Annotated in this window: 99 protein-coding genes, 1 tRNA gene and 5 pseudogenes (1 of these 105 only partly in view); 61 read left to right on the top strand and 44 right to left on the bottom strand. The window is 69.9% G+C overall.

All coding sequences use genetic code 11. From position 1 onward, the window contains the following. Nucleotides 1-936, bottom strand: the 5' portion of a protein-coding gene (locus ACFYXB_RS05535; protein ID WP_389578014.1) for a M1 family metallopeptidase. The gene continues 597 nt to the left of window position 1, outside the view; 936 of the gene's 1,533 nt are visible here — the first part of the coding sequence; its start codon is at nt 934-936; its stop codon lies beyond the left edge, outside the window. A gap of 112 nt (nt 937-1,048) precedes the next feature. Continuing rightward, nucleotides 1,049-1,588, bottom strand: coding sequence for a hypothetical protein (locus ACFYXB_RS05530; RefSeq protein ID WP_389578011.1), 540 nt, complete (start codon nt 1,586-1,588; stop codon nt 1,049-1,051). A gap of 85 nt (nt 1,589-1,673) precedes the next feature. On the opposite strand from ACFYXB_RS05530, the gene ACFYXB_RS05525 reads away from it, so the two are divergent. The 5 genes from ACFYXB_RS05525 (at nt 1,674) to ACFYXB_RS05505 (ending at nt 9,281) form a co-directional block, all read left to right on the top strand. Continuing rightward, on the top strand, nt 1,674-2,009 hold the full coding sequence (locus ACFYXB_RS05525) for a hypothetical protein (protein WP_389578009.1): 336 nt from the start codon (nt 1,674-1,676) through the stop codon (nt 2,007-2,009). A gap of 577 nt (nt 2,010-2,586) precedes the next feature. After that, nucleotides 2,587-3,360, top strand: a complete 774-nt coding sequence (locus ACFYXB_RS05520) for a VOC family protein (protein WP_389578006.1) — start codon at nt 2,587-2,589, stop codon at nt 3,358-3,360. Nucleotides 3,361-3,594: 234 nt separating this feature from the next. Next, nucleotides 3,595-5,055, top strand: a complete 1,461-nt coding sequence (locus ACFYXB_RS05515) for an FG-GAP-like repeat-containing protein (RefSeq protein WP_389578004.1) — start codon at nt 3,595-3,597, stop codon at nt 5,053-5,055. A gap of 318 nt (nt 5,056-5,373) precedes the next feature. Next, a complete protein-coding gene (locus tag ACFYXB_RS05510) occupies nt 5,374-7,656 on the top strand; it encodes an N-acetylmuramoyl-L-alanine amidase (RefSeq protein ID WP_389578639.1) in 2,283 nt (760 codons plus the stop codon). 173 nt (nt 7,657-7,829) lie between these two features. Then, nucleotides 7,830-9,281, top strand: coding sequence for an FG-GAP-like repeat-containing protein (locus ACFYXB_RS05505; RefSeq protein WP_389578001.1), 1,452 nt, complete (start codon nt 7,830-7,832; stop codon nt 9,279-9,281). On the opposite strand, the gene ACFYXB_RS05500 is transcribed toward ACFYXB_RS05505, so the two are convergent. Continuing rightward, on the bottom strand, nt 9,278-10,171 hold the full coding sequence (locus ACFYXB_RS05500) for an SDR family oxidoreductase (RefSeq protein ID WP_388500106.1): 894 nt from the start codon (nt 10,169-10,171) through the stop codon (nt 9,278-9,280). The genes ACFYXB_RS05505 and ACFYXB_RS05500 overlap by 4 nt on opposite strands. A gap of 134 nt (nt 10,172-10,305) precedes the next feature. Here ACFYXB_RS05500 and ACFYXB_RS05495 point away from each other — a divergent pair, with 134 nt between their 5' ends. Further along, the gene (locus ACFYXB_RS05495; protein ID WP_389577997.1) at nt 10,306-10,875 is read left to right on the top strand and encodes a TetR family transcriptional regulator; all 570 of its coding nucleotides are present in this window, start codon (nt 10,306-10,308) and stop codon (nt 10,873-10,875) included. A gap of 9 nt (nt 10,876-10,884) precedes the next feature. Here the strand turns inward: ACFYXB_RS05495 and ACFYXB_RS05490 are convergent, their stop codons facing one another. Next, nucleotides 10,885-11,082: a hypothetical protein gene (locus ACFYXB_RS05490; protein WP_389577994.1), complete on the bottom strand. Its 198-nt coding sequence runs from the start codon at nt 11,080-11,082 to the stop codon at nt 10,885-10,887. Nucleotides 11,083-11,502: 420 nt separating this feature from the next. Then, on the bottom strand, nt 11,503-11,724 hold the full coding sequence (locus ACFYXB_RS05485; protein ID WP_389577991.1) for a hypothetical protein: 222 nt from the start codon (nt 11,722-11,724) through the stop codon (nt 11,503-11,505). A gap of 494 nt (nt 11,725-12,218) precedes the next feature. On the opposite strand from ACFYXB_RS05485, the gene ACFYXB_RS05480 reads away from it, so the two are divergent. Then, the gene (locus ACFYXB_RS05480) at nt 12,219-14,528 is read left to right on the top strand and encodes a hypothetical protein (protein WP_389577988.1); all 2,310 of its coding nucleotides are present in this window, start codon (nt 12,219-12,221) and stop codon (nt 14,526-14,528) included. A 439-nt stretch (nt 14,529-14,967) separates the two neighbouring features. On the opposite strand, the gene ACFYXB_RS05475 is transcribed toward ACFYXB_RS05480, so the two are convergent. Next, nucleotides 14,968-15,183, bottom strand: a complete 216-nt coding sequence (locus ACFYXB_RS05475; RefSeq protein ID WP_351360272.1) for a DUF4177 domain-containing protein — start codon at nt 15,181-15,183, stop codon at nt 14,968-14,970. Nucleotides 15,184-15,655: 472 nt separating this feature from the next. Between ACFYXB_RS05475 and ACFYXB_RS05470 the strand changes: the two genes are divergently transcribed. Then, a complete protein-coding gene (locus ACFYXB_RS05470; protein ID WP_389577985.1) occupies nt 15,656-17,110 on the top strand; it encodes a SpoIIE family protein phosphatase in 1,455 nt (484 codons plus the stop codon). A gap of 251 nt (nt 17,111-17,361) precedes the next feature. Continuing rightward, nucleotides 17,362-17,727: a transposase gene (locus ACFYXB_RS05465; protein ID WP_389577983.1), complete on the top strand. Its 366-nt coding sequence runs from the start codon at nt 17,362-17,364 to the stop codon at nt 17,725-17,727. Here the strand turns inward: ACFYXB_RS05465 and ACFYXB_RS05460 are convergent. Then, nucleotides 17,658-17,942, bottom strand: a pseudogene (locus tag ACFYXB_RS05460) (arsenic resistance protein); the annotation flags it as partial. The gene ACFYXB_RS05465 and the pseudogene ACFYXB_RS05460 sit on opposite strands and share 70 nt — an antisense overlap. Between ACFYXB_RS05460 and ACFYXB_RS05455 the strand changes: the two are divergent. Then, nucleotides 17,940-18,161, top strand: a pseudogene (locus ACFYXB_RS05455) (integrase); the annotation flags it as partial. The pseudogenes ACFYXB_RS05460 and ACFYXB_RS05455 overlap by 3 nt on opposite strands. Nucleotides 18,162-18,193: 32 nt before the next feature. On the opposite strand, the gene ACFYXB_RS05450 reads toward ACFYXB_RS05455, so the two are convergent. The 4 genes from ACFYXB_RS05450 to ACFYXB_RS05435 all read right to left on the bottom strand — a co-directional run bounded on the left by ACFYXB_RS05450 (nt 18,194) and on the right by ACFYXB_RS05435 (nt 19,899). Further along, nucleotides 18,194-18,520, bottom strand: a complete 327-nt coding sequence (locus ACFYXB_RS05450) for an STAS domain-containing protein (RefSeq protein WP_389577980.1) — start codon at nt 18,518-18,520, stop codon at nt 18,194-18,196. A 71-nt stretch (nt 18,521-18,591) separates the two neighbouring features. Then, nucleotides 18,592-19,086 carry a DUF5994 family protein gene (locus ACFYXB_RS05445; RefSeq protein ID WP_389577977.1) on the bottom strand — a complete coding sequence of 165 codons (495 nt, stop codon included), beginning with the start codon at nt 19,084-19,086 and terminating at the stop codon, nt 18,592-18,594. A 133-nt stretch (nt 19,087-19,219) separates the two neighbouring features. Beyond that, nucleotides 19,220-19,525, bottom strand: coding sequence for a hypothetical protein (locus ACFYXB_RS05440; protein ID WP_351360246.1), 306 nt, complete (start codon nt 19,523-19,525; stop codon nt 19,220-19,222). 77 nt (nt 19,526-19,602) lie between these two features. Continuing rightward, the gene (locus ACFYXB_RS05435) at nt 19,603-19,899 is read right to left on the bottom strand and encodes a hypothetical protein (protein ID WP_389578637.1); all 297 of its coding nucleotides are present in this window, start codon (nt 19,897-19,899) and stop codon (nt 19,603-19,605) included. Nucleotides 19,900-20,400: 501 nt separating this feature from the next. Between ACFYXB_RS05435 and ACFYXB_RS05430 the strand changes: the two genes are divergently transcribed. After that, a complete protein-coding gene (locus ACFYXB_RS05430; RefSeq protein ID WP_389577974.1) occupies nt 20,401-20,724 on the top strand; it encodes a hypothetical protein in 324 nt (107 codons plus the stop codon). Here ACFYXB_RS05430 and ACFYXB_RS05425 read toward each other — a convergent pair. Continuing rightward, complete coding sequence (locus tag ACFYXB_RS05425) at nt 20,708-21,757, bottom strand: aldo/keto reductase (protein WP_389577972.1); 1,050 nt, start codon at nt 21,755-21,757, stop codon at nt 20,708-20,710. The two genes, ACFYXB_RS05430 and ACFYXB_RS05425, sit on opposite strands and share 17 nt — an antisense overlap. Nucleotides 21,758-21,794: 37 nt before the next feature. Beyond that, nucleotides 21,795-22,736, bottom strand: a complete 942-nt coding sequence (locus ACFYXB_RS05420) for an NADP-dependent oxidoreductase (protein ID WP_389577969.1) — start codon at nt 22,734-22,736, stop codon at nt 21,795-21,797. A 107-nt stretch (nt 22,737-22,843) separates the two neighbouring features. Here ACFYXB_RS05420 and ACFYXB_RS05415 point away from each other — a divergent pair, with 107 nt between their 5' ends. From ACFYXB_RS05415 to ACFYXB_RS05380, 8 genes are all read left to right on the top strand, one after another. Next, a complete protein-coding gene (locus ACFYXB_RS05415) occupies nt 22,844-23,779 on the top strand; it encodes a LysR substrate-binding domain-containing protein (RefSeq protein ID WP_351360233.1) in 936 nt (311 codons plus the stop codon). Between the two features lie 89 nt (nt 23,780-23,868). Next, complete coding sequence (locus ACFYXB_RS05410; RefSeq protein ID WP_389577966.1) at nt 23,869-24,027, top strand: hypothetical protein; 159 nt, start codon at nt 23,869-23,871, stop codon at nt 24,025-24,027. A 489-nt stretch (nt 24,028-24,516) separates the two neighbouring features. After that, entirely contained in the window at nt 24,517-24,777 is a 261-nt protein-coding gene (locus tag ACFYXB_RS05405) for a CopG family transcriptional regulator (protein ID WP_389577963.1), read from the top strand. Next, a complete protein-coding gene (locus ACFYXB_RS05400; RefSeq protein WP_389577960.1) occupies nt 24,774-25,217 on the top strand; it encodes a PIN domain-containing protein in 444 nt (147 codons plus the stop codon). Before ACFYXB_RS05405 ends, ACFYXB_RS05400 begins: the two co-directional genes overlap by 4 nt. A gap of 613 nt (nt 25,218-25,830) precedes the next feature. Further along, nucleotides 25,831-26,232: a hypothetical protein gene (locus ACFYXB_RS05395; protein WP_389577957.1), complete on the top strand. Its 402-nt coding sequence runs from the start codon at nt 25,831-25,833 to the stop codon at nt 26,230-26,232. 321 nt (nt 26,233-26,553) lie between these two features. Beyond that, entirely contained in the window at nt 26,554-27,702 is a 1,149-nt protein-coding gene (locus tag ACFYXB_RS05390; RefSeq protein WP_389577954.1) for a PP2C family protein-serine/threonine phosphatase, read from the top strand. 521 nt (nt 27,703-28,223) lie between these two features. Further along, a complete protein-coding gene (locus ACFYXB_RS05385) occupies nt 28,224-29,273 on the top strand; it encodes an endonuclease/exonuclease/phosphatase family protein (RefSeq protein WP_389577951.1) in 1,050 nt (349 codons plus the stop codon). An 18-nt stretch (nt 29,274-29,291) separates the two neighbouring features. Then, nucleotides 29,292-29,489: a hypothetical protein gene (locus ACFYXB_RS05380; protein WP_389577948.1), complete on the top strand. Its 198-nt coding sequence runs from the start codon at nt 29,292-29,294 to the stop codon at nt 29,487-29,489. Nucleotides 29,490-29,699: 210 nt separating this feature from the next. Here ACFYXB_RS05380 and ACFYXB_RS05375 read toward each other — a convergent pair whose 3' ends face one another. After that, on the bottom strand, nt 29,700-29,939 hold the full coding sequence (locus ACFYXB_RS05375; RefSeq protein ID WP_389577946.1) for a hypothetical protein: 240 nt from the start codon (nt 29,937-29,939) through the stop codon (nt 29,700-29,702). Nucleotides 29,940-30,237: 298 nt separating this feature from the next. Between ACFYXB_RS05375 and ACFYXB_RS05370 the strand changes: the two genes are divergently transcribed. Further along, the gene (locus ACFYXB_RS05370; RefSeq protein ID WP_389577944.1) at nt 30,238-31,161 is read left to right on the top strand and encodes an NADP-dependent oxidoreductase; all 924 of its coding nucleotides are present in this window, start codon (nt 30,238-30,240) and stop codon (nt 31,159-31,161) included. A 906-nt stretch (nt 31,162-32,067) separates the two neighbouring features. Beyond that, nucleotides 32,068-35,139 carry an FG-GAP-like repeat-containing protein gene (locus ACFYXB_RS05365; protein ID WP_389577942.1) on the top strand — a complete coding sequence of 1,024 codons (3,072 nt, stop codon included), beginning with the start codon at nt 32,068-32,070 and terminating at the stop codon, nt 35,137-35,139. 797 nt (nt 35,140-35,936) lie between these two features. Here ACFYXB_RS05365 and ACFYXB_RS05360 read toward each other — a convergent pair. The 3 genes from ACFYXB_RS05360 to ACFYXB_RS05350 form a co-directional block, all read right to left on the bottom strand. Then, nucleotides 35,937-36,125 carry a hypothetical protein gene (locus tag ACFYXB_RS05360; RefSeq protein ID WP_389577939.1) on the bottom strand — a complete coding sequence of 63 codons (189 nt, stop codon included), beginning with the start codon at nt 36,123-36,125 and terminating at the stop codon, nt 35,937-35,939. Between the two features lie 191 nt (nt 36,126-36,316). Further along, complete coding sequence (locus ACFYXB_RS05355; protein ID WP_389577937.1) at nt 36,317-39,433, bottom strand: FG-GAP repeat domain-containing protein; 3,117 nt, start codon at nt 39,431-39,433, stop codon at nt 36,317-36,319. Between the two features lie 417 nt (nt 39,434-39,850). Then, complete coding sequence (locus ACFYXB_RS05350; protein ID WP_389577935.1) at nt 39,851-39,985, bottom strand: hypothetical protein; 135 nt, start codon at nt 39,983-39,985, stop codon at nt 39,851-39,853. Between the two features lie 837 nt (nt 39,986-40,822). Here ACFYXB_RS05350 and ACFYXB_RS05345 point away from each other — a divergent pair. From ACFYXB_RS05345 to ACFYXB_RS05335, 3 genes and pseudogenes are all read left to right on the top strand, one after another. Then, nucleotides 40,823-41,035, top strand: a complete 213-nt coding sequence (locus ACFYXB_RS05345; RefSeq protein ID WP_389577933.1) for a hypothetical protein — start codon at nt 40,823-40,825, stop codon at nt 41,033-41,035. A 529-nt stretch (nt 41,036-41,564) separates the two neighbouring features. Next, nucleotides 41,565-41,714 (top strand): annotated as a pseudogene (locus ACFYXB_RS05340) (DUF2000 family protein); the annotation flags it as partial. 376 nt (nt 41,715-42,090) lie between these two features. Continuing rightward, nucleotides 42,091-42,300 (top strand): hypothetical protein, encoded by a 210-nt coding sequence (locus ACFYXB_RS05335; RefSeq protein WP_389577931.1) that lies wholly within the window; start codon nt 42,091-42,093, stop codon nt 42,298-42,300. A 315-nt stretch (nt 42,301-42,615) separates the two neighbouring features. Here the strand turns inward: ACFYXB_RS05335 and ACFYXB_RS05330 are convergent, their stop codons facing one another. From ACFYXB_RS05330 to ACFYXB_RS05320, 3 genes are all read right to left on the bottom strand, one after another. Beyond that, the gene (locus tag ACFYXB_RS05330; RefSeq protein WP_389577928.1) at nt 42,616-43,107 is read right to left on the bottom strand and encodes a GIY-YIG nuclease family protein; all 492 of its coding nucleotides are present in this window, start codon (nt 43,105-43,107) and stop codon (nt 42,616-42,618) included. 396 nt (nt 43,108-43,503) lie between these two features. Then, nucleotides 43,504-46,617: an FG-GAP-like repeat-containing protein gene (locus ACFYXB_RS05325; RefSeq protein WP_389577927.1), complete on the bottom strand. Its 3,114-nt coding sequence runs from the start codon at nt 46,615-46,617 to the stop codon at nt 43,504-43,506. Between the two features lie 809 nt (nt 46,618-47,426). Next, a tRNA-Gly gene (locus tag ACFYXB_RS05320) sits at nt 47,427-47,497 on the bottom strand. Nucleotides 47,498-48,109: 612 nt separating this feature from the next. On the opposite strand from ACFYXB_RS05320, the gene dcd reads away from it, so the two are divergent. Together dcd and ACFYXB_RS05310 are read left to right on the top strand one after the other, a co-directional pair. Continuing rightward, nucleotides 48,110-48,685, top strand: a complete 576-nt coding sequence (dcd, locus tag ACFYXB_RS05315) for a dCTP deaminase (protein WP_389577924.1) — start codon at nt 48,110-48,112, stop codon at nt 48,683-48,685. 5 nt (nt 48,686-48,690) lie between these two features. After that, a complete protein-coding gene (locus tag ACFYXB_RS05310; protein ID WP_351355106.1) occupies nt 48,691-49,209 on the top strand; it encodes a phosphoribosyltransferase in 519 nt (172 codons plus the stop codon). Nucleotides 49,210-49,909: 700 nt separating this feature from the next. Here the strand turns inward: ACFYXB_RS05310 and ACFYXB_RS05305 are convergent. The 5 genes and pseudogenes from ACFYXB_RS05305 to ACFYXB_RS05285 form a co-directional block, all read right to left on the bottom strand. Then, a complete protein-coding gene (locus ACFYXB_RS05305) occupies nt 49,910-50,389 on the bottom strand; it encodes an excalibur calcium-binding domain-containing protein (protein WP_351355103.1) in 480 nt (159 codons plus the stop codon). 43 nt (nt 50,390-50,432) lie between these two features. Further along, the gene (locus ACFYXB_RS05300) at nt 50,433-50,825 is read right to left on the bottom strand and encodes a hypothetical protein (RefSeq protein ID WP_389577920.1); all 393 of its coding nucleotides are present in this window, start codon (nt 50,823-50,825) and stop codon (nt 50,433-50,435) included. Between the two features lie 299 nt (nt 50,826-51,124). After that, nucleotides 51,125-51,439, bottom strand: a pseudogene (locus ACFYXB_RS05295) (ATP-binding protein); the annotation flags it as partial. An 891-nt stretch (nt 51,440-52,330) separates the two neighbouring features. Further along, nucleotides 52,331-53,326 carry a YIP1 family protein gene (locus ACFYXB_RS05290; RefSeq protein ID WP_351355077.1) on the bottom strand — a complete coding sequence of 332 codons (996 nt, stop codon included), beginning with the start codon at nt 53,324-53,326 and terminating at the stop codon, nt 52,331-52,333. A gap of 56 nt (nt 53,327-53,382) precedes the next feature. After that, a complete protein-coding gene (locus tag ACFYXB_RS05285) occupies nt 53,383-54,678 on the bottom strand; it encodes an FG-GAP repeat domain-containing protein (RefSeq protein WP_389577917.1) in 1,296 nt (431 codons plus the stop codon). Between the two features lie 255 nt (nt 54,679-54,933). On the opposite strand from ACFYXB_RS05285, the gene ACFYXB_RS05280 reads away from it, so the two are divergent. Continuing rightward, on the top strand, nt 54,934-55,728 hold the full coding sequence (locus ACFYXB_RS05280; protein WP_389577915.1) for an SDR family NAD(P)-dependent oxidoreductase: 795 nt from the start codon (nt 54,934-54,936) through the stop codon (nt 55,726-55,728). 74 nt (nt 55,729-55,802) lie between these two features. Next, nucleotides 55,803-56,147, top strand: a complete 345-nt coding sequence (locus ACFYXB_RS05275) for an antibiotic biosynthesis monooxygenase family protein (protein WP_389577912.1) — start codon at nt 55,803-55,805, stop codon at nt 56,145-56,147. A 39-nt stretch (nt 56,148-56,186) separates the two neighbouring features. Here ACFYXB_RS05275 and ACFYXB_RS05270 read toward each other — a convergent pair whose 3' ends face one another. Next, nucleotides 56,187-56,441 carry a GntR family transcriptional regulator gene (locus ACFYXB_RS05270; protein ID WP_388501328.1) on the bottom strand — a complete coding sequence of 85 codons (255 nt, stop codon included), beginning with the start codon at nt 56,439-56,441 and terminating at the stop codon, nt 56,187-56,189. Between the two features lie 283 nt (nt 56,442-56,724). Between ACFYXB_RS05270 and ACFYXB_RS05265 the strand changes: the two genes are divergently transcribed. Beyond that, on the top strand, nt 56,725-57,003 hold the full coding sequence (locus ACFYXB_RS05265; RefSeq protein ID WP_389577908.1) for a hypothetical protein: 279 nt from the start codon (nt 56,725-56,727) through the stop codon (nt 57,001-57,003). Nucleotides 57,004-57,013: 10 nt separating this feature from the next. Here ACFYXB_RS05265 and ACFYXB_RS05260 read toward each other — a convergent pair whose 3' ends face one another. Further along, the gene (locus tag ACFYXB_RS05260) at nt 57,014-57,862 is read right to left on the bottom strand and encodes a hypothetical protein (protein ID WP_389577905.1); all 849 of its coding nucleotides are present in this window, start codon (nt 57,860-57,862) and stop codon (nt 57,014-57,016) included. 87 nt (nt 57,863-57,949) lie between these two features. Beyond that, nucleotides 57,950-60,232, bottom strand: a complete 2,283-nt coding sequence (locus ACFYXB_RS05255; protein ID WP_388501318.1) for a (Fe-S)-binding protein — start codon at nt 60,230-60,232, stop codon at nt 57,950-57,952. Between the two features lie 203 nt (nt 60,233-60,435). On the opposite strand from ACFYXB_RS05255, the gene ACFYXB_RS05250 reads away from it, so the two are divergent. The 5 genes from ACFYXB_RS05250 to ACFYXB_RS05230 all read left to right on the top strand — a co-directional run bounded on the left by ACFYXB_RS05250 (nt 60,436) and on the right by ACFYXB_RS05230 (nt 65,741). Beyond that, nucleotides 60,436-61,455 carry an MraY family glycosyltransferase gene (locus tag ACFYXB_RS05250; protein ID WP_389577902.1) on the top strand — a complete coding sequence of 340 codons (1,020 nt, stop codon included), beginning with the start codon at nt 60,436-60,438 and terminating at the stop codon, nt 61,453-61,455. A 94-nt stretch (nt 61,456-61,549) separates the two neighbouring features. Next, nucleotides 61,550-63,385: a molecular chaperone DnaK gene (gene dnaK / locus ACFYXB_RS05245; RefSeq protein ID WP_351359672.1), complete on the top strand. Its 1,836-nt coding sequence runs from the start codon at nt 61,550-61,552 to the stop codon at nt 63,383-63,385. Continuing rightward, entirely contained in the window at nt 63,382-64,044 is a 663-nt protein-coding gene (gene grpE, locus ACFYXB_RS05240) for a nucleotide exchange factor GrpE (RefSeq protein WP_351359669.1), read from the top strand. The genes dnaK and grpE overlap by 4 nt, the downstream gene beginning before the upstream one ends. Before the next feature lie 57 nt (nt 64,045-64,101). After that, nucleotides 64,102-65,283, top strand: coding sequence for a molecular chaperone DnaJ (dnaJ, locus tag ACFYXB_RS05235; protein WP_351359666.1), 1,182 nt, complete (start codon nt 64,102-64,104; stop codon nt 65,281-65,283). 5 nt (nt 65,284-65,288) lie between these two features. Continuing rightward, the gene (locus ACFYXB_RS05230) at nt 65,289-65,741 is read left to right on the top strand and encodes a heat shock protein transcriptional repressor HspR (RefSeq protein WP_351359663.1); all 453 of its coding nucleotides are present in this window, start codon (nt 65,289-65,291) and stop codon (nt 65,739-65,741) included. A 54-nt stretch (nt 65,742-65,795) separates the two neighbouring features. Here the strand turns inward: ACFYXB_RS05230 and ACFYXB_RS05225 are convergent, their stop codons facing one another. Continuing rightward, nucleotides 65,796-67,481: a PA14 domain-containing protein gene (locus ACFYXB_RS05225; RefSeq protein ID WP_389577897.1), complete on the bottom strand. Its 1,686-nt coding sequence runs from the start codon at nt 67,479-67,481 to the stop codon at nt 65,796-65,798. A 433-nt stretch (nt 67,482-67,914) separates the two neighbouring features. Here ACFYXB_RS05225 and ACFYXB_RS05220 point away from each other — a divergent pair, with 433 nt between their 5' ends. Further along, nucleotides 67,915-69,021, top strand: a complete 1,107-nt coding sequence (locus tag ACFYXB_RS05220; protein ID WP_389577895.1) for a sugar ABC transporter substrate-binding protein — start codon at nt 67,915-67,917, stop codon at nt 69,019-69,021. A gap of 270 nt (nt 69,022-69,291) precedes the next feature. Then, nucleotides 69,292-70,338: a LuxR C-terminal-related transcriptional regulator gene (locus ACFYXB_RS05215; RefSeq protein ID WP_389577892.1), complete on the top strand. Its 1,047-nt coding sequence runs from the start codon at nt 69,292-69,294 to the stop codon at nt 70,336-70,338. A gap of 12 nt (nt 70,339-70,350) precedes the next feature. Here ACFYXB_RS05215 and ACFYXB_RS05210 read toward each other — a convergent pair whose 3' ends face one another. Further along, on the bottom strand, nt 70,351-71,388 hold the full coding sequence (locus ACFYXB_RS05210; RefSeq protein WP_389577889.1) for a helix-turn-helix transcriptional regulator: 1,038 nt from the start codon (nt 71,386-71,388) through the stop codon (nt 70,351-70,353). Nucleotides 71,389-71,727: 339 nt separating this feature from the next. On the opposite strand from ACFYXB_RS05210, the gene ACFYXB_RS05205 reads away from it, so the two are divergent. Further along, nucleotides 71,728-72,024 carry a (2Fe-2S)-binding protein gene (locus ACFYXB_RS05205; RefSeq protein ID WP_389578635.1) on the top strand — a complete coding sequence of 99 codons (297 nt, stop codon included), beginning with the start codon at nt 71,728-71,730 and terminating at the stop codon, nt 72,022-72,024. 168 nt (nt 72,025-72,192) lie between these two features. Here the strand turns inward: ACFYXB_RS05205 and ACFYXB_RS05200 are convergent, their stop codons facing one another. Further along, nucleotides 72,193-72,606 carry a pyridoxamine 5'-phosphate oxidase family protein gene (locus ACFYXB_RS05200; RefSeq protein WP_389577887.1) on the bottom strand — a complete coding sequence of 138 codons (414 nt, stop codon included), beginning with the start codon at nt 72,604-72,606 and terminating at the stop codon, nt 72,193-72,195. Nucleotides 72,607-72,737: 131 nt separating this feature from the next. On the opposite strand from ACFYXB_RS05200, the gene clpB reads away from it, so the two are divergent. Continuing rightward, nucleotides 72,738-75,335, top strand: a complete 2,598-nt coding sequence (gene clpB / locus ACFYXB_RS05195) for an ATP-dependent chaperone ClpB (protein WP_389577884.1) — start codon at nt 72,738-72,740, stop codon at nt 75,333-75,335. Nucleotides 75,336-75,404: 69 nt separating this feature from the next. On the opposite strand, the gene ACFYXB_RS05190 is transcribed toward clpB, so the two are convergent. Then, nucleotides 75,405-75,887 (bottom strand): hypothetical protein, encoded by a 483-nt coding sequence (locus ACFYXB_RS05190; RefSeq protein WP_389577881.1) that lies wholly within the window; start codon nt 75,885-75,887, stop codon nt 75,405-75,407. Between the two features lie 159 nt (nt 75,888-76,046). Between ACFYXB_RS05190 and ACFYXB_RS05185 the strand changes: the two genes are divergently transcribed. After that, complete coding sequence (locus tag ACFYXB_RS05185) at nt 76,047-76,577, top strand: YbjN domain-containing protein (RefSeq protein WP_351359633.1); 531 nt, start codon at nt 76,047-76,049, stop codon at nt 76,575-76,577. Nucleotides 76,578-76,591: 14 nt separating this feature from the next. On the opposite strand, the gene ACFYXB_RS05180 is transcribed toward ACFYXB_RS05185, so the two are convergent. The 4 genes from ACFYXB_RS05180 to ACFYXB_RS05165 form a co-directional block, all read right to left on the bottom strand. Beyond that, the gene (locus tag ACFYXB_RS05180) at nt 76,592-77,791 is read right to left on the bottom strand and encodes a hypothetical protein (protein ID WP_389577878.1); all 1,200 of its coding nucleotides are present in this window, start codon (nt 77,789-77,791) and stop codon (nt 76,592-76,594) included. A 123-nt stretch (nt 77,792-77,914) separates the two neighbouring features. Next, on the bottom strand, nt 77,915-79,099 hold the full coding sequence (locus ACFYXB_RS05175) for a pyridoxal phosphate-dependent aminotransferase (RefSeq protein ID WP_389577876.1): 1,185 nt from the start codon (nt 79,097-79,099) through the stop codon (nt 77,915-77,917). Between the two features lie 439 nt (nt 79,100-79,538). Next, nucleotides 79,539-80,360 (bottom strand): YceI family protein, encoded by an 822-nt coding sequence (locus ACFYXB_RS05170; RefSeq protein ID WP_389577874.1) that lies wholly within the window; start codon nt 80,358-80,360, stop codon nt 79,539-79,541. A gap of 105 nt (nt 80,361-80,465) precedes the next feature. Next, nucleotides 80,466-82,763, bottom strand: coding sequence for an MFS transporter (locus tag ACFYXB_RS05165; protein ID WP_389577871.1), 2,298 nt, complete (start codon nt 82,761-82,763; stop codon nt 80,466-80,468). A gap of 175 nt (nt 82,764-82,938) precedes the next feature. On the opposite strand from ACFYXB_RS05165, the gene ACFYXB_RS05160 reads away from it, so the two are divergent. The 18 genes and pseudogenes from ACFYXB_RS05160 to ACFYXB_RS05075 all read left to right on the top strand — a co-directional run bounded on the left by ACFYXB_RS05160 (nt 82,939) and on the right by ACFYXB_RS05075 (nt 100,361). After that, nucleotides 82,939-83,424 carry a MarR family winged helix-turn-helix transcriptional regulator gene (locus ACFYXB_RS05160; protein WP_389577868.1) on the top strand — a complete coding sequence of 162 codons (486 nt, stop codon included), beginning with the start codon at nt 82,939-82,941 and terminating at the stop codon, nt 83,422-83,424. Between the two features lie 31 nt (nt 83,425-83,455). After that, nucleotides 83,456-83,907, top strand: a pseudogene (locus tag ACFYXB_RS05155) (hypothetical protein); the annotation flags it as partial. Between the two features lie 178 nt (nt 83,908-84,085). Beyond that, nucleotides 84,086-84,406, top strand: a complete 321-nt coding sequence (locus tag ACFYXB_RS05150) for a hypothetical protein (RefSeq protein WP_389577865.1) — start codon at nt 84,086-84,088, stop codon at nt 84,404-84,406. A gap of 371 nt (nt 84,407-84,777) precedes the next feature. After that, nucleotides 84,778-85,371 (top strand): DUF2617 family protein, encoded by a 594-nt coding sequence (locus ACFYXB_RS05145; protein ID WP_389577863.1) that lies wholly within the window; start codon nt 84,778-84,780, stop codon nt 85,369-85,371. Between the two features lie 53 nt (nt 85,372-85,424). Further along, entirely contained in the window at nt 85,425-87,065 is a 1,641-nt protein-coding gene (locus ACFYXB_RS05140; protein ID WP_389577860.1) for a polyamine aminopropyltransferase, read from the top strand. A gap of 73 nt (nt 87,066-87,138) precedes the next feature. Continuing rightward, the gene (locus tag ACFYXB_RS05135) at nt 87,139-88,170 is read left to right on the top strand and encodes an SRPBCC domain-containing protein (RefSeq protein WP_389577857.1); all 1,032 of its coding nucleotides are present in this window, start codon (nt 87,139-87,141) and stop codon (nt 88,168-88,170) included. 57 nt (nt 88,171-88,227) lie between these two features. Then, complete coding sequence (locus tag ACFYXB_RS05130; protein WP_389577855.1) at nt 88,228-89,016, top strand: aldose 1-epimerase; 789 nt, start codon at nt 88,228-88,230, stop codon at nt 89,014-89,016. Nucleotides 89,017-89,026: 10 nt separating this feature from the next. Next, nucleotides 89,027-89,575: an orotate phosphoribosyltransferase gene (gene pyrE, locus ACFYXB_RS05125; protein WP_389577853.1), complete on the top strand. Its 549-nt coding sequence runs from the start codon at nt 89,027-89,029 to the stop codon at nt 89,573-89,575. Nucleotides 89,576-89,729: 154 nt separating this feature from the next. Then, nucleotides 89,730-90,752, top strand: a complete 1,023-nt coding sequence (gene fbaA / locus ACFYXB_RS05120; protein WP_389577850.1) for a class II fructose-bisphosphate aldolase — start codon at nt 89,730-89,732, stop codon at nt 90,750-90,752. Between the two features lie 74 nt (nt 90,753-90,826). After that, nucleotides 90,827-92,308, top strand: coding sequence for an MFS transporter (locus tag ACFYXB_RS05115; RefSeq protein ID WP_389577847.1), 1,482 nt, complete (start codon nt 90,827-90,829; stop codon nt 92,306-92,308). 100 nt (nt 92,309-92,408) lie between these two features. Next, nucleotides 92,409-92,822, top strand: a complete 414-nt coding sequence (locus ACFYXB_RS05110; RefSeq protein ID WP_351360560.1) for a DUF3151 domain-containing protein — start codon at nt 92,409-92,411, stop codon at nt 92,820-92,822. A 146-nt stretch (nt 92,823-92,968) separates the two neighbouring features. After that, the gene (locus ACFYXB_RS05105; protein WP_351360557.1) at nt 92,969-93,817 is read left to right on the top strand and encodes a tryptophan 2,3-dioxygenase family protein; all 849 of its coding nucleotides are present in this window, start codon (nt 92,969-92,971) and stop codon (nt 93,815-93,817) included. Then, nucleotides 93,810-95,027: a kynureninase gene (gene kynU / locus ACFYXB_RS05100; RefSeq protein ID WP_389577843.1), complete on the top strand. Its 1,218-nt coding sequence runs from the start codon at nt 93,810-93,812 to the stop codon at nt 95,025-95,027. Before ACFYXB_RS05105 ends, kynU begins: the two co-directional genes overlap by 8 nt. A 295-nt stretch (nt 95,028-95,322) precedes the next feature. Next, nucleotides 95,323-96,213 (top strand): alpha/beta hydrolase, encoded by an 891-nt coding sequence (locus ACFYXB_RS05095; RefSeq protein ID WP_389577840.1) that lies wholly within the window; start codon nt 95,323-95,325, stop codon nt 96,211-96,213. An 83-nt stretch (nt 96,214-96,296) separates the two neighbouring features. Beyond that, the gene (locus ACFYXB_RS05090) at nt 96,297-97,667 is read left to right on the top strand and encodes a sensor histidine kinase (protein ID WP_389577837.1); all 1,371 of its coding nucleotides are present in this window, start codon (nt 96,297-96,299) and stop codon (nt 97,665-97,667) included. Next, a complete protein-coding gene (locus ACFYXB_RS05085; RefSeq protein ID WP_388501271.1) occupies nt 97,664-98,338 on the top strand; it encodes a response regulator in 675 nt (224 codons plus the stop codon). Before ACFYXB_RS05090 ends, ACFYXB_RS05085 begins: the two co-directional genes overlap by 4 nt. Before the next feature lie 118 nt (nt 98,339-98,456). Continuing rightward, nucleotides 98,457-99,677 (top strand): cytochrome P450, encoded by a 1,221-nt coding sequence (locus ACFYXB_RS05080; RefSeq protein WP_389577835.1) that lies wholly within the window; start codon nt 98,457-98,459, stop codon nt 99,675-99,677. Nucleotides 99,678-99,764: 87 nt separating this feature from the next. Then, nucleotides 99,765-100,361 carry a Uma2 family endonuclease gene (locus ACFYXB_RS05075; protein WP_389577833.1) on the top strand — a complete coding sequence of 199 codons (597 nt, stop codon included), beginning with the start codon at nt 99,765-99,767 and terminating at the stop codon, nt 100,359-100,361. Between the two features lie 15 nt (nt 100,362-100,376). Here the strand turns inward: ACFYXB_RS05075 and ACFYXB_RS05070 are convergent, their stop codons facing one another. Together ACFYXB_RS05070 and ACFYXB_RS05065 are read right to left on the bottom strand one after the other, a co-directional pair. Then, on the bottom strand, nt 100,377-101,981 hold the full coding sequence (locus tag ACFYXB_RS05070; protein WP_389577831.1) for an ABC transporter permease: 1,605 nt from the start codon (nt 101,979-101,981) through the stop codon (nt 100,377-100,379). Then, nucleotides 101,978-102,874, bottom strand: coding sequence for an ABC transporter ATP-binding protein (locus ACFYXB_RS05065; RefSeq protein WP_351360535.1), 897 nt, complete (start codon nt 102,872-102,874; stop codon nt 101,978-101,980). The genes ACFYXB_RS05070 and ACFYXB_RS05065 overlap by 4 nt, the downstream gene beginning before the upstream one ends. Before the next feature lie 104 nt (nt 102,875-102,978). Here ACFYXB_RS05065 and ACFYXB_RS05060 point away from each other — a divergent pair, with 104 nt between their 5' ends. Next, on the top strand, nt 102,979-103,470 hold the full coding sequence (locus ACFYXB_RS05060; RefSeq protein WP_389577829.1) for a GbsR/MarR family transcriptional regulator: 492 nt from the start codon (nt 102,979-102,981) through the stop codon (nt 103,468-103,470). A gap of 63 nt (nt 103,471-103,533) precedes the next feature. On the opposite strand, the gene ACFYXB_RS05055 is transcribed toward ACFYXB_RS05060, so the two are convergent. Next, complete coding sequence (locus ACFYXB_RS05055; RefSeq protein WP_389577826.1) at nt 103,534-104,403, bottom strand: diacylglycerol kinase family protein; 870 nt, start codon at nt 104,401-104,403, stop codon at nt 103,534-103,536. A 197-nt stretch (nt 104,404-104,600) separates the two neighbouring features. Here ACFYXB_RS05055 and ACFYXB_RS05050 point away from each other — a divergent pair, with 197 nt between their 5' ends. After that, entirely contained in the window at nt 104,601-105,884 is a 1,284-nt protein-coding gene (locus ACFYXB_RS05050; RefSeq protein ID WP_351360526.1) for an adenylosuccinate synthase, read from the top strand. A 24-nt stretch (nt 105,885-105,908) separates the two neighbouring features. On the opposite strand, the gene ACFYXB_RS05045 is transcribed toward ACFYXB_RS05050, so the two are convergent. Then, a complete protein-coding gene (locus tag ACFYXB_RS05045) occupies nt 105,909-107,744 on the bottom strand; it encodes a serine/threonine-protein kinase (protein ID WP_389577823.1) in 1,836 nt (611 codons plus the stop codon). Between the two features lie 517 nt (nt 107,745-108,261). On the opposite strand from ACFYXB_RS05045, the gene ACFYXB_RS05040 reads away from it, so the two are divergent. After that, nucleotides 108,262-108,513 carry a hypothetical protein gene (locus ACFYXB_RS05040; protein ID WP_389577821.1) on the top strand — a complete coding sequence of 84 codons (252 nt, stop codon included), beginning with the start codon at nt 108,262-108,264 and terminating at the stop codon, nt 108,511-108,513. Here ACFYXB_RS05040 and ACFYXB_RS05035 read toward each other — a convergent pair. The 4 genes from ACFYXB_RS05035 to ACFYXB_RS05020 form a co-directional block, all read right to left on the bottom strand. Continuing rightward, nucleotides 108,506-109,156: a hypothetical protein gene (locus ACFYXB_RS05035; RefSeq protein ID WP_389577819.1), complete on the bottom strand. Its 651-nt coding sequence runs from the start codon at nt 109,154-109,156 to the stop codon at nt 108,506-108,508. The genes ACFYXB_RS05040 and ACFYXB_RS05035 overlap by 8 nt on opposite strands. Before the next feature lie 66 nt (nt 109,157-109,222). After that, on the bottom strand, nt 109,223-111,682 hold the full coding sequence (locus ACFYXB_RS05030) for a dolichyl-phosphate beta-glucosyltransferase (protein ID WP_389577816.1): 2,460 nt from the start codon (nt 111,680-111,682) through the stop codon (nt 109,223-109,225). Next, nucleotides 111,679-112,374, bottom strand: a complete 696-nt coding sequence (locus ACFYXB_RS05025; RefSeq protein WP_389578633.1) for a GntR family transcriptional regulator — start codon at nt 112,372-112,374, stop codon at nt 111,679-111,681. The genes ACFYXB_RS05030 and ACFYXB_RS05025 overlap by 4 nt, the downstream gene beginning before the upstream one ends. A 102-nt stretch (nt 112,375-112,476) precedes the next feature. Next, nucleotides 112,477-113,832, bottom strand: a complete 1,356-nt coding sequence (locus ACFYXB_RS05020; protein WP_389577813.1) for an aspartate aminotransferase family protein — start codon at nt 113,830-113,832, stop codon at nt 112,477-112,479. A gap of 245 nt (nt 113,833-114,077) precedes the next feature. Here ACFYXB_RS05020 and ACFYXB_RS05015 point away from each other — a divergent pair. After that, the coding region (locus ACFYXB_RS05015) for a protein kinase (protein WP_389577811.1) at nt 114,078-115,343 on the top strand (1,266 nt) is incomplete at its 3' end.

Raw genomic sequence — 115,343 nt, 5'->3', positions numbered from 1 at the left:
GCGGCGGAACGGGTACGGGCCGAGCCGCCGCTCCAGCCACGCGAGGTGATCAGGCGTCAGCGCGCGGTAGTCCTCGGTGTCGCCGACCAGACCGTCCGGCACCGCGTCCCGCACGGGCAGCCCGCGCGGCCCGGTGCCGTCGACGAACGTGAACCTCCCGATCGCCAACTGCACGAGCTGCGCGGCGACCGGTTCCTCGGAGTCGTACGTCCACCGCACCCGCCCGTCGGACTGCTGCGCCTTCTCGACCAGCCGCCCGTTCGCCACCGCGCTCACTCCCGGCGGGGTGGTGACGTGGAAGGTGACCGGTGCACGCAGGCTCGGGTGGTCGTTCGCCGGGAAGACCATCCGGGCGCCGTCGGGCTGCGCGTACAGCAGGGTGCCGTCGGAGGTGGGAATCCAGCCGTACGTCCGGATCGCGTCGGAGCGGTGCCGCTGCTGCGTCGGGTCGGCGGTGTAGGCGACCCGCACGGTGAAGGTCCGGCCGTTGGGGATCGGCCGCGCCGGAGTGACGACGAGCTCGTCACCGTCGCGCTCGGCCCGCGCCGGTAGGCCGTCCACGGTGACCGTGTGCAGCGTGTTGCCCGCGAAGTCGAGGTCGAAGCGGGACAGGGCCTGGGTGGCGGTGGCCCGGATGGCGGCACGCGCGGGAAACGGTGTCCGGGGCGCGCGCCAGTCGAAGTCCAGCGTGTAACGCCGGACGGCGTACCCCCCGTTCCCGTCGAGCGGCGCGAGGGGGTCCCCGATACCCCGGGCGCCGGGAGTGGGGACGGCGTCGGGGGCGTGGTTGCCCTGACTGCCATACCGAGGACCGGAGCGCTGACCGGCATCGGGGAGCCCGCCGACGAAAACGGCGGTACCGCCGATCGCGGCGACACCAGCGAGAACGAGGACCACGTGACGCAAGCGGAGGCCGCGGGCGGCTGTGCGGATCATGGCCGCAATATCGCAGCGGGGGAGGTGATTGGCGACTTATGTCCGCATATGTAAGGCCGCCTGGGTGGCTGTGGTGTGACGCACCGTCACTCAGGCGACGTCCGGTGCTGCCTCACCCGAGGCACAGCACCAGCACGCATATCTGGGACGGGGACGTCGAGGCCGGTGCCGGGGCGGTCTGGGGGGTGCTCGGGTTCGTGGCGGGGGGCGTCGTGGGGGTGGTCGGTTGCTGGGGGGCCGTGGCCGTGTGGGCGGGGGCCGGGACCGAGACCGCGGGCTTCTTGACGGCGACCGTCGTCGTCGCCGGGAGGGGGGTGGCGGCCGCGTCCGTGTGGGCCAGTGACGGTGCCGCGTGGCGCGGCGCCGAGACCGACTGCCGGGGCGGGGCGGTCGTCGCCGGTGCGTGGGTGCGGGGGGCGGCGTGCTTGGGCGCCTTAGTGGCGGGAGGTGCGGTCGGGAGGGTGGGGTCCGGGGCCGTGCCCGACGCCGTCTCCTCCTCGGCCACGCCCATGCTCCGGTTGTCCGGAGCCGCCGCCGCCTGTGTGCGGTCGGTGGAGTGACGGTCCATCGAGGCGACGGTGAGGCCACCGCCGACGAGCGCGACGGCCGTCGCCACCACGGCCCGGCGCTGGTTCTTCTTCCACCGGGCCAACTGCCGCCGCCGCGCCGCACGTCCCTGCGGGGCGGCCGGTGCACCCTCGACGTCGCCGGACGGGTCGGTGTACGGCTCTTCGTGAGTGTCGGCAGAACGCGCGGAGGAGGTGGAACGCGCGGACGAGGTGGAACGCGCGGAGGACGTGGAACGCGCGGAGGAGGTGGAACGCGCGGAGGAGGTGGAACGCGCGGAGGAGGTGGAACGCGCGGAGGAGGTGGAGCGCGCGGACGATGCGGACGACCCGGAAGGCGTGGAGGGCCGCGACGCGGATTCGAACCACGTCTCCGCCGCCGAGACCTCCCAGGCAGCCGTCGTACCGGCGGCGCCGGCCGCGCCGCCCGCCCGACGCTGGCCGTGGCGGGGAGCGGGTCCCGCCGGGATCTGGGCGCGGTGGGACGCGGACTCCGCCTGTCTCTGACCGGGCCGCGCAGTTGATCCGGTGGGGCCCTGAACGTGACGAGGAGCGGATCCGGTGGGCCCCTGAACCTGGCGAGGGGCTGATCCCGTCGGGCCCTGGCCACGGCGCGGAGCGGAGCCCGTTGCGCCCTGGTCCCTGCGCGGAGCGAACTCCGTCGAGTTCTGGGCGCGGCGCGGAGCGATGTCGGGGGCGTAGGCGCCGCACCCGGGACACACCAGGGCGCCGTTGAGGTGGCGGCGGCACGAGGAGCAGTAGTCCATCAGCGGTCTTCCTGGGTCGCTTGCGCCGTAGGCCCGTCCGGGCCCGGCCTGGTTGCGCTCGCACAGGGTCTCGAGCGGCAGCAACGCTAACGAGGGTTTCGCAAGGCTGTGTGCAGTCTGTGTGGCACTCCTGCGCAGATTCCCCGCACGGCTCGTACACCCCGGGTGCATCACCTGCCCCACCCGGTTGCCTGTGCCCCCCAGTGCGTTCCCCAGCGCGGGTGAAAGCCCGGGCCGATCCGGCCCTTCGGGCCGAACCGCGTCATGCGGCTCGGCATATTGACCAGGGCCCGCACCGGACTCGCAGGAGGAACCTCATGCTCGGCACCGACTTCCGCACCGGCTCGCCCATCTGGCTCGACCTCGGCAGTCCCGACATCGACACGGCCGCCGCCTTCTACGGCGCCGTTTTCGGCTGGCAGTACGTCTCCGCCGGGCCGGAAGGGGGCGGTTACGGCTTCTTCCAGCAGGACGGGAGGACCGTCGCCGGCCTCGGACCGCTGACCGAGGAGGGCGCCGAGCCGGCCTGGACGACGTACTTCCACAGCGCGGACGTCGCGGCGACCGCCGCTGCCGTGACCGGCGGCGGAGGCAGTGTCCGTGTCGAGCCCATGGTCATGGGCGGGCCCCTGATGGCCCAGTTCACCGACCCGCAGGGCGCCGACTTCGCCGTACTGCAGTCCGAGAAGGGCCTGGAGCGGGCCTCCGAGGACAACACGCTGGTGTGGGTGGAGTTGCACGTCGCCGACCCGGAGGCGGCGATCGGCTTCTACCGCGCCCTGTTCGGCTGGCGCTCCGAGGAGATGAAGGCGCCGGGCATGACGTACCGGGTGCTCAGCATCGCCGACGGCGATCAGCAGGCGGGCTCCTTCGGCGGGGTGGCCCCGCTCTCGGGCGACGCCGAGGAGGCGCGCTGGGTGCCGTACTTCGCCGTGGCCGACGCGGACGCGCTCGCCGCGGCGGTGCGGGAGAACGGTGGCGCGGTGCTGATGCCGGCCGCGGACGTCCCCGACGTCGGCCGCATCGCCTGGCTGACGGACCCGTCCGGCGCGGTGTTCGCCGTACTGAAGCCGAACCCGCGGCAGGCGTGACGACGACCACGGCAGGGGTGACGGCGACGCGTCCCCCTGCCGTGGCCGTGAAGTCACTCCGAAGAAACCTGTGGTTCATGTGCAACCCCGGAACCCCTCCGGTGGTCTGGGATACGCCACCGCAGTCCCGAGCCGTGATCAAGGAATGACAAATCCGGTCAACGCGGACCGCGCGGCACCCCCAACGACTCGGGACACCGTCCGGTGTCCCGACACGCACTGGAGAACGCCCGCATGCACAGACGCATACGCCACGCCCTGGCGACGGCCGCCGCCGCGGCCCTCACGGGCGGCCTGCTCACGGCCGCCGCCGGCACCGCATCCGCGGCAGGTTCCGGCCTGCAGGGCGACTTCAACGGGGACGGCTACCGCGACGTCGCCGTCTCCGCGCCGCTCGCCACCGTCGGCGGCAAGTCCAACGCCGGTCAGATCGCCGTGATGTACGGCTCGGCAACCGGCCTCAAGGCCGGCAGTCGCACCCTCGTCAGCCAGAACTCCACCGGAGTTCCGGGCAGTGCCGAAACCGGGGACCGCTTCGGCGAGGCCACCGCCGCCGGCGACTTCAACGGCGACGGATACGCCGACCTCGCGGTGGGCGCCCCGGGCGAGGACGTCGGCAGCGACACCGACGGTGGCACGGTCGTCGTCCTGTGGGGCTCCGCCTCCGGCATCTCGGGCGGCACCACGGTCACCGACCCGAACCCCACCGGCCAGGACAACTTCGGACAGTCCCTGACGGCCGGCGACTTCGACCCCGACGGCAAGGCCGACCTCGCGGCCGGCGGCACCTCCGCCAAGGTGTGGATCTTCCGCGGCGGCTTCACCAAGTCCGCCGGCGCGAGCAGTTCGTACTACACGTCGTTCCAGATCGACCACGGCAGCGGCGCCGGCGCCATGCACCTGATCACGGGCGACTTCAACGGGAGCGGCGGAGACGACCTGATCGTCAACGGCTACAGCTCCTCCACCCACTACAACACCAACATCATCATCTACGCCTCCCCCACCGGTACCAAGCTGGAGGGAGGCTCCCAGGAGAACCTGGCGCCCGGCCTCATCACCGCGACGGGCGACCTGAACGGTGACGGCAAGGCCGACCTCGTCATCGGCGAGAACTGGGACGACGGCATCTCCGGCGCCACCAAGGGCGGCAAGATCAACGTCATCTACGGCAACAACTACAGCAGTTACGCGACCGTCTCCGTCAGCCAGGGTACGACCGGCGTGCCCAGCGACCCGGAGTCCGGCGACGCGTTCGGCTGGGAGGTCTCCACCGGCGACATCAACGGCGACGGCTACGCCGACATCGCCATCGGCGCCCCCGGCGAGAACCTCTCCACCGGCAGCAGCACGTCGGTCACCGACGCCGGCGCGGTCACCGTTCTGTACGGCTCCGCCTCCGGTGTGTCCGGCACCGGCAGCCAGTACTTCCACCAGAACACCGCAGGCGTCCCCGGCGCCAACGAGAAGTACGACGGCTTCGGCGGCGAGGTCCAGCTCTCCGACGTCAACGGCGACGGCAAGGCGGACCTGACCGTTGGCGTCAACGGCGAGAACGACTGGAACGGCAACGTCGTCGGCTTCCTGTCCGACGGCCAGAAGATCACCACCACCGGCATCACGACCTTCGGCCCGTCCAACGTGGGCGTCTCCACCAGCGGCCGCCCCCAGTTCGGCAGCGTCATGGCGGGCTGACGAAGCCACCACCGACGGTGAGGGTCACCGTGCGACGTACGGTCGGACATCGCACGGTGACCCGCCCTGTCCCGTTGTACCGACCCGGTCGTACGCCCCTGCGAATTACCGACAAATGGCATACGTGCCGTGACCTAGGTCACTTGGCTTCGCTCATCGGTGATGTTTGCCGGGCGGAAAGCGCTGTAGCAAACGGCACATCAATGTGACTGATGTGCCGCACGTGACCAACTTCTGACTTCTGTGGCCCGGTCGTGGCCGTCTTTGGGGTGGGGAAACGTCGTGAGTCGACGTACGCATGCGTACAAACCGTTGAGCCTGAAACGCCGGGCGTGGCTGACGCTCGGTGCCGTGGTCCTGGGGGGTGGGGGCATTGTGACCTACGCCGTCGCCAGCCCGTCCGGCAGTCAGGCCGAAGGCCAGGCCAAGCGTCCGCCGAAGGTCTACGACCTGACGCTGAAGGGCGCCGAGACCGGCAAGGCGGAGCTGCCGCAGACAGACACCAAGCAGTTCTCGCTGCTCGGTGTCACCTGGGACAGTGCCACCAAGCCGCTCCACGGTACGGCTCAGGTGCGCACCCACAGCCTGAAGACCGGCGAGTGGAGCGCCTGGCGGAACCTTGAGGACACCGACCCGTTGGAGGACCCGAAGGAAAGGGCCACCACGCGCGGCGCGTCCGAGCCGCTGTGGGTCGGTCCCTCCGACGGCGTCCAGGTACAGGTCGTCCGCAAGAACGGCACCACCAACTCCAACCTGCCCAAGGGGCTCTCGGTCAGCCTCGTCGACCCCGGAGTGGTGACGGAGGCCGAGACGAAGGCCGAGCCGGCCGCGTACGTGGCGGGGACCGTCGGCGAGACGAGCGCGTCGCCCACCGACTCCGTCTCCCCGAGCGACAGCACCAGCGCCGCGCCGACGGACAGTGCGTCGGCGTCTGCGAGCGACTCCGCTTCCGCATCCGATTCGGCATCGGCATCGCCCTCGGATTCGGCGAGTACGTCCGCGAGCCCGTCGGCCAGTGCGCCCACCGCGCCGACCACGCCGCCGGCGCGGCCGTCCACGGCGCCGGAACCGTCGATCGTCTCGCGGGCCGACTGGGGCGCCGACGAGTCGCGCAGTCCCGACCCGTCGGAGTACAACGCCGATGTGAAGGCCGTATTCGTCCATCACACGGACACGGCGGTCGACTACACGTGCGACCAGTCGGCGGCGATCGTGCGCAGCATTTACGTGTACCACACGAGCCCCAAGAAGGACCAGAATGGCAAGGTGATTGAGGAGGCCTGGAACGACATCGGCTACAACTTCCTGGTCGACAAGTGCGGCACGATCTTCGAGGGCCGCAAGGGCGGTGTCGACCAGCCGGTGCTCGGCGCGCACACGTACGGCTTCAACCGGGAGTCCACGGGCATCGCGGTGCTCGGCACCTACACCACCACCGGCGCCTCCAACGCCGCGCTGGCCTCGGTCGCCCGGATCGCGGCCTGGAAGCTCGGCCAGTACGGCGCAGACCCGGCCGGCACGGTCCAGCTCAACGCGGGTGCCACACAGACGAATTTCTTCGGCACCCAGTTCACCGCAGGCACGAAGTACACCTTCAAGCGGATCTCGGGTCACCGCGACGGCTACAACACCGAGTGCCCTGGCGACAAGCTCTACGCCCAGCTGCCCACCATCCGCGCCTGGGCAGCCGGCCCGGTGCAGGGTCTGAAGACGACCTCGCTCGACGGCGCGGGTCTGTCGGGCACGACGTACTACACCAAGGGCGCGATCACGCTGCACTGGTCGGCGACCACGCCGTCCTCGCTCATCAAGAGCTACCAGCTGCTCGTCGACGGCAAGACCGTCACCACCGTCTCCGGCAGCGCCACCTCGGCCGCCACGACTCTGGCCCTGGGCAGCCACACCGTCGCCGTGCGGGCCGTACACCAGTCGGGCAAGACGGCGACCGTGACGCTGAACGTGGTGGCGGAGACCACCGCGCCCACCTTCACCACATCGCCGAAGCTCACCCTGCGCACCGGCACCGTCAACACCACCGCCGTCCCGGTGACCCTCGGCTGGAAGGCCACCGACGACAAGGCGCTGCGCTATGTGAAGCTGCTGGCCCCGACCGCGGTCACCTATGGCCCGACGACCACCAGCGCGAGCCTCACCGCCGCGTCCGGCACGGCCACGACGTGGTCGATGCGTGCCTACGACTGGGCCGGCAACTACCGCACCTCCTCGCCTGCCTTCACCCCGATGATCCTGCAGGAGACCTCGGCCACCAAGTCCGGTACTTGGTCGACCCGTTCGTCCTCCAGCTACCTCGGCGGCAAGTCGTACTCCAGCAGCTCCAAGAACGCGAGCCTGACCTGGACGTTCACCGGCCGCTCGGCCTCCTGGGTGGTCTCGCGCGCGTCGACCTCGGGCCAGGCGTACGTCTACGTCGACGGCGTCAAGGTCTCGACGGTCGACCTGAAGTCGTCCACGACCCTGTACCGGAACGCGATCTGGACGAAGTCCTGGTCCACCAGCGCCAAGCACACGGTCAAGATCGTGGTGGTCGCCACCAGCGGCCGCCCGACCATCACCACGGACGGCCTGGTGTACATCAAGTAGGCACGATCCACTGAGCAGTACGACGCGGCCCCGGGTCACCGACCCGGGGCCGCGCTGTTGTGCGTCCCCAGTCGGGAAAGGCTCGCCGAACTTCCGTACAACCTCCGCCCCTTGCCGAAGGTCTTCTGATCGGCATTCCCGGCCCCGGGATCCGCCCGACCGTTGGAGACACCTTGCGCAAGCGCACCTTGCTCCTGTCCGCCGTGCTCCTCGCCTCCGGCCTCACCCCGCTGGCGCTCGCCGCACCGGCGTCCGCCGCCCCCTCCGGCCTCCAGGGCGACTTCAACGGCGACGGCTACCGTGACGTGGCACTCGCGGCCCCCGCCGCCACGGTGAACGGGAAGACCTGGGCCGGCCAGGTCGCCGTGGTCTACGGCACGGCGAGCGGGCTGAACCCCGCCAAGCACCAGTTGATCAGCCAGAACACCGCGGGCATCCCGGGTGACGCGGAGAAGGACGACGAGTTCGGCGACCAGGTCGCCACCGCCGACCTCAACCGCGACGGCTACAGCGACCTCGTCGTGGGCACCCCGCACGAGAAGACGGGAAGCGCCGAGGACGCGGGCACGGTCGTCATCGTCTGGGGCTCGAAGAGCGGCCTGTCGGGCGGTACGACGGTGAAGAACCCGCAAACCCTGTACGGCAGTTACTTCGGCCTGAGCATCACGGCGGGCGACTTCACCGGAGACGGAAAGCCCGACCTGGCGATCTCCGCGCAGAGCGACTCGGCCAGCCCCAGCTGGCGCATCCGGCTGATCCGGGGTCCGTTCGCCAAGTCGGGCACGACCGGCAAGGTGTCGTCGTACTCCCCGGGCATCGACAAGCCGGTCCTCACCGCCGGCCGGGTCAGCGGCGACACCAAGGCCGACCTCGTGGTCACCGGCCAGAAGCCCGACCGCGACCAACTCGCCACCGCCGTCTACTACAAGGGCACCCCTGACGGCATCAGCAAGGCGGCCACCCTGCGTACGGCGGCGACGGCGGCGATCGGCGATCTGAACAAGGACGGCTACGGCGACATCGTCCTCGGCAACCCCGAGGAGCCGGCCGACGATCCCTCGGGCTCCACCGGCGGCAAGATCCACGTCATCTACGGCACCGGGTCCGGCCCGAGCGCCACCCGCCGTGTCTCGCTCTCGCAGAACACCGCGGGGGTTCCCGACTCCTCCGAGTACGGCGACCGCTTCGGACAGGCGCTGGCGATCGGCGACTTCGACAAGGACGGCTACGGGGACCTCGCGGCCGGCGCGCCGGGCGAGACCTTCGGGGACGACACCGACTACCGTGCCTCGGCCGGTGCGATCACCCTGCTCCGCGGCTCGGCATCCGGCCTCAGCATGTCCCGGCCGGTGTTCCTGACGCAGGACAGCGCGGGCGTGCCGGGCGCGGTCGAGGCGGGCGACCGCTTCGGTGAGACGCTGCTCGCCTCCGACGTGAACCACGACGGCCGCGCGGACCTCACGGCTGTGGCGGACCAGGAGAACGACCCCGAGGGCGCGGCCTGGTTCCTCCCGGGCGCCGCGTCCACCCTCTACTCGACCACGGCGTCGACGACCTTCGGCCCGACGAAGGTCGGCCTGCCGGCGCACACGTACACCGAGTTCGGGGCGGATCTGGCGGGCTAGGGGGTGTCGAAGTAGTGGCCCTGCTCGAGGTCCTCGAGCAGGGTCGGGTGGGTCGGCTCCCAGCCGAGCAGCTCGCGGGTGAGCTGGTTCGAGGCGGGGGCGTCGAGGCCGATGAAGGTGCCCATCCAGGCGAAGTGCTCGATCGCGTCCTCGGGCGCGATCGAGCCCGTGGGGACGCCGAGGCGGCGGCCGATCACCTCGGCGACCTCGCGCAGCGGCACGCCCTCCTCGCCCACGCCGTGCAGGACGGAGCCGGCCGGCGCCTTCTCCAGGGCCAGCCGGAACAAACGCGCGGCGTCGAGCTGGTGCACGGCGTTCCAGCGGTTGGCGCCGTCGCCGACGTAACCGGCGACGCCCTTCTGCCGGGCGAGGTCGACCAGGTATCCGACGAAGCCGGTCTTCAGCTCGCTGTGCACCGAGGGTGCGAGCCTGAGGACCGAGGAACGTACGCCCTGTTCGGCGAGGGCGAGCGTGGTGGTCGCGGCCGTGATGCGCGGGGACACGGTGGCGTCGGGCACGTCGCGTTCGGTGGCCAGGCGGCCCGGCGCGACCCCGAGGGTGCCGGAGGCGATGACGAACGGCCGGTCGGAGCCCTTGAGTTCGGCACCGATGGTCTCGATCGCGAGCAGGTCGATCTCCGCGGCCCGCGAGTACTGGGTGAAGTCGTGGATGAACGCGAGGTGGATGACGCCGTCGGAGTCGGCGGCGCCGGCGCGCAGGCTGTCGAGGTCTTCGAGATCGCCGCGCCGTACCTGGGCGCCGGCCTTGGCGAGTGCCTCGGCCGAGGCGTCCGAGCGGGCGAGCCCGACCACCTCGTGGCCCGCGTCGAGCAGCTCGGGAACGACGGCCGATCCGATGAACCCGGACGCACCGGTGACGAAAACACGCATGAGAAACCTCCATGGACCGGCCCGCCACGACCGGCGGGCGATCCATCGATGTCAGAGACTGTCATCACCGTAACAGTGATGACAGTCCCTGTCATCACGTATGGCAGTCCCTGTCGTCACCTACGATGTTCCGCATGGGTCGCTGGGAGCCGAACACGAGGGAGCGGCTGTACCTCGCCGCCCTCGAGCTGTATGCCGAGCGGGGATTCGAGCAGACGACGGTCGCCGAGATCGCAGGCCGGGCCGGGCTGACGGAACGCACGTTCTTCCGGTACTTCCCGGACAAGCGCGAGGTGCTGTTCGTGGGCTCGGGCTCGATGGAGGAACTGCTGACGAAGGTCGTCGTCGAGGCGCCCGAGTCCGCATCGCCGATGGACGCGGTCGCCGCCGCGTTCGAAGCGGTCAGCGGCGGAATGCAGGGGCGCCGAGAGGATGTGCTCAAGCGCCAGGCCGTGGTCTCGGCCCACCCGGAACTGCGCGAGCGCGAACTGCTCAAAGGCGCCAAACTCGCAGCTGCCCTGGCAGCCGCGCTGCGCGAGCGCGGCGTGAGCCCACTGCCCGCGCAACTGGCCGCCGAGGCGGGAACGTCCGTCTTCCACATCGCGTTCGAGCGCTGGGTCGGCGACGAAGGCCGTACGAGGGACTTCGTGGACCTGCTGCGCGAGTCCTTCGAGGAACTGCGTGCGGTGACGACGGGGAAGTAGACGGCGGGCTCACATGACGGCCTTGTACCCCTGCCGGCCCGTCGCGATCTTCACGCGGCCGCCGAACGACCCCTTGCCGTTGCCGCTGTAGCGGTACGGGTGCCGCTCGTGTCGCGCGCGACGAGGTCGGTCTTCCCGTCGCCGGTGAGTGTCGCCGACCGCGACGACCGCGTTGTACGAGGCGCCCCAGCCGGAGGCGAGCTTCACGCGGGTGCCGAACGTGATTCGTCTTCACGGACACGCTGCCGACGGCGGCCACGACGGACCTGCCCAAGGTCGAGGTCCCCTCGATATTCGAGACCGGCTCGGTGGCCGGCCTCCTGGCGGACCTGTAACCGACGTGGCCCGCGCAGCCCCTGTGTGTGGGGACCGCGCGGGCTAAGCCGCCTTGGTTCGTGCCGCACGCATGCCCGAGTCGGACCCCTCTGCATCCTCGAACGGGAAGGTGTCGTCCTCCCCGAAGTCCGGGGCCTGGAAGGGGTTGGTCGTCGGAGGCGGCGATGCTGCGGTGGAAGGGCGGGGCTGCCCTTCCGGGGCGGAGAACAGCGACGTCAGATCGATGAGAGGTCTCTCTTTCGGTTCAGGTCCCCGAAGGGGCCTGGCGTGCCCTGACCGGGCACAGTGGTGCTACAGCTTGGTCATCTTGGAGTACGGGCTCAAGATCCGCATCTGCGCCGAGCCGAAATCGACGAGCGCCGCGATTCCGTCCTCGATGCCGATCACCCGGCCGAGGCCGTACATGTCGTGTGTGACCCGGTCGCCCACGGCGAAGTGCTTGGGAGCCGGTGTGGTCGGGGCCTTGAAGGGGCTGGTGGGCAAATGACGCTTCGGTGCAGCGGGCTTTGTCATTGTGACCCCAGTATGCGCCTACGCGCGTCCCGTTCGCTGCGGCTGTCCACGACTGCGGCTAAGCATAGACCCGGAGGGCAACCCCCGCTTTAGGGCAGAGTCTGTAGGTTCCCTGCCGCTGACCTGGGGCTTCGATACCTGGTGAAGCGGCACGGGCTCATTCGTCGTCGCATCTTTCCAGGACGAGGCTCACAGACCGTTCCTGATCAGTGCGCAGGAGTGAGTCCTGGACCCGTGTCCTGGTACTGCGCGCATCCCGAACGGTTGTGGATGTGCTGGTCGCCCGCGTTCTTTCGGGTGTCCCTGTCCGGGCTCGTGCATCATGTGCACGGTCCGTGACGGGGCGGCGGGTTTCCTCGCGCCTGCGGGTGTCCGGTCGGGCCTGCCGACGGTCCAGGCACGGCCGTATTTTCGTGATCCACCCACTGTCGGCCCCCGGCCTCCCCGTGCTAGCTTTCGGCCCTTGATCGTGAAGGTTGTGTGGGGGGCCTTTCGTGAAGCTGGCGCGATTCTCGCCGCCGACCGCCGCAGCGCTGCTCCTGGGACTGACGACCGTCATCGGTCCCGGCGCGGTCGACTCGTACGCGGCGTCGGACACAGCGCTGCCGATCGGGCACTTCGCGCACATCGTCGTGGACGCTCCACACGGACACCTGTTCATCAGCGGCGGCGCCGGTACCGACGGCATTCTCGTCACCGACCTCGACGGCGGGAACCCGACGTCGATCAGCGGTGAGCCGGGTGCCACCGGTCTCGCCCTCTCCGACGACGGATCCGCGCTGTACGCGGCTCTCCCGGACCAGGACGCGATCGCGGCGATCAGTACGGAGAACCTGACTGAGTCGGCGCATTACGACACGGGCGCAGGCACCCACCCGGACTCGCTGGCCGTCGCCGGGGGCACCCTCTGGTTCGGGTACGGCACGGCAGGCGCCGGCGGCGTCGGATCCGTCGACGAGGCCGGTACGGTCACTTTGCAGCAGGATCCCGGCAGTTGGCCGGCCCCGCCGATACTGGCGACGACCCCGACACCGTCCGGCGTACTCGCGGCCGCGGTGCAGACGGGCGACACCTCCGCCTTCGTGACGTATCAGGCCGAGGGCGGTGCACTGACCCGGCGAGCCGCGAAAGCGCTGCCAGTGCCCGACCTGAGCGACTTCGCGGTCACGGCGGACGGGCTGCATCTGGCGGTCTCCTCCTGGGCGCGCCCGAGCGACGACCGGTACCGCACCTCGGACCTGGCGGTGGACGGGCGATTCGCCGAACCGGTAGCCGCCAGGGCTGTCGCCGTGGCCCCGGACGGCACTCTGGCCGGCTGCGGCTGCAACGACGGGTTCGAGGCATTCCCGGAAACGGGCGAGGGCTTCTACCACTGGTACGCGTACGCGTCCCCGCTGCACCTGGCCGCACACGGCCTCGCCTGGGCACCGGACGGGAGCCGGCTCTACGCCGTGGGTGTGAACGCCGCCGGGGAAACACCGACGCTCCAGATCGCTCGCACCCCGGAAACCGCATGGGTCACTCTCTCCGGACGCTCGACCACCACTCCGCCGGCCCCCGGCGAGACCTACACATTCAGGGCGGGCTTCGATTCCCCGCTCAGCCTCGTTGCCGGACAATCCATGATTCCGGGCACCGTACGGATCACGCGCTACGACGAAGCCGATCCCGACGGGGCGCTCATCCCGTCCCCGGCAACCACCCCGGCACGCGCGCCCGTCGACCCCTTCGGCTCCTACGACGTCTCCGGCACCGCTCCCCTCACCGGCCCACTGAGCTTCCGCGTCGACTACTCCGGAAGCGGCCACTATGCTCCGGCCGCCCGGACGTTCGACATCCCCGTCGCGAAGTACGCGCCCACCATGGCGCTGACAGCTCCGTCCACCGGCGGCCGAGCCGCACCGATGACGGTCACCGGAAGACTCACCTGGCCGCACGCGCACGTGACGACCGGCGCGGTCCACATCACCAAGACCGACCTGGCACACCCCTCGGGCTACTCGGTGGGCACCGTCTCCGTCGCCGCCGATGGCAGCTTCGCCCTCCACGACACCCCGCAGATCGGGGGCGCGAACACGTACGCCTTCACCTACGACGGCGGCACGTCCTACCTTCCGGTCACGGAGTCGGCGAAGGTGCAGGTGTCCCGGGCCACTCCGGCCTTGAGCGTGGTGACAGACGCGAGGTCGTATCACTCCGGCGCGACCGTCAAGGTCACCGCACACCTGGGGACCACCTACAACTCCCGCCTCGTGACGCTGTACGACCAGCCCGCCGGCAAGTCGAAGGTCCAACTGAAGAGCGGCAAGGTCGACACGCACGGAAACCTGGTGGCGTACTACAAGGTCACCCGCAACACCGCCTTCAGCGCGGCCTTCACGGGCGACTACCGCTACGCACCCCGCACGGTGACCACCAGTACGACCCTCACGCCGACGGTCCGGACGCAGCTGCAGTGGCCGCTGACGACCACCCGCATCGGATCCACTACCTACCAGGTCTTCTACAAGTCCGAAGTCACCATGGGCTTCAACGTCCAGGTCGCTCCCCGCCAGTCCGGCGGCTGCACGTCGGTGTACCTGGAGCACTACTACTCGGGGGCCTGGCACCAGGCCACCTCGCAGAGTTGCGTGCCCCTGTACTCCGACGGCTGGTACGGCTACGGCCGAGCTCTGAAGCTCTTCACGAGCAACGACCACTACCGCGTCCGTGGCCACTACACACCGCCGACCAAGGGCGCACAGACCGGCAGCGTGTGGAGCCGGTGGACCTACCTCACGGTCCGGCCTGGCAGCCCTTCGTGAGACAGGACGTTCAGTGACGTCCACTGCTCGGGAGTAATGCCTTTCCAGCGTTCTGCCGAGATCGCGGCGACGCCGTACGCCTCCACCGAAGTCCTCAACAAGTTCCTGCTCCTCGGCTGCGGCTGGAACGACCCCGAGTGCGCCCTCGTACTCCGTCTGGCGCTGCGTCTTACGCACCAGCGGGCGGCTGACACGCGGAGGGGCCCCGCCCGCCGGGTCGGGGTGGCGGTCGGGGCCCTGGTCGGGGTGGTGGGTCAGCGCACGGTGACGCCGTCCGTGCCCGACAGGATCGGGCCGCACGGGTCGCCGGTGTATCCCGCCGCCCACGCCGTCCCACTGCATCGGACACCGACGGACGAGACCAAGTGCTTCGGCGCCGAGGCGTCCGGGCCGCTTCTGTTGGGGGTTCTGCCACGGGCGTCCTGCCACGAGGGTCCGGTTAACCGCGCGAACGCTCGAAGGTCAGCAGGAGTCCCTCGACGGCTCCGGGACCTATGCGGCCCTTGACGTCGGCGGAGGTGATGGCCTTGAGGTGCCAGCCGTCCTCGGCATGCTTGTTCAGGACCTTCTCCAGTTTGTCGCTGTCCAGTGCGTCGCCGATCAGCGACTCCCGGAAGGTGACGACCTTGTATTCGTACACGTCGGGGTTACTCATGGCTGCGGAGTCCTCCTGCCGGCTGGGCCGGGTCGTGGTGTGATGGCCCGGGCCAGACAATCACCTTTGGGTGTTGTTGCACACCGAGGGCCCCACTTCGTGAACCATCGTCCCGTTGCTGCTAGGGCCATCAGATCGTCGAGTCGATGGTCTGGGACTCGGGCGGCGGCAGCGGACCCGCCGGCATTTACCTGCGTTCATGCCCCGTCCGGGTCTTCACTCAGGCTGGCCGCCCGGCCCCGGCTGGACGCCGACGGCCGCTGCTGAATGAGACGGAAACCGAGACGGAAAGGCGTCGCCTGACCAAGTCGTTCGAAGTACTGGCCGCAGGCACATACGCCTGTGCCTGAAATCCGGGTTCCGGTGGCAGGCCTGGCAGGAGCCGCAGCGTGCGGGTCGACCGCCGCAGGCTACGTATCGACTGGCAGCGCCACGTGAGCCCTGCTACACCGGAGAGACAGGGAGGTGTGGCATGCCTCGTGATCTGGCTAAGGGGCTGACCGCGCTCCTTGCGGCCGTGGCAGGCCCGATCGCCGTCTGCGCGCTCCTGCTGCCCATCCGAGGCAGCCTGTCCCACACCAACGAGGCCCTGATCCTGATGTTGGTCGTCACGGCCGTGGCCGCCCTCGGCTACCGTTGGGCCGCGGTCCTCACGGCCCTGTCCGCCGCCGTGTGGTTCGTCTTCTTCTTCACCACTCCGTACGAAAGCTTCACCCAAATGAGCAACGCGGACGACGTCGAAACCGCCGGGCTGCTGCTCGTCGTCGGCCTTGCGGTCTCTCAGCTGGCTCGCCGCTACAGCCGCGAGCGCGCCATCGCTACCACGCTGCAGCACAGCCTGCTGCCCCGTGTGCTGCCGGACACCAGCGCCGTCCGGGTGGCGTGCCGGTACGTGCCCGCCGAGGGCGAGGTCGGCGGGGACTGGTTCGACGTGATCCCTCTCCCAGGGTTCCGCACCGCCCTGGTGGTCGGCGACGTGGTCGGCCGTGGCCTGCGCTCCGCGGTCACCATGGGGCGGCTGCGCACCGCGGTCCGCAATTTCTCCACCCTTGACCTGCCGCCCGACGAGCTGCTGGCCCGCCTTGACGACGTGGTTCATCAGATGGATGCGGAGGCGGGCGCCAGCGAGGACGGGACCGCCGCGGCTACGTGCCTGTATGCGATCTACGACCCGGTCTCCTGTAGCTGCGCGATGGCAAGAGCAGGTCACTTTCCGCCCGCCATCGTCTATCCGGACGGCCGCGTGGAGATTCTCGACCTGCCTGAAGGTCCCCCGCTCGGTATAGGCGGCCTGCGCTTTCAGGCCGACGAGCGGCAGCTGCCGGAGGGTACGCAGCTCGTGCTCTATACCAACGGGCTCATCGAGAACCGGCACCGCGACATCGGGGCCGGCCTGAAGCTGCTGAGTAACGCGCTCTCCGGCGTGGGGATCGACCCGGAGGAGACGAGCGAGACGATCCTGGAGGCGGTGCTATCCGCCCGTCCAGTGGATGACGTCGCTCTCCTGATCGCCCGCACCCGCGCGTTTCCGCGTGACCGTATCGCCGAATGGGACATCCCGGCCCTTCCCGCCGCGGTGGCCGGCCTGCGAGCCGAGGTGTTCGCGAAGCTGGCCGACTGGAACCTGGAGGAGACGGCATTCACTACCGAACTGATCCTCAGCGAACTGGTCACCAACGCCATCCGCTACGCGGCGCCCCCTGTCCACCTGCGCCTTCTGCGCGATACCAACCTGGTGGTGGAGGTCAGCGACGGCAGTAGCACCTCCCCGCACCTGCGCTACGCAACGGCCATGGACGAAGGCGGTCGCGGAATCTTCCTCGTCGCCCAGTTCGCCGAGCGGTGGGGAACCCGCTTCACCCCCACCGGGAAGATCGTCTGGGCCGAGCAGTCAGCCCCATCCCCTGTCCTGGCATCGGTTGCGTGACCGGGCTGGACTGCCCGAGGCCACAGAGCCTGCTGCCCGGGCCAGCCTCCGAGAGGGGAGACGTCCCCTTCGGGGTATCGCCGTCCGGAGATCGGATTACTTGATGACCGAGTCAAGGGTTGCGTCCAGGGAAGTGGTGTACGGGTTCGACCTGATCCGGGGGTTTGCTCCGGCGTCGGGGTGAGGCCCGCATAGACGAACGGCCACCGGCTGATCTTCGAGATGTCGAAGCTCGAAGGGAGATCAGCACGATGACCGCACCCGGCAGTGTGCCCCTGCACGCCCTCGCGGAAGACAACCTCGCCACGGCGAGTCCCGACCTGCTGCGCGCGATGGTCCAGACGTTCGCCGACGCGCTCATGTCCGCCGAGGCCGACGCCCTCTGCGGGGCCGAATACGGCCAGGTCAGCGACGAACGCGTCAACCACCGCAACGGCTACCGCCCACGCGAGTGGGACACGAGGGCCGCCACCGTCGAGCTGGCCATCCCCAAGCTGCGGTCTGCGGCTGCCGCCCGGGATGCTCTTGCTGCTGACCGGCGGCGGGGTCAGAACGCGGCGGGCTCCTTCGCAGTCGCCTCCCTGGTGGGCAGTAGCCGGGGAACCAGGCGGACGTAGGCGACCATGCCGAGGACTTCGACGAGGGTTTGGGTGACCACGACGACCGCGGCCACCGCAAGCGCGTCGGGCAGTGCCAGGGCCAGCGGCAGCACGACCAGGGAGTTGCGGGTTGCGCCAGTGAAGACGATCGCTCGCCCGGCGCCGGCGTCGAGTCGGAACAGCCTGGCTACGGCCTTTCCGGCGAACGCCATGACCAGCAGGAACACGGCGTAGACCGCACCTTGATCTGGAACCAGAGCCACCTCCTGCACGGGCTCCGCGAGTTCGAGTCCTTCCACAACCGGCATCGACCGCACCGAGCGCTGAAGCAAGCCGCGCAACCTCGCCCACTACCCAAACCGATCAACGTGCCAGCGTGGATGAAGCATCTTGAGGTCCGGCGGCGAGACCGACTCGGCGGAACCCTGCACGAGTACCAACATGCCGCCTGAACAGGCCGGATGATTTATCGGCACCCACAGTCCTATGCGTTCGCGTAGGCGGGGAAGCGGTCGAGCAGGCCGGTCTGGCGGAAGACCAGGTCGGTCGTGTGGTTGTCGTAGACGATGCGCATCCAGCCGCCCCGGGCGCGGCAGTCGCACCACGCCTCGCACAGTGGCGTCAGGATGCTGCAGTCGGTGAAGGTCACCTCGCTCAGGTCCACGATCAGGAGGAGCCGTCCGGGCCAGGCCGCGCGGGCCTCGGCCAGGGCGTGGACCAGTGGCGCCAGGATCTGCGCGTCCAGTTCGCCGCGTGCGCGGACGATGCGGCACTCCTCGAAGAGCGTGGGCGTTTCGTGTTGAGTGGTCAACGGCTCGCGCGAGGATGGTGGTTGAGGCCGGCCGGTCGTCCCTGCCGCGGGCTCCCAAGGTGCCGCGTTCCTCATTTTTCTTCCCCGGTCGTGCCCACCGGGCGACCCGTTTCGGCGAGTGCCAGCATCCGCGCGGCGGTCAGCGGGTTCTCGGGGTCGGCGGCGGCTGCCAGCAGCCGGGCTGCTGTTCCGGCCGGCTCCCCGGGCGGGACGACCAGGAGCACCCAGCGTCCCACGGTGCCGCAGTCCAGGGTGATGACGTGCGCCTCGCTTCCGGGTCCGGCCGGCTCCACGGCGATCACCCGGCCGGGCGCCATGACCGTGTGCGGGGCGTCGCGCCACTCGGCGGGCCCCACGGTGACCCGTATCGTGGCGGCCGGGTCCGGCTCCAACGAGCCGACGAGTGAGGGAAGTTCGAGTTCCAGCGCGTCGCAGCGCGGCCACCAGGCTCCGTCCAGCGGACCATGGCTGGCGTCCGGGGTGAGGGTCAGGCGGGGGATGGGCATGCGGTACGTGTGCGCGTCGGCACCGGACGCACCCTCGGCCGACGTTCTGCCGGGTTCCATCGTGCGGTCCCGTCCCGGGAGCCGTGGGACGACTGCCCGTTTGGTCACTCGCCGGGAACGGCACCGCCGGTCGCGCTGCGCGAAAAACCCTCGGTACGGTCAGGCTACTCCTGGTCGACGAGGAGCGGGTGGATCAGTCGTCCGGCTGTGCCTTCTCTGTCTTGTCGCGATCCTCCTGGTCCTCCTCCAGCTCCTCCATCAGGCGGATGCCCTCATGTGTCAGCGAGACGGCGGCGGGGGTCCGGTGCGAGGTCCAGTCCACGTTGATCAGGCCCTCGTCGGCCAGGTAGACGCAGGCGGCGGAGAGGTCCTCGTCGGGCAGGCCCAGCTCGGCGCGGAGCGCCGATCCGCTGACCTCGGGGCGATTGAGCTCGGCGGCCCCGTACAGGGATCGCAGGACCGCCTCCCTGTTGTTCTTGCGTTCGTGGAGTTTCGTCATGGCTGTCGTTCTCCGAGGTGACGGCCGCGTGGGGACGGACACGACGGCGGGTCCTCGTGGCTGAACGGACCCCCGGGTCACACCTCATCGGCGTGTGTCCGGTCCTGATCCGTCGATTCGCTGGTCGCGAGCCAGGACCGTGCGGGTTCCGCGGCGCGCGCGGTGTCGAGGGTGAGATGGAGCCGGGTCCCTCCTTCGCGGCCGGCGGGGTAGCTGCGCTGCTCGGTCGAGGCGAAGCAGCGCCAGAGCACTTCGGTGACGCGACGGGCGACCTCCGGCGTCGCGGCGACGACGCGGACCTCGGCGTGGCCCTCGGGGGTAAGGGCTCGTGCTCCATACGGACCTCCTGGCGGCGACGGGTACGAACCACGAATCCGGCCACCCCCGACACACCGGGTGAGGTGCGGGAGCTGCGGCGCGTTTCCACGGCGGCCCTCCTCTGAAGGGTATGCCGGGTAAAGGTGGCCGTGCATGCCATGGCCGAACGGCGGTCCGGCTGCTGGCAGGTCGCCCGAGCCCGGTGGCCGTGCGAGCCGGCCTGGGCCGGAAAGCGGCGCCCGATCCCAGAAGGCCGGTGCCGTTGTCGGCGCCGGCTGACGCGGTCGTCGGCGACCGCCGGGCCGCCGAGGCGGGCCCGGCCGGGAGTACGGCGGAGACACCGAGGACACGCCGCGCACCGCCTCAGACGCCGGTGCCGTTCTCGGGGATCGACGACGCCGAGTCGGCCTTCGTTCGCGCCCGGGGCAGGGTTGGTCATGACAGCGCACATGTTGCTCCCGACGACCTTGGCTCTCCCCGCGCTCCGACTCGCACGGGGCAGGCCGCGCACCCGCATGCCGGGCCCGCCAAGGGCGGAGCGCAGGTCCTCGCCCCAGGTGGCAGAACGCGTCCGCCCCCTGACGCGTGGTCAGGTCGCGGACCGCCTGCAGGAGCTGGGCGACCTGTACGCGGAGACCCCCGGTGGTGACCCATGGGCGTGGAACCAGGCGCGTGCCGCCTTCCTGCGCCATCTCGCCGCCGACGCACGACGACCGGGGTTCTCGCTCCTGATCGCGGAGACCACCGCCCTGACCGGATATGCCTACGGCTTCCCCACGGGCGGCGCAGGTCCGTGGTGGGCGGGGTTCGACGGACACGTTCGGGGGAGTCTGCTCCGCCGCGCCGCCTCCGCGCCTGCTCGCCCTAGCTCGAGGGCGTGAACTGGGGCAGGCGCGCCATGATGGCCTGGATCTCGGCGTCATCGGAGACGCCCTGGAAGTCGTGGCGAGGCGTGTAGAGCGCTTCGAGCGCGCGGAGCTCCTCGTCGCTCAACTCGATCGCCAGCGAGGCCACAGCGTCGTCGATCTGCTGCGTCGTACTGGCTCCGACGAGGGGAGCGGTGACGACCGGCTTGCTGTGCAGCCAGGCGAGGGCGACCTGCGCGCGCCCGACGCCTCGGGTCTCGGCGATGCGGCCGACGGCGTCGACGACGGCGTGGTCGGATGCTTCGGTCTGCGCCGTGTACAGCATGTCGGCGAACCCGTCGTTGCCGCCTCGCGCGGTCGACCTCGCCTCTGTCCACGCGCGAGCGAGGCGCCCTCGGGCCAACGGGCTCCAGACGACTGTGCCGACGCCCTCGTCGAGACAGAGCGGGATCATCTCGCGCTCCTCCTCGCGGGCGAGCAGGTTGTAGTGGTCCTGCATCGACACGAACCGGGCCCAGCCGTGCTCGCGCTGGAGGTGCAGCGCCTTCGCGAACTCCCAAGCAGGCATCGACGAGGCGCCGAGGTAGCGGACCTTGCCGGCCTTGACCAGGTCGTGCAACGCATCGAGGGTCTCTTCCAGCGGGGTCGCATGGTCATTGCGGTGTATCTGGTACAGGTCGATGTAGTCCGTGCCGAGGCGCCTGAGCGAGTGGTCGACCTCGGTCATGATCGCCTTGCGACTCAAGCCCTTGCCGTTGGGTCCCGAGCGCATCGGATTCCGCAGCTTGGTCGCGATCACGACATCGTCGCGGTCGGCGAAGTCCCGCAGCGCGCGGCCGAGGATCTCCTCGCTGGAGCCCTGCGAGTACACGTTCGCCGTATCGAAGAAGTTGATCCCCTGCTCCAGGGCGTGCTTGATGAGCAGGCGACTGTCCTGCTCGCCCAGCGACCAGACCGGGTGGCCGCGGTCGGGCTCGCCGTAGGTCATCGCGCCGATCGCGATCGGCGAGACATCGAGGCCCGTGCTGCCGAGCTTGACGTAGTCCACGAGGGTCTCTCCAGTCCTTCCGGGGTCCTGACGAACATCAGATCCGTACGGTCGTCTTGCCGCGTGCGCCGCCCTCGCGCGCCAGCGCCTCCGGAACCCCGTCCAGCGTGACGATCCGCTGGACAGGGACCGTGATCCGGCCTGACGCGGCCTCGACGGTGATCCGGGCGAGCAGGTCCGGCTTGTCCTGCATCGTGTAGTTGTCTACGGCGATGCGTTCGGAGGCGAGCAGCTCCGGTGGAGCGGTGAAGGTCACGGACGCGGCCGCGCCGCCGTCGCGGACGAGCCCGGCGTACGCACCGAAGCGGGCCGTGTCGAGGGTGAGGTCGACGAAGGCGTCGATTCCGCCGGGATGCGTCCTGCGGACCTGCTCCGTGACGTCGAGGGCTGTGTAGTCGACCGTCAGGGCGGCGCCGAGGCCGCGGATCCACCGGTCGGTGTCCGGCCGGGCGGTCGCGATGACTTCCGCTCCACGGGCCGCCGCGAGCTGGACGGCGAGAACGCCCACCCCGCCGGTGGCGCCCGCGATCAGGACCGACTGCCCGGATCGCAGGCCGATGGCCTCCAGGACGCCGAGCGCGGTCATGCCCGCGGTCGGCAGCGCCGCGGCGATCCCGGCGGGCATGCCGTCCGGGACCCGCTGGAGCGCTCCGCTGTCAGGGCGTTCCGCGACCACCGTGTACTCGGCGAATGTGCCGTGGCCCAAAGGCGCGTGGAGGAATTGGCCGTGCACGGTGTCGCCGGGCCTGAACCCGCGCACGCCCTCCCCGGTTTCCGTCACCCGGCCCGCGCCGTCCACGCCCAGGACGAGCGGGGTCACATACGGCATGGGCATCCGGCCCTCGGCGATCCCCATGTCGATCGGGTTCACCGACGCCGCCGCCAGTTCGACCAGGACTTCTCCCGGCGCCGGGCGGGGCACGGGGAGCTCCGTCAGTTCGGGCTTCTCACCGATCCCGCGCACCGCGACAGCACGCATGGCTCATCTCCTCTTCCTCGTCCTTCACTCCTGCCCCCGCTGCCAGTCAACGCGGCGGGGCGGCGGACCTGAAGGACCGATCCGGGCGCCGTCGATACCCTGGAGGTATGAATGACCTGGAGACGCGGCAGCTCCGGTATTTCGTCGCGGTCGCGGAGGAGCTGCACTTCGGGCGCGCGGCCGAACGGCTCGGCATGGCGCAGCCGCCGCTGTCCCGCGCGATCCGGGACTTGGAACGCCAGCTCGGTGTGGTGCTGCTCCGGCGTACCACGCGCGAGGTCACGCTCACGCCGGCCGGGGAGGTGCTGCTCAGGGACGCCCGGACCGCCCTCGACGCGATCAGTGCCGCCGGCCGGCGGGCCCGGCACGCCGGCGAGCCCACGCCTCGGCTGCGGCTCGCGCTCAAGCCCGACATCGACGGCGGTCTGCTGCCCCGGATCCTCGACGCGTACGCCGGACAGGAGGCGGCCCTGCCGGTCGATCTGGTGCTCGGCCGCTTCGGCGAACAGGCGCAGGCGGTGCGCGACGGCCGCGCCGACGCCGCACTGCTGCTCGCCCCGTTCGATGACCACGGCCTGGATTCCGAGCCGCTGGTCACCGAGCCGTTCCTGATCGCCCTGGCCGCCACCGACCCCCTGGCCGCCCGGCCGTCCCTGCGGCTGGCCGACCTGGCGGGCCTCAGCCTTCCCGACGGCTCATCCGCGGACCAGGGCCCCGCCAGCGGCCGGCACGACCGGGCGGGGGCACACGACGACGCGGCTACGGCGAGCATCGCGCAGGACGCCTCCGACCTGCCCGAGATCTTCCGGCGCGTCGAACTCGGCAGCGTCGTCTGCTTCTTCCCCGCCTCGCTCACCCGGCGCTATCCGCGGCCCGAGCTCGCCTACCGCCCGGTCGACGACCTGGCACCGGCCACCCTGGCCGTGGCGTGGCCACAGACCTCCCGCTCGACAGCCGTCGCCGCGTTCGTCCTTGCGGCCACCACGGTCGCGGCGGCCACCCAGCCCCAGAAGCGGGAAACACCGCAGACGGCAGTTACCTGACACCATCGCGGGCGGGCTCGTACGAGGGCTGACGCGCTCGGCCCGGGACGGTGACCTCGCAGGAAAGGACGCAATGTGCGGTCGGTACGGTGAACACCTACGCCGCGAAGACCGTCTACCGGCAAGTCGTGTTCACCCACACGCTCGGCACCACGATCACGACCCACAAGGTGCCGTTGCGGGTCCTCTCCGGCAGCACACCCGGACGATCCACCGTCACCCTGGACGCCCTGATGGTCACCCGCTGAGCCGACCGCCCGGGCCGTGAGACCGCCACGACAACGGCCGTCTCACGGCCACACGGGATGGCCGCCGGACAAGCGGACGCGTCCTGTTCCGCCTGCTGCTTGGCGGCGGCCCGTTGGGCACGGGCCAGTCGCGACCCCCTGGAGGTGGAACGCCTGAGCCTCGGCGAGTGTCCATGGCGGGCCCAGCTGGGGAGGTTCCGGGATGACGGGGGGATGGGCGGCGGGGAACGACTGCAGATGGACGCCGGTCGTCTGCCGCCGCGGCGCGGCGTGTGCTGGTCCGGCGTCGACCGCCACTGAGGGAACCCGACGCGTAGAAGGGGCCGAGACCGGACGAGACCCGCGCGCCACCACTGCCCAGGCCGAGCCTCGCGGCACAGGGACCGATCGAGGTCCGCACCCCACGTGTGGAGACACGCACGCTCATCCCGGGAGACGAGGAAGGCCACCTACTATACATCAATCTGGTACATGGACTATTCTTGGTACATGTCCATGAAGCGCACGAACGTCTACGCCGACCCCGAGGACCTGGCGATCATCAAGGAGGCGGCCAAGCGTCGGGGCATAAGCGAGGCGGAGATCATTCGGCAGGGGATCCACCTTGCGGCGATGGCGAATCGCGTCTGGGACGAGCCGCTTTTCTCGCGCACCTTCGAGGGGTCGGGGCGTACTCCGTCGAAGGCCGAGGTCCGTGACGTGGTTGGCGACGCGGTCCGCCGCAAGACGGACTCCGGAACTACCGCGTGATCATCGTTATCGCCGACACGTCCGGCCTCCTGGCCGCCCTCGACTCGACGCACCCGGAGCACAGGGCGGCGAACGAGGCGATCATGGCGGCCGGTTTGCTGGTCATGTCGCCGCTCCTGCTGGCGGAACTCGATCACGTCGCCACGCGGGAGCTCGGGCGGGAGGCCGCCGTCAGCGCGGTTGACGACCTCCGCCGCTGGATGAACCGGGGCCGGGTCGTCATGCCGGAGATCACAGAGGATCACCTGGGCGCGGCCCAGTCCGTTCGCGTCCGTTACCACGCACTGGATCTCGACCTCGCCGACGCGGTGAACGTGGCGCTGGCCGCGGACTACGACACCGACGCGATCCTCACCCTCGACCGGCGTGACTTCCGTGCCGTACGGCCTTTGGGTCGTCACAAGGCATTCCGGGTCCTTCCCGACGATCTGCCGCTGTGACGGGCTTTCGACACCGAAGTCCCAGCCGCTGAAAGGGACTTCGGCCTGCATCACCTCCGCTGTGCACGCAACGACATTCAGACTTGCGGAGGGAATAGCAGGCTGAGGTCTCCTGACGCGGAGAGGTTCCGGCCCGAACCACGAAGCCGCAGGTCAAGCCTGGCTTCCGAGCCTGGAAGCGTCGCGCGTACGGCTGCCGCTCGGAACCCGTGCCCTCCGCGTGCCCGATCTTCGTGCTCCTGGCGGGCCGGAAACTGCAGGACAACCTTCGGCAAAACACAAACCCCAGGCCGCTGACCTGGGGCTTCAAGAAGAGCGGGTGACGAGAATCGAACTCGCGCTCTCAGCTTGGGAAACTTGGGTGCTCTGGGGTCAATTACCCCACTGACCTGTGGCGGAGGGTGTCCCAGCCCGGGGGGCACCTTGGCCTGGTCCCCGCTGTTCCCCGTGGGTCCCCGCAGGATCTGGCATGCAAGTGGCACGCCCCGAAGCGCCATGGGCGCTCCTGCCGGGGTTGATCTGGTCGTCGAGCTCTGCCCATGGCTCATGTACTCGGGTAGAGCTGAGTACTTGCGCTCTGGCCGGTGACGGGGTGGGCCGAGATGCTTGAGGCATGCGCCAACGACTACTGAAACCCGTTCTCCAGCTGTTGCAGATCCTCGTGCTGGCTGGGGTATCGCTAGCGGTGTGGGCTGTCTGGCTGGGCTGGGACCAGCATCGTGACGTGCAGCCTGACGGTACGACGACCGGCCCGTACGAGGCGTGGCAGGTGATCGGGCTGGTGCTGACTCTGCTGGTACCGGTGTACTGGGCGGCATCCCGGCGCTACATCGCAGGCGCTGTGCTCGGCACCACGCTTGGCCTCACCGTTGCTGCCTATTACGACTGGTCGGACGATTCCAGCGGCCTCTTCATGGTCGGCGTGGGGTTGGTCATGATGGGGAGCCTCGTCGTGACCACCGTCGTTTCCGTGATCGCCTCTGCGAGACGAGATGGACGACGGATCGGAGCTTGACGGCACGCTGCGGTGCCCCCGACAGTCACTGCTGGTTTGGTGCGGCCACTGCTCCGTTGCCGCCAGCGAATGAGACCAAAACTGAGACCATGCTCTAACCAGCGAACTCTGTCGGGACGCCCGTGGCTCGGCTCCGGCTGGCAGGGGGGTGCTTGCCGGCATAGCGCCCGAACCGTCACTTGGGCCGTGACTGTAATGGCGCCAAAATCAAACGCGTGGTCGAATTTAGAGGGGTGGCTGTGCGCCGATGGAGTGATGTCCTGGCCGTGCCGCTCCTATCCTGAGAGGACGCACCAGCAGCAGCGTCAAGGCAGGAAAGTCATGACGGAACCGGAGGTCGACTACACGGCGGTGTTCCGGGCCCTCCCCGGGGCGGTGGCGTTGCTGACCCCGCAGCTGATCTTCGTGGACGTCAACGCGGAGTTCCTGCGCATCACGCGCCGTACCCTCGAGCAGCGCCGCACCACCCGCGAGGAATGGGTCGGTCGCTTCCTGCTCGAGGACCGCCCCGAGTTCTTCGACCGCCCCGAGAAGTACTCCTTCATGCTCAAAGTTTTGGCGTCACTGCGCCGGGTGGCGGACACCGGTGCGCGCGACACCATAGCCCTGCAGCGCTACGACATGGAGGACCCCGATCAGCCTGGGGTATGGCACGAGCGGTATTGGACCCTGACCAACGTTCCCGTCTTCGGCCCGGACGGGCGGGTGGCGCTGCTGGTGCACCGGGTGGAGGACGTCACCGAACTCACCGAACTCATCCGCGCCCGTGAAGTCGCGCTGACCTTGCAAGAAGCCATGTTGCCCGCTCCCCGCCCGGTCGGCCGCCACCCGGCGGCCGTTCGCTACCGGCCCGCCGCCGAAGCGCTGAATGTGGCCGGCGACTGGTACGACCTGGTCGACCTGCCCGGCGACCGCATCGCCGTCGCCGTCGGCGACGTTGTCGGCCATGGCCTGTCCGCGGCCGGCGTCATGGGACAACTGCGCAGCGCCCTCAGCGCCGCCTCCCTCGTCGCCGAAGGCCCCGCCCGCGCCCTGGAAACCCTCGGACTGTACGCCCGCACCATCGACGGCGCCGAGAACACCACCGTGGCCACGACCTTCATCGACTGGGACACCCACACCATCACCTACAGCAGCGCCGGCCACCCCCCACCCGCGCTCCTACAGAGGGACGGGACCGTCGAGTTCCTGGACCAGGCCACCGACCCCCCACTGGGCGCCCGTCCTCAACACATGCCCCGGATCCAGGCTGCCGCGGCCTTCCGCGAGGACGCCGTCCTCGCGCTCTACACCGACGGCCTGATCGAACGCCGCCGCGAAGACATCGACACCGGCCTCGCCCGGCTCGCCGACTCCCTGGCCCGCCACCAGGCAGACGACCCCGAAACCCTCGCCGACGCCATGCTCACCGACCTACTCCCACCTGGTGATGCCACCGACGACACCGCCCTGGTCATCGTGCGTCTATGAACCCCGCCCGCCACTTCCGCGCGCTCGGCCAGACGTCGCCGACGTTTGAGCACGAGACTGGCCAACTACCGTACCCATCGGAAGCGACACCCCACGTGAGGCCCAGCACCCAGTTTGGAAGACGGCGTATCCGCTTACCGGCTGACCTGGCAAGTCACTGACCTGGGCTGGAGAGCGAACCTAGCTGTGGTTCCCCGGGCACGCGTGTGGCCGTGAACTGGGCAGATAACCCGCTGCTGACCGCATCCGGCGCAGCGCTATTGCCTGTTCCGGCTCTATTCCGGCTGGCCTCCTTCACTGCGGTCGCGGTGGTCTTCGATGTTCGGCGTTGCTGCTGTTGCCGTCACGAAGACGAGTGATCTCGAGCGGCGCCTGTCCCACCGACGGGCTCTCGCACTGACGTCTGCGTAATCATGCGCGTACGGGACGTTATTGGATAGTTCGGGACAGTGTGAGTGGATCCGGGATGGCGTGAGGCTCCTGACGGCGTGATCTGACCCGGACGGTGAGAGGAGAAGCGAATGGCACGCAGATGGGCGGCACTTCTGGCCGCCGTGGGGCTGGTTGCCGCGGCACTGGGCCTGGCCGCGCCGGCTCAGGCCGACACGCAGCAGCTCAAGGTCGCCACGTACAACATCTATCTGGGCGCCGACCTCGGGCCTCTGGCCCTTGCACAGACTCCGCAGGAGCTCGTCACGCGAGCCGGGATCGCCTACGGCCAGGTGGTCGCCACCGACTTCCCGTCCCGCGCCCGGGCCATCTCGCGCCTGCTCAGGAACGACCGCCCCGAGGTCATCGGCCTGCAGGAGGTGGCCCTGTGGAAGAAGGGCCCGCTGGACGGTCGCCTCCACACCACTTACGACTTCCTGGACATCCTGCTCCGCGAGCTGCGCAGCGCCGGTCTCCACTACCGAGCAGCCGCGGTCGACACCACCGGCACCATCACCCTGCCGATCAGCGCCAAAGAACGCGTGAGTTTCACGAACCGGGATGTGATCCTGGTACAAGATGGTCTCCCGGTGACGAACGCGCAGTCGCACCTCTATGCCGCGAAGTTCTCCTTCACCACCCCGTTCGGAGTCACCTTCACCTTCCCGAGGGGCTGGTCCGCGGTGGACGTCGCCCTCAAGGGCAAGGGCAAGGGCAAGCAGGCACGGGTGCGGGTGGCCACCACACACCTGCAGCCAGGGGTGCCGCCCATTCGAAACGCCCAGGGGCAGGAGCTGCACGCCGCGCTGGCACAGTCGCCGTATCCCGTCACCGCTCTTGGCGACTTCAACGCCCTGCCCACCGACGCGACCGGACCGTACGGCACGTTCACCAACGGTGGCTACGACGACGCCTGGCAGACCACCCACGGCCCCGGGGACGGATTCACCGCCATTCAGGACCCCGATCTGCGCAACCTGCCGTCCAAACTCAGCGCGCGCATCGACTACGTCTTCTACCAGCCCGCACACCTTTCGGCTGTCTCCGCCCACCTGGTCGGAGACAAGGTGAAGGACCGGACTCCCACGGGCCTGTGGCCGTCCGATCACGCCGGACTGGTGGTACGGCTGCGCCTCCAGTAGCCGATCGGCGGCGCAGAAATGAGCCATGGCCGCCACACGGGCCCCGGTCGGCTGCTGCACGAGCAGGGAGAGGTGGAGCAGGCCCGTGTGTGGTATGGGCGTGCCGCCGAGGCTGGCAACACCAACGCCGTGCGCGACCTCGTCCAACTTGTCAGCGATGGAGACCAGTCCGTCACCGAGTCTCAACAGTCCGAGATCGACCAGTCGGACGACTAGCCACACGGATTAGCCTCGCCGTTTCAGTCGGGGTGTGGCCAATGAAGGGGTAGAAACGCGAAGGTACCTTCCTGAACTGGGACGATGAACTTTGTCGAGCGGTTCTGTCGTCGCTGGAGGAAGACACTTTCTACGTGCAGACGGGTCGGGGTGGTGGGGCGTGTTGGACCGGCTGTGCTCGGCCCGCGCGCCCTGGCCCCGGAGGCCGCGTTACTGCAGACCGCCGTGGCCGGTAAGGACATACCCGCCGGTGAGGACGCCCGCGCCCGCGAACGCGGCGAGCAGCCACCCCCAGAGGTTGCCCACCCACATTTCGGCCGCCAGCACGGCCTCTCCGTACGACATCTGTCCCAGCACCGCGTAAAGCCGCATCTGCGCGGCAAGGAGAGCGACCGCTACGGCGACGTTCAGCCCGACCGCGCTGCACACCACAACTGCCGAACTCTTCACTGGGTTCCCCCGCGCCGACAGCCGCGCCCGCGCGGCTTGAGTTCGATCTCGCCCCGGCGTGGTCGCGGTCCACTGGCTCTCCGGGCCGGTTTGCCCTGCGCCACCGGACATGACATGCCGATGTGCGCACCTCCACAGCGTCTGGCAGGTTCGCCGGTCATCGTCGTCACCTTGGAGAACACGAAGCCGCCGGACTCCGGTCGATCGGTGGTGTTGCCGATGACGTTCGTGTCGTGGTGGCGCCTCGGGGTGGTGGAGCCTCAAGGCATGTGGAGACTCAAGGCATATGGTGTCTGCTATGCGTGCAATGGTCGCAAATCGCTATGGCGGCCCGGAGACCCTGGAGCTGGCCGAGGTCGACGACCCCAAGGTTGGTCCCGACTCGGTGCTCGTGCGAGTGAAGGCCGTCGGGGTCAACCCGGTCGACTGGAAGATCGTCGCCGGGTACCTGGACCCGATCATGTACGTCCACTTCCCTCTCGTGCCGGGCTGGGATGTCGCGGGCGTCGTCGAGGCGGTCGGCCTGGATGTCCCTGAGTTCTCGGTCGGTGACGAAGTCTTCGGCTACGTCCGCAAGGATGAGGTACAGCACGGCACATACGCGGAGCTGGTCGCCGCGCCCGTGCGTACCCTCGCGCGCAAACCTGCGTCGCTGAGCTGGCAGGAGGCGGCCGGCGTCCCGCTGACAGGGCTCACCGCCTTGCAGTCACTGACCCGGGTGAGGGTCGCGGCGCGCGACACGGTCCTGGTCCATGCGGCGTCCGGCGGTGTCGGGACATTCGCCGTGCAGATCGCGGTGGCCCAGGGAGCCCGGGTGATCGGCACGGCCAGCGAACGCAATCACGACTTTCTGCGCTCGTTGGGCGCCGAGCCGGTCACCTACGGCGAGGGCTTGGCCGACCGGGTCCGGCAGTTGGCCCCGGAAGGAATCGACGCAGCAGTGGACTACGTGGGCGGTGACGCGGTCGCCGTCTCCCAGGAGCTGCTGAAGGACCGCTCCCGCGTCGCGTCGATCGTCGACGCTGAAGTCACCCAGCGCGGCGGACACCATGTGTGGGCCCGGCCCGACAGCACGGACCTTGCCGAACTCGCCCGACTCGCCGACGCCGGCAAGCTCAGTGTCCACGTTCAGCAAGCCCTGCCGCTGGCCGACGCTGCCGAGGCATTGCGTCTCAACAAGAGCGGACGGACCCGCGGCAAGATCGTACTCGAGGCGGGCTGACCCTCCCCCGGAGCAGCCGGCACGCTGCCGGACGACCGGTCCTCGAGCCAGGTATCCATCACAACAAAGAACCCCCGGGTCGTCGACCCGGGGGTTTCACATGGAGCGGGTGACGAGAATCGAACTCGCGCTCTCAGCTTGGGAAGCGATGGCGCTTGCGTGGCTGTAGGGCTTCTGACCTGCGTGGATTCGTTGCGTCTGGGGCGCTGCACCAGCCTGATCGCGCCGCTGTTGACCGTGGTTGTCCGCCCTTATGGGCACGCTGTGGGCACGGCTCGCAGGAACAGCAGGCGGAGCGCGTACGCGAACGGGGGTGTACGCCTGGTTCGGCCGGTGCGGACGTACAACTCGGCGAGCCTTCGCGAGCGTGCAGTCCTTTCCCGGTCCTGGCCTCGGGGACGCCGACGGACGGGGAGATGAACAGGGCGGCCCGCGCGGTGCTCCGCTCGGCTCGCCAGGCAGCGCGCATCCCCGTGGACGCCGACAGCGTCGATGGGTTGCTGAACGGGAGCGCAGGCATACAGCACAGTGCATGCCTCGTCTGGCGACGCTGTTGGGTGCGGGCGTCGCCGCGGAACCTCACTGGTGGAGGCACGCAATGGCCACCGCGAGCCGGTGCGGGAGGCCGCCAAGCACGCCACACGGCGTGACGTCCTTCTGTCCTGCCGCCCAGGCGGACGCCGGGGAGGATTCGGCGCCGATCACACCCTGGTCGCCACGGCGCTGTGGGCCACTCCGCGGCCTCCTTCCCCGTACTCCTGATGAGCCTGCGCGTGCTGCTACTCTCATGCCGCTGTGCACGGGGGGCAGTTGGGGGCTGGACATTTCACAGCACCATCGACGCGCGCCTGATCGGCCGCCGCCGTCCCGTCACGCCTTTTCTGTTGAGAGGTCCAGGAGGCGACGATGGCCCGTCGTACCACCACCCGTGGCGTCGTCGCCGCGTTGGCAGTTCTCGCCGTGACCGCCGGTCCCGGCCCGCTGGCCGTCACGGCCGACGCGGACAACGGTGTCGGGAGCACCGCCTTCGCCACGGAGAAGGTCTTCCAGGCTGACCGCTACATACCGCGCGGGGACCGGATCTACAGTGCCGGCCCCAGTGGCTATCTGCATGCCCAGGAGGGTCGTTCCGGCTACCTGTGGACGTCGTACGACACCGGTACGACGACCGAACTGGGCGACCTGGCCCGACTCGAACTCCCCGCGTACCTCGGGTCGTCGTCCGACGTCGTGGCCGATGTGGCCTCGTCCACCCAGAAGGTCGTCCTCAGGGACCTGTCCGCCGGTACCGCCACGGACATCGCTCTCACCCACGGCACGTACTGGGCCACCTTCGGCACCCATGTGCTGACCCAGGCCCGGGACACCGGCGGCAACCGCGTGCTGTGGCTGTACGGCGACGGTGCTCCCGCCGATGGCACCCTCGTCGGCGGATGGCCGACCGGAATCACGACCAACTTCACCGTTCTGGGCGGCGACAGCGGCACCGCCGTCATCAGCTACGCGCTGGGAAATGGCGAGCGACACCTGGCGCTGGTGGATCTGGCCACCGCGCGAGTGACCGGCGATGTGTCCGTGCCCCTCTCTCCGACGGCCGTCGCGCTGAGCGCGGACCTGCTGGTCTGGAGGTCCGACAGCAGGACGGCACACGTCCTGGACCGCGCCGACCTCTCCGCAGCCGAGACGACGGTGACACTGCCCGGCACGGAGGGCACCCCCTCCCTGGGCATCGTCGGGCGCTGGCTGGTGGTGGCCCGTTCCGTGCCGTCGGACCCGAGCGACCTGGTCGACATGTCCGGCGAGCGGCTGATGGCCGTCCCGCTCACGGGCGGTGACCCGCTCACCCTGCTCCGGCACGCGAACAGTTCCCTCGTCACAGCACCGGACGGCAGTCTGCTGGCCGTCGGCGGCACCGACGCCGGGCACTGGGCGGTACGCAGGGTCACCGACACGGGGGCGGACACCCCGACGCTGGCGGAGCTGACCGCCGTACCGCCGACGGCCGCGAAGATCGACCGGCTGTCGCTGCAGAACGGCATGCTGGCCACAGACGAGGCCGACAGCAGGTTCATAGGCGCCTACTACACTCGGCAGATCGCCGCCGACGGCACGCCGAGCGCGCCGGCCTGGCAGACCTGGGACGGCCGCGGGGCGGGCCCCTACGCCACCGGCGACGGACAGGTGGTGACGTTCACCGCCGAGCCCGACCCCAACGGCAACGGGTCGTACGTCGAGTCCCTTGACAGCCAGGCGGGCTTCTACCTGCCCTCGGCCGCCGGAACCGTCCTCGACATCACCGGCCGCTACGCGATCGTCAACGGCTCCTCCCCCGCCAAGCAGTACGTCGGCGACCTCGGGGTCTACACCGACCTCAAACCCGTCGTCACCCGCTCCGTCACGGCCGCCTCGGTCTGGGGGACCAGTCTGTGGACGCCGGGTTCCGGTACCGGTGTCGTCACCGCGAAGGACCTGAAGACCGGCAAGACCACCGACACTGTGAGCACCGGCGCCCCGTGCATCCCCAAGGAACTGCAGGTGGTGGGCCGTTGGATCTACTGGTCCTGCGGCCCCACCGCGACGGCCGGCGTCTGGGACCGTACGGCGAAGAAGAACATCCCCGTCCCGTCCGGCCAGGCGCTGCTCGGCGACGGCTACCTCGTCCGGCACGACACCTCGGCCGGGGCGCTCCTGCTCACCGCCTTCGCCGGCGGCACCGCGACCACCCGCAAGATCGGCGACCTCGCGGCGGGCACCTCCAGTCTGCGCGGGGTGACCTGGACTGTGGACAAGTTCGGCGGGCCCGCGGCCTACGTCGACGCGGACCGGCGGATCCATCTCGTGCCCAGCGGGGTTGCCACCGGGCGGCTCGCCGTCGTCGAGTCCGACGCGACCGACAACGCGTGGGACGAGAGCAGCCCGGCCGGCAGCCCGTGGTGGCAGTGGCGCGGACTGCTCTCCAAGCCCGCCGCCTCCTGGAAGGCGACCCTCACCAGCAAGGCCACCGGCGCCGTGGTCCGTACGCTCTCGGGCGAAGCGGTGGACGGCACCCTGACCACACGGTGGGACATGCTCGACACCAAGGGCGCGCTCGTCCCCAACGGCACGTATACCTTCAAGCTGACGGCCCCGCCGGCCGACGCGTCCGGAGCGGCGCTGACGGTGACCCGGACGGTGAAGGTGTCCACCGGAGCTGCCGTACGCCACGACTTCACCAACGGCGGCACCTGGGCGCCCGACGGAATCGGCGACGCCCTGACCCTCACCTCGTCCGGCGTCGTCGGCTACCGGCCGGGCGACGGGACGGGCGCCTTCGGCAAGAGCATGACGGCCTCGGGCTGGCCCTCCTCCGTGACGATGGTCCCGTTCGGCGACGTCAACGGCGACCGCCGCAACGACATCCTCGTCCGGTTCGCCAGCGGCGAACTGCGGGTGTACCGGACCATGCGCGGACAGGCGTTCGTCACGAGCACCCCGCACACCTCGCTCGGCACCGGCTGGAACCAGTACAACGTGCTGACCTCGCCGGGGGACATCACGGGCGACGGGCGTCCCGATCTGATCGCGCGCAAGGCGTCGACGGGAGAGCTGTTCCTGTACAAGGGCACGAGCACGGGGAAGCTGTCGGCGCGGGTCCGGATCGCGGCGAACTGGTCGGGCTACAAGAAGATCGTGGGCGTCGGCGACATCACCGGCGACGGCCGCGGCGACCTCCTGGCCCAGGACCGCTCCAACACTCTCTGGCGCTACGACGGCAACGGCTCCGGCGGCTTCAAGTCCCGCGTGAAGCTGGCCTCCCGTTGGGGCTCGTCGTACAACGTCGTCGTGGGCGTCGGGGACATCACCGGCGACGGCAGGGCGGACATCGTCTCCCGCGACACCGCGGGCAACCTGTGGCGCAACAACGGGAACGGCGCAGGGGCGTTCGGGCCCCGCGCGAAGATCGCCTCGGGGTGGCAGGCGTACAAGGGCGTGTTCTGACGGCCTGGCCCGCGACGGCGCCGGGGCGTTCCACGCCGACTACGCCCCGGCTCCGGACGACAGCCGCGCAGGAAAGCCCCAATGCAACTCGGCCGACGGTGCTGCGACGGCATGCGTGGCACCTGCGGCCCAGCCCACGTCGTCGCCGGCAGTCGTCAGCGCACCAGGGCGGTGAGGACGACTTCGCTGCCCGGCCCCTCTGCCTCAGCGGACGAGCCTCTGTTCTCCCGCACCTTCGATGGGTCGGGGCGTACGCCGTCCAAGACCGAGGTCCGTGACGCGGTCGCCGGCCGGCGCGGTCCGCCACAAGCCCGCGCAGTACCACTGGGAGACCAGCGTCCGACAACCGCTTCGCGTGTATCGAGTCCCGCTCCGGGAGTCCATCAGCTGCCGGAGCGGGCCCGACCTGCGGGAAGCGGCGCAGGACTCGTGCCGTCTCCAGGACACGGTGCTTCCTCCGGCCAGTCTTCGAAGAAGGTCACGCTGATCTACCAGCACTTCGACGACGAGCGGCAGTGGGACGTCGCAGCCGCGCCCGGCACGGCGGGCCACCCTGCACGCCAGGAAGCTATCGCCATGCCACAAGGGACGCTATTGATCCAGACGATCAACATTCCGGCACGAATCTGGCACGCGACAACTGATCACCGTGGACAGCAAAAAGGCCCGGGTCTCTGACCTGGGCCTTCTCCATGGAGCGGGTGACGAGAATCGAACCCGCGCTCTCAGCGCCACCCGTCTTGGGATGGGCCGGCTTCCCTCAGCCGTCGTGCTGGTCGAGGTGATCCACCCGAAGATCAACGACGCGCCCGGGATCCCGGAGGGTGTTCCGTGTGATGGTCTTGCGGCTGGTGGCCGGAAGCCGAGCCGTACAGGACGACGACGGCGCCCGCGGCCTCCTTGCCGGACGCGTTCGTGCAGGGCGTGCGCAGGACCGCATTGCGGTAGCCGTCGCCGTTGAAGTCGCCGGGGACCGCCCCGTGCACGGCGGCCGCGGGGACGACCGGCAGCAGCGTCCCCCCCGACCAGACTGACGACGACGAACGCGGAAGCGCCCCATCTGCCCAGGAGCCCCGACACCCCAGGAGCATCAACTGTGCGCCGGTATAACTCGGGAAGTGCAAAGGCGCCCGGTGACATCAAGTCCCCGGGCGCCTTGGAAGACCGAACTCACCGCCTAAGAAAGGACCTTGTAGCCGCTCCAGCCGCTCGCGATCTGCGCCCGCGGACCGAACGAGCCCTTTCCGTCCCCGCTGTTGCGCCACACCTTGCCACTGGTGTCGCGGGAGACCAGGTCCGGCCTGCCATCGTCAGTGATGTCGCCGACCCCGACGACCGCGTTGTACGAGCCGCCCCAGTTCGACAGCACCTTGACGCGGGCCGCGAACGTGCCGTCGCCCTTGCCGTTGTAGCGGTAGAGGTTGTTGGACGTGTCCTGGGCCAGGAGGTCGGCCTTGCCGTCGCCGGTGATGTCACCGGTGCCGACGATCTTCTTGTAGCCCTTCCAGTTGTCGTAGAGCTTGACGCGGGAGGCGAGCTTGCCGTCGCTCGTCCCCTTGTAGAGGTAGACCGCTCCGGTGGACGAGTTCCTCGCGATCAGGTCCGGGCGTCCGTCACCGCTCACGTCGCCGGGCGAGGTGAGCGCGTTGTACTGCGTCCAGCCGCTGGTCGCGAGGGTCGTGTACGACGTCGACGGCTTGACCGCCGCCCCGCAGCCCGGCTTGTACAGCCGCAGCGCGCCGCTGCTGTAGCGGACGAGGACGTCGTTACAGCGGTCGCCGCTGAGGTCGCCGAAGGGGATCGCCATGATGGTCGTGGGCCAGCCGGTGCCCGTGTACTTGTCGCCGAACTTGCCCGTCCCCGTGCCGCTGTGGAAGGTCAGCCCGCCCGAGGAGTTCAGGGTGAGCAGGTCGCCGCGGCCGTCCGGGCCCTCGGGGCTGACGAAGTCGCGGCGCACCGCGGCTCCGCGCTGCAGGTAGCCCTTGCCGCTGGTCACCGTGTTCGGCGTGGCGGTGCCGAGGCCGGTCGCCTTCAGGGTCCAGGTGAAGTGGCCGTTGGGGAAATAACTTCCGCTCGCCGTCTTGCCGTTCCAGGTCGCCGTCACCCGGTCCGGGGTCGCGCCGCCGGTGAGAGTGCGGGTGGCCTTGCCGTTCGCGCCGCTCTGGACCGAGGTGAAGGTGAGCGACCAGGAGGTGACCGGGCGGGACAGCACCCAGGTGCCCTGGAAGGACACCCCCGGGGCCACGTAGTCGCCGACCGACGTCTCGAAGGCCGTCACGGCGGACGGGGCGATGCCCGTGGTGGTGACGTGGGTGCGCTCGTAGTCGTCGAACCAGGCGACCAGGCCGGTGTACTCGTCGACCGTCCAGCGGTAACGGCGGTCCACGGTCAGGCCCTTGTCGGCCAGGTCGGAGGCGATCGTGCGCGTGGTGCCGGTGGCCGCCTCGGTGAGGACCAGCGTGCCCGCGCCATGGTCGTGGCGGACGGTGAAGCCGTCGCCGAGAAGCAGGTCGCCGGGGGTGACCGCCGTCGACGTACCGGCCTTGGTGTCGTACACGCCCGCCGAGTCCGTCCCGCAGGCCCAGTACACCCAGCGTCCCGCCGCCTGGAGTTCGGTCGGCACGCAGGCCAGGCCCGGGACGGTCACCGTGGTGAGCGTCTTCTCCTGCGGGATGCTGTACGAGGTCAGCTTGCCGACGGTGGTGGCGCTCCACAGGGTGGAGCCGTTCAGGGCGGCGGCGCGCACGGACCGCTTCAGCTTCTGGCCCTGGCCGAACTCGCCGACGTACTGCGCCGGGTTGGTGCCGCCGGAGTTGAAGACGGCGTAGTCGTCGGAGACGTCGACGATTCGGCCGCCCTGGCTGCCGAAGTCCAGATAGTGACCACCGATTTCCACCAGCCGGTCATCGCCGAGGCCCTCGCCCTCGTCGGTGCCGCCGTTCGCGTCGAGGTAGACGTCCCGGGCGTCGAGGTTCCCCCACAGCGCCGAGCACGTGGTGCCCTCGTACGGGCAGAGGGCGGCGTAGATCGAGCCGCTCGCCGTGGCCTCGGACGCTGTCAGCGTGGCAGCGCCTTTCGTGGTGAGGGTGCGCACGGACGTGGTGTCCGCGGTGGCGTTCGGGTCGTCCTCGGCGACACGCAGGCTGCCGCGGCTGAGCGCGATGCCCGTCTTCGCGTTCTCCACCGCCGGGGCCTGCTGGACCTTCTCCAGCTTCAGCGTGCCGTCCTCGGCCTGGCTCACCCGCCGCACCCACCAGTCGGTGGCGTCGGTGCCGCCGGTGACCAGCGCACTGCCGTCACCCGCCTCCAGCGTGTACTCGCCGGCGCTTGCCAGCAGGGTCTGCTGCACCGAGGGATCGTTGACGTCGACCGCGAGCAGCTGGGAGCCGAGCGAGCTGGAGGACAGCGGCAGCAGCAGCCAGTCGCCGACCAGGACCGGGTCGCCGTCGAGCGTGCCCGGGTTGGTGGGCAGCGTGACGACCTGCTCGGCAGCGGTGAGGTCGGTGCGGGACTTCAGGTGCAGCTCGGCGGTTCCGGCCTGGTACCAGCCGATGCGGTCCTCGCTCATCACGTAGTGCGAGGCGTAGGTGGCGTTGGTGAACGCATAGGTGTTCACGGCCGAGGCGACGTCGATGTAGCCGATCCTGCCGCTGTCGACCGACCAGAGCACACCGGCGGAGTCCGAGGCGAGGACGTCCTCGCTCCCCACGCTCGTCGCGTCACCGGTGACCTTGCGGGTGCGCGACTCCCCGTCGACCTTGTCGATCAGGGAGTGGGTGGTGACGATCGTGTCGCCGGCAAGGGCCCGGTAGTAGCCCTGGCCGTATTGGATGGAGCCGTTCCAGCTCACCTTCTTGGAGGTGGCCGTCGCCGGATCCCACAGGGTGGCGTACGCGTCGTTGGCCGTGGTCGGCAGAGCGACCAGGTCGCTGTCCGAGCCGTACCAGGCGTTACGGCACTCGGAGCCGATGTACGTGCAGCCGGTGCCCGGGGTGTAGACGCCGTCGGCGTTCTCGACGGTGACGGTCCTGCCGGTCGCGTAGTCGGTCCACAACAGTCCGGTCCTGCCGGTCTGCCGGTGCAGGAAGCCGGTGTCGCCCGCGACGTACGGGCGGTCGGTGCGTGGTGTGGTGGAGCTGGGGTCGACCAGTGTGATCGCGGTGGTGTCGGCCTCGGCCGCTTCCGCGGAGCCGCCGCCCTCCGACAGGACGACGACGGACGCGGCCACGACGGCGACCGCGAGCGAGGAGACGGCGGCGGCCAGACCGCCCCGTCTCAGGGCGTGTCTGCCCACGTGATGTTCCCTCCCCTACGAGGGTCCGTGCCCTCGCACAAGTGGCCAGATCTTACCAAGGGATGGTAAAGGTTAGGGAGGGGGATGCTCACGCAGGTGAGAGGGGATGGGCAGGCCACCCCGGTACAGGCAGGCTGCCACTTGATCACGCTTACAAAAACGAACCCCAGGCCACCGACCTGGGGTTTCTCTCTGGAGCGGGTGACGAGAATCGAACTCGCGCTCTCAGCTTGGGAAGCTGCGGACGTTTGGGGCTCGTTCGGGAGCTGACCTGGGCAAACGGTCGGACTGTGGCCTCTTCGGGGTGGGCCGCCTTCACCGTGGTTCCCCGCTGCTCCCCGCTCGATCTGGTGCGGTTGTGGTGCGGTCGCCTCATGCGCGTCAGAACGTTGACCATTCGGACCCGGGGATGCAGTCCTAACTGCGCTGTGCCCACTCGCGGATGAGGAAGAGGGGCCGGGTGAGGACGATGTCTCCAGCCTGTTGGGCGCGCACGATGAGTCCGAGGTCCGCCGAGCCGGGATCTGCCGCATGCGTGTAGATCAGGTCCAACTCGTGGGCGTCCGTGTGGTTGCAGACCCATTCCTCGGCCTCGGACGGTACACGGGCGACGAGAGCTGTGCCGTCCAGCCTGACCTGCGGGCCGGCAATGGCACGTTCCGAGCGACCCAGCGCTTAGAAGGCGCACTTCTGGTTTGCCCGCAGTAGGCCGCTGACCTGGTCAGTCGTACGGTCTGCGGAGCCTTGCATGCCGACTTCGACATGCATTCGACAGGACTGCTCTGGCCGCAGCGAGGCCGCCTGGCTCCCTCATCTGCTGGGCAGCCAACCTGGGCCCAGTCTTGTCGTACTCGATGTGCCCGTGGCTGATGTACTCGGGCGGAGCTGAGTACTTGCGCTTAGGTCATCTGCTCGGCTCCGACCGATACGGCCCCCGGACCGGCCCAGTCGGTCCCCTCGGCTCCGGCCAACACGGCACCGGGACCGGCCCACGTCGGACCAAGCCACGTCGGACCGCCCCAGTCGGCATGCACCGGGTGCAGCACGCCGACCTTGGGCCCGGCCGTGGTCGATGTCGAGGCGTTGGACGCCACGGTCGACACAGTTACGCCCAGTGCCAGCGTCAGGACTGATATCGAAACAGCAAGCTTCCTCATGAGAGACCTCCGCTCGGCGAGGGACGGTTCGCACCGTGAGCGTGCCAGAGGCATGGCATAGAGTCATTGGACATGAGCGCTGCGTAGTTATCGATGCGTGCCACTGCTGGTGCTCCCGCCGATCCGAGCGTCTCAGGGAAGCGTGGTCCGGCCGTGGCCGGCGCACATGGGCGATGCGAAAGCTGAGGCTCGGCCGCTAACGGAGCTGGCCGTCTGAAGCCACCCTGGGACCATGGCGCAGCGCCGCGTGATCGTCTACCCGCCGTTGGTGACGGGCAGCCGCCGCGTGCGCTTCGGTGATCAGATCCTCGGCACCGCCTACAGTCTGATGGACCTCGCTGTGCTGCTACGCCACGCCGGACTGGACGACGTGGACGCGTTGGACGTCGCCGAGTCGGACGTGATCGAGTGGCACGGGGGCGGCCCGGAGGTGTGGAAGCGCTGAATTCAACGCGCCCCGCGAAGCCCGGAGCCGCCCACAGGCAGGTCCTCGGTGACATGTGATCGCGAAGAGGCCTGGGCGCCACTGCCACGTGGTGCGCCCAGGCCGGTCCTTCGAGTAGGGGCAGACCCGGCACGGGGGGAACCGAGCCTGCCCCTGCATGACGGCGCCCGCGAGCCTCCCCCCGGAGTGCAGGCACCTGACCCCGCCGGGGGTCACTACCTTCAGCGGACCGTGGGACTGGAGTGTCACGGGTGACGAGAGATGGTTGCGAGGCCAACACCCCTGTGAAGGAGGCTACTTGCCAGCGTCACGAATCGGCCACCATCGGTGCACTCACCGTCGCCGCGCCGCCTGCCGACTTCAGCGGCTGGTGAGGTGTTGCCGGGATGGATCGGGGACGGACGGTTCCGCGGAACACCCCCAACACGCATTCACGCGACGGGTAGATGAATCCCCTATCTCCTGCCACCCGCCTCAATGCGGCCGGTGGAGGCTGGCATAGGTGTGCCGACCCGCCCTACTGCTCAAGTTCACCTGCGACCTCTTCGCGAACGGCAACGACCGCGACAACCGCGCCGTCGTCCGGGCCGTGCTGACGGAGGAACTGGACCTGGTGGGGCTGGCGGTGTACGGGCCGCGGAGCGCGGTGGACATGGTACTGAAGGGCGCGCGGAGGCATACGCGACTGGATCTGCAACTGAATCTGCACAGCGAATGCGCAACTGCGGCACGGGTGCGTTCTGTTGGTGCGGAGTTGTCCTAGTCGGAGCTGCCGTGGCAATAGCTGTCGGTTTCCTGTGCGGCGCTACATGTAGAGAAGCTGCCCCCAATTCGTGTGCATGCATGCACGGATGAGTAGGGGACTGGTTCAACTTCCCTGCTGGGAGCAGCGACCGACTGGATGCCGGGCCCGCTCCGTGATTTGATCCTTCGCGCCGCCGGGATCGCGCCAAGGCGTCCGGAAACGGATGGCGCGCCTGCGGTCGCGGCCCACCGTCTGTCCCCACCTTGGCCGCTCCCCCTTGTGGAACATCCATACGAAGGGCAGTTTCATCATGAACTCCGCTCCCCAGGTTCAGACCCTCGAAATCTCCGACGCCGAGCTCGACACCGTCTCCGGCGGCCTGAGCCCGCAGGTCGGCATCGCAGCCGGCCCCACGGCGATCAGCAGCTCGGACCTCGTGGCTCAGTTCGGCGCGGTCAAGGACGAGGTCCTGGGCACCGTCGGCCAGTACCACCAGGTCGGCGTCACTGCCTCCTTCTGATCGCCAGATCGCGGGACCTCCTGATCGTGTGATCGCTGATGGCTTGACCGGCAGCCTGACCGCCGACCGGCGACCGGCGACCACAGCAACAATCCCCCTACCCGCGGGTCTTCGCTGGTAGGGGGATTGATCGTTAGGGGTTGCTTCTTCTTGCCCTGGGTCTTGCCGGGGATCTTGATGACCTGCGTCTTCGCTGCTCAGGAGCAGTGGGCTCGTGCGCCCGGTCGTCGTCGTTGGTCGTCCTTGGCCACTGTCGAGCGACCTCGGACGGCCCAGGGACGGCCCAGACAATGGCCCTTCGGCCCGTCCGACGGCCTACGAACTGATGGGCAACTCGCGGGCTCGCTGGCGTGCTTGGGCCCGCAGCTCCTTCAACCGGGTGTGGAAGGCGTTGTGGCGGTTCTGGTCGAGGTTCAGCGGGAGGTCGAGTTGGGAGATGAGCTGTGACTCCACGGTCCACGGTTCGTTCTGCTCGATCCAGCACACTCGCGCGTTGTCCGCCATCCACTGGCTCAGGGTGGCTTCGCCGGCCTTGCCGAAGGTCATCTTCTTACCGCTGCCCACGCGGCGCAGCTCAAGTCCGAGCAGGCAACCGAGGGTGAACCGCAGCGTCGAGCCGGCCGCGTTTCCTCGGTAGTGGTTGCGCACCCGCTTGCGCAGGTTCTGTGTGCTGGGTCGGCTCGCCATGTACCGCGGGGCTATGCCGACGTAGAGCAGGCGTCCGGCGTCCAGGTCCGGGTGGGGCGGCTGCTCGAAGTGCCACCCGTAGACTCCTGCCCCCGCCGGAACAGGGCTCGGACGCGCCAAGACCTCCTGCGCCGACCACAACCGACCGGGACTGACGAGAGCGATAGCTTCCACGAAGCCTCCAGACGTGCCACGGCTGACCGCCGCAGGCTACTGGTCGACAATGACAGAACATTGCTTGGCCTGCGCAGCAGCGTGACATCAGCTTGGGAAGCGACGGCGCTTGCGCGGGCAGGCGGCGTTTGACCTGGGCATACGGATCCTGTGGCACATTTCTGAGTCGTGGAATCGCACCGCTGGTGACCGTGATTGTCCGCTCTGAAGGGCACGCCGAGGGCACGACGTCGGGGGAACCTGCCCCGCAAGCGGAGGCCCGGCAGTTCGCTTAGCGGCGAACTGCCGGGCCCAGGCCGAGAGACTTGGGCCCGGCAGCGGGCGCCACGAGGTCGATGTTCCTTATACGACAGCCTTGTACCCCTGCCAGCCCGTCGCGATCTTCGTACGACCGCCGAACGACCCCTTGCCGTCACCACTGTTGCGGTACAGGTTGCCGCTGGTGTCGCGCGAGACGAGGTCCGTCTTGCCGTCGCCGGTGATGTCTCCGACTCCGACGACCGCGTTGTAGGAAGCGCCCCAGTTCGAGAACACCTTCACGCGGGCCTTGAAAGTGCCCCTGCCGGTGCCGTCGTACCGGTACAGGTTGTTCGACTTGTCCTGGGCGAGGAGGTCGCCGATGCCGTCGCCGTTCAGGTCACCGGCCCCGACGACCTTCTTGTACGTCTTCCAGTTGTCGTACAGCTTCACGCGCGCCGACAGCTTGCCCGTGCTGGTGCCCTTGTACAGGTAGACCGTGCCGGTCGAGGCGTTGCGGGCGATCAGGTCCGGGCGGCCGTCACCGCTCACGTCACCCGGCGAGGTCAGCACGTCGTACTGGCCCCAGCCCGAGGTTCCGAGTGAGGTGTACGGCGTCGAGGGCGTCGCCGCCTTGCCGCAAGCGGGGCGGTAGGCGCGGAGGGCGCCGCTGCTCAGCCGGACCAGGACGTCGTTGCACCGGTCACCGCTGAGGTCGCCGAGCGGCAAGAACCTCGCGGTGGTCGGCCAGCCAACGCCGGAGACCTTGCTGCCCAGCGTGCCCGTGCCGGTGCCGCGCTGGATGGTGAGGGTGCCGGAGGAGTTGAGGGTGAGGACGTCGCCGACGCCGTCGTTGCCCGCATAGTCGCGCGGTGCCGCCGCTCCGGCCGTCACCTTGACGTCGCCGGAGAGGCTGAGGGCGGCGCCCTGGCCATCGGCGGGCTGGGCGGTGAGCGTCCAGGTATAGGTGCCGTTGGTGACGAGGCGGCCCGCGGAGTCCTTGCCGTCCCAGGCGGCCGTCAGCAGACCCCGGGCGGCGGAGCCGGACACGGTACGCACGGTGGCGCCGGACACCTTGTGGCGGACGGTCACCTTCCAGGAGGCGGCGGGCTTCGACAGCCACCAGGTGCCGGACCAGCTCGCGGCCCCGGACGTGACCGTGGAGTCGATGGCCGACAGTGCGGATGCCGGAACGCCTGTCGGCACGAGGTGGACGCGCTGCTCGTCGTCGGCATAGGCGACACCGCCGCCGAAGCGGTCCGCGGTCCAGCTGGTGCGTATCCCGCTGACCCCGGTTCCGTACCGGCCGAGTTCGGTCCAGTTGACGAGCTTGCGGCTCGGCAGATCGGTATAGGACCCGCTGGACGGCAGACCGCCATGCAGGTCGACGAGCGTCAGCCCGCTGTCCGAGTTGGTGCCGCCGACGTGTTGGACAAGGTAGCCGTCTCCGAGGAGAACCCTGCTGGCCGGGGCGGTGGCGGTGCGCTTGGCCGTACGGTCGTAGACGCCCGAGCCCTGCACGCCCGAGTTGTCCACACAGGCCCAGTACACCCAGCGGCCCACAGCCTGGAGGCTGGACGGAGTGCAGCCGTTGCGGGTGGTGAAGGACTCTACGGCAGTGCCGGACGGGAGCCGGGTGGCCGTGACCTTGCCTCCCGTGGCCGCGCCGCTCCACAGGGTGTTGCCCCAGACGGCCGCGGCGACGCGGTCGCGCTTCTGCAGGACCTTGCCCGCCGAACTGTCGGGGAACTCGCCGATGTACTGATCGCCGGAGGAGGCGCCGTCGACGACCGCGTACCGCCCGGAGAGATCCTTGAGTTCCGGGCTGTCGTCGCCCGTGTCGAGGGCCGGGCCCCAGGTGGTGGAGCCGTTGGTGCGCAGCATGGTCAGGCCGGACTCGGTGGCGTCGCGGCGGCCGTGGTGGCCGGTGCCGTCGGCGAACATCGGGATGCAGCGGGTGGCGCCGGCGGCGCAGTCGCCGTCCGACCCGTTGACCAGCCCGTCCACGGTGGTCTTGGCGACGCTCGGGGTGCCGCTCGTGGTGAGCCAGGTGCTGCGGTAGGCGCCGAGAATCGTGTTGGGCTCGTACAACGTGCTGTTGTCGGCCGTGGTGAGGATGCCGCTGCCGAGCGAGAGGCCGTTGATCTGCGCGGGCATCGGCTGCACGGCGGCCAGGCGGCTGCGGGTGACCGCGCCGTCGGCGGCCCGGGCGATCCGGTACACGCCCCAGTCGAGGTCGCCCCGCTCGACGTACTGCTCGGCGCCCGCCACGAGGACAGAGCCGTCCGGCGCCTGGACAATCTGGTGGGCGGCCGGGTCCATGACCTTGGTCAGGTCGGTGTCCGTGCCGTCGGACGTGAGGGCCCACAGCGGCTGGCCCCGGTACTTGTTGTCGCCGGGCGACACCGGTTCGACGCCGAGCAACTTGTCGCCGACGATCCCGTACGCGGCCTGGTAGGTCAGTGAGCCCGTATCGAAGGTACGGGGCGCGGCGGACAGGTCGTCGCGGTCGTACACGTCCGCCTTGCTGCGCCCGCTTCGTAGCCGCAGCACCGAGTCGGCGCTCAGCCGGAAGCCGGTCACCTCCCAGCCGTCCTCCGGGTTGACCCGGTCGGGCAGCGTGCTGAACGCGCCGCTGGCGAGGTCGACGATGCCCCAGTGGCTCCAGCCTTCCTCGCTGTCGCCGGTTTTGTAGCGGAGGATTACGGACCGCGCGTCGCCGTCCTCGACCACCACGTTGGACGCGCCGTCCGGCAGCCCGGTTACGGGCGTCTGTGCGACCGCGCCGCCGTCCTGGACGCGCCACAGCTGGTAGGCGTTCGGGTTTCCGTTGACGCCGCTGGTGCTGGTGAGGACGGTGTTGCCGAAGGTGCCCTGGTAGGTGTGGTACTCGGGCACCGGCACCACGGTGGTGCCGCCCGAGGTGCCCGCGCCCTGGAGGAGGGTGACCTGCGAGTCCTCCTCCGAGTAGAGGGCTACGGTGTCGGAACCGTCCCCGTAGTAGCCGGGCTGGAAGGACGCGGCCTCACGGAAGTAGCCGCTGTCGATGTCGTACTGCACCGGGACGTCCAGCCGCTGCTCCAGTGCGGTCGTGGTGCCGGTGGCGTAGTCCGTCCACAGGAGCCGGTCGTCGCCTTCCTGGGCCCAAAGGAAGCCGCTGGTCCCCGCGTTGAGGATCTGCGTGGCCCTGGGGACGGCACGCGGGGCGGCGGGCAGCACGAACTCTCCTGCCGCGGCGGCCGACTGCGGCGCGGCTGCCGCCGAGGACGGAACGGCGGCGAGCGGGAGGCTGAGAGTCAGCGCCGTCGCCAGGACGGCCGCGGCACGTGCCGCCGGCGGGCCGAGGCGTGCTGAGCGTGAACCAAAAGTCGGTCTGTGCCTGGGTCGGCCGAGTCGGGCCACCGTTCCTCCTGAAAGGCAAGAAGAAGGCATGGCGGGACGTACGGCAACGCCCTGGCATTTCCCCCGGCCCCCCGGCCGCTCCCCCCCCACGCGCGTGACGGGCAGCCTAACAGCATGTTCATGACCGGCAGCCGTGGCTTACCGTCTGCGGGCATGCCGCTCCGCGATGCCGCTCCGCGCGACGGTGGCGCAGCGCAGGGCGGAAGCCCCGCTACGGCGCATCGGACCCTGACCGAGGCGACTTCCGTGCCGTACGGCCGTTGGGCCGGCACAAGGTATTGCGGGTGTTGCCCGAAGGACCTGCCACTGTGACGCGAGCTCCCCAGTGCCCAAGCTCCGTCCGCCTGCGGCGACTTGGGTGGCCGTCGCCTTCGAGGCGCACGAGAACGCCATTCAGCCTCGCCGTGGAACGGCAGGCTGAGGGCTCTCCTACGGGAAGGCCGCGGCCGACGCCACGAATTCGCAGGTCAGCGACGTGTCTCGACAACGGGAGTGATGCGTGCACCGCACCTGCCAAGCACTCATGCCCTCTGTGTGCCCGATCTTCCTTCACTCGGCGGGCCGAAACCGATGGAGAATCCCCACCAATGCACAAGCCCCAGGTCGCTGACCTGGGCTTCGATAAGAGCGGGTGACGAGAATCGAACTCGCGCTCTCAGCTTGGGAAGCTGATGTTCTACCATTAAACTACACCCGCGTAAGACGCCGACCGGAATCGGGGTCCGAACGTTCGCTCACTCTACCTCATCGCAGACCCCCGGTGCTGATGCCGTGGGGTCTGAGTGCGTTTCAAGGGAGGGACGGGGACGGGATTCCGCTGCGGGCGGCGGGAGTTGGGGCGTACGGTGGAGGCGTGGGAGAGGGTCTGGGTGAGGCCGGAGTGCCGCCTGGAGAGTCGTCTCTTTGATCCCGTAATGTGGCTTTTGTCGTCACGGCAGTTGGCCAGACCCGGCTCTTGGGGAAGGGACTTAAGGGACTTGATGGAACGCACCGTCGTCCGTTGTGCCGATGGGCACGTGTTCAGCACCGCTTCGTTCCCGATGCAGCAGGCCGAGCGGCTCGGCCCCGGTCGGCTCGTCCGATGTCCACGGTGTGCCCGGCTTCGCAGCGTCGTACCCGTCGCTCTCGAGAAGCAGGGGTAGCACCACCACAGCACGTAGGGAGTGGCCGGTCCGTCGGCCGGGGTGGCGGCCGTAGGGCGGACCTCCGCCGGCTCACGGCGGCCCGGTTCGCGGCCCGCCACGCCGTCACCCGCGCGCGGAGCCGTCGCGATTGTCGCGGCTCCGCGCGCCTTGCGTATCCTCGGGACGTGCTTCTCTCAGACAAGGACATCCGGGCCGAGATCGACGCCGGGCGGGTGCGGATCGATCCGTATGACGAATCCATGGTGCAGCCGTCGAGCGTCGATGTTCGGCTGGACCGTTACTTCCGGGTTTTCGAGAATCACCGGTACCCGCACATCGACCCCTCCATCGAGCAGACCGATCTGACGCGGCTGGTGGAGCCCGAGGGCGACGAGCCGTTCATTCTGCACCCCGGAGAGTTCGTGCTGGCCTCGACGTACGAGGTCATCTCCCTTCCTGACGATCTTGCCTCGCGGCTCGAGGGGAAGAGTTCCCTCGGGCGGCTCGGGCTCGTCACTCACTCCACCGCCGGGTTCATCGACCCCGGCTTCTCCGGGCACGTCACGCTCGAGCTGTCCAACCTTGCCACCCTGCCGATCAAGCTCTGGCCGGGCATGAAGATCGGCCAGCTGTGCCTGTTCCGGCTCTCCTCGCCGGCCGAGTTCCCGTACGGCAGCGAGCGGTACGGCTCCCGGTACCAGGGGCAGCGCGGGCCCACCGCCTCCCGGTCCTACCTCAACTTCCATCGGACCCAGGTGTGACGGATATGAGTGACGTGAGCGACGTACGGGAGAACCTCACCTACGAACGCTTCGGGCTCGCCGTCCGTGAGCTCGCGCAGGTCATCGCCGACGACGGGTACATACCCGACCTGGTGCTCAGCATCGCCCGCGGCGGTGTCTTCGTCGGCGGCGGGCTCGCCTACGCCCTCGACTGCAAGAACCTCCACCTCGTGAACGTGGAGTTCTACACCGGCGTCGGCACCACCCTCGAAATGCCGGTCATGCTCGCGCCCGTCCCCAACGTCATCGACTTCTCCGACAAGAAGGTCCTGATCACGGACGACGTCGCCGACACCGGCAAGACGCTCAAGCTCGTGCACGACTTCTGCCTCGACCACGTCGCCGAGGTCCGCTCCGCCGTGATCTATGAGAAGTCCCACTCCCTCGTGAAGTGCGAGTACGTGTGGAAGAGGACCGACGACTGGATCAACTTCCCATGGAGTGTTTTGCCTGTAGTACGTAAGTCGGGCGAGCCGATCACGCCATCAAAGGAAGCGCTCTGACCTCCACCGTGACTGCCCGGTGTTCCCCCCGGTTTCCCGCTCGATCGGGCACGCGTGGGGCACGGCAACCTTCTGATCCGTAGCTCTACAGAGATCGGTCATTGGGGGGCATAGAGGCTGCCGAGAGGGCCATGAGGGCTGCTGTCGGGCGTTGCCGGTTGCTGGGGTTGCTGTGCTGTACCTCATTGCTGTGCCGCAGCCTCGTGCCAGGCCGTTGTCAGTGTCGCTTGCAAGCTTGTCTGGTGGAGTGAGACCGGTCAGAGAACCTTCGAGGTCCGCGGTCAAGGGGGGCACAAAGGGCCCCGGGAGTTACCTCGGGACTATGTTGCAGGCCGTGGATCCCCACCCCCCTTATCCTCCGTGAGCAGACGCGGCCGGAGCCGTGACTTGTGCCCAATACGCTTTCCAAGTGTGCTTGTGTCCATCGGGGGGCCGTACGGAGCCGTTCACCTGCGTTTATGTGTACTCGTTGCCCTGGATCTTCACTGCTGCTGGCACTCACCCGGACGGGGCGGTACCTGTGCGAATGAGACCAGAAGTGAGACCACGACCGAGATCAGTGTCGTTGGGTTGCCGGGAATCGAATTGGCGGGCCAGATGTGCGCCCCCAGTCGGACATCGCCCGCGCCCTCGGCCGGCGCCGTGAAGGCCCTCGGGTATCCGGCCCTGCCCTTCAGGGCAGGGGCCTTAAGTCAGACCACTACTCGCAACCTACTCCGTCACCATCGCGGTCGAGGTGGGCCGCGTAGCCGGGGTCACCCCGGTAGACGGGCGCAGCTCCGGCCGCTCTGGCCGCCGCGCAGTTCTCGTAGTAGACGCTCCCGCCCCCCGAGGTTCCACCGGAGCTGCTGCTGCCCCCCGAGGTCCCGCCAGAACCGCTGCTGGCGGCGCGCGCGGTCTTGGTGACGGTGACCGTGGGGGCGGGCTTGGGCTTGGCGGTCTTGGTGACCGTGGCCTTCGGCTCCGGGCTGGCGGTGACGGTCGCCGTGGCCGTGGTGGTGACGCGGACGGTCGGCGCGGCCACCGTGGTGGTGTCGCTGCCTCCGGCCGAGACGACGAGCGCGCCGAGCGTGAAGGCGGTGAAGGCGCCGAACCATATGCGCTTGCGCTTGTAAAGCGGGCGCACGTCGGGCGTGTTCTGGGGAGGCTGGGGCTGAGGAGTGTACGGGTTGTAGGACATGATCCCCCCTGGGATGCAGAGATGAGAGATGTGCTGGTTGTCGTCAGTTAGAGCCGTTGGCAGCCTTGGACGCGGCCTCGTCTGTCTGCTTCTGAAACGCGTCCTGGACCTGCTTGTTCGCCGCCTGAAGGGCCTTGAAATAGTCGTCCGGCGACAGGTCCGTGCACTCCGGTGCGCCGTCCCCCTCGTCCTTCCCGGCGGCTATGGCATCGGTGCACGCCTTGATCTGCTCGGCCGGCGACGGCTGCGCCGGGGCGCTCGACTTGGCGGACGGAGTCGCAGCCTCCTTCGACGGCTTCACGCTGCCGCCCTTGTCCGCGCTGCCGCACGCGGTGAGCACGCCGAGGACCGCGACCGCCGAGACGGCCGTGACGGCATGCTTGTTGACCTCACTGGTATCCCCCCTGGGATGAGTGGTGCTTGGTGAAGCGCGCATTGGATGGGTGCGCGCGGTGCCTGCCCCCCGGTTCGACCCCGAGTCCCCAACTACAGGCAGGGGCAGGCTGCTTTCCTTCAGGCGGTCCGCGCAGCGCGCTTAGGCATGACGTCTGAGATGCCCTCGACGCCCTCGACACGCGCCGAGAATACGTAGTCCATGACGGCATCCGCAGGCGGGTCGTGCTTGCCCGGGTAGACGCTGCTGCTGAAGTCCAGCAACTCGAAGATCGCGACGGACTCGCCGACCTGGACCGAGTCGCGCCACTCCTCGATGTGCCGAACGATCTCGTCCTCAATGCCAGTGCGTGCCCCCCCGTAGTCACGACGGCGACCAACAGTCATAGCGTTGTCCAGGCCCGCGTCGTCCATGCCCTGGCCGTTGTCGAGGACGAGTAGCGACACAATGCGGTCGGCGTCGCGTAGGAAGTGCACCACCACCGAGTCCGCACCAGCGTCGATCGAGTTGTCGACGAGGTCGGCCACGGCAACCTCGAAGCCGTAACCCTGATTCGTCAGTGCCTTTGCGTACCCGGCATCCGGCGGCAGGCGTGTGCTGTCGGTGACAGACACGTCGTACTGCCAGCTGGCCGTGAGTGATGCAGAGTGAGTCATACGTTCGCAGTTCCTCGATCGCACTGGACGGTGGCCTACCTGGGCGGACAGCAACCTCAGCTCCAAGCCCCACAATTATGGAGATCTCGTATAGATCTTGTATAGCCCTTCTGTATCTTTGCGGCTTGAGGCCGACACGGGTCAAGGCAGCCGCGAGTGCCGCACCGCCAGGCCCCTGCCCGCGTCGTCCATCGCCCGGTCCTGCGCGCCGTGGTTTGCACCGTTCCCTTACGCGGCGCTCATCTCCCTGCCGCACTGGGTACACATGCCCAGTTACTGATGCTGCGTCAGCCTCAGCGCTTGTGGGTGCAGTTTCGCCGGAAGGCAGAACAGGGGGGCCAGGCCGTGTCGTATCCCGTAGAGCGTCCAAGAGGTAGAGCTAAGACGCCTCCGTCGCGAGACATACGGAGGGACGGTTCTCACTGCGAGAGATGCGGGTTGAGGTTGCCCAGAGACAGGCGGGGCCGGCTGAGCCAGTGCCCTTACGTGGACACGAAGTAGAAAACCGTCGTGGCAGCGATGTCACCGTGGGTTCAAATCCCACCGCCTCCGCGCGATGAACAGTGAGAACGGCCCCTGACCAGACAAGTCGGTCAGGGGCCGTTCTCGTTTGCCCTCTCCAACAGTCACCGCGGTTCCCCGTTAGTCCCCGGTCGATCGGGCACGCGAGGGGCACGCTAACCGCGAGGGTTGGGGACTTGCCTCCAGCCGTCGATCGACTTGGTCATGAACAGAACTCGATAGACCTCGCGGACCGGCGACTTCGTGGACGTCCAGTAGCCGGCCTCCATCCCGCTGCCGGCCGCGCCTCGCGCGGGCCCTGGGAAGGCGTCAGATACGCGAAGGCCCCCCGGCACTTCCGCCGAGGGGCCTTCCGGAGCTTGTGACCTGCTAGAACGTACCCAGCTTCACGATCGACAGCAGGGCGATCAGCTGGATCGCCGACGCGCCCAGTGCCTTCGGCCACGGCAGGTCGTGCGAGCGGCTGACCATCAGGGTGAGCAGCGCGCCCGCCGCGACCCAGGTGGCCCAGCCGAGCAGCTGTACGAAGCCCGCGTCGCCGCCGAAGAACATCGCGACGACCAGGCGGGGCGCGTCCGTGATGGACGTGATCAGCATGGACAGGCCGACCGTGGGCTGCCAGGCGCCGTCACCGCCGAGCTGGCGGGCCAGGGTGTGGGTGACCACGCCCAGGATGAAGGCGCTGAGCACCATCGCCACCGCCGTCGTCAGGACGATGGGTATCGCGTTCGAGAGGGTGGCGTCGATCGCGTCCCGGCGGGGCCCGTCGAAGCCGAAGACGGCCAGGAGGCCGTAGAGGAAGGTCACGATGAGGGCCGGGCCCCACATCGTGTAGTCGCGCATCTGGAGGAAGGTCTGCTTGGGGGCGAAGACGATGCCCCGCAGCAGGTCCTTCCAGTGCAGACGCGGTCCGATCGGGCCGGCCGGGGCCGAGCCCGCGCGGTAGGTCCCGCCCTGCTGGTACGGGTCCTCGTTGATCGAGAACGCCTGGGTGTGGCCCGGGTTGTTGGCCGCGTACGGGTCCGGGGCGCCGCCCTGCGGATACCCGGGGTCGCCGTAACCGTTGCCGAAGTACTCCGGCTCGCCGCTGCCCTGGCCCTGTCTCGGGTGGCCGCCGCCGTACTGCGGCCGCTGCTGCGGGTACGCCTGCGGGTACGGCTGCGGCGCCTGGGGACCGCCGTACGACGGTCCCTGCGGCGCCTGCTGTCCGTACGGGGGGTGTTGCGGTCGCGAGTGCGGGGCGCGGTTGTCCCGGCCGCCGCGTCCGTTCCTGAATCCAGCCACGTAATCGAACGTACCTGGTCCCACAGAGTGACGTGCCGGACCGGGCGCTTCGGGGGCGGCTTTGCGGCCGAGCTGTGACATCCCCTAGGGGACGACCAGGAGGGGGCCAGGGGCTCACCCAGGAGGAGGTCAGGGCCTCATCGCGCCAGGAACTCCGAGCTGGAGAAGACGACCGCCGGTTTCGGCTCGACCAGGCCCGTTCTCGTCCCCCGGTACACGGCGACCGTGTCCTTCGTCTCACCCCGGTAGGTGCGTACGGCCAGATCCGCCCGGCCGTCCCCGTCGAAGTCGCCGGTGGTCAGGACGCGGGTCGTGCCCTGGGCCGGGGGCTCGACGACGATCACGCGGTCCGCCGCGAGGCCCGACGCCCCGGAGCGGAAGATCCGCAGTCGGGAACCGCTGGAGATCAGCTCGTCGTGGCCGTCGCCGTCGAAGTCGGCGGCGTCGAGCATGGAGCCGGGGGAGGCGAGGGTGGCCAGGGTGGGGGTCGGGAGGTCGTAGCGGAGGGCCGTGCCGCCCATGGCGCCGACCGCCGCGTCCAGGGCCTTGCCCCGGCCGAAGCGGCCCAGCGCCACGTCGATGCCGGTGGGCAGGACGGTGCCGGTGCGGGTGGGGCCGTCCTGGCCGCCGAGGACCACCGCGGACTTGGCGCCGCCCTCCGCCGTACGGACCACGAGGTCGTCGTAGCCGTCCGCGTCGACGTCGGCGGCCGGGCCGGTCGGCACCTCGCCGGGGGCCGGGATCGCGGAACCGGCCGCGTGTGGGGCGCCCGTACGGCTGAACGGGCCCCGGAGATACGAGAGATGACCCGCCGAGGCGTGCACGACCAGGTCCGCCCGGCCGTCCCCGTCGAAGTCGCCGCACACCGGCTGGTCCGGCCAGTCGTTGCCGAAGCGCGCGCGGGCCGGAATCGCGAGGATGACCGCCCTGCCGGTCAGGCCGCCGGGGGAGCCGAAGAGGACCTGCAACGGCACCGGGGGCCGGCCCTGGCCGTCGTACGGCGGGTCCGTCGAGACGACCAGGTCGGTGAAGCCGTCGCCGTCCAGGTCGCAGCTCGCCTCCGCGTCGAAGAGGGCGGGGAGTTGGCCCTTCGTCCGGGCCCCCTGCTTGGCCGGGCTGATCAACTGCCGTGCGCCGGGCCGCAGTCCGTGCGCGCTGCCGTACACGATCCCGATGCCCGCGTCGTCGGCGTGGCTCTGCGCCTTCACCAGTTCGTCGAGGACGAGGTCGCGGTGGCCGTCGCCGTTGAAGTCGTCGGGGACCTTGCTGCCGTTGCCGTGGGGGACGGGGAGTTGGGCGGGGGCGTCGGCCTTGTGCACGGGCGCGTGCCTGGCCGGGGCGGAGTTGGTCGGGCCGCAGGCGGGGAGCAGCGCCGCGAAGCAGACGACGACCGTGGTGACCGTCCCGGCTCTCCCGCCCCCGCGCACGCGCACCGTCCACCTCGTCAGCCCCGTTGACAACGACCCGGCAATGATGCACGTGTTCGAGCGATGGGGACACCCCTGAGGCCTCCCGACTGTGACGGTCAGCGTGGTAGGTCATGGTCGGCGACAGGGGTGGCGGGCCGGGCTCTGCGGTCAGCGGGTGAGGGATCTCCCCGCGGTGGGGACCGGCCGCTCGCCTGAGCCGGCGGCGCCGGTTCCGCCTAGCCTGGACAAAAGGGGCAAACAATCCAGAAAAGGACCGTCATGGACCTGCAGCTCAAGGACGACGTCGCCGTCGTCACCGGGGCGAGCAAGGGCATCGGCCTCGCCATCGTCGACGCGTTCGCCCGTGAAGGCGCACACGTCGTCGCCGGCAGCCGGAGCATCACTCCCGAGCTCGAAGGACTTCACGAGAAGTACGGCGTCACCGCAGTTCCGGTCGACCTGTCCACCGCAGACGGACCGGACGGACTCGTCCAGCAGGCGGTGGACCAGTACGGCAGGGTCGACATCCTGGTCAACACCTTGGGTACCGCCACGCCCCGCGCGAGCTTCCTGGACATCGGCGACGCCGAGTGGCAGCGGATCTTCAACATGAACCTGTTCAGCGCGGTCCGGACCAGCCGCGCAGCGCTTCCCCACCTGCTGGACGCGGACGGGGGTTCCATCATCAACATCAGTTCCATCAACGCGCGTCTGCCCTTCCCCATGGTTGTGGACTACTCCGCAGCCAAGGCCGGGCTGACCAGCCTGACCAAGTCACTGTCCGAGGAGTTCGCCCCGCAGGGCGTCCGGGTCAACGCGATCGCCCCAGGACCGGTCCGCACTCCCTTCTGGACCGCTCCGGGTGGCTTCGCCGACGCCACGGCGGCCCAGGCCGGCACCACCGCGCAGGAAGCCATCGATGTGGTCGTGCCCCAGAGCATGGGCATCTCCACCGGGCGAGTCACCGAAGCTCACGAGGTCGCCGATCTGGTTCTCTTCCTCGCGTCGCCGCTCGCCGGCAACATCACAGGAGCCGAGTTCACCATCGATGGTGGCCAGGTCAAGACGTTGTGATCTGTTGTCACTGCTTGCGGCTCCGCCGGGGGAGTCGCGGAGCGGAGGGCGGTGATCCCGGGCAGGATGGAGCCATGAGCGTAGTCAAGATCAACGTACTGGCCGTCCCTGCTGAGCAGCGGGAGACGTTGGAGAAGCGGTTCGCTTCGCGGGCCCACGCCGTGGAGAACTCAGACGGGTTCGAGTGGTTCGAGCTGCTGCGGCCCGTCGAGGGCACCGACCAGTACCTCGTGTACACGCGCTGGCGTGACGAGGAGTCCTTCCAGGCCTGGATGGAGGGGCCGATGAAGTCCGCGCACCAGGGTGCCGGTGGCGCCGGTGGTCCCGGTGAGGGTGGGGAGCGGCCCAAGCCCGCCGCCTCCGGGTCCACCCTGTGGTCCTTCGATGTGGTCCAGCAGGCGGGGCCCAAGGGGGCCTAGTCGGGAGCCGGGCGTATCGCGCCCCGTCGCCGGACGGCCCTACGCGGACGGTTCGGACTCGTCGGCGGGGCGCTTCGCTACGAAGGAGCCGAGGCCGGGTTCCGTGTAGGTCAGGCCTTCCTCGCGCAGCGCCCGCAGCACCTTGTGTGCCGTCGCGTTGGCGATCCCGAACTCCGACGTGAGCTGTACGACGGACGGCACCCTGGTGCGCGGTGCGTACGTGCCGTCCGCGATGCGGCGCCGGATGATCTCGGCGACCTGACGCCAGCGGGGGATGTCGGGAGCGAATTCCATCACCGCACCATCATCCGCATGCCTGCACATCCGTGCGATGCAGGGAATCCCTGTGATCCCTAGCATGCCTAGAGTTCGCTAAGTTAGGCGTACGCAAGGTCCCCCGCGACGGGTGGAGCCGTCCGGGGGCGTGGCCACCAGCCAAACCTGAATGGAACTGATGACGTGACCGACCTCCCGCGTCACCGCAGCCGTACGGGCTCGACACGCCCCTCGACGGCAGCGCCAACATCGCCGTACGGCCGTACGTGACCGCGTACTGGACCCACGGGCTGGAGGTCGCGTGACGTACCCGCCGCGCCTGTTGCCGTGGACCGGCTCCGAAGGCAAGCCGTGCTTTCTGGTCACCGACGACTGCGACAGCCCAGTCTCCCGGTTGGCCGATGCCACGGAGTCCGTCCAACTCGGTATGGGCGGTCAACTTCTCGTGCACGCCCGGGAGATCCTGCCGGACATCCCGAACGGCGAACTCCGTTTACTCACCGAGTGTTTGAACCGGGCGCTCGATGACGCCCTCCGCGTCGCAGAGAGCAGCGGGCGGCGGCTGGAGCAGATGAACTGAGCCGGGCTGTTCAGTACAGCAGCGCAGGCAGCCTGATCAGCCAGAGGATCGCCGGGATTCCGCAGGCGACGCCGAAGAGGCCCGGCCCCAGGAACGCGGCCAGGGCGACCCCCAGCCGGGCCACGCGGGTCGGCGCGAGCACGCGAGAGGGGTCTTGCGGGTCGTACCGGATCTCGTCCCGGCGCCCTCGTATCTGCCCGCGCGCCGTGACCTCGCGGCCGTCGAGCGTGCGGAAGTGAGCGATGTAGGCGCTGGCGGCCTCGCTGTTGGCGTCGCCCTCGAACCTCGCCCGCACGGTGATGCCTCGTCGCCACATCACCCACCAGGTGTCCAGCTCAGCCATGACCGCCCATACGCGCAGCAAGGCCACGCTTGCCGGCAGCAACAGCCAGGCGAAGACACTCAGCGAGCGGGGTTCCACGGGCAGCCACACAGCCAGGGGCAACCCCAGGACCAGGTACCAGAGGGCACGCCGCCACCACGGGCTGCCGTGCAGCACCCGATCGCGCAGACCGGCCAACACCCGTAGGGGCCATACGCGTTCCGATCGACGCCGGACGGGCTGCGGGTTTTCTGCGGGCCCCGCGTCCGCCATGATCGCCTCGATCTCGGCGCCGAGCGCGGCGACCACGGCCTCATTGCGATGCCGGAGGGTCATGACCCTGCCGGCCTGCGCATCCTCGAAGAGGGTCACGGTGAGCGACTGCCCCGCGACCTCGACCTGACGAATCTGCGTCCCAGGCACGGTGACGGTCGTACGTCCCCGACTCCAGTGCAGCGCGTCCCGCTCCACCCACACCCTGGTACGGCCCTTGGCCAGGACGACTCCTGCCAAGGCCTCGCTGTTTGATTCCCCCACGACAGTGGATGCTAGTTCCACCACGCATACGACGGCGCCCCCTTACCCGTACACCGGGGTCAGGGGGCGCCGTTCGCGTCACGGCCGTTACTTCACCGGCTCGGGCTCAGGCTCGTTCGCCGACTCCGTCTCGCCCGCCGGGTCGACCGGCGTCTTCACGGACTCCAGGAGCAGCTGGGCCACGTCGACCACCTGGATCGACTCCTTCGCCTTGCCCTCGTTCTTCTTGCCGTTGACCGAGTCGGTCAGCATGACGAGGCAGAACGGGCAGGCCGTCGAGACGATGTCGGGGTTCAACGACAGGGCCTCATCAACACGCTCGTTGTTGATGCGCTTGCCGATGCGCTCCTCCATCCACATCCGCGCGCCGCCGGCGCCGCAGCAGAAGCCGCGCTCCTTGTGGCGGTGCATCTCCTCGTTGCGCAGGCCCGGGACGTTGGCGATGATCTCGCGCGGGGGCGTGTAGATCTTGTTGTGGCGGCCCAGGTAGCAGGGGTCGTGGTAGGTGATGATGCCCTCGACCGGGGTCACCGGGATCAGCTTGCCTTCGTCCACCAGGTGCTGGAGCAGCTGGGTGTGGTGGATGACCTCGTAGTCGCCGCCGAGCTGCGGGTACTCGTTGCCGATCGTGTTCAGGCAGTGCGGGCAGGTGGCGACGATCTTCTTCGCCGACTTCGGCTTCTTCGTCGACTCGTCCACCTCGCCCTCCTCGTTGAGGGACTCGCCGAACGCCATGTTCAGTGCGGCCACGTTCTCCATGCCGAGCTCCTGGAACAGGGGCTCGTTGCCGAGCCGCCGCGCCGAGTCACCCGTGCACTTCTCGTCGCCGCCCATGATCGCGAACTTGACGCCCGCGATGTGGAGGAGTTCCGCGAAGGCCTTCGTCGTCTTCTTCGCCCGGTCCTCCAGGGCGCCGGCGCAGCCGACCCAGTACAGGTACTCGACCTCGGACAGGTCCTCGATGTCACTGCCGACGACCGGGATCTCGAAGTCGACCTCCTTGGTCCACTCCAGGCGCTGCTTCTTGGCCAGGCCCCAGGGGTTGCCCTTCTTCTCCAGGTTCTTGAGCATCGTGCCCGCCTCGGACGGGAACGCGGACTCGATCATCACCTGGTAGCGGCGCATGTCGACGATGTGGTCGACGTGCTCGATGTCGACGGGGCACTGCTCGACGCAGGCGCCGCAGGTGGTGCAGGACCACAGGACGTCCGGGTCGATGACGCCGTTCTCTTCGACCGTGCCGATCAGCGGGCGCTCGGCCTCCGCCAGAGCCGCCGCGGGCACGCCCGCCAGCTGCTCCTCCGACGCCTTCTCCTCGCCCTCCATCGTCCTGCCGCCGCCCGCGAGCAGGTACGGCGCCTTGGCGTGGGCGTTGTCACGGAGGGACATGATCAGCAGCTTGGGGGAGAGCGGCTTGCCCGTGTTCCAGGCCGGGCACTGCGACTGGCAGCGGCCGCACTCGGTGCAGGTGGAGAAGTCCAGCAGGCCCTTCCAGGAGAACTGCTCGACCTGGGAGACGCCGAAGACGTCGTCCTCGCCCGGGTCGGTGAAGTCGATCGGCTTGCCGCCCGACGTCATCGGCAGCAGGGCACCCAGGGCCGTCTCGCCCTTGGCGTTGCGCTTGAACCAGATGTTCGGGAAGGCCAGGAACCGGTGCCACGCGACACCCATGTCCGTCTTCAGCGAGACGGTGATCATCCAGACGAACGACGTCCCGATCTTGATCATCGCCGTGAGGTAGACCAGGTTCTGCAGCGTGGTGACATCGAGGCCCCGGAAGGCGGCGACCAGCGGGTACGAGGTGAAGTACGCCGCCTCGTAGCCGTGCACGTCGGCCAGCGCGCCCTCCAGACCCCGCAGGGTCATGATCGCGAGGCCGATGATCAGGATCACGGACTCGACGAAGTACGCCTGACCGGTGTTCGAGCCGGCGAACCGCGACTTGCGCCCGGCTCGGCCCGGCCGCGACAGCTGCCGGATCACGATGAGGGTGAGGATGCCGAGCGAGGTCATCGTGCCGATGAACTCGACGAACATCTCGTACGGCAGCCAGTGGCCGATGATCGGCAGCGCCCAGTCGGCCTGGAAGAGCTGGCCGAACGCGTTGATCAGGGTCAGCACCAGGGAGAAGAAGCCGACCGCGACGAACCAGTGGGCGACACCGATGATGCCCCAGCGGTTCATCCGGGTGTGGCCGAGGAACTCCCTCGCCACCGTGAGGGTGCGGCTCTTCCAGTCGTCCGTGCGGCTGCCCGCGGGCACGTCCTGTCCGAGCCGTACGAAGTGGTAGATCTGTGCGATGGCACGGCCGAACAGCGCCACGCCGACCACGGCGAGTACCAGCGACACGATGATCGCGGCGAGTTGCATGGGGGCTCCTCGGGCCTGCGAGGGAGATTACTGAGCGGTAGCTTATGCAGCCGGTCTGAGACTACCCGTATCTTTCCTCGCACTGTAGCCAGGCATGGGGTGATCTGGATCGCTGAGGGTTGCCTGCACGGTGACACACCTTTCACACGATCCGATCGTGTTATTCGTACCGAATTGCCACATTTCGCCCTACTTTAGTAGCCGTGCTCTACGGGATCCTCGCTGCCACCACCGCTCTCCTGCTCGCTGCCCTGCTCGCGGCGCTCTTCCGCGGGCCCGGTCTGCGCGTCCGTGCCTTCGACCGGCGTCGGCAGCGGCCCGTGCCGCTCCTCGGTGGCGCGGCCGTCGTCCTCGCCACCTGTGCCGTCGCGGGCACGTGCACCTGGACGGGGGTCGCCCCGCTCGGCGCCGGCGTCGGCAGACTCCTCGTCGCGGGCGCCGGGGTCGCCCTGCTGGGGCTGGTCGCGGACGTGTGGCGGCTGCGGGCGCGGGTGCTCGTCGCCGGTACGGCGATCGCGGCCGCCTGCGTCGTGCCGTACGACGAGACAGGCGTCCCGGCCGGGATGCTCGCCGTCGGCTGGACGGTCTTCGTCGCCCTCGCCTTCCGCTCCCTCGACCACGCCGACGGGCTCGCCGGCACCGTCGGGGTCGTCACCGCCTTCGGGGTCGCGGCCTGTGCCGCCGCCGACCTGATGGACGGGCTCGCGGTGCTGCTCAGTGTGCTCGCCGCCGCGCTCACCGGGTTCCTGATGCACAACTGGCATCCCGCGCGGATCGGGCTCGGTGCGTGCGGGTCGCTGTTCGCGGGGTTCCTGCTGGCCTCGTCCGCCGTGTTCACGCGGGCGGGGTACGGGACCTGGTCCAGTTCCGGGGTGCTGTTCGCGCTCACCGCCGTCGGCAGTGCGGACGTCGCGCTCGTGGTGCTGTCGCGGCGTACGGCCAAGCGGTCGCTGCTGCGGGCGGGGCCCGACCATCTCGCCCACCGGCTGCGGCGGCTCGGGCTCACCCCGCAGGGCGCCACTGTCCTGCTCAGCCTCGGCGCGTTCTCCGGGGTGCTCGTCGGGGTGCTCGCGCACACCGGCTGGGCGGACGAGGAGAACGTGCTCTGGGTGGCCGGTGGGGCCCTTCTGGTCGTGCTCCTCCTCCTTCGTGTTCCTGTGTACGGGGCACGACGTGTCGTATCGTCGCAGGTCAGAGCCCAGTTGCGTGTAAGGAGCGGATAAGAATTGAGTCTGGACGACTCAGGTCTGTTGACCCAGGGCGGAGCCTCGTGCACACTTGAGTCCGTTCCACTCAAGTCAGCTGGAGGAAATCACCATGGCACGTGCGGTCGGCATCGACCTGGGCACGACTAACTCCGTCGTCAGCGTTCTGGAGGGCGGCGAGCCCACCGTCATCACCAACGCCGAGGGTGCCAGGACCACGCCGTCCGTCGTCGCCTTCGCGAAGAACGGCGAGGTGCTGGTCGGCGAGGTCGCCAAGCGCCAGGCGGTCACGAACGTAGACCGGACCATCCGCTCCGTGAAGCGCCACATGGGCACGGACTGGAAGATCAACCTGGACGGGAAGGACTTCAACCCGCAGCAGATCTCCGCGTTCATCCTGCAGAAGCTGAAGCGCGACGCCGAGGCCTACCTGGGCGAGAAGGTGACCGACGCGGTCATCACCGTCCCGGCGTACTTCAACGACTCCGAGCGTCAGGCGACGAAGGAGGCCGGCGAGATCGCCGGTCTGAACGTCCTGCGCATCGTGAACGAGCCCACCGCGGCCGCGCTCGCGTACGGCCTCGACAAGGACGAGCAGATCATCCTCGTCTTCGACCTCGGTGGCGGCACCTTCGACGTGTCCCTCCTCGAGATCGGCGACGGCGTCGTCGAGGTGAAGGCCACCAACGGCGACAACCACCTCGGTGGTGACGACTGGGACCAGCGCATCGTCGACTTCCTGGTCAAGCAGTTCCAGTCCGGCCACGGCGTGGACCTGAGCAGGGACAAGATGGCTCTGCAGCGTCTGCGCGAGGCTGCCGAGAAGGCGAAGATCGAGCTGTCGAGCTCCACCGAGACCTCGATCAACCTGCCCTACATCACGGCGTCCGCCGAGGGCCCGCTGCACCTGGACGAGAAGCTCACCCGCGCCCAGTTCCAGCAGCTGACCGCGGACCTGCTGGAGCGCTGCAAGACGCCGTTCCACAACGTCATCAAGGACGCCGGTATCAGCCTCTCCGAGATCGACCACGTCGTTCTCGTCGGTGGCTCCACCCGCATGCCCGCCGTCGCCGAGCTCGTCAAGGAGCTGACCGGCGGCAAGGACGCCAACAAGGGTGTGAACCCGGACGAGGTCGTCGCCATCGGCGCCGCTCTCCAGGCCGGTGTCCTCAAGGGCGAGGTCAAGGACGTCCTGCTTCTCGACGTCACCCCGCTGTCCCTCGGTATCGAGACCAAGGGCGGCATCATGACCAAGCTCATCGAGCGCAACACCACGATCCCGACGAAGCGTTCGGAGATCTTCACGACGGCCGAGGACAACCAGCCGTCCGTGCAGATCCAGGTCTACCAGGGTGAGCGCGAGATCGCGGCGTACAACAAGAAGCTCGGCATGTTCGAGCTGACCGGTCTGCCGCCGGCCCCGCGTGGCGTCCCGCAGATCGAGGTCGCCTTCGACATCGACGCCAACGGCATCATGCACGTGACCGCGAAGGACCTGGGCACGGGCAAGGAGCAGAAGATGACCGTCACCGGCGGCTCCTCGCTCCCGAAGGACGAGGTCGACCGGATGCGCCAGGAGGCCGAGCAGTACGCGGAGGAGGACCACCGCCGCCGCGAGGCCGCCGAGACCCGCAACCAGGGCGAGCAGCTCGTCTACCAGACGGAGAAGTTCCTCAAGGACAACGAGGACAAGGTCCCGGGCGAGATCAAGACCGAGGTCGAGGCGTCGATCGAGGAGCTGAAGGCCGCGCTCAAGGGCGAGGACACCGCCGAGATCCGCACGGCCACGGAGAAGGTCGCCGCCGTCTCCCAGAAGCTGGGCCAGGCGATGTACGCCGACGCGCAGGCCTCCCAGGCCGCCGCCGGCGGCGCCGAGGCCCCGCGGGCCGACGACGACGTGGTGGACGCCGAGATCGTGGACGACGAGCGCAAGGACGGTGCCGCGTGACGGAGGAGACCCCGGGCTTCGAGGAGAAGCCCGACGTCCCCTCCGGCGCCACCCCCGATGACGCCGAGCCGCAGGCCGCCTCCCCCTCTGCGGAGGAGGCGGCGGCCCCGGCCGGGGACGCTAGTCAGACCGCTGGCCTGGTCGCCCAGCTGGACCAGGTGCGCACGGCGCTCAACGAGCGTACGGCGGACCTCCAGCGCCTCCAGGCCGAGTTCCAGAACTACCGACGCCGTGTCGAGCGCGACCGGATCGCGGTCCGGGAGGTCGCCATCGCGAACCTCCTGACCGAACTCCTGCCCGTGCTCGACGACATCGGCCGCGCCCGGGAACACGGCGAGCTTGTCGGCGGTTTCAAGTCCGTCGCCGAGTCGACGGAGACCGTCGCGGCCAAGATGGGCCTGCAGCAGTTCGGCAAGGAGGGCGAGCCCTTCGACCCGACGATCCACGAGGCCCTGATGCACTCGTACGCGCCGGGCGTCACCGAGACGACGTGCGTGGCGATTCTGCAGCCCGGGTATCGCATCGGCGAGCGCACCATCCGCCCCGCGCGGGTGGCCGTCGCCGAACCGCAGCCCGGCGCGCAGCAGGCGAAGGCCGAGGGGGCCGACGAGGCCCCGGCGGCCGGCGACAAGGAGAACGGTGGCCCGGAGGAGGGCTGACGTAGCAACCGCACGGAAGTCTGTACAGAAGTCCGTACGAAAGGAGGGACGTCGGGGATGAGCACCAAGGACTTCATCGAGAAGGACTACTACAAGGTCCTCGGCGTCCCCAAGGACGCCACCGAGGCCGAGATCAAGAAGGCGTACCGGAAGCTCGCCCGCGAGTTCCACCCGGACGCCAACAAGGGCAACGCCAAGGCCGAGGAGCGCTTCAAGGAGATCTCCGAGGCGAACGACATACTCGGCGACCCCAAGAAGCGCAAGGAGTACGACGAGGCACGCGCCCTCTTCGGCAACGGCGGGTTCCGCCCGGGGCCGGGCGCGGGCGGCGGCAACTTCAACTTCGACCTGGGCGACCTCTTCGGAGGCGGCGGCTCGGGCGGGGGCGCCCAGAGCGGCGGCTTCGGCGGCGGGTTCGGTGACGTCCTGGGGGGCCTGTTCAACCGGGGCGGCACGGCGGGCACGCGTACGCAGCCCAAGCGCGGCCAGGACATCGAGTCCGAGGTCACGCTGAGCTTCACGGAGGCCATCGAGGGCGCCACGGTGCCGCTGCGGATGTCCTCGCAGGCCCCGTGCAAGGCCTGCTCCGGCACCGGCGACAAGAACGGCACACCGCGCGTGTGCCCGACCTGCGTCGGCACCGGCCAGGTGGCCCGGGGTTCGGGCGGCGGCTTCTCGCTGACCGACCCGTGCCCCGACTGCAAGGGGCGCGGGCTGATCGCCGAGCACCCCTGCATGGAGTGCAAGGGCAGCGGCCGTGCCAAGTCGTCCCGGACCATGCAGGTCCGCATCCCCGCGGGGGTGACGGACGGTCAGCGGATCCGGCTGCGCGGCAAGGGCGCTCCGGGCGAGCGAGGCGGTCCGGCGGGCGATCTGTACGTCGTCGTGCACGTCGGCGAGCACCCGGTGTTCGGGCGCAAGGGCGACAACCTGACGGTGACGGTGCCGGTGACGTTCGCGGAGGCGGCCCTCGGCGGTGAGGTCCGGGTCCCGACGCTCGGCGGCCCCGCCGTCACCCTGAAGCTGCCCCCGGGCACGCCCAACGGCCGCACCATGCGGGCGCGGGGCAAGGGCGCGGTCCGCAAGGACGGCACTCGCGGCGACCTGTTGGTCACCGTCGAGGTGAGTGTTCCGAAGGACTTGTCGGGGAAGGCTCGTGACGCGCTCGAGGCGTATCGCGAGGCGACCACGGGCGAGGATCCGCGTTCTGAGCTGTTCGAGGCCGCGAAGGGAGCTTGAGAGTGATGGACGGCCGTCGGCGTAACCCGTACGAAATGACCGAGGAGACCCCGGTCTACGTCATCTCGGTGGCGGCCCAGCTCTCCGGTCTGCACCCGCAGACGCTGCGTCAGTACGACCGCCTGGGCCTGGTCTCCCCGGACCGCACCGCGGGCCGGGGCCGGCGCTACTCGGCCCGCGACATCGAACTGCTCCGCCAGGTGCAGGCGTTGTCGCAGGACGAGGGCATCAACCTGGCCGGAATCAAGCGCATCATCGAACTGGAGAACCAGGTCGCCGCGCTGCAGTCCCGCGTGGCGGAACTGCAGTCGGCCCTGGACGGCGCCGCGGCGGCGATGCAACAGCGCGAGGCCGCGGTGCACGCCTCCTACCGGCGCGACCTGGTGCCGTACCAGGAGGTCCAGCAGACCAGCGCGCTGGTGGTGTGGCGGCCGAAGCGGCAGCAGCAGTCCGACTGACGGCACCGGCGAAGGAGCCGGGAGGTTTCACGACCTCCCGGCTCCTTCGCGTGCTCACGGCGCCAGGACCACGTAGTCGGCGCCGGGCGCCGACTCGGTGCCGTCCGCGTACACGGCCGTCACCCAGTAGTAGTGGGTGGTGCCCTTGGTGGCGGTGGTGTCCTCGTACGACTCCTGCGAGGTGGCCGCCAGCTTCTCGTACGCCGCGGTGTCGGGGTTCCAGCGGTAGACCTGGTAGCCGGTGGCGTCGGTCACCGCGTTCCAGGACAGCGCGGCGGGCGCCGCGCCCTCCCCGCCGACGAACGCCGTCAGCTCGATCGGTGAACCCTCGGGCGTGGCCACGCCGGGCGTGGTGTCGAGCTCGGTGGCGGTCACGACCTCGGGCGCGCGCGTCCACTCGTAGTGGGAGTTCCAGTCGTCGTCGACGGCATCGACGAAGAAGCACCGGTCCTCGCCGTCCGGCAGGGTGCGGTACGCGTACGAGGTGGTCTCGGTCCACAGCCACTCGACCTCGTGGACGGAGCAGACCTTCTCCTCGTCGTCGCCCAGGATCTCGCCCGCGTAGACGACGTACCGCGCCAGGTCGGGCGTCTGATTGGCGTCCCAGTGCAGGGCGAAGCCGTACTCGGTCGGGGTAGCGGTCAACCCGGTGACGGCGGACGGCGGGGTGAGGTCGTAGCGCTTGGCGCTGAGGGCGGCCGGCGCCGACTCGTTGCCCGCCGCGTCGAGGGCCGTCACGCGGTAGTACGAGGTGGCGCCCTCGACGGCCGAGGTGTCCAGGTAGGACGTCTGGTCCGTGCTGCCGACCTTGGTGTAGGCGCCGTTCGCGCTCGTCGCCCGGTAGACCCGGTAGGACACCGCGTCCGTGACCCGGTCCCAGGCGATCCGCAGCCCGCCCGTCCCGGAGTCGGCGGTCAGCCCGCCGGGCGCGGCGGTCGGCGTCCGGTCGGCGGTGGTGACGCCCTGGTCCGCCGTGCCGGCCGACGTGTTGCCCGCCTTGTCGTAGGCGCGGACCTCGTAGTAGTAGGTCTCACCGGTCTTCGGCAGGGAGGAGTCGACGTACGACGTGGAGGTGGTCGTGCGGAGCGGCGTGCTGCCGAACGACGTGCCTTTCAGACGCCGGTAGACCCGATACCCGGCGAGGTCCATCTCCTTGTTCTTGGCCCAGGTGAGCTTGGCCGCACCCGTCGTCTTGTCGTAGGTCACCGAAGTCCCGGTCGGGGTGAGGGGTTTGACCTTGTCGACGGTGGCGGAGGTGCGGGGCAGGTACGCGAACGAGACGTTGGCCGTGCCGGTCCAGTTGACGTAGTCGACGCGGAGGCTGTGCTTGCCGGAGGGGATGGTGACGTTGACGGTCTTGGAGACCGTCGACGACACGTTCTTCCACAGGTCGACCTTGCGGACGCCGTCCAGGTACACCCGGATGCCGTCCTGGGTGGTGACAGGCAGGGCGAAGGGGCCGCCCGAGCCGAAGTCGCGGGTCACGGTCCAGCGGACGCTGAAGTTGTCCTTGGGCAGGCCGGTGGCGGGGGCGCCGGTGCGCCAGTTCTCGCTGATCGTGGAGTCGCAGTCCGTCTTCTTCGGGGTGCCGGAGAAGGTGGTGTTCGCGAAGAACTGGCGTTTGTAGACCGGCGAGGTGCAGCTCGTGGCGGCGGAGGCGGGGACGGTGACCGCGCTCAGCAGGGCGCCGGTGGCGGAGAGCACGGCGGCCGTGGCCACCGCGCGTCTGGCTGGGTTCATTCGGTCCTCTGGTCGAGTCGGGGGCGGCGCACATGGCAGCCGCCGATCATGACTCGCGGGGGAGGGAGTTGGTTGTACGAATCTTTGCCTTCCTTTGGGCTTCCTGGTGGGGCGGGAACGCCTGGGGGCGGCATCAGAGCGGCGGTGCCGCGGTGGACCTCCAGGAGCTGGAACTGGTCCGTGCGGCGGCCGGGTTCGCGCCGGCGTCCGGCGAAGTCCTTCCCCGGTTTCGTGAACTCCTCTTGGATGTAGGGTCCGTAAAGGGTGTTTGGAGGGGGTTCCGCTCAACCTCCATAAGTGCAGCGGAGCGTGGTGTTGCGCACTCGTTAAGTAGTTCCGCTTGACGCCGGGTGTTGCTGGCGCGTTGGCTTTTCAGTCATCTGGGCCGTAAAGCAGCCCCCACGTCCAAAACGCACCTGAAGTGAGCCTCCGAATGCGTCGTATCGCCATATCCGTGGCAGCATCCTCGATGGTCCTCTCGCTCGCCGGTTGCGGCGTCCTCAACGCGACGGGGGGGTCCGGCGACGCGAGCCCGACGAAGGGCAATGACGTCACGGTGGGGCTGCTGCTGCCCGAGACGGCGAACACGCGGTACGGCAAGTTCGACTACCCCATCATCAAGGACAAGGTCGCCGAACTCACCAGAAAGCAGGGCAAGGTCGAGTACGCCAACGCCGACGCGGACGCGGCGAAGCAGGCCGGCCAGATGCAGCAGATGATCGACGACCACGTCGACGTCATCCTGCTCGACGCGGTCGACGCGCACGCCATCGCCGGCCAGGTGAAGAAGGCCAAGGACGCGGGTATTCCGGTCATCGCCTACGACCGGCTGGCCGAGGGGCCGATCGACGCGTACATCTCCTTCGACAACGAACTCGTCGGCGAGGTGCAGGGCCGTACGCTGCTCGAGGGGCTCGGCGCGAACGCCGACACCTCCGACAAGATCGTCATGATGAACGGCTCGCCGACCGACCCCAACGCCAAGCAGTTCAAGGAGGGCGCCCTCTCCGAGCTGAACGGCAAGGTGACGATCGCGGCGAAGTTCGACACCAAGGACTGGAAGCCGGAGAACGCCGAGGCCAACATGACCCAGGCGATCAACTCCATCGGCAAGGACAACATCGCCGGCGTCTACTCCGCCAACGACGGCATGGCGGGCGGCATCATCAAGGCCCTCAAGGCCGCCGGCGTCACCACCCTGCCGCCGATCACCGGTCAGGACGCGGAGCTGGACGCGGTGCAGCGGATCGTCTCCGGCGAGCAGTACATGAGCGTGTACAAGTCCTACCCGGACGAGGCCCAGGCCGCCGCCGAGATGGCCGTCGCCAAGGTCCAGGGCAAGGACATCCAGTTCGACGCCCTCACCCGGGACAAGGTCGACAGCCCCACCACCAAGGGCATCCCGGCCCAGCTGGTGCAGGTGAGCGCGCTGACGAAGAGCACCATCAAGGACACGGTCGTCGCGGACGGGATCTACAAGGTCTCCGACATCTGCACGGCCAAGTACCAGGCCGCCTGCGACGCCCTCGGCCTCAAGTAGTCCGGTCCGCAGTATTAACTTCCGCCAGGCGCGAGTTCACGCCACCGGCGTGAACTCGCGCCGCCACCTCCGGCGGTCCGCCCGCCACGCTCCGTCGGGTTCCGGCCACTCCCGTCAGCTTGTTGCAAAAGGAAGGGCATGAGGCCAGGAGGAAGCGGGAAATAACGGCACTTTACGGCGGTCCTGGCGCGGGAAGCCGTGTTGCGGAGCCGGAATCGTCCGCGCATAGTTGCGCCACGGAAGTGGCAGCAACCGGGGGTGGAATGGGCGATGGCCGGGCACGGGACGCAGGAGCATCCCCACGGTGCCGACCGACTGTGCGAGGCCGGGGAGCGCGTGTACTCCCGGGCCGTATGCCGGGGACGGGTGCCGCGCACGGACGCCGGGCCGGTGCCCTGCCTGCTTGAACTGGCCCTGCTGCACCCCGACCCCGACGCCATGGACTGGCTGGTGCCGACCTCGCCGCAGGAGGTCATGACCCGGCTGCTGCGCGGGGTCTACGACGAGGTCAGCGAGAGCCAGCGGCGGGTGGGCTCGGCGGTCGCGGCCTTCGAGCGGTACGCGGGTCTCGGCCGCCGGCTCCAGGCCTCGGCGTCGGCTGCGGCGGAGGGCACGTCGATCCGGGTCCTGGACGGGCTGAGCCGGATCCAGGCGGCCATGGACGAGGCGACCGACGCCTGCACCAGCGAGGTGCTCACGGTGCAGCCCGGCGGCATCCGGCGGGAGGCCGAGCTCACCGAGGGCCTGCACCGGGCGCTGGCGTTGCGTGGCCGCGGCGTGCGGATGCGCGACCTGTACACGCACGTGGCCCGGCACGGCCAGGGGCTGCTCAACTACCTGGAGCTGATGGGCGACGCGGTCGAGGCCCGTACCCTCGACGAGGTCATCGACCGGCTGATCCTCTTCGACCGCACGGTGGCCTTCATCCCCGCGAACGCCGACCGCACGATGGCCCTCGAACTGCGCCACCCCGCACTCGTCGAGTATCTGGTGACGGTCTTCGAGCGGCTGTGGCGCCTCGCGATCCCGCTCACGGCCGCCCTTCCCGACACCGGCATCGAGGGCATCTCGCACCGCGAGCAGTCCATCGCGGCGCTCCTGGCGGAGGGGCATCAGGACGCGGTGATCGCCGAGCGGCTCGGCATCAGCGTGCGGACGTGCCGTGCCCACATCGCCCGGCTGTCGGAGACGCTCGGCGCGGCGAGCCGCACCCAACTGGGCGTGCGGATAGCACAGGTGGGCCTGGACGGGGCGCCGCGCGGCGCCGGGGAGACCGCGATCGGCATTCCCGACCAGGGGTCCCCGAGCGTGCGCTGAGCCGCAGAGCGCCTACTTAGGCCCGTCCTGGCCCAGGATCGCGGTGTCCTGGTTGAGGATCCCCGACTGGGCGATGAGATAGCCGAGTTGGGCCCGGCTGCCGCTGCCCAGGGCCTGCGCCAGTTTGGCTATGTGGGCACGGCATGTGCGCACGTTCATGCCCAGGCGGCGCGCTATGGCCTCGTCGACGTGGCCCTCGACGAGCAGCTTGGCTATGGAGTGCTGGATGTCGGTGATGCCGTCGCGGGCGTTCTCGTAGGGGCCGTCGTTGTTCAGGGGAACCGCTCGGGTCCACATGAACTCGAAGACCTTGATCAGATAGCGGACCAGGCCCGGTTGGCGCAGTTCCAGCGCGATCTGCTGGTCCTCGCTGATGGGGATGAAGGCCACGGTCTCGTCGCAGATGATCAGCCGCTCGACGAGTTCGTCGATGGTGCGGTACTCCGCCTTGCCGTCGGCGAAATAGGCGGAGTAGGCGAGCTTCCCGGGGCTGTGGCGGGCCGTGTGCTGGTACAGGGTGCGGATGCGGACGCCGCGGTCGATGAGGGGCCGGTCGCGCTCCAGGCCGCGCAGCACGCTCGCCTCGGACACGCGGTCGCTCGGCTGGACCGTGAGCACTTCCGTCTGGCACTGCTCGGTCGCCAGATTGAGCGCCGCGTTGATACGGTCGCCGCCCTCCAGGACGATGATGGAGTCGCTGGTCGTGGTCGCCTGAGTGCTGAGCGTGAGGAACGGCTGGAAGGCGTCGGCGAGTTCGGTCGACAGACGCCGGCGGTCGGTTATCTCGCGCTCGATCGGGGCCAGCTGGTGGGCGAGGGCGACGGCCGGGGGGACCGGGCGCAGCCAGTCCGGGTCGTCCGGATCCGGGTGGAGCAGCGGGAACTCCAGGAGGCACGGCGCGACCTCGGCATCCGCGCGGGCGACGCGACCGGCGCGTAGAGCTGTGGCATAAATGCGGCCACCGTCCTCACACAGTTCCGTCACCGCATGGGGATGTGTCGCTTTTATGCGATTCGTTGTCAAATCTCCACCCCCCAGGGTCCTGAACATGCAGGAACATGATGCACCGATTGTGTGGCCATGACGTGTCCGAATGAGCCATCGTCGTACTCGACGGGGGAAAGGGGACCTTTCAAGTGAGGACGAAGCCGATTATGCGTAGGAAAATGCTTCGCTCGGTGCTTGTCGCCGCCTTCTCTGCCGTTGTGGCCGTGGGTGCCTGGAGTGCCTTCTCCGGCGCGAACGGCGACGTTCGGGCGAACACCACGTGGCCCAGCATCTCGGCGACGACCACGGGTACGGACAACACGACGTGGCCGATCCCGCCGGCCGACGGAGCCGGGAGCTGACGTGAGCATCCCTCCCGACGACCGATCCTTCCGCCGTGAGATGGCGACCGCCTACCGCTCGGGCTGGCACTTCATCGACCTGGCCACCGCCATCCCCCACAGCGGTGACTCCTTGATGGTGACCGTGTTCGGTGAGCCGGTCGTCGTCACACGCGACGAGGACGAGGACGTACGGGCGTACCGGTGCCTACGGAAGCCGCGTGGGGCGCCGCAGCCCGTGCGCTGCACCATCCGGTACGGAATGATCTTTGTGAATCTGGACCAACGGGACCACCGGCTGGCTGAGCCGGAGATCTCCGACGTGCGAACCATCTCGGCCACCCCCCGCAGTGCCTGACGCGATTCCCCCGTTGTAACAGATCGCTCAGGTACTTCCCCCCCGCAGCGGCGTCACCGTGACCTGAACACGGTGACGCCGCTGCAGTTTTTGGGGATATTTCGGGGTATCGACGCGTTTTGACAGTGGCTGAAAGTTCATGGTGGCCAAAAGCGTGGCCGAAAGTCTTCAGCCCCTCCCCAGCGCCCGCTCCAGCTCGATCTCGATCACCACCCGGGACGGGTTGGGCGAAGGGTGCCTCTCGTAGCGCTCGGCGTAACGCCGTTCCGCTTCCGCGACCCGCGCCGGGTCCGTGCGGACGAAGGCGTGCCCCTCCAGGGTCGCCCAGCGCCGGCCGTCCACCTGGCAGACGGCGACGCGCGCACCCGCCTCTCCCGCCGCCAGCACGTGGGCCGCCTTCGCGCTCGCCTTGTTCGTGATGACCCGCGCCAGCCGCGCCTGCGGGTCGTACGTCACTCCGACGGGGACCACGTGCGGGCTGCCGTCCGGGCGGAGCGTCGTCAGGGTGCACAGGTGGCGTTCCCGCCAGAAGGCGAGGTACGACGCGTCCGGGGCGCCCGGGTCCAGCGAGTGTCTGCTCATGCCCCGGAAGCTAGCCCGAGATGGCCCCCTGCACCTACCTTGAGTGGAATAGACTCAACTTTGTGTACGTTGGTTGAAGCAGCACTGGGAGACGTGGCAGACAAGCCGACGCCGAGGAGGAGAACGCGAACGTGGACGCCGAGCTGACCAACAGGAGCCGGGACGCGATCAACGCGGCCAGCAACCGGGCCGTGACCGAGGGGCACGCGGACCTCACGCCAGCCCACCTTCTCCTGGCTCTGCTCCAGGGGCAGGAGAACGAGAACATCACTGATCTGCTCGCCGCCGTCGACGCCGACCAGGCCGCCGTGCGCGCCGGGACCGAGAAGGTGCTGGCCGGGCTGCCCAGCGTGACCGGGTCCACCGTCGCGCCGCCGCAGCCGGGGCGTGAGCTGCTCGCCGTCATCGCGGATGCGGCCGAGCGGGCCAAGGCGCTGGGGGACGAGTACCTTTCCACCGAGCACCTGCTGATCGGCATCGCCGCGAAGGGCGGCGCCGCCGGTGAGGTGCTGGCGCGGCAGGGGGCCAGTGCCAAGAAGCTTCAGGAGGCCTTCCAGAAGGCCAGGGGAGGACGCCGCGTGACCACCGCCGACCCCGAGGGCCAGTACAAGGCGCTCGAGAAGTTCGGCACCGACTTCACCGCCGCCGCGCGGGACGGGAAGCTCGACCCCGTCATCGGTCGGGACCAGGAGATCCGGCGGGTCGTGCAGGTGCTGTCCCGCCGTACGAAGAACAACCCGGTTCTCATCGGTGAGCCCGGCGTCGGCAAGACCGCCGTCGTCGAGGGGCTCGCCCAGCGGATCGTGAAGGGCGACGTGCCCGAGTCCCTCAAGGACAAGCGGCTTGTCGCCCTGGACCTCGGCGCGATGGTGGCCGGGGCCAAGTACCGCGGTGAGTTCGAGGAGCGGCTGAAGGCCGTCCTCGCGGAGATCAAGGACTCCGACGGGCAGATCATCACCTTCATCGACGAGCTGCACACCGTCGTCGGCGCGGGTGCCGGCGGCGACTCCGCCATGGACGCGGGCAACATGCTCAAGCCGATGCTCGCGCGCGGCGAACTGCGCATGGTCGGCGCCACGACGCTCGACGAGTACCGCGAGCACATCGAGAAGGACCCGGCGCTGGAGCGGCGCTTCCAGCAGGTGCTGGTCGCCGAGCCGAGCGTCGAGGACTCCATCGCGATCCTGCGCGGGCTGAAGGGCCGCTACGAGGCCCACCACAAGGTGCAGATCGCGGACAGCGCGCTCGTCGCGGCCGCGACCCTCTCCGACCGCTACATCACCTCCCGCTTCCTGCCCGACAAGGCCATCGACCTCGTCGACGAGGCGGCCTCCCGTCTGCGCATGGAGATCGACTCGTCGCCCGTCGAGATCGACGAACTCCAGCGCGCCGTGGACCGGTTGAAGATGGAGGAGCTGGCCCTCAGCAAGGAGACCGACGCCGCCTCCCGCGAGCGCCTGGAGAAGCTGCGCCGCGACCTCGCCGACAAGGAGGAGGAGCTGCGCGGCCTCAACGCCCGTTGGGAGAAGGAGAAGCAGTCCCTCAACCGGGTCGGCGAGCTGAAGGAGAAGCTCGACGAACTGCGCGGCCAGGCCGAACGCGCCCAGCGCGACGGCGACTTCGACTCCGCGTCCAAGCTGCTGTACGGCGAGATCCCGCAGCTCGAGCGGGACCTGGAGGCCGCCTCGGAGGCCGAGGAGGAGGTCGCCCGGGACACCATGGTCAAGGAGGAGGTCGGCCCGGACGACATCGCCGACGTCGTCGCCGCCTGGACCGGCATCCCCGCCGGGCGTCTGTTGGAGGGCGAGACGCAGAAGCTGCTGCGGATGGAGGACGAGCTGGGCCGCCGGCTCATCGGCCAGACCGAGGCCGTACGGGCCGTGTCCGACGCGGTGCGCCGCAGCCGGGCCGGTATCGCCGACCCCGACCGCCCGACCGGGTCCTTCCTTTTCCTCGGCCCGACGGGTGTCGGCAAGACCGAACTCGCCAAGGCGCTCGCCGACTTCCTCTTCGACGACGAGCGGGCCATGGTCCGCATCGACATGTCGGAGTACGGAGAGAAGCACAGCGTGGCCCGACTGGTCGGCGCGCCTCCCGGCTACGTCGGCTACGAGGAGGGCGGCCAGCTGACGGAGGCGGTGCGCCGTCGGCCGTACAGCGTGGTGCTGCTCGACGAGGTGGAGAAGGCGCACCCCGAGGTCTTCGACATCCTTCTCCAGGTGCTGGACGACGGCCGCCTGACGGACGGGCAGGGCCGCACGGTCGACTTCCGCAACACGATCCTGGTCCTCACCTCCAACCTGGGCAGCCAGTTCCTGGTGGAGCCGCTGACCAGTGAGCACGAGAAGAAGGAGCAGGTGCTGGAGGTCGTCCGCTCCTCCTTCAAGCCGGAGTTCCTCAACCGGCTCGACGACCTGGTCGTCTTCTCCGCCCTGAACCAGGAGGAGCTGGCCCGGATCGCCCGCCTCCAGATCGACCGCCTGGCCAAGCGCCTGGCCGAACGGCGCCTCACCCTGGAGGTCACCCCGGAGGCCCTTGCCTGGCTCGCCGAGGAGGGCAACGACCCGGCGTACGGCGCCCGCCCGCTGCGCCGCCTGGTCCAGACCGCTATCGGCGACCGCCTCGCCAAGGAGATCCTCTCCGGCGAGGTCAAGGACGGCGACACGGTCCGAGTGGACGCGTTCGGGGAAGGGCTGATCGTGGGGCCGGCCACCGGCAAGACGCTCTGACCTGACGGGTCCAGCACGTACGACGGCCCGCCCCGCGTCCCCGGGGGCGGGCCGTCGTACGTGCGGTCGTCAGACGGTGAATGCCGAGAAGCGCACCAGCGCGGTCGTGGCGTCCACGTACGTCACGTTCACCGTCACCGCGTCGGCGTCGGCGCCGGGCGGGGGCGGCGCCTCCGACGAGTTCAGATTCAGACAGAGGCCGGCTCCGTGGTCGCAGAACTCGGTACCGGGCTGCGGGCCCCCGGGATAGGTGTCCGTCAGCCACTTCCGTACGTCCGCCCGCGGCATCCGGAACTCCGCGTGATAACTCGTGTCCAGCCAGGTCTGCACCGTGCACTGCCCGCCGTACGCCCCGTCGGGCAGCTTCGCCCCGCCGAACTCCAGTGCCTCGGCGCACGGGACCTGCTCCGGCTCCCCGCCCAGTGGATAGTCCGAGGTCATGAACCTGATCACCACCGCGGTCAGCCCGGCCACGATCAGCATCGGCAACGCCATGACCGCCGCGAACAGCCCCCATCTGGTCCGGCCCCGGCCCACCGACCCGGCTGCCATACCGCCCCGCGCTCCCGCCATCGCGCCCCCGTCCGCCCACCGGAACGTCGTCCACCGGCCAGATCATGTCAGCCGAGAGCCGACAGGCCACGACGGGGCTTGCCACCCCCCTCCCCGCATGGGGGAGGATGGCGGAATCCGTACGAAGGGAAAAACACGGTGAGCATCGACCCGTCCTCGATTCCGAACTTCGGGGGCCAGCCCGAGCCGCAGCCCCAAGGACCGGCGGGCCCCGTCGTCCCGGATCAGGATCTTGTGAAGCAGCTCCTCGACCAGATGGAGCTCAAGTACGTCGTCGACGAAGAGGGAGACCTCGCGGCGCCGTGGGAGCAGTTCCGTACGTACTTCATGTTCCGCGGGGAGGCCGAACAGGCGGTCTTCTCGGTGCGGACCTTCTACGACCGTCCCCACAAGATCGACGAGAAGCCGCTGCTCCTCGAATCGATCGACGACTGGAACCGGCGCACCCTGTGGCCCAAGGTGTACAGCCACACCCACGACGACGGCACTGTCCGCCTCATCGGTGAGGCGCAGATGCTGATCGGCACCGGCGTCGACCTCAACCACTTCGTCTCGTCCACGGTCAGCTGGGTGCGCGCCGCGATCGAGTTCGACAAGTGGCTCGTCGAGCAGCTGGGCATCGAGCAGGAGGTCAACGAGGCCGACAAGCCCGAGGACGACGAGGAGTAGTCACTCCCGTCCTCCTACAGAGGCGTGTGCGCGAGCACGACCAGATACGCGCCGTACACGAAGGAGAGCCCGGCCAGGGCGCTGACCACCACGGTGGCGTGCCACGGCCGGGCTCTCGCCGTCCGCACCAGCGCCCGGGCCAGTGGCAGCAGCAGCGGGAACGCGGGCAGCAGGAAGCGAGGCTTGGACTCGAAGAAGCCCGAGCCGCCGAGTGCGATGAGCAGCAGGACTCCGCTGTAGACCAGGAGCGGCAGCGGGGGCCGGTCGGCGAGCAGGAGCGCGTAGAGCAGGACGGCCGCCGCGACGATCACCATGGACATCGGAAACACGAACCGGTTGCCGTGCAGCAGCATCTGGCGCACGAAGTGCAGCGAGCCGTGCCCGAGGTCGAACCGCGACCCCCACAGCCGCTGCACCTCGAAATAGCCGCCCAGCAGATCGCCCTTGCGCCGGCCGACCCACAGCACGTACGCCGTCCACCCGAGCGGCGCGAGCACGGTGCCCGTCCACAGTCTGTGGGAAACCCGCCCGCGCCGCCGCCACGCCTCGCACGCCGCCGCGGCCAGCACGGCGGCGGCCACCGCGAAGCCATTGGGCCGGGACAGCCCGGCGAGCGCGGCCAGCAAGCCCGCCCACAGCCAGTTCCCGCACAGCACCGCGTACAGCGACCAGGCGGCGAAGGCGGTGAGCACGGGTTCTGTGTACGCCATCGACAGCACGACGGAGTGCGGCAGCAGCCCCCACAGCAGCACGAGTGCGGTGCCGGTGCCCCGGCCGTACAGCCGGGCCCCCACCGCGTAGATCCCGCACGCGGCGACGCCGGCCGCGGCCCAGGACACGATCAGGCCCGCGGCGCCGCCGCCGAGCGGGGTCAGCGCCGTCACGACCCTCACCAGCCCCGGATAGAGCGGGAAGAACGCCAGGTCGCTGTGGATGACGGTGGGCCGGAAGTGCAGGCTGCGGCCGTATCCGTGCGCGGCGATGCCCAGGTACCAGGCCGAGTCCCAGGACCGCCCGAGCAGCAAGAGCGGCTGCCTGCCCGTGGCCCAGGCGACCAGGGCGACCACGACTACCCCGGCGAGCCGGGCGGCGGCGAACATCCCGAGCGCGGCCCCACCGGTGGCGGCGAGCGACAGCCGCGGCCGGACCCGTTCCCGGGGGCCGGGCTGCTGCGTGACGGCGGGCGGACCGAGAGTGGTACTGGCGTGGGTCACATTTCCGCACCCTGCAATGGCGAGGCCGGGTCCGCGACCGCTGGACGCCTGACGGGGTACGGTTCCGCGCCATTCGGCGTGGCGACGTGGCAGAAGGGGGCAGGCCCTGAAAAGGCCCCGGCTCTAGAGGCGCCGCAGCCGATCGACCGCCTCCGCGAGCACTTCCTCCCTCTTGCAGAACGCGAACCTGACGAACGGCGCGCCGGCCTCCCTGTCGTCGTAGAAGACCGCGTTCGGGATGGCCACCACGCCCGCGCGTTCCGGCAGGGAGCGGCAGAAGGCGAAGCCGTCCTTCTCGCCCAGCGGGCGTACGTCCGTGGTGATGAAGTACGTGCCGGCCGGGCGGAAGACCTCGAAGCCCGCCTCCGCGAGGCCCGTCGCCAGCAGGTCCCGCTTGGCCAGCATCTGCGCGCGGAAGGAGTCGAAGTAGGAGTCGGGCAGCGCCAGCGCCGCGGCCACGGCGTACTGGAACGGGCCGGACGCCACGTACGTCAGGAACTGCTTCACCGACCGCACGGCGGCCACCAGTTCCGGCGTCCCCGTCACCCAGCCCACCTTCCAACCGGTGAACGAGAAGGTCTTCCCGGCCGAGCCGATCGTGACCGTGCGTTCGCGCATCCCGGGGAACGTGGCCAGCGGCAGATGCTCGGCGTCGTCGAAGACCAGGTGCTCGTACACCTCGTCCGTCACGACCAGCAGATCCCGCTCCACCGCCAGCTCGGCGACCGCCGCCAGCTCCTCACGGGTGAGCACCGCCCCGGTCGGATTGTGCGGCGTGTTGACGAGCAGCAGCCGCGTCCGGTCCGTCACCGCGGCCCGCAGCTCATCGAGATCGAGCCGGAAACGGCCGCCGTCCGGGCGCAGCGTCACCGGCACGCGCGTGCCGCCCGCCATGGCGATACCGGCCGCGTACGAGTCGTAGTACGGCTCGAACGCGATCACCTCGTCACCCGGCTCGAGGAGCGCCAGCAGCGCCGCCGCGATCGCCTCCGTCGCCCCTGCCGTCACGAGCACTTCGGTGTCCGGGTCGTACGACAGCCCGTAGCGGCGCAGTTGGTGCGCCGCGATCGCCGTACGCAGCTCGGGCACGCCCGGGCCCGGCGGGTACTGGTTGCCGTGTCCGTCGCGCAGCGCCCGTACGGCCGCCTCCCTGATCTCCTCGGGGCCGTCCGTGTCGGGGAACCCCTGGCCGAGGTTGATCGACCCGGTCCGTACGGCCAGGGCCGACATCTCGGCGAAGATCGTCGTCCCGAACTCGGCGAGCCGGCGGTTGAGGAGAGGGCGTGCGCTGGAGGTCATGCCGGTCATCCTGCGCCCAAGCTCTGGAGTTCCTCAACTTACGTTCGGGGATGAGGACATGCGGCGGTACCCAGGCCACAGCCTCTGAACAGCGGGAGAACCGTCATTGCCCGTCGCTGCCTGTCGTTGCTGGTCACCCTCGGACGGCCCACAGACGGCCGGCCCAGGGCCCGGAAGAGCCTCTAGCGCTAGCGGGAGGGACCGCTAGCGGCCAAAATCCCAGGTGACCAGCACGTTAGCGGATAGCGGGCCGTCTTGGCAGATCCCGAATCCGGTCCGTTGGGCGCCTCCGAGAGAGGCGTGGCCGGGTCGCTATCGGGCCGGGCCGCGCCGTGGCCGGCCGCCGTCCCGCCGTGCGGCGAGAGCAAGAAGGAGCGGCCTCGGCCGCGCGTCCCGACGCCCCATCGCCTAGGGGCAGACGCGCCGGATCAGGGTGACCCTGCTGCGCCTACGCCTGCGGCAGTGTCTCCCCCTGCACCGCCTGGATGTCCAGTTCGACCTTGAGAGTCGTACCGACCAAGGCGATGCCGGCCTGGACCATCTGGTTGTAGTTCATCGCGAAGTCCTCCCGCCGCAGTTCCGTCGTCGCACGGAAGGCCGCTCGGGTGCCGCCCCACGGGTCGGAGCCGGTGCTGAGGTAGGCGAGGTCCAGGTTGACCGGTCGTACGACACCACGCATGGTCAGCTCACCGTGGACCGTCCAGCGGTCGGCGCCGGACGCGGTCAGGCCCGTCGAGCGGTAGGTGATCTCCGGGTACTTGTCGATGTCCAGGAAGTCGGCCGACCGCAGGTGGGTGTCGCGCGTACCGTTGCCGGTGTCGATGGACGCGGCGCGGATGACGGCCTCGACGCGGGACTTCGCCACGTCGTCCGGGGCGATCTCGATGCGCCCGGTGAACTCCGTGAACCGGCCGTGCACGCTGGAGATCCCCAGATGCTGAGCGACCGCGCCCACGGAGGAGTGCGCCGGGTCGATGGTCCACGGCCCGGGCGGCGGCAGCTCGGTGCCGCCCTGCCGGGCCAGCGCCACGGTGCCGATCTCGGCCCGACCACTCGCCGTGACGATTGCGCTGGAGGCGGCGGGCGCGTACCCGACCGCGGTCACGAGCACGGTGTACGCGCCGAGGGTCAGCGCGGTCGTATCCCGTACGACCCCGTCCCCGTCGGCCTCGGCGCGCACCACCTGGGTACCGGTCATGTCGGTCACGGTGACTACCGCGTGCGACACGGCCCATCCGTCCCGCGTACGGATCCGTGCGGTCAGTCCCATCGTGTGGTCTCCATCTAAATCCTTGAATATCCCCGTATAAGGTTAAAAAAATCCGGCCCGCGGGGCGCACCTCCGCTCAGAGCGCGCCCCCACGAGCCGGTCCGACTACTCGCCCGGGTAGGCCAGTTCGATGTCGTGGTCGTCGACGCCGCGGCCGCTCACCATCACCGCCGCCGCCATCGGCGGGTAGCCCATCGCGATGACCGTGTACTCGTCGCTGTTCAGGTCGGTGAAGGCGTACGCCCCGTCCGCGCCGGTCCTGGCCGTGCCGACCACGTTGCCCGCCCCGTCCACCAGCGTCACGCGGGCGTCCGTGAGGGGGCCGTGCGGGGCCCGTACGACACCCTGCACCTGGGCGCCGGAGTCGAGATCGATCTCGATCCGGGTCACTCCGGTGGCGCCGACCTCCACGGGCAGCGCCCGCGGCCGGTGCCCGGCGGCGTTCACCGCGAGGATCACGGAGCCAGGCACCAGTTCGGCGAAGGAGAACTCGCCATGCTCGCCCGTGGTGGCGGTGGCCAGCAGATCGCCGCGGACGTCCGTGACGATCACCATCGCGTCCTTGACCGGCAGCACGGTCTCGGCGGCCCGGACGACACCGCTCAGGCCGCTGGTGCCGCTGAGCAGGATGTCGTACGCCACCGGCTCCTTGTGCACGAGGACCGTCGAGGCCTGCGGCTGGTAGCCGTCGGCGGAGGCGACCAGGAAGTAGCTGCCGGTGCCCGGCGCGTCCATGGCGTAGGAACCGTCGGCCTTTGTGACCGACCGGCCCAACTGCCGTCCCCCGAGTGAGATCAGTGTGACGGCCGCCCGCGCGACCGGCGCGCTCCCCGCGCCACGGACGAAGCCGCGGACAGGGACACCGCCGCCGCTTTCTCCGGCAGAGGTGGGCGGGGTCAGGGTGGCGACCGTGGCCAGCTTCTGCGTGCCGTCGGGGGCGACCTCGGTGCTCGCCACCGCCCAGCTCGGGACCTTCTCCTCGGCGGGGGCGGAAGCCCCGGCGGCGGCATGACGGGCGCGGCGGCCGGGGATCGCGAGGGTGACCAGGGCGGCCAGGAGGGCGCCGGCGCCGGCGATGACGAAGCTGGTGCGGAAGGCGTTCTGGGTCGGGATGATGGCAGGGCCGAGGTGGGTGGTCATGTGGGCCAGGACCACGCCGACGACGGCGGCGGAGGAGGAGGAGCCGATGGAGCGGAACAGGGTGTTGAGCCCGTTGGCCGCGGCGGTCTCCGTGACCGGTACGGCGCCCATGATGAGGGCGGGCATGGCCCCGTACGCGATGCCGACGCCCGCGCCGACGATGATGGAGAAGATGAGCACGCCCCAGGTGTGGGCCATGAGCAGCAGGCCCACTACGTAGCCGACGCAGATCACCAGGGAGCCGATGAGCAGCGTGACCTTGGCTCCGCGCGCGGCCGAGATGCGCGCGCCGAGCGGCGCGACGGCCATCATCGCAAGGCCCGAGGGGACCAGCCACAGTCCGGCGCTGGTCAGGGACTGGCCCAGGCCGTAACCGCTGGCCGTGGGCAGTTCCAGCACCTGCGGGGCTATCAGGGCCATCGCGTACGTGGCGAAGCCGACCACCACGGACGCCAGGTTGGTCATCAGCACCTGGCGGCGGGCCGTGGTGCGCAGGTCCACCAGCGGGTCGGTGGTCCGAAGCTCCCACCAGCCCCAGAGGAGCAGTACGACCACGGAGGCGACCAGCAGACCCAGCGTGCGGCCGGTTGCCCAGCCCCAGTCGCCACCCTTGGAGATCGGCAGCAGCAGGCACACCAGGCCGATGCTCAGGCCCAGGGCGCCGACGACGTCGAACCGTCCGTGGGCGGTCCGCGGGGGACTGGGGACGAACAGCACGAGGAGGGCGGCGACGATCACGCCGAGGCCGGCCGAGCCCCAGTACAGGACATGCCAGTCGGTGTGCTGCGCGACTACCGCCGCCAGCGGCAGCCCCAGCGCACCGCCGACACCGAGCGAGGAGCTCATCATCCCCACGGCGGAGCCGAGTTTCTGCGGCGGCAGCACGTCCCGCATGATGCTGATGCCGAGCGGGATCAGGCCCACGCCCATGCCCTGCAGGGCGCGGCCGGCGACCTGCGGAACCAGGCTGCTGGTGAGCGCGCATATCAGCGAGCCGAGCACCAGGAGCAGGGTGCTGGCGACCATCACACGCCGCTTGCCGTAGAGGTCGCCGAGCCGGCCGGCCACGGGGGTGGCCACCGCGCCGGCGAGCAGCGTCGCCGTGACCACCCAGGAGGCGTTGGAGGCGCTGGTGTGGAGCAGGGTGGGAAGTTCGGGGATCAGCGGGACCACGAGGGTCTGCATCAGCGAGACCATGATGCCGGCGCCGGCCAGTACGCCGACCACGGCGCCGTCGCGCCGTGGGGCAGTCGCAGAAGTCACAGGGGTTCTCCGGAGGTTCGGGTGGCGGTCGCGTACGCGACGGCCGGGGTGAGGGTGCGGCCGGCATCGGCTGGTACCGGTCCTGGCGCTCGTGCTGGGGTGCCGGTGTCGATGTGCACGGTACACATAATATGCACACTACACATACGGCAACTCGGGCGATACGGTGGTGCTGATGAGCGAGAAAGACAGGCAGCAGGGGAAACGGGCGCGGATCGCCGGACTGGCGCGCGAGCTGATGCTGCTCGGCCGACACGGGGTACTCAAATACCCTCACGGCGAGGCTCCCGCGCCGGACGCCCGTCTGGAGCGATCCGCCTACCTCCTGCTCAGCCGGATCGAGCGCGAAGGCCCGCTGTCAATCGGCCAGTTGGCGGACGCCTTCGGCCTGGACACCTCGACCGTCAACCGGCAGACGGCCGCGATGCTCCGCGCGGGACTCGCCGAACGCATCCCCGACCCGGACGGCGGCGTGGCCCGCAAACTGCGGATCACCGCTGAGGGCGAGCGCAGGATGCGCGCCTACGGGGCTTGGGTGCTCGACGGCCTCGACGATCTGCTCGCCGACTGGACCCCGGAGGAGGTCACCGCCTTCTGTAACGCCCTGGTCCGGTTCAACGAGGCGATCGAGCACAAGGAGGAACGTCCCTGGCCCCGCTAGGGCTAGTGTCCTGCGCCAGAAATGACGAGATGCCCGCAACATCTACGCGGACGTTCAGGCGGTCCTCTCCGCCGCGGTCGATGACGGGCTACTGTCCCGTAACCCGTGCTCCGCGCGGACCGTGATGCGGCCCAAGCCCGACTCTCAGCCAGTGGTCCCGTGGGCGCCCGCTCAGGTGTTTGCCGTTCGAGCGGCGCTCTTGGAGCGGTACCGCGCGATGGTCGACGTCGGAGCCGGTGCGGTCTGCGGCAGGGCGAGGTGTTCGGGCCGGCCGAAGACGCTATCGCCTATGCCTCCGCCTTGCTGGATGCGGGTGAGAACATCAAGGCCGTCAGCGAGTACATGGGGCATGCCGACCCGGCGCTGACGCTGCGGGTATACGCCCACCTGATGCCCGACAGCCGCGAGCGTGCCCGTCGTGCCATCGATTCCGTGTTTCAGCGCATCTCTCAGGAAGATCACGGCCCGCAGACGGCCCAGTGAGACTCAGACGACCCCTGACCTGCCCTTCTGTGCAGGTCAGGGGCCTTTTTCTTGGGAGAACCCTCTGAAGTTCCTCAACTCTGCTTTGGGCCCCGGTACGGCAGGGCATTCCACGTGCACGCGACAAGCGAGGCGCCCACGGGGGGCCGCTTCGGGGGAACGAAGGGAGGGTGGCGCCATGGTCTTCGGCATCATCCTGGCGGTGATCGCGGTCCTGTTCATCGGGGCCGTGGTGAGCGCGGCGCGCAAGGACAGGCGCAAGGTCGTACTGAACAAGCGCGGCCGGAACAGGCGCTCCGGCGGCAGCGACAGCAGTTGGTGGGCGGCGGGCGGAGCCGCGGGAGCCGGCTCGTCGTGCAGCTCGTCCTCGGGCGGGCACGGGGGACACGGCGGGCACAGTGGGCACTCCTGCGGGGGCGGCCACTCGTGCGGCGGCGGCTCGTCCTGCGGCGGGGGTTCGTCGTGCGGCGGCGGGGGCGGATGCGGCGGAGGCAGCTGACACGGGGCAGCTGAGCTCCACACAGGGGGAGTCGTATCCGGGCCGTACAACGGGCGCCCGCCGGTCATGACATCCGGCGGGCGCTCGCCCGTAAGGGGCACGCGCCGGGCGCACGCTGTTGTTGAACATTTGAGCTGAGTAGCCCTCTGAGGGATGGAAACCCTATGAAGTTGGGTAAAAACGCTGTGGCGGCGCCACTGTTCATGATTCCCTCTAAATCACCAACGCAGCCCCTCGGACGTCCTGAGACACCTACTCCCCGCCTGGGCCGGCGGGGTTGACCGGGCTGACGTGGCCGATCGCCCGGTGTCGACCGGGGTGCGCCGGGCCACACTCCTTCTTCTCCCTTTGCGTGCTAGCGGAGCCGATCCATGCTCACGACCCTGAACACCTCCTACACAGACACCAGCGCGGCCGACCTCGCCTGGGCACTGGGACGCGAGCCGCTCCCCGCCCTGGCCACGCTTGACCTCGAACTCACCGGGACGAAGCTGCAGTTGAGACTGCTCGGCGCGTCCCACCAGGTGCTCCTGGACGAGGAGCGGGGCCGCTGTTCGGAGACGGTGGCGTGTATTGCGGGGTCCAGCACCCCGCTTCCGCTGGGCGTCGCCAAGCGCGTCGGCGACTGGGAGTACGAGTTCGCGGCGCGCGTGGAACTCCTCACGCCCGGCTCCTTCGCGGGCCGCGCCCAGGAGTTGCTGGCCCTGGTCTCCGACCACCCGCACGGCCTCGCCGGTGTCTTCCCCGGCAGCCCGCACGCGTTCACGGCACTGCTCGCCCACCAGCACGAGGGCCAGGTGCACTGGCGTACGTGGCACGCGTATCCGCAGGACGGGCAGTTGGTGGCGACGCGGACGCGCGTGGGCGTACGGGTGCCGACGGCCCCACCCCGTATCGGCGAGGGTCCGAAGAGGCAGCGAGCCGCCCGGGACGACGTAAACCCCCAGCGCGTCAGAATCGGCTAGTTCCACACGTGTGGGTGACGAAGCGTGCCCGGCAAGTGACGTAACGTCGCAGGATGATCGAACCGCACGCCCCCGCCCGTCCGGGCGCCCCGCCGTCCTGGCGTGGTCCCGCGCGGTTGCCCGTCCGGCCGGGGACCGGCCGGTTCCTGGTCCTCGCGGGCGTCTTCGTCTGCGCGGCCTGCGGCCTCGTGTACGAGCTCGAACTAGTCGCCCTCGCCTCGTACTTGATCGGCGACTCGGTCACCCAGGCCTCCGTCGTGCTGTCCGTCATGGTGTTCGCGATGGGGATCGGTTCCCTCGCCGCCAAGCGGCTGTCCGGGCACGCGGCGATCGGTTTCGGCGCGGTGGAGGCGGCGCTCGCCCTCGTCGGCGGGTGCAGCGCCATGGCCCTGTACGCCGTCTTCGCGTGGACCGGCGACTGGGGCGGGCTGTGGGCGAGCGGCCCCCGCTGCCTCCTCGTCGCCTTCTCCCTCGCCATCGGCCTGCTCATCGGCGCCGAGGTCCCGCTGCTGATGGAGCTGATCCAGCGCATCCGCCGCCAGGACGCGGGCGGCGCGGTGGCCGACCTGTTCGCGGCGGACTACGTCGGCGCGCTGGTCGGCGGCCTCGCCTTTCCGTTCCTCCTGCTGCCGTTCCTGGGCCAGTTGACGGGCGCGCTGCTCACCGGCACGGTCAACGTCATCGCCGGCGGCGCCCTGGTGCTCGGCCTGTTCCGCCGCGACCTGAGCCCTCGGGCGCGCTGGGTGCTGCTGGTCGCCAACCTCGCCGTTCTCGGCGTCCTCGCCTCCGCCGCCGCACTCGTCGGCGACTTCGAACGGGCCGCGCGGCAGGCGGTGTACGGCAGGGAGGTGCGCGTGGCGCTCCAGACCGACGTGCAGGAGGTCGTCCTCACCGGCGGCACCGGGGGACACCCGCTCGACCTGTTCCTCGACGGCCGGCTCCGCGTCGGCGGCCGCGACGAACGCCGGTACCACGAGGCGCTGGTCCACCCCGCGATGACCGGGGCCCATGCGCGCGTGCTCGTCCTGGGCGGCGGGGACGGTCTCGCCGCGCGGGAGGTGCTGCGGTATCCGGACGTACGGCGGGTCGACGTGGTCGAACTCGATGCCGGGCTGGTGCGGTTGGCGCGCCACGACCCCGGCCTGTCCGCGCTCAACGAGCACGCGTACGGCGACGCCCGCGTCCATGTCACGGCCGAGGACGCGTTCCGCTGGCTGCGCGGGACGCCCTCGGCGGCGTACGACGTGGTGATCGCCGATCTGCCCGATCCCGGGATCACGGCCAGCACGAAGCTGTACTCCCAGGAGTTCTACGGCCTCACCCGCCGCGTCCTGAGAGGCAGCGGGCGGCTGGTGGTCCACGCGGGACCGGTGACGGCCCGCCCGCGCGCGTTCTGGACGGTGGACGCGACGATGCGGGCGGCGGGCCTGGCAACGACCCCCTACCGCGTCTCCGGCCGCGACTCCGGTTTCCCGCCGGGCCCCGACCTCTCCGCCGACGCGTCCCGGGCCCCGCACGACTGGGGCTTCGTCCTGGCCACCGCGGGCACGTCACCGCCGACGCTGCGCCTGGACCCGCTGGGCCCACGCCTGCACACCCTGACGGGGGCGGATCTCACGGCGGACGAGTGGTCGGCGGCACGGACCCGGGTACCGGGGCTGCCGGCGTCGACGTTGGTGCACCCGCGGTATTGAGAACGCAGCGATACGGAGAAGCCAGGAGAACGGGAGGGTACGTCCCGGCCACACCTGGGTAGGCTCAGGCGACATGGAGTACGAGGTCTTCGTTCCGGTTCCGGTCGAGCGGCTCAGGGAAGCACTCGCCGATCCCGCGCGGGTCGCGAGGGCGGTGCCCGGTCTCCAGCAGGACGCCGGCGCCGAACCCGTCACCGCCCGCCTGAAGGTACGGTTCGGCAGCCACTCGGTCACGTATCGCGGGGTGGTACGCCTGTCGGCGCTGGACGCCGACGCGTACGCCATCGAGGGCGACGCCGTGGAGGCCCGAGGCACGGGCACGGTGAAACTGTCCCTCACCGTCCACCTCCACCCCACGCCCGACGGCACGACGGTCAAACTCGACGGCACGGCAACGGCAGACGGCCGAGTGACGGAACTGCGGCCGGAAACGGTGACATCGGCAACGATCCGTTTGTTGAACCGGTTCGTGGAGGCGCTGGCGGAGGCACCGACGGCGGGGGAGCCGGCGGAGGCCAAGAGCGGCGAGGGGACGGAGGGCGACCCGGGGCGGGTTCCGGAGCCCGGGGGCGAATCGCAACCGGAGCCGGAGGCGGATTCGGAGGCGGAACCGGAATCGGAGGCCGAGCCGGAACGGACCCCGGAGGCCGAGGCTGAGCCCACGAGCGAGGCGGGCGCGCCGCAGGCGGATGGGGCGGACGGCGGCGCGGACGAACCCGCAGCCGCCGACGGTGAGAGCGCCCCACAGGGGCCACCCCCACCCGACGACGAAAGTGGTACGGGTGGTGCCGGTGGGAAACATGAACCCGGCGATGGCGAAGCCGAGCCGCACGCCTCCGTCTTCGACGCCGAGATCCCCCCACCGTCCCTCGACCCCACCGCCGACGACGAAGAACCCCCCGCCGAAGCCGCGCACGCGCGCCGCACGATGATCGGCCGCAGCGCCGAAGAGGTCGACCACGCCCCACCCCGCGGTCGGTACGCCCCCGTACCCGCCCCCCAGACCATCGCCGCCGGCTCCACCCTCCGCTGGGCGGCCCCCGCAGCCGCGCTCGTCGTCGCGTCGGCGATCATCGTGGGCCGCGCCCTGCGCAAGCGCCGCTGACCCGCACCAGCGACACGACCGGAAACGCCCTCTTGATCGCCCAAGTAAAGTCGTCCCGTGAGTAACGAAGACATCACGCTGACCGCGGGCGACGCGGAAGCGACCGTCCGCCCCGGCAACGGCGGCCGCATCGGCAGCCTCCGTGTCGCCGGTGCCGAACTCCTCCGCCAGGGCGACCGTTTCGGCTGCTTCCCGATGGTCCCCTGGTGCGGTCGCATCAGGGACGGCCGCTTCGTGAACGGCGCCACCGTCCACCAGATGCCGCTCAACTCCCCGCCGCACGCCATCCACGGCACCGCCCGCGACGGCTCCTGGCGCACCGCCCGCGTCACCGCCGGCGAGGCCGTCATCACGTACGACCTGGTCGATCCCTGGCCCTACCCGGCCCGAGTCACCCAGGCCGTCGCGCTGACCGAGGACAGCCTGACGCTCACGATGTCCGTGGAGACGTACGACTCGTCCTTCCCGGCGCAGATCGGCTGGCACCCGTGGTTCAACCGGAACCTGGGCGGCGAGGACGTCCAGGTCGACTTCACCCCCGCCTGGCAGGAGGAGCGCGGCGACGACCACCTGCCCACCGGGAAGCGCATCGACCCGAAGCCCAGCCCCTGGGACGACTGCTTCGGCATGCCCGACGGAGTCGACGTCACCCTCACCTGGCCGGGGCAGCTGGAGCTGAAGGTGGCGAGCCGCGAGGAGTGGGTCGTGGTGTACGACGAGCAGGAGGCCGCCGTCTGCGTCGAGCCGCAGACCGGTCCGCCGGGCGGCCTCAACACCCTCCCGCACCTGGTCACACTGCTGGAGCCGCTCGAGGCCTCGACCACCTGGACCTGGCGCCGCCTTTAAGCTGGCTGCCATGACGGACGTACGCGGCGTGCTGCTGCAGCAGATCAAGGACAAGGCCGTGGTGCACGGCAAGGTGACCCTGTCGTCGGGTCTGGAGGCCGATTACTACGTCGACCTGCGCCGCATCACCCTCGACGGCGAGGCCGCCCCGCTGGTCGGCGAGGTGCTCCTGGATCTGACCGCGGACCTGGAGTTCGACGCGGTCGGCGGGCTGACCATGGGCGCCGACCCGGTCGCCGCCGCGATGCTGCACGCCGCCGCCGCGCGGGGCCGCAGGCTCGACGCGTTCGTCGTCCGCAAGGCGGCCAAGGCGCACGGGCTGCAGCGCCGCGTCGAGGGCCCGGAGATCAAGGGCCGGCGGGTGCTGGTCGTCGAGGACACCTCCACCACCGGCGGTTCGCCGCTCACCGCGGTGGAGGCCGTGCGTGAGGCGGGCGCCGAGGTCGTCGCCGTCGCGACCATCGTCGACCGGGCGACCGGGGCCGCCGAGAAGATCCAGGAAGGCACGGGAGTTCCGTACCGGTTCGCCTTCTCGAAGGACGACCTCGGCCTCGGCTGAAGCGTCGGCTGACCGCCACCGGACGACTCCTCGACCGAAGCACCGGGCAGCGGCCCATGTCTGGAAAGATGGGGACGACGACGACGTCACCCCCAAGGTCTAGGTCAGGGCCGTAGTACGCAGAACGCCGACCGCACACTCAAGGAGCGGACAGATGCCCATCGCAACCCCCGAGGTCTACAACGAGATGCTCGACCGGGCGAAGGCAGGCAAGTTCGCCTACCCGGCCATCAACGTCACCTCTTCCCAGACCCTGAACGCGGCGCTGCGCGGCTTCGCGGAGGCGGAGAGCGACGGCATCATCCAGATCTCCACGGGCGGCGCCGAGTTCCTGGGCGGCCAGTACAGCAAGGACATGGTCACCGGCGCGCGGGCCCTGGCCGAGTACGCGCACATCATCGCCGAGAAGTACCCAGTGACGGTCGCCCTGCACACCGACCACTGCCCGAAGGACAAGCTCGACGGGTACGTGCGCCCGCTGCTCGCGATCTCCGAGGAGCGCGTGAAGGCCGGCCAGAACCCGCTCTTCCAGTCGCACATGTGGGACGGCTCCGCCGAGACCCTCACCGACAACCTGGCCATCGCGCAGGAGCTGCTCGAGCGCGCCCAGGCCGCGAAGATCATCCTCGAGGTGGAGATCACCCCGACCGGCGGCGAGGAGGACGGCGTCTCCCACGAGATCAACGACTCCCTCTACACGACGGTCGACGACGCGATCCGTACGGCCGAGGCGCTGGGCCTGGGCGAGAAGGGCCGCTACCTGCTGGCCGCGTCCTTCGGCAACGTGCACGGTGTGTACAAGCCGGGCAACGTCGTCCTGCGTCCCGAGCTGCTGAAGGAGCTGGCCGACGGCGTGGCCGCGAAGTTCGGCAAGCAGTCGCCGTTCGACTTCGTCTTCCACGGCGGTTCCGGCTCCACCGAGCAGGAGATCGCGACCGCGCTGGAGAACGGCGTCGTCAAGATGAACATCGACACGGACACGCAGTACGCCTTCACTCGTCCGGTGGCCGATCACATGTTCAAGAACTACGACGGCGTCCTGAAGGTCGACGGCGAGGTCGGCTCCAAGAAGACGTACGACCCGCGCACCTGGGGCAAGCTCGCCGAGGCGTCGATGGCCGCGCGTGTCGTCGAGGCGACGCAGAACCTGCGGTCGGCGGGCACGAAGATCAAGTAAACGTCGCCTGCATTTCCGCCTGCATTTTCAGCGAGCCCGCGCCTCAGTGCCGGGCTCGCTGTATATCTATGGTCATGCCCGATGTCCGGTTGGCCTCGTCCCAGGGCAAGTGGATCCTGCTCACGACCGTGCTCGGCTCCAGCATGGCCATGCTGGACTCGACCGTCGTCAACGTAGCCCTGCCCACCATCGGCCGCGATCTGAACGCGAGCCTGTCCGCCCTCCAGTGGACCGTCAACGCGTACATGCTCACCCTGGCCGGGCTGATCCTGCTTGGCGGCTCCCTCGGCGACCACTACGGCCGCCGCAAGATCTTCGTCATCGGTGTCGTCTGGTTCGCGGCCGCGTCCCTGCTGTGCGGCCTCGCGCCCACCGACATCGTCCTGATCGCGGCTCGTGCCCTCCAGGGTGTCGGCGGCGCGCTGCTGACCCCCGGCTCCCTCGCCCTCATCCAGGCCTCCTTCCACCCGGACGACCGCGCGAAGGCCGTCGGCCTGTGGTCCGGGTTCGGCGGCATCGGGGCGGCCGTCGGCCCGTTCCTGGGCGGCTGGCTGGTGGACGGCCCCGGCTGGCGCTGGGTGTTCCTGCTCAACGTCCCGCTGGCCGTCGTCTGTGTCCCCGTCGCCCTGCGCCACGTCCCCGAGTCGCGGGACAAGCAGAGCCACGGCCGCTTCGACATCCTCGGCGCGGTGCTGGGCGCGCTGTCGCTGGCCCTGGTGACGTACGCCCTGATCGAGGCGACCAACGGTTCGGTCGTCGTCGCCGTCACGGCGGTGGCGGGCGTCGCGGCGGGCGTGGCCTTCGTGTACGTCGAGAAGCGGCGCCAGGACCCGATGATGCCGCTGGACATCTTCGCGTCGCGCCAGTTCACCGCGGTCAACCTGGTCACCCTGTGCGTGTACGCGGCCTTCGGCGGCTTCTTCTTCCTCACCGCGCTCCAGCTCCAGGTCGTGGTCGGCTACTCGGCCCTCCAGGCCGGTACGGCCCTGCTGCCGACCACCGCGCTCATGCTCCTCTTCTCGGCCCGCTCCGGCGCCCTAGCCGACCGCATCGGCCCGCGCATCCCGCTCACCGTGGGCCCACTGCTGTGTGCGGTCGCGATGCTGCTGATGCTGCGCGTGGGCAAGGACGCGAACTACCTCTACGACGTGCTGCCCGCCCTGGTGGTGATGGGCGCGGGCATGGTCACCCTGGTGGCCCCGCTCACCGCCACCGTCCTGGCCTCCGTGGACACCGACCGGGCGGGCCTGGCCAGCGGCATCAACAACGCGGCGGCGCGCGCGGCCGGTCTGATCGCGGTGGCCGCGCTGCCGCTGCTGGCCGGGATGGGCCCGGAGGCGTACCGCTCGGCGGACGCCTTCAACGCGGCGTTCGACCGGGCGATGCCCCTCTGCGCGGGCGTCCTGGTCGTCGGCTCGATCCTCGCCTTCGCGACGGTCCGCCGCCCACCCCCGGACTGCACCCGCGCCCAGTGCCGCGTCCACGGCAACGTGACGTCCCCACCGGTGGAGCCGGGCCGCGGCTCTACGGCTTCCAGCGCTGATCGAGCCGCGTGAGCGACCGTTTTGTCGAGAACGGCGGTGCGTCGGTGGGGGAGGTCGGCAGGGGCCGTACGCGATCGTCACCGATCAGGGACGATGCAGCAGACTGGAACCCATGAGCATTCACGAGAACCTTCTCGGGGGGCCGCCCCCCACCCACCTCCCCGACGACCCGGCGCCCCGGGAACTGCTTGCGTCCGGCACCGCACCCGCCGATGTCGCCGCCAAGTACCCCACCTCCTCGCTCGCCTGGGCTCAGCTGGCCGACGACGCATTCGAGCGGGGCTCGGTCGTCGAGTCGTACGCGTACGCCCGTACGGGCTACCACCGAGGGCTTGACGCCTTGCGCCGCAGCGGCTGGAAGGGTCACGGCCCGATCCCCTGGGAGCACGAGCCCAATCGCGGCTTCCTGCGCGCCCTGCACGCCCTCGCCCGCGCCGCGCAGGCGATCGGGGAGCAGGAGGAATACGAGCGCTGCACGCAGTTCCTGAAGGACTCCTCGCCGGCGGCGGCCCAGACCCTGGGCTGAACCGCGGAGACCGGTGTGGCCCGTCTGGCGGCAGGCGGGCCTTGCCGGATCCGGGGTGATTGCGGAGGATGCCGGTGGGGACCGGGGCCCCCGTGCCGGCATCGGCAGGGGCGGACCGCTACCCGGAGCAACAACAGGAGACAGCGATGTCCCAACAGGCTCGCCCCCTTGCCGAGGCCGCTGAGCCCGAGACCCCGCATCTCGACTTCGCGGGCACGACGCCGTACGAGGACTACGTCCGGGCCGATGTGCTCACCCACCTCCAGCACACCCTCTCCGACGACCCTGGAGAGATGGTCTTCCTGGTCACCACCCAGGTCATGGAGCTGTGGTTCACGGTCGTCGTGCACGAGTGGGAGACCGCGGCGCGGGCGCTGCGGTCCGACGACGTGCCGGTGGCGATCGACGCGCTCAAGCGGTCGGTACGCGAGCTGGAGGCGCTGAACGCCTCCTGGAAGCCGCTGGGCCAGCTCACCCCGGCCCAGTTCAACTCGTACCGTTCCGCCCTCGGCGAGGGCTCCGGCTTCCAGTCGGCGATGTACCGCCGCATGGAGTTCCTGCTCGGCGAGAAGTCCGCGTCCATGCTCGTACCGCACCGGGGCGCCCCGCGCGTGCACGCCGAGCTGGAGAAGGCCCTGCACGAGCCGAGCCTGTACGACGAGGTGGTACGGCTCCTCGCGCGCCGCGGGCATGCGATTCCGGAGGCGGTGCTGGGGCGGGACGTGTCGCAGCGGTACGAGCCCGTGGAAGCCGTCGAGGCTGCGTGGACGGCCGTCTACTCCGGCGACCAGAACGCCGAACTCGCCCGTCTCGGCGAGGCGTTGACCGACGTCGGTGAACTCGTGTGGCGCTGGCGCAACGATCACCTTGTCGCCACCCGCCGTGCGATGGGTGCCAAGCCCGGCACCGGCGGCTCCGCCGGTGTGGCCTGGCTGGAGAAGCGCGCGCGAGGCAACGTGTTCCCGGAGCTGTGGACGGCGAGGTCCCATGTCTGAACTGGCCTTGCGGGCAGAGAAGTTGGATGCCGAGGACGAGCTGGGGGCGGTGCGTTCCCGGTTTGTGCTCGATGACGTGGTGTACCTGGACGGGAACTCACTGGGCGCGCTCCCCGCCCACGTCCCAGGCCGGGTCGAGGGCGTCGTCCGCCGGCAGTGGGGCGAACTGCGCATCCGCTCCTGGGACGAGAGCGGCTGGTGGACCGCGCCCGAGCGGATCGGCGACCGGATCGCTCCGCTGGTCGGGGCGGCACCGGGGCAGATCGTCGTGGGAGACTCGACAAGTGTCAACGTTTTCAAGGCACTTGTGGGTGCGGTGAGGCTGGCGGGCGAGGGCCGGGACGAGATCCTGGTCGACGCGACCACGTTCCCCACGGACGGGTACATCGCCGGGTCGGCCGCCCGGATGACGGGGTGCGCGCTGCGCCCGGTGACCCCGGCCGAGGTGCCGGACGCGCTGAGTGACCGTACGGCGGCCGTACTGCTCAACCACGTCGACTACCGCACCGGCCGACTCCACGACCTGCCGTCGCTCACGGCGGCGGTGCGGGAGGCGGGCGCCGTGTCGGTCTGGGACCTGTGCCACAGCGCGGGCGCGCTGCCGGTGGGGCTCGACGAGCACGGGGTCGATCTGGCGGTGGGCTGCACGTACAAGTACCTCAACGGCGGCCCGGGTTCACCGGCGTATCTGTATGTGCGGAGCGGGTTGCAGGACCGATTCGACTCGCCGCTGCCCGGCTGGAACTCCCATGCGGAGCCCTTCGGCATGCGGTCGTCGTACGAACCAGCGGCGGGCGCGGTGCGCGGGCGCGTCGGTACGCCGGACATCCTCTCCATGCTCGCCCTGGAGGCGGCGCTGGAGGTCTGGGAGGGCGTGTCGGTGGCGGCGGTCCGCGCCAAGTCGCTCGCCCTGACGGACTTCTTCCTGGAGTGCGTCACGGCCTACGTCCCGGAGGGCCTCGTCGAGTCCCTGACCCCGGAGCCGCACGAGGAGCGCGGCAGCCAGATCGCGCTGCGCTGCTCCCCCACCCTCGGCTTCGCTCGAGCGGGAGGTACCCCCATCGCCGGTGAGGTGATGAAGCGGCTGATCGAGCGAGGGGTGGTGGGTGACTTCCGCCACCCGGACGTGGTGAGGTTCGGCTTCACACCGTTGTATGTGGGCTACGGCGACGCGGAGAGGGCGGCGCGGGTACTGGGCGAGGTGCTGTAACCACCAGCCGCCCTGCGGGCAGTCGTGCCTCCCCCCACTCTTCGAGCGGGGGGGGGGACCCCCGGCGGCACGGGTGGGCGATGGGGGTCCCCCCGCTCGAGCGAAGCCGAGAGTGGGGGAGGCACCCCGCAGGCGCGGGCAAGTCCCCCCCCCGCTCAGCCCCAACGCAGCGTCACCCGCCAACACCACCACGTCACCACCCCCCACCGCCAAACGCCCACGTCACCGGCCTGATACCGTCACCGCCATCTCACCTGGTCCGCCGAACCCCGTTACGCCGCTGAGAGGTTGGAGCATGCCGGACGACGCCGCCGCAGCCCGGGCCGCCGCCGAAGAGGAGTCGGCCTTCTCCCACCCGCCCGTCGACCCCGACGCCACCGCCGCGTACGGCGACCACCCCGACCAGGTGATCGACTTCTACGCCCCGCACGCCCCGGAACTCCCGGAGTCCGACGCCCAGGCCCCTCTCGTCGTGGTCCTGCACGGCGGAGCCTGGCGCGCACCGTACGACCGCCGCCACATCACCCCCTTCGCCGACTACCTCGCCCGGCGCGGCTTCGCCGTGGCCAACGTCGAGTACCGGCGCGGCGCCACACTCCCGGCCCAGGGCGGCGCCGGCCCGGTCGCGGGCCGCTGGCCGGACACCTTCGACGACGTCGCCGCCGCACTGGACGCACTGCCCGCGCTGGTCCGCGAGGCGCTCCCGCAGGCCGACCCGCGCCGCACGGTGCTCACCGGCCACTCGGCCGGCGGCCACCTCGCCCTGTGGGCCGCGGCCCGGCATGTCCTGCCCGCCGACGCCCCGTGGCGCACCGGTGGCCCCGCCGCCCTGCGCGGCGTGGTCGCCCTCGCCCCGATCGCCGACTTCGCGGTGGCGGAGAAGCTGGACGTCTGCGGCAACGCGGCACTCCAACTCCTGGGCGGAGAAGACAAGTTCGCCGACCGTCAGCCGTACGCCGACCCCGCCCTGCTCCTGCCGACGGGCATCGCGACGGCCCTGGTCCAGGGCCGTACCGACATCGTCGTCCCGCAGGCGGTGGCCGAGGCGTACGCGGAGGCGGCGGCGAAGGCGGGCGAGGTGGTGGGGCTGACGCTGCTCGAGGACGTCGGCCACTTCCCGCTCATCGACCCTGCGGCGGACGCCTGCGCGGTGGTGGCGGAGGAGATCGCGCAGCTGGCGTGGTGATGAGGTAGTACCTGAGACGGACCCCGAATGACCCGTCTCACAGGTGACGACGGCGACCCGGACCTCGCCCTACGGTTCTGTGCGTGACCGAGACGACCCACACGCAGCCGACGCCGCCCAAGAGCACGAACGAGGCGTACGAGGCGTACAAACCGCGCAGCCCCGAGGTCCGGGCGGCGCTGGAGGCCCTGCGCGGGCTACGGCAGGACCTGTTCCGCGACGCGTTCGCGTACCGCCCGCTGCCTCACATGAGCGTCGACGGCCCGATCACCCGCAGGCTCCGCGGCCGTAAGCGGGAATGGGCGGCCTGGACCCCGCACGCGATGGTGGCCGTGGCCGGGGCGGTGGCGTTTCTCCTGGCCCTGGGGAGCAGTGACGGCAACGCCCGGGCCCTGCTGTACGGTCCCCTGGCCCTGGCCCCGGTCCTGCTGACGCTCGTCCGTCCGGTGGGCGCGTTCTGGCTGTCGCTCGTGGCGGCCACGGCCGTCGCGGTGGTGAGCAGGCCCTGGGACAGCTGGCCCTGGCTGCCGGGGAGCTTCGTCTCCCACCTGGTGGTGCTCACGGTGGTCGCGATACGCACCCGCCCGCGTACCGCGGCCTGGATGTGGGTGGTGACGGCGGTCTACGGCTTCGCGGCAGAGTGGTTCTTCGGCGGGTTCCACTACGACACCAACACCGCACCCATGCTGGTCGTCTCCGCCCTGGTGCTGTTCGCCGTGACCGTCCGGCACGTCCGCCGTGACGCCAGGCAGGAGGTGACCGCGCAGCAGACGGTGACCGCGCACGAGCGCTCCCGCCGCACGCTGCTGGAGGAGCGGACGACCATCGCGCGTGAGCTGCACGACGTGGTCGCGCATCACATGTCGGTGGTCGCCATCCAGGCGGAGGCCGCGCCCTACCGGGTGGAGAACCCGCCGCCGGAACTGGAGAAGGCCTTCGCCACGATCCGGGAGAACGCGGTGGCGGCGCTGACGGAGCTGCGCCGGGTGCTGGGTGTCGTACGGGCCGAGGACTACGAGGCCCCGGACGCCCCGCAGCCCACCCTCGCCGACCTGGACGGACTGCTCGCCAACGTGCGCGAGGCGGGGCTGGCCGTCGAGAAGGTGGTGACCGGCGCGGTGCGTGAACTCCCGCAGGGTGTGGAGCTGTCGGCGTACCGGATCGTCCAGGAGGCGCTGAGCAATACGTTGCGGCATGCGCCAGGGGCGAGCGCGCGGGTGGAGATCGGATACGTGTTGGGCGGGCTGGGCCTGCGCATAGTCAACGGCCCGCCGCCCGCGCCGGCGCTGATCAAGCCGTCGCCGGGGGCGGGGCACGGGATCACCGGGATGCGGGAGCGGGTGTCCATGCTGAACGGCGAGATGACCGCGGGGCCGGTGGAGCTTCAGGACGGCGGTGGATACGAGGTGGCGGTGTTCCTGCCCGTCGCGGTCGAGAGTGGTGGTGAAGCATGACGACCGGGACGATCCGGGTACTGATCGCGGACGACCAGATGATGGTCCGCGAGGGCTTCTCGGTGCTGCTGAACGCGATGCCGGACATCGAGGTGGTGGGGGAGGCGGTCAATGGACGTGAGGCGGTGGACCGGGTACGGGAGCTGACTCCGGACGTGGTCCTGATGGACATCCGCATGCCCGAGCTGAACGGCATCGAGGCGACGCGGGAGATCGTGGTGGCCGACGGTACGGCGAAGGTGCTGGTGCTGACGACGTTCGACCTGGACGAGTACGTGTACCAGGCGCTGCGGGCGGGAGCGTCGGGCTTTCTGCTGAAGGACGCGTCGGCTCGCCAACTGGCGGACGGGGTGAGGGTGGTGGCGGCCGGCGAGGCGCTGCTGGCACCCTCGGTGACGAAGCGCCTGATCACGGAGTTCTCGAAGCTGGCCGAGGCACCGAGGTTCGCGCCTATGGCGCATGCGGCGTACGGCGACCTGACGGAGAGGGAGACGGAGGTCCTGATCCTCATCGCCCAGGGCCTGTCCAACGCGGAGATCGCTGAGCGGCTGGTGGTGGCCGAGTCGACGATCAAGACCCACGTGAGCCGGATCCTGGTGAAGCTGGGGTTGCGGGACCGGACGCAGGCGGCGGTGTTCGCCTACGAGGCGCGGTTGGTTACGCCCGGGTGAGATTTGAGGGCGGTGAGGCGGCTCGGGTTCGGTGGGTTTCGGCCGGGGAGAGGGTGGGTGTTCCTCGGTTTTGGGTTGCCCCTGTGGCACAAATCCACCCATCGGCTAGCGTCCGGGCATGGCTGATGATTCCGAGCTCGCTTTCGCCCCCTGGGACCCCGCGTTCCTCGCCGACCCCTACCCGGCCTATGCCGAGCTGCGGGGGCGGGGGAGGATCCTTCACTACGCCCCGACCGATCAGTGGCTCGTGCCGCATCATGCCGACGTCAGCGCGTTGTTGCGGGACCGGCGGCTCGGGCGGACCTATCAGCACCGGTTCTCGCACGAGGACTTCGGGCGTACCGCGCCTCCGGTCGAGCACGAGCCGTTCCACACGCTCAACGATCACGGGATGCTCGACCTCGAACCGCCGGACCACACCCGGATCCGGCGGCTCGTGTCGAAGGCGTTCACGCCCAGGACCGTGGAGCGGCTGAAGCCGTACGTCGAGGAGCTGGCCGGGGAACTGGTCGTCGGGCTGGTGGAGGCCGGGGGCGGTGATCTGCTGGCCGATGTAGCCGAGCCGCTGCCCGTTGCCGTGATCGCCGAGATGCTGGGGATCCCTGAGGCGGATCGGGGGCAGTTGCGGCCCTGGTCGGCCGACATCTGCGGGATGTATGAGCTGAACCCCGGGGAGGATACGGCGGCCAAGGCCGTGCGGGCGTCGGTCGAGTTCTCGGAGTATCTGCGGGAGCTGATCGCGGCACGCCGCAAGGAGCCCGGCGAGGATCTGATCTCGGGCCTGATCGCCGCCCACGACGAGGGCGACCGGCTCACCGAGCAGGAGATGATCTCCACCGCAGTACTGCTGCTCAACGCCGGCCACGAGGCCACGGTGAACGCGACGGTCAACGGGTGGTGGGCGTTGTTCCGGAATCCTGAGCAACTCGCGACCCTGCGCGCCGATCACTCGCTCGTGCCGTCCGCCGTGGAGGAGTTGATGCGGTACGACACTCCGCTCCAGCTCTTTGAGCGATGGGTGCTCGACGAGATCGAGATCGACGGCGTCACCGTTCCGCGCGGTGCGGAGGTCGCCATGCTCTTCGGGTCCGCCAATCATGATCCCGGCGTCTTTCCCGAACCCGAGCGGCTGGATCTCACCCGCAAGGACAACCCGCATATTTCGTTCAGCGCCGGCATCCACTACTGCATCGGCGCCCCCCTGGCCCGCATCGAACTGGCCGCCTCCATGAGGGCCCTGCTGGAGCAGGCTCCGTCCCTGACCTTGGCGGCAGAGCCGGAGCGGAAGCCGAACTTTGTGATCAGAGGCTTGAAGGGGCTGAGTGTGGAGGTGGGTTGATCACCCGTTCGGATGATCACTGGACGAATCCGGGCGATGGGTGCGGCACGCTCGCCAAGCTGGTGCCCGCCTGCGAAGGGAGGCACCATGACGGTTATGGCAGAGCGCACGTCGTCTCAGTTGTCAGTGGACATGTTCGAGCGAATCGCCGAGTTCGCCGCCCGTGAGGACGAGACCGTCAGGTTCGAGTTCATCGACGGACGGATCGAGGTCAAGAAGGTGACGAACGGCAGCCACGGCGAGATCGCCATGTGGTTGGTCTTCCAGTGCAAGCAGGCTCGGTCCGACCTCACCCTCAACACCACAGGCCAGGGCTTGAAGGTCGAGGCGTACCGGAACGGTCGAGCACGGCCCGACGCCGTGCTCGCTCCGGTGGGTCACTTCAACGGACAGGGCGAGTGGGCCGATCCCGAGGGCGTGCTCATGGTCGTCGAGATCACCTCCTTCGACTCGGACACCCACAAGCGGGACCGAGTCGAGAAGCCTCAGGCCTACGGGGAGGCCGGTATCCCCGTCTACCTCCTGATCGATCGCGACAGGATGAAGGTGGTGGTACACAGCGACCCGGACCCGCGGATCGGGTACCGCGACGTCCACATGGCGGAACTCGGCGAGAAGGTGGTCCTTCCCGGACCTGTCGGCTTCGAGCTCGACACCGAGGACCTCAAGCAGTACGTCGACTGACGTCCCCGGCCGCCGTCACGTCGTCATGTCCCGCCTCCGCAACCCCACCAGCCCCGCCGCCACCAGTGCCACCGCCAGCGCCGTGAGGATCAGGACCGGCGTCCAGGCCATCTCCCCGCCCGGCATCTTCGGCAGGTGGCCGAAGGGGGAGATGTCCAGGAGCGTTTGCGGGAGGTTCAGCGCCGGGCCGACCCAGCCGATCAGCAGGACCGCGCCGGCTACGCCCCAGGCCGCGGTCGCCGCTCGCGGCAGCAGGCCGTAGAGGAGTACCGCCACTGCGCCGATCACCCAGATCGCGGGCACCTGGACCAGGCACGCGCCCAGGATCGGGCCCAGCTTCTTGCCGTAGCCCGCGGCGAAGCCCAGGCCCGTCAGCAGCATGAGCAGGGCCGCGCCGCCGAAGGCGATCGTCAGGTGGCCTGCCGCCCAGCGCAGGCGGCCCACCGCTGCCGCCAGGAGTGGTTCCGCTCGGGCCGACGTCTCCTCGCCGTTCAGGCGGAGGACCGATGCCACCACGTACAGCGCCGCGATCAGGCCCATCAAGCCGATCGTCGAGGCCAGGAACGCGTCCGTCAGGGCCGCGTGGCCGCCCATACGCTCGAACATCTCCCTGGCCTGCTTGTTGTTGCCGACCAGGTCGGCAGCTCCGTCCGTCAGGCCGCCGTAGATCACCCCGGCCAGGAAGAAACCGATCGACCAGCCGAGGACGCTGCCCCGCTGGAGGCGCCAGGCCAGGGCACCCGCCGACGCCAGCTTTCCCTGGGCCGGGCCGGGGCGGGTGGGCAGGAAGCTCATGCCGATGTCCCGGCGGCCGGCGAGTGTGTAGGCGGCGGCTGCTTGGACCGCCGTCGCCGCGATGAAGAGGAGGAGGACCCAGGCGTGGTTGTCCGCGAAGGCGCGGGTGTTTTCCAGCCAGCCCAGGGGGGACAGCCAGGTCAGGATCGAGGAGCCGTCCGTCGTCGCCGAGTCGCCCGCCGCTCGTAGGAAGAATGCCGCGCCGAGGACCGCCGCCGTCAGGCCTCGGGCCAGGCGTGCGCTCTCCGTGAGCTGGGCGATGATCGCCGCCATAGTCGCGAAGACCATGCCCACCCCGAAGATGCCGAGGGCGAAGAGCAGGGCTCCGGCCGCGCCGTACGTCGCCAGGCCTGCCGTGATCAGCAGGGCCAGGGCCGCGTTCGCCACCGCCGCCGCCAGCAGGCCCGCCGTCAGCGGGGCCCGGCGGCCGACCATGCCGGACGACAGCAGTTCCTGGCGGCCGCTCTCCTCCTCGTCCCGGGTGTGGCGTACGACCACCAGGAGGCTTGTCACGGCCGCGAGCGCGCCCGCGTAGACGCCTACGCGCCACGCTGTGAGTGCGCCGAAGTTGTCGTCGAAGACCGGGCCGATCAGGGCGCGCAGGGAGGCGTTGGTGGACAGTTGGTGGATCAGGTCCGCTCGGTCCGCCTGGGTGGCGTACAGGGTCTTCAGTGAGCTCGGCATGGAGAGGACCATCAGCGCGTTCACCGCGACCCAGACCGGGATCATCACGCGGTCCCGGCGCAGGGCGAAGCGCAACAGGGTGCCTGTGCCTGCCAGTTGACGAGAGCCGCCGGTGCGGGCGGCGAAGGTCGTGGCGGTCATCGTGCGTCCACCTCGTCCTGGTAGTGGCGCAGGAACAGCTCCTCCAGGGTGGGAGGCGTCGAGGTGAGGGAACGAACGCCCGACTCGCTCAACTGGCGCAGTACGGCGTCCAGTTTGTCGGTGTCGACCTGGAGGCGGACGCGGCGGCCCTGTACGTCGAGGTCGTGGACGCCGGGGAGGTGGGCCAGGCCGTTGGGCGGGCCCGCCAGTTCGGCGGACACGCTGGTGCGGGTCAGGTGGCGCAGGTCCGCGAGGGAACCGCTCTCCACCGTGCGGCCCTTGCGGATGATGCTCACCCGGTCGCACAGCTCCTCCACCTCGCTGAGGATGTGGGAGGACAGGAGGATCGTGCGGCCCCGGTCGCGTTCCTCCTCCACACAGCGCTGGAAGACCTCCTCCATGAGGGGGTCCAGTCCGGAGGTCGGCTCGTCCAGGATCAGCAGGTCCACGTCCGAGGCGAAGGCGGCGACCAGGGCGACCTTCTGGCGGTTGCCCTTGGAGTAGGTGCGGCCCTTTTTGGTCGGGTCGAGCTCGAAGCGTTCGATCAGGTCGGCGCGGCGGTGTACGTCCAGGCCGCCACGGAGACGGCCGTACAGGTCGATGACCTCGCCGCCGGAGAGGTTGCGCCACAGGGTCACGTCGCCGGGGACGTAGGCGATGCGGCGGTGGACCTCCACCGCGTCCTTCCACGGGTCGCGGCCGAGGATCTGCGTGGCGCCGGCGTCCGCGCGCAGGAGGCCGAGCAGTACGCGGATGGTGGTGGACTTGCCGGCGCCGTTGGGGCCGAGGAAGCCGTGGACCTCGCCGGTCTCGACGTCCAGGTCGAGACCGTCCAGGGCGTGCGTCGTACCGAACGACTTGTGCAGCCCGGAGACCGTGATTGCCTTCGTCATGGTTCAGAACGTACGCTTCTTTCAGAAATTTGTGAAGTTAAGGAAGCATATAAAGCTCTCGATAGACTGGTGAATGGTGTCTGAGCAGGGGAGATGATCAGGCGATGACGGATGTCGCGGGACGGGACGCGAGGGCGGTCTCGAAGTTCGTGGAGAGCTTCGCGGCCCAGCTGGTCGAGGCCGGGATGCAGCGCATGCCGGCGCGGGTGTTCGCGGCCCTGCTGTCCTCCGACTCCGGCTCCCTGACCTCGGCCGAGCTGGGCGTACTGCTCCAGGTCAGCCCTGCCGCCGTGTCCGGCGCGGTGCGCTACCTCGCCCAGCAGCACATGGTCTCGCGCGAACGCGAACCCGGCTCACGCCGCGAGCGCTACCGGGTCCACAGCAACCAGTGGTACGAGGCCCTCACCAACCGGGACGCCGTTCTCAAGCGCTGGGAACACGCCCTGCGCGAGGGAGTCGACAGCCTCGGCGAGACCACCCCGGCGGGACGGCGCCTCGCCGAGACACTCGCGTTCTTCGAGTTCGTCGACGGCGAGATCGCCAAGATGATGGAGCGCTGGCGGGTCCACCGGGACGAGCTCTTCGGCGAGGGGTGAGGGGTGGTGGTTGAGGGGGCGCGGGGCCCCGTCCACCTGATCCTGACTCACCGACGCACTGACTCACGCGGATGACGGCACGGTGAGCCCCCAAGCCCCCTCCACCATCCGCCACGTCCGCCTCCGTACCGGCCCCGCCACCGCCGCATCCGCCCGGTAGCGGAAATCCGGCCCCGTCACGGTCACCGTCTGCCCGGTCGTCCGGAGTGGAGGTGCGGTCTCCGCGCCGAGCGGAACCGGGTGGATCTCGACCTCGGCCAGGCCGGCGGAGCCAGGCGTCACCGAGACTGCCTCCAGCGGCTGGTCCAGGTCGACGACCGTCACCCCGTCGACCTCCACGCGCAGCCGCGCGGGCGCGGACCGGGGTCCGCTCGCCGGTGGGCCCGGCCGGGACGGGCGGGGGCCCAGGGTGCGGACCAGGGACTGGTACGTCGTACGCAGCCAGGGGCGCCCCGGCCCAGACATCGCCGACTCCGCCGCCGGAGCCTCACGCACCAGGACCGGAGGGATCCGCAGCGCGCCCAGCACCACCCCGTCGCTGTCATCCACCAGCAGGTCCATCCGGCGCTCGACCCCGTCGAGGACCGCCCGCGCCGCCGCCACCGCCCCGGTCGGCACCCCCAGGGCCTCCGCCAGCGCCACCACACCCCCCACCGGCACCACCGACAGCGCGCATCCGGCCAGCTCCCGCTGCCGGTGGAGCAGGTACACCGCACGGACCAGTGCCCGGTCGTCGCCCACCACCACCGGGCGGCGGGACCCGCGTCGCTCCAGCGCGCGGGCGAATTCCTCCGGCCCCTCCGGCAGGCACACCTTCATCGCCGCACCCGCGCTGAGCACGTCTTTCGAGATCCGTACGGACTCGCCGTCCGTCCGTTGGGCGACCGGATCGATGATCACCAGCAGCTGATCGGACGTTGCGAAAGTCGCCACCTCGGTCCTGCCTCGCTTCCTCGGGTAGCATCTTTGTGCAAGAGCCCCTTGCGCTATTGCGCCAGGGGCTTCGTCTATTCCGGGGCATCCGGTCCGACGGTTGTGCGACCAACGACGGTCGCGGTGGTGCGCGGCGGTGAACCCTACGCGTACGCCCCTGACCTTGGACATGCCCCGCCCGGAAGGGGTGTACGCGCGTGCCCGCACTTGTGCTGCTCGGTGCTCAGTGGGGTGACGAAGGCAAGGGGAAGGCCACCGACCTGCTCGGTGGCTCGGTGGATTACGTCGTCCGTTACCAGGGCGGAAACAACGCCGGCCACACGGTGGTCGTCGGCGACCAGAAGTATGCACTCCACCTCCTCCCTTCCGGAATCCTCTCTCCCGGATGTACGCCGGTCATCGGCAACGGCGTCGTCGTCGACCCGTCGGTCCTGCTCTCCGAGCTGAGCGGTCTGAACGAGCGTGGCGTCGACACGTCCAAGCTCCTGATCAGCGGTAACGCGCACATCATCACGCCGTACAACGTCACCGTCGACAAGGTGACGGAACGCTTCCTCGGAAAGCGGAAGATCGGCACGACCGGGCGCGGTATCGGACCGACCTACGCGGACAAGATCAACCGCGTCGGTATCCGGGTCCAGGATCTGTACGACGAGTCGATCCTGCTGCAGAAGGTCGAGGCGGCCCTCGACGTCAAGAACCAGATCCTCACCAAGCTCTACAACCGGCGCGCGATCGCCGCCGAGCAGGTGGTCGAGGAACTGCTGGGCTACGCCGAGCAGATCAGGCCGTTCGTCGCCGACACGGTCCTGGTCCTCAACCAGGCCCTGGAGGACGACAAGGTCGTCCTCTTCGAGGGCGGTCAGGGCACGCTGCTCGACATCGACCACGGCACGTACCCCTTCGTCACGTCGTCGAACCCGACCGCGGGTGGCGCCTGCACCGGCTCCGGAGTCGGCCCGACGAAGATCAGCCGGGTCATCGGCATCCTGAAGGCCTACACGACTCGCGTCGGCGCCGGCCCCTTCCCGACCGAACTCTTCGACGAGGACGGCGAGGCGCTGCGCCGGATCGGCGGCGAGCGGGGTGTCACCACCGGCCGTGACCGCCGCTGCGGCTGGTTCGACGCGGTGATCGCCCGCTACGCGACCCGCGTCAACGGCCTCACGGACTTCTTCCTCACCAAGCTGGACGTCCTCACGGGCTGGGAGCAGATCCCGGTGTGCGTGGCGTACGAGATCGACGGCAAGCGGGTCGAGGAACTGCCTTACTCGCAGAGCGACTTCCACCACGCGAAGCCGGTCTACGAGAACCTCCCGGGCTGGTCCGAGGACATCAGCAAGGCGAAGTCCTTCTCCGACCTGCCGAAGAACGCCCAGAGCTACGTCAAGGCCCTGGAGGAGATGTCGGGCGCCCCGATCTCCGCGATCGGCGTGGGCCCGGGCCGCGACGAGACGATCGAGGTCAACTCGTTCCTGTAGGCGCCGACGCGCCGCGACACGCCCTCAGCCGGTTCTCGTCGGCTGGGGGCGTGCGTTGTTGCGGGCCAGGGTCACCGGGGCGGTGGGGGCCGTGCAGCCCGGGTCGGAGTGGGGCGCGTCGAGGACGGGTGGGGTGGTCCGCAGGACGCTGCCGGCGTCCAGGACGACGGCCTTCCATGTGCAATGGCGGCCGGATGAGGTCCGGGTACCTGTGACCAGTGGTTCTCCGATGGCACCCTTGCGCACGCTTACGGTCCAGCCGCGGAATGCACGGGTGCCGATGAAGGACGACGGGACGGAATCGCCTGGGCGGCCGCCCAGCTCCAGAGGGGTGCCCCAGTGCCTTTGGGTCATCCACACGACGTCGGGGTCCGCCAGTTCCAGTCGGATCGTGCCGAGCTCAGGGCACACGCTGTTCGGGGCACCCTCGGGAAGGATCACGGAGCGGCTGGGCCGCCTCAACTCGACCCCGTCCGGTTTCACGGCCACCTCACCGAAGGTTCCCTTGCACACCGCTCCGGGTGTCCCCGCGACATAGCCCGTCTTCGCGGGGTCGTACAGAGACAGGTGCAGGGTGAACGACTGCTGGCCCAGATACGCCTTCGCATGGGCCTCCGTCTCTCCGTATGCGGCGGCCACGATGTCTCCGGTGGGCACTACAAAGGGTTCGTCGCCACCGGGCTCGTCCTGCGCGAACGCCGCCCACACCGTCACCCCGCCCACCGCGACCGACAGCGCGGCCACGCTCGCCAGCAGCCCGCCGGCGAGCCGCTGTCTGACGTGCACCGCCCGGGACAGCGGCTTCCGCAGGATCCGGGGCGGGACGATTCCCGCCTCCGGCACGTCCAGCGGATCGCGGTCGGGCACCGGTTCCGAAGGCTCGGGGAAGTCGGGGAACTCCGTGGTCTCCTGCGGTGCGGTCTCCGCCCGCTGCGGAGCGTTCGGTACGGGCTCCGCCGCTATCCGGTCGAGGCGGACCAGAAGGGCCGACGGCAACCAGGCTCCGGCCGGGGCTCGTCGAGTCAGTTCCACCAGCTCCGCCACCTCGGGCCGCTCCTCCGGGTCCTTCGCGAGGCAGCGACGTACGAGGTCCGTGAGTGCCTCGGGCACGCCGTCGAGTAAGGGCTCCTCGTAGGCGATGCGGAACAGGAGTGCGTGTACGCCGCCTTCGCCCGCGCCCTGGAAGGGGGAGCGGCCCGTGGCGGCGTACGTCAGGACGCTGCCGAGCGAGAATACGTCGCCGGCCGGGGTGACCCGTTCGCCTCTGACCTGCTCCGGGGACATGAACTCCGGTGTGCCGACCAGGCTTCCGGTGCGGGTGAGCGTGGAGTCGGCCATGACGTCGTGGGCCACGCCGAAATCGATGACGCGGGGACCGGCGGCGGTGAGCAGGATGTTGGACGGTTTGAGGTCCCGGTGGACGAGATCCGCCGCGTGGATGGCGTCCAGTGCCTGCGCGAGGCGGTGCGCCAGGACGTGCGCGGAGGCGGACGGCAGTGGCCCGAAGTCCCCGCGTACGACGGCCCGCAGGGTCGGTCCGGCCACGTACTCGGTGGCCACCCATGGCTGTTCGGCGTCGGTGTCGGCGTCCAGCACCCGTGCGGTCCACCTGCCGCTCACCCGACGCGCGGCGGCCACCTCGCGGGCGAACCTCCGCCGGAACTCGTCGTGCCGGGCGTCGGGATCCGTACGGATCAACTTGACCGCGACGGCCATGGAAGTCGGCGAGGCCGGGACGTCGCTGTCGTCGCCGTCGTCCCGCCGGGCGAGGTAGACCCGGCCCATGCCGCCCGCTCCCAGGCGGGACAGCAGACGGTACGGGCCTATGCGGGCCGGGTCTTCGGGGGCCAGGGGCTGCATGGCACGCGATCATTCCAGACGGGCGGGTCGCGACCTCAGCAGTTTGGACAGACTGGTGGGAGGCCGAGACATGCGTGTGTTGCCAGAGCCAGCCGTCGGTCGATAGCTGTGCTGTCAGCGGCGGGGTCCGGAGAGGCCTGCGGTGGGGTGAGCGCGTACGGCAAGGTCGTGGTGAGCACCGCGAGCGCGGCCGCTTCCTGCTCGGCGCCCCTCGGGAGATGTGCCGTCACGTGCGCGGTCAGCCACTGCCACGCCGTGTCGTGCCACACCGTTGTGGGCCGCAGCACGGCCGTGTGCGCAAGTGCCGGCTCGTTCAGTGCCAGGGCTCTGACTACGGGATGTTCCCGCAGCAGACGCGTCGCCCGCACTCGACCCCGAGATCACGGCATGGATCCCGGATGTCGGCATCCAACTCCGCAAGGCGGGCGTCCAGTTCGACGCGATCAGGGTCGACGGCGATGAGGGCCGCGCCCTCGCCGACCGGCTGGCCCGGCTGACGGGTGGCGACCCGGGACCGGTGATCGAGCAGGCGAACGGACGCCGGGCGGTCTACTTCCTGGTCCCTGCGGGCAGCACAGCCCACCGGGCCTGGCCCGACGCCGTCACCCGTCCGACCACGGGACCGAACCACATCTCGTACGTCCCGATTCCCGCCCTCGACGGCACGACGTGGCCGTTGAGCTGGTGCCACGCGCCGACGTCGCCCTGCCGACTGGTGCACACCCTTCTGCTCCGCACCGCGCTTCACTGCGACGGGTCCGTCAGCTGAAGACGATCATCGAGCCCTGGGCCAGGCTGCGGGTCGTCGCCGCGTGCAGGCCCAGCCAGACGTGGCGCTCGCGGGCGAAGGGGCTCGGGTCGTAGGGCGGCGGGACCGCCGGCTCCTCCAGTTCCGTGGGCGCGCGCGGGGGTGCGGGGGCCGGCGGCGGGTTCGTCGGGTCGATGCCGATCGACGGGGCCACGAGCTCCAGCTCCCGAAGGAGCGACTGCGAGGAGCCCAAGGGGCCGCCCCCCGCGAGGAGTTCGTCGTTGGAGAGCGGGTGCGGGAAGTCGACCGGGACGTATGCGCCCGCGTGGTCGTAGTGCCAGACCAGGTGCGACTGCTGGGCCGTCGACTCGAACATCTCCAGCAACTGCTGGTAGTCACCGCCCAGTTCGTCCACCGGCGTCACCGGCAGCCCGCACATCTGCAGGAGGTAGACCCGGCGCAGGAAGTGCAGCGCGTCGTAGTCGAACCCGGCCACCGGGGCGACCTCGCCGGTCAGTCCCGGCATGTACTGGTACACCGGCACCGGCGGCAGCCCGGACTCGGCGAGCACCTTGTCGTATTGCGCGAGTTCCTCGGCGAAGGGGTTGTCGGGGGTGTGGCACAACACGTCGACGAGCGGTACCAGCCACAGGTCACAGGCCAAAGAAAGCTCCTCACACGGGGCGGTGCTCAAGGCACGGGTAAGCAGAGTAATGGGGGCGACGCGAGGTCAGCTCCCCTCGTGCAGGTCCCATACCCACACCCCGCCGGTCCACTTCCCGGGCCGCCCGGTCAGCTTCTCCAGGGTGTCGCGCAGGGGGCCGTCGTTGGGCTGCGGGGCGAGCACCAGGGCGCCCGCCTTCCAGTACGCGAAGTCCTGCTTGGCCTGTGCCTGCCAGTTCGGGCCGATCGTCGGCGCCTTGCCCGTGTAGCGGACGTCGCGCAGCATGTTGGAGGTGTAGCGCGGGGAGGCGCCGTAGATGCCGATGCGCTCGGTGCCGTAGGGGCCGTTGAAGTAACCGCCGGGGAGTTTGAAGCCCAGGTCGGCGGCCGTCTGCCAGTGCAGGGCCTCGGCGGCGCCCGGGTCCGGCAGCGGCACGGGGACCAGTGACTCGCCCTCGTGGACGTACGACTTCCACATCCCGTCCGCGATGAACGCCGGCACCTGGGCCCGCGGCTCGGACCTCAGCGGTGCCGGGACGATCGGGATCAGGGCGAGGGCGATGCCCAGCAGGCCGACGTACTGCGTCGTCGGGCGGCGCGTCGCCGCCAGCCGCTCGAGCGCGATCGCGAGCAGCAGGCCCAGGGCCGGGGCGCAGATCATCGCCAGCCGGCCCTCGATCACCGACTCGAACAGCGGCTTGTGCGCGAGCAGCGCCCAGGGGCCGGAGTAGACGGTGTCGGTGAGCGGGATGCGGATCTTCGGGCCGAGCGACAGCAGCGCGGCGGCGACCGCGGTGAACGCCAGTGCCTTGACGAGGGTCCGCTCCCACAGTCGTACGACGATCGCGAGCGCGACGGCGACGAGCGGCCAGCCGTAGAACGCGTTCTGCTCGGTGGGGTTGAGGGACAGGGAGTTCGCCCGCTCCGCGTTGCCGGCCATCAGCGAGCGCTCGGCGAAGGCGATCAGGGCGAGGGGGCTGTTGCCCGCGTTGTCGCCGTGCAGGACGCTCTTGTAGCTCTGCGGGCCCGCGAACTGCCAGTAGAGCGGGTAGGCGACGATCGGCAGGCAGACCGCTCCGGCGATCATGAGGCCCTTCAGCAGCGGGCGCCAGGACTGCCGGGCCACGTCCCGGCGGAGCACAGCGTAGGCGGCGGCGAACAGGGTCATGCCGATCGACGCCAGCAGGAGGGGTTCCTCGCCGAGGAAGATCTGGTACGTCGCCATCAGGCCCAGCACGATCCCGTCCCGCACGACCCGCGTGCCCGCGCACAGACGCAGGGCGCGGTCGATGATCAGCGGGATCATGAAGAGGATCACGAAGTTGGGGTGCGCGTTGGCGTGGCTGACCATCGGCGGCGCGAACGCGGCCAGACAGGCGCCGATGAAGGCTGCCGCCCGGTGCCGTACGACGCGCTTCAGGAACAGCCAGTACCAGGCGGCCGCCGTCGCTGCCAGGCCCAGGGTCATGCAGAGGCTGAGCGCGACCGCCGGGCCGAACGCCAGCGTGATGGGCGCGAAGGGCACCGACAGGCCCAGCATGACCGTGTTGGCCATCAGGTTCACGCCGTCGGGGAAGCCCTGGAGGTCGGAGAAGAGCGGGTTGCGCAGATGCGCCACGTTGTCCGCGGTCACCGCGAAGAACCACTCCCACTGGTTCTGGTCCTGGAGGGAGTCGGGGAGGTAGCGGTGGGCCGGGTCGAAGAAGCGGCCGGAGTAGAGGGCGACCGCCAGGAGCAGGAAGAGGGTGACGGCCAGGAGGTCGGCGGGGCGCACGGCGCGGGCCCGGATGCGGGCCAGGTCGGCGAGGACCCGGCCGTAGTCGAGCGGGCCCACCTTGGAGCCGGGCTGGTGGCTCCAGCGCACCGGGACCTCGGCCACGGTCCAGTCCGCGCGGTGGAAGTGCCGCAGCACCTCCACGTCGATGCCCCAGCCGTCGAGCCGCGAGGCGGCGAAGGCCGCGCGGGCCCGGTCGCCCTCGAAGAGCTTGAAACCGCACTGGGTGTCCCGGATGCCGGGCACCGCCGTCGTGCGTATCAGCAGGTTCCCGGCGCGGCCGAGCAACTCGCGCACCGGGTGCTGGTGGTTGGCTATGTCCGCGCCCGGCACCGAACGCGAGCCGATCGCCGCCGCATGGCCCTCGCTGAGCGCCTTGTCGAGCCGCTCCAGCTCCTCGATCGGGGCCGCCAGGTCGGCGTCGGTGACCAGCACCCGGCGGCCGTGCGAGGCGGCGACGCCGAGGCGCAGGGCGTGGCCCTTGCCGCGGTTGCGCGGGGCGCCGACGAGCTGGACGCGGGGATGCGCAAGGGCGGTGACCACGTCGCGGGTGCCGTCGGTGGAGCCGTCGTCGGCGACGATCACCTCCCACGCGCCCCAGCGGCCCTCGTTGGCGTCCAGGTAGGCGATGACGGCGGTGAGGGTGGGGCCGAGGCGGGTTTCCTCGTTGTAGGCGGGGACGACGACGGAGAGGTCGACGAGTTCGGGACGGTCGCTCGCCTCGCGGACGGCCTCGGGACGGTGGCCGCTCATCCGGCGGCCAGTCGCTCGATCAGGGCGAGGTTGTGCTCGTTGTACTCGGTGACGATCGCGCGGGCCCCGGCGAAGTCCTGGCCGGCCAGCGCGTCGACCAGCGCGGCGTGGCCGCACCACAGCGCGCCGCGCGGCTCGCTCAGCCGGCGCAGATGCTGCACCGCGCACACCCAGGACTGCACGCGCAGCCGGTGCAGGAAGTCGGCGAGATAGGGGTTGCCGAACAGGGCGCTCAGCTCGCGCCAGAAGCGCAGGTCGTAGCCGATCAGGACGGTGAGGTCGCCGGCGTTCGCGGCGCGCTGCGCCTCCTCGCCGCGCCGCCGCACCGTGGCGAGCGTCGCCGCCGTACGGGCGTCCTCCGGGTCCTTGAAGGCCGGGTGGCCGCCCGCGATGAGGGCCTGGAACATGCCGTCCGTGACCAGGCTGCGGGCCTCGATCATGCCGCGGAAGTCGTCGAGGGAGTATTCCGGGACGCTGAAGCCGCGGTGCTGGTCCGCCTCCAGGATGCCCTGCGCGGACAGGTCCACCAGGGCCTCGCGGACCGGGGTGGCCGAGACCCCGTACTGCTCGGCGATCTCCTTCACCGTGAATGCGCGCCCCGGCTGGAGCCGCCCGGCCAGCACCTCGTCACGAAGCGCGTCCGCGATCTGCTGGCGCAGGGTACTGCGCGTCACGGCGCCGTTGCCCGGCATGGTCGGGGGCCTCTCCTCACACGTGCGGGTGACGTACTCGCTTATGTCTATGAGCACGCCACCTTACGCGTTCGGGTTCCCCCGACGGCAGTTCCGGGGGCGTTACTCCGTGTACTCGTCGGCCACGCCCAACCCCGCGTCGAGCGCCGCGAGGCCTTCCTTCAGCTCGGCCTCGGTCACGTTGCACGGCGGGACGACGTGGGTGCGGTTCATGTTGATGAAGGGCCACAGGCCGTGCCCCTTGGCGGCGGCGCCGAACGCGGCCATGGGGGCGTTCGCCTCGCCGGCCGCGTTGTACGGCACCAGCGGCTCCCGGGTCTCCCGGTTCCGCACCAGCTCGAGCGCCCAGAACATGCCGACACCGCGTACGTCGCCGACGCTCGGGTGCCGCTCGGCGAGCTCGCGCAGCGCGGGCCCGAGGACGGTGGCGCCGAGGTCCTTGGCGTTCTCGACGACACCCTCTTCCGCCATGACATTGATGGTGGCGACGGCGGCGGCGCAGGCGAGCGGATGGCCGGAGTACGTCAGCCCGCCCGGATAGGCCCGCTTGCCGAAGGTCTCCGCGATCTTCCCGGAGATGGCGACACCGCCGAGCGGCACATACCCGGAGTTCACGCCCTTGGCGAAGGTCATCAGGTCCGGCACGACGTCGAACAGGTCGGCCGCGAACCACTCACCGGTGCGCCCGAACCCGGCCATGACCTCGTCCAGGACGAACACGATCCCGTACTTGTCGCACAGCTCCCGCACCCCGGCGAGATAGCCGGGCGGCGGCACCATGATCCCCGCCGTACCCGGAACGGTCTCCAGGATGATCGCGGCGATGGTCCCGGGCCCCTCGAAGGCGATCGTCGTCTCCAGGTGCTCCAGCGCCCGGGCGCACTCCTGCTCCTCGGTCTGTGCGTAGAAGCGGGAGCGGTAGAGGAAGGGCGCCCAGAAGTGGACGACACCGGCGGTGCCGCTGTCCGACGGCCAGCGGCGCGGGTCGCCGGTGAGGTTCACGGCCTGCTGGGTGCCGCCGTGGTACGACCGGTAGGCCGACAGCACCTTGGGCCGCCCGGTGTGCAGCCGGGCCATGCGGATCGCGTGCTCCACGGCGTCGGCACCGGCGGTCGTGAAGAAGATCTTGTCCAGGTCGCCCGGGGTCCGCTCGGCGATCAGCCGGGCCGCCTCGGAACGCGCCTCGACGGCGAACGCGGGTGCGAACGTGGACAGGGTTGCGGCCTGTTCCTGGATCGCGGCGACGACCTTCGGGTGCTGGTAGCCGATGTTGGTGAAGACGAGCCCGCTGGTGAAGTCCAGGTAGCGCTTGCCGTCGTAGTCCCAGAAGTACGACCCGTCGGCGCCGGCGACGGCGAGCGGATCGATGAGTTCCTGTGCGGACCAGGAGTGGAACACATGAGCACGGTCCGCGGCCTTCACCGCGGCGCCGGCTTCGGGGTTGGGCTGAGGGGTCATGCCGGCGAGCGTAGATGTCCGGGATGCGGAGGGGATATCGGCGGTCTGTTCCTTGGTCGGGGGGTTTCCGCGACAGGGTGTCGATGGTGGGAGTCGGGACGCCGAGGCCGTGGAAATGGCCGATGAAGGCGCCGAACCAGCTCTTACCGCTGGTTGAGGAACCGTGGGCACCTCCCCCGCGACTCTCCAGCAGGCAGCACTATTCTCGGGCTGTTGTTCACGGGCGGGGGGAAGGCGGGGCGGCCATGGAGAAGCTGGGGACCGGGGATCCGAAGCGGATCGGGGCGTACCGGCTGCTGGCGCGGCTCGGTGCGGGCGGCATGGGGCATGTGTATGTGGCGCGGTCGGACCGGGGCCGTACCGTCGCCGTGAAGCTGGTGCGCGAGGAACTCGCCGCGCAGGAGGAGTTCCGGGCGCGGTTCCGCCAGGAGGTGCAGGCCGCGCGGCGCGTCGGCGGCTACTGGACGGCGCCGGTGCTGGACGCGGACACCGAGGCCGCGGTGCCATGGGTGGCCACCGGGTACGTCGCCGGGCCGAGCCTTCAGCAGGTCGTCGGCCGCGACCACGGCGCGCTGCCCGAACGCTCGGTCCGCATCCTCGCGGCCGGGCTCGCGCACGCCCTGACGGACATCCACGCCGCCGGGATCGTCCACCGCGACCTCAAGCCGTCCAACGTGCTCGTCACCATCGACGGGCCGCGCGTCATCGACTTCGGGATCGCGCGTGCGCTGGAGACCTCGGCCGGCGACGGGCTCACCCGCACCGGCTCCATGGTCGGCTCGCCCGGCTTCATGGCGCCCGAGCAGGTGCGCGGCGACCGGATCACGCCGGCCTGCGACATCTTCTGCCTCGGCTCCGTCCTTGCCTACGCGGCGTCCGGCGTGCTGCCGTTCGGCGCCGCCAACAGCGGAGTGCACGCCCTTATGTTCCGCATCGCCCAGGAGGAACCGGACCTCGACGGCGTTCCCGAGGGCATCGCCGACCTCGTGCGCGACTGCCTGCGCAAGGACCCCGCGTCCCGTCCCACGCTCGACCACATCCTGGAACGCACCGGCGCCGAGGACACGGTGTCGGGCGGCCGGTCCCGGGACCCGTGGCTGCCGGGGGCGCTGGTGGCCCAACTGGGGCGGCATGCGGTGCAGTTGCTGGATGCCGAGGACCCGGAGTCGACGCTGGGGGAGGGGCGGACGGTGGTTTCGGGGGGCGGGGCTGGTTCGGGCGCCGGGGCTGCTTCTGGTTCCGGCGGTGCCTCTGGTCCCGGGGCTGCTTCTGGATCCGGTTCTGTTTCGGACTCCGATCCTGCCTCTGATCGGGCGGCTGCTCCCGGTGGTTCCGCTTCGGGCGGTACGGCCGCGCCGGGGGCCGGCGTTGTCCCGGGCCCCGTTACGGCTCGGGACCCCGGGGTCGCGCCCGTCCCCGCCGGGATGCAGAAGGAGGACCCCGCGCCGGGCCAGAGCCCCGCACTCGGTCAGCCCTCCGTGCCCGGCCAGGGCCCCGCGCTTGGTCAGCCC

The sequence above is a fragment of the Streptomyces sp. NPDC002619 genome (genome assembly GCF_042889305.1).
In the GTDB taxonomy this organism is placed as follows: Bacteria; Actinomycetota; Actinomycetes; order Streptomycetales; family Streptomycetaceae; genus Streptomyces.
Note: the sequence above shows the minus strand (reverse complement) of the source record. Positions and strands in the feature narration are given on the sequence as shown.

Bases quoted from the DNA above. Each gene is read 5' to 3' on its own strand.
- ACFYXB_RS05470 (WP_389577985.1), top strand. From the start codon at position 15,656: ATGCCTCGTGATCTGGCTAAGGGGCTGACCGCGCTCCTTGCGGCCGTG.
- ACFYXB_RS05225 (WP_389577897.1), bottom strand. From the start codon at position 67,481: ATGAACCCAGCCAGACGCGCGGTGGCCACGGCCGCCGTGCTCTCCGCC.
- ACFYXB_RS05395 (WP_389577957.1), top strand. From the start codon at position 25,831: ATGCGCCAACGACTACTGAAACCCGTTCTCCAGCTGTTGCAGATCCTC.
- pyrE (WP_389577853.1), top strand. From the start codon at position 89,027: ATGACGGACGTACGCGGCGTGCTGCTGCAGCAGATCAAGGACAAGGCC.
- ACFYXB_RS05105 (WP_351360557.1), top strand. From the start codon at position 92,969: ATGTCCCAACAGGCTCGCCCCCTTGCCGAGGCCGCTGAGCCCGAGACC.
- ACFYXB_RS05500 (WP_388500106.1), bottom strand. From the start codon at position 10,171: ATGCGTGTTTTCGTCACCGGTGCGTCCGGGTTCATCGGATCGGCCGTC.
- ACFYXB_RS05065 (WP_351360535.1), bottom strand. From the start codon at position 102,874: ATGACGAAGGCAATCACGGTCTCCGGGCTGCACAAGTCGTTCGGTACG.
- ACFYXB_RS05030 (WP_389577816.1), bottom strand. From the start codon at position 111,682: ATGAGCGGCCACCGTCCCGAGGCCGTCCGCGAGGCGAGCGACCGTCCC.
- ACFYXB_RS05405 (WP_389577963.1), top strand. From the start codon at position 24,517: ATGTCCATGAAGCGCACGAACGTCTACGCCGACCCCGAGGACCTGGCG.
- ACFYXB_RS05110 (WP_351360560.1), top strand. From the start codon at position 92,409: ATGAGCATTCACGAGAACCTTCTCGGGGGGCCGCCCCCCACCCACCTC.
- ACFYXB_RS05495 (WP_389577997.1), top strand. From the start codon at position 10,306: ATGGGTCGCTGGGAGCCGAACACGAGGGAGCGGCTGTACCTCGCCGCC.
- ACFYXB_RS05140 (WP_389577860.1), top strand. From the start codon at position 85,425: ATGATCGAACCGCACGCCCCCGCCCGTCCGGGCGCCCCGCCGTCCTGG.
- ACFYXB_RS05270 (WP_388501328.1), bottom strand. From the start codon at position 56,441: ATGGAATTCGCTCCCGACATCCCCCGCTGGCGTCAGGTCGCCGAGATC.
- ACFYXB_RS05230 (WP_351359663.1), top strand. From the start codon at position 65,289: ATGGACGGCCGTCGGCGTAACCCGTACGAAATGACCGAGGAGACCCCG.
- ACFYXB_RS05025 (WP_389578633.1), bottom strand. From the start codon at position 112,374: ATGCCGGGCAACGGCGCCGTGACGCGCAGTACCCTGCGCCAGCAGATC.
- ACFYXB_RS05485 (WP_389577991.1), bottom strand. From the start codon at position 11,724: ATGACAAAGCCCGCTGCACCGAAGCGTCATTTGCCCACCAGCCCCTTC.
- ACFYXB_RS05380 (WP_389577948.1), top strand. From the start codon at position 29,292: ATGAGCCATGGCCGCCACACGGGCCCCGGTCGGCTGCTGCACGAGCAG.
- ACFYXB_RS05445 (WP_389577977.1), bottom strand. From the start codon at position 19,086: ATGGAACCCGGCAGAACGTCGGCCGAGGGTGCGTCCGGTGCCGACGCG.
- ACFYXB_RS05415 (WP_351360233.1), top strand. From the start codon at position 22,844: ATGAATGACCTGGAGACGCGGCAGCTCCGGTATTTCGTCGCGGTCGCG.
- ACFYXB_RS05475 (WP_351360272.1), bottom strand. From the start codon at position 15,183: ATGAGTAACCCCGACGTGTACGAATACAAGGTCGTCACCTTCCGGGAG.
- ACFYXB_RS05070 (WP_389577831.1), bottom strand. From the start codon at position 101,981: ATGACCGCCACGACCTTCGCCGCCCGCACCGGCGGCTCTCGTCAACTG.
- ACFYXB_RS05210 (WP_389577889.1), bottom strand. From the start codon at position 71,388: ATGTTCAGGACCCTGGGGGGTGGAGATTTGACAACGAATCGCATAAAA.
- ACFYXB_RS05440 (WP_351360246.1), bottom strand. From the start codon at position 19,525: ATGACGAAACTCCACGAACGCAAGAACAACAGGGAGGCGGTCCTGCGA.
- ACFYXB_RS05335 (WP_389577931.1), top strand. From the start codon at position 42,091: ATGAACTCCGCTCCCCAGGTTCAGACCCTCGAAATCTCCGACGCCGAG.
- ACFYXB_RS05345 (WP_389577933.1), top strand. From the start codon at position 40,823: ATGGCGCAGCGCCGCGTGATCGTCTACCCGCCGTTGGTGACGGGCAGC.
- ACFYXB_RS05020 (WP_389577813.1), bottom strand. From the start codon at position 113,832: ATGACCCCTCAGCCCAACCCCGAAGCCGGCGCCGCGGTGAAGGCCGCG.
- ACFYXB_RS05515 (WP_389578004.1), top strand. From the start codon at position 3,595: ATGCACAGACGCATACGCCACGCCCTGGCGACGGCCGCCGCCGCGGCC.
- ACFYXB_RS05170 (WP_389577874.1), bottom strand. From the start codon at position 80,360: ATGGGACTGACCGCACGGATCCGTACGCGGGACGGATGGGCCGTGTCG.
- ACFYXB_RS05175 (WP_389577876.1), bottom strand. From the start codon at position 79,099: ATGACCGGCATGACCTCCAGCGCACGCCCTCTCCTCAACCGCCGGCTC.
- ACFYXB_RS05420 (WP_389577969.1), bottom strand. From the start codon at position 22,736: ATGCGTGCTGTCGCGGTGCGCGGGATCGGTGAGAAGCCCGAACTGACG.
- kynU (WP_389577843.1), top strand. From the start codon at position 93,810: ATGTCTGAACTGGCCTTGCGGGCAGAGAAGTTGGATGCCGAGGACGAG.
- ACFYXB_RS05300 (WP_389577920.1), bottom strand. From the start codon at position 50,825: ATGCGCGCTTCACCAAGCACCACTCATCCCAGGGGGGATACCAGTGAG.
- ACFYXB_RS05520 (WP_389578006.1), top strand. From the start codon at position 2,587: ATGCTCGGCACCGACTTCCGCACCGGCTCGCCCATCTGGCTCGACCTC.
- ACFYXB_RS05280 (WP_389577915.1), top strand. From the start codon at position 54,934: ATGGACCTGCAGCTCAAGGACGACGTCGCCGTCGTCACCGGGGCGAGC.
- ACFYXB_RS05305 (WP_351355103.1), bottom strand. From the start codon at position 50,389: ATGTCCTACAACCCGTACACTCCTCAGCCCCAGCCTCCCCAGAACACG.
- ACFYXB_RS05085 (WP_388501271.1), top strand. From the start codon at position 97,664: ATGACGACCGGGACGATCCGGGTACTGATCGCGGACGACCAGATGATG.
- ACFYXB_RS05310 (WP_351355106.1), top strand. From the start codon at position 48,691: ATGAGTGACGTGAGCGACGTACGGGAGAACCTCACCTACGAACGCTTC.
- ACFYXB_RS05045 (WP_389577823.1), bottom strand. From the start codon at position 107,744: ATGCAGCCCCTGGCCCCCGAAGACCCGGCCCGCATAGGCCCGTACCGT.
- ACFYXB_RS05095 (WP_389577840.1), top strand. From the start codon at position 95,323: ATGCCGGACGACGCCGCCGCAGCCCGGGCCGCCGCCGAAGAGGAGTCG.
- ACFYXB_RS05205 (WP_389578635.1), top strand. From the start codon at position 71,728: ATGGCGACCGCCTACCGCTCGGGCTGGCACTTCATCGACCTGGCCACC.
- ACFYXB_RS05385 (WP_389577951.1), top strand. From the start codon at position 28,224: ATGGCACGCAGATGGGCGGCACTTCTGGCCGCCGTGGGGCTGGTTGCC.
- ACFYXB_RS05275 (WP_389577912.1), top strand. From the start codon at position 55,803: ATGAGCGTAGTCAAGATCAACGTACTGGCCGTCCCTGCTGAGCAGCGG.
- ACFYXB_RS05135 (WP_389577857.1), top strand. From the start codon at position 87,139: ATGGAGTACGAGGTCTTCGTTCCGGTTCCGGTCGAGCGGCTCAGGGAA.
- ACFYXB_RS05390 (WP_389577954.1), top strand. From the start codon at position 26,554: ATGACGGAACCGGAGGTCGACTACACGGCGGTGTTCCGGGCCCTCCCC.
- ACFYXB_RS05200 (WP_389577887.1), bottom strand. From the start codon at position 72,606: ATGAGCAGACACTCGCTGGACCCGGGCGCCCCGGACGCGTCGTACCTC.
- ACFYXB_RS05215 (WP_389577892.1), top strand. From the start codon at position 69,292: ATGGCCGGGCACGGGACGCAGGAGCATCCCCACGGTGCCGACCGACTG.
- ACFYXB_RS05190 (WP_389577881.1), bottom strand. From the start codon at position 75,887: ATGGCAGCCGGGTCGGTGGGCCGGGGCCGGACCAGATGGGGGCTGTTC.
- ACFYXB_RS05075 (WP_389577833.1), top strand. From the start codon at position 99,765: ATGACGGTTATGGCAGAGCGCACGTCGTCTCAGTTGTCAGTGGACATG.
- ACFYXB_RS05290 (WP_351355077.1), bottom strand. From the start codon at position 53,326: ATGTCACAGCTCGGCCGCAAAGCCGCCCCCGAAGCGCCCGGTCCGGCA.
- ACFYXB_RS05060 (WP_389577829.1), top strand. From the start codon at position 102,979: ATGACGGATGTCGCGGGACGGGACGCGAGGGCGGTCTCGAAGTTCGTG.
- ACFYXB_RS05370 (WP_389577944.1), top strand. From the start codon at position 30,238: ATGCGTGCAATGGTCGCAAATCGCTATGGCGGCCCGGAGACCCTGGAG.
- ACFYXB_RS05080 (WP_389577835.1), top strand. From the start codon at position 98,457: ATGGCTGATGATTCCGAGCTCGCTTTCGCCCCCTGGGACCCCGCGTTC.
- ACFYXB_RS05145 (WP_389577863.1), top strand. From the start codon at position 84,778: ATGCTCACGACCCTGAACACCTCCTACACAGACACCAGCGCGGCCGAC.
- fbaA (WP_389577850.1), top strand. From the start codon at position 89,730: ATGCCCATCGCAACCCCCGAGGTCTACAACGAGATGCTCGACCGGGCG.
- ACFYXB_RS05365 (WP_389577942.1), top strand. From the start codon at position 32,068: ATGGCCCGTCGTACCACCACCCGTGGCGTCGTCGCCGCGTTGGCAGTT.
- ACFYXB_RS05465 (WP_389577983.1), top strand. From the start codon at position 17,362: ATGACCGCACCCGGCAGTGTGCCCCTGCACGCCCTCGCGGAAGACAAC.
- ACFYXB_RS05255 (WP_388501318.1), bottom strand. From the start codon at position 60,232: ATGCAACTCGCCGCGATCATCGTGTCGCTGGTACTCGCCGTGGTCGGC.
- ACFYXB_RS05220 (WP_389577895.1), top strand. From the start codon at position 67,915: ATGCGTCGTATCGCCATATCCGTGGCAGCATCCTCGATGGTCCTCTCG.
- dnaK (WP_351359672.1), top strand. From the start codon at position 61,550: ATGGCACGTGCGGTCGGCATCGACCTGGGCACGACTAACTCCGTCGTC.
- dnaJ (WP_351359666.1), top strand. From the start codon at position 64,102: ATGAGCACCAAGGACTTCATCGAGAAGGACTACTACAAGGTCCTCGGC.
- ACFYXB_RS05150 (WP_389577865.1), top strand. From the start codon at position 84,086: ATGGTCTTCGGCATCATCCTGGCGGTGATCGCGGTCCTGTTCATCGGG.
- ACFYXB_RS05115 (WP_389577847.1), top strand. From the start codon at position 90,827: ATGCCCGATGTCCGGTTGGCCTCGTCCCAGGGCAAGTGGATCCTGCTC.
- ACFYXB_RS05160 (WP_389577868.1), top strand. From the start codon at position 82,939: ATGAGCGAGAAAGACAGGCAGCAGGGGAAACGGGCGCGGATCGCCGGA.